Below are 112,810 nucleotides of genomic sequence, written 5' to 3'. Positions count from 1 at the left end.
TTGACGGCCGCGGAACCCGCCAGGTGGTCACGCGTCCAGTGAAGGAGCAGCAGCGCGATCGCGCCGCAGGCCCCCAGGAAGGTTGCAAGGAAGGCGTCGTTGTAGGCCAGGACATAGGCCTGCTGCGACGCCTCCTGCGCGATCTGCGAGACGGCCTGGGCGCGCCGCGCCGCGCTGTCGGGTATCGAGGCGGCCAGGGCCTGCACCCGCTGGCCGATGGCTGCCTGCACCGTCCAGGATGTCTGGGACAGCTGATCGGAAAGCGCATGCAGGTGATAAGCCTGCCGGGTGTTGATGAAGGTGGTGAAGATGCCGCTGCCCAGCGTGCCGCCGATGGCCTGCGTCGTCAGGAACACGATGATGAACGACAAGATGTAGTTCGGCCCCTTGGACAGCGCCTGCAGCAGCCCGGCCATCATGGCCGGCGGCAGGAACAGCGCCCCGGCAAAGGCGATCAGCGACTGGCTGGCGATCAGCTGCGCCGGCCGCGTGTCGATGGTCGAGTGGCTGTCCAGATAGGCCCCGGCGGCGATCAGCAGCAAGGCTGCCAGGTGGATCTGCGATTCCCGGCCCGGCTTGATGACAAGGGAACAGGCCATCCCCCCCAGCATGGATGCCGCAACTATGGCGGCGAACAGCGGCACCATCTGGTCAGGCGACAGGCCCAAGGCCTGGAACATCCGCGGCGCGCCCGCCGCCTGCTCGGACAGCAGCAGGCGGAACAGCAGCAGCGCGCCCGTCAGGTGCAGCACGGGCGCGGTCAGCAGCCAGCGGATATCGATCAGCGGGGCGCTGCGGTTCAGCTCGATCGCCGCGGCGGCCGCAAGCGCCGCAACCGCGCAGGCCATGAGAATGCCCGTCCAGCTCGCCTCGGTCCACCAGTAGGTCGGCCCCTGTGTGAAGGCCGCCGTCAGCCCGCCAACGCCGATGGCGATCAGCACGAAGCTGACCAGATCCAGCGGGGCGATCACGTTCTGGCGCGGCATCGGGTTCAGCGGCAGCAGGAACACCAGCGCCAGCGAGGCAAGCGCCATTCCCAGGCTGACCAGGTGAAGCACCTGCCAGTCGCCGTCCCCCATCAGCAGGGGCGCCAGCGCGCGGGCCAGCGGGCTGCCCACCATGATGAAGGTCAGCACAAGGGGCAGGCCCAGGCGCATCTTCATCTGCGGCGACAGCCCTTCGAGCATGTATAGAAACGCCAGCGTGGACAGCGGGGCCGAGGTGATCCCCGCCAGCACCTGCACGGTGATCGCCGATCGCAGATCCTGGCTGAACAGGCTCAGGATCGTGACCAGCACATGGGCAAGGATGCCGATTTCGGTAAAGCGGCGCAGGCCATACTGGGTGCGGATCTTGATCAGCAGGATCGGCAGCGCCGTCTTGGGGATCATGAAGGCGACGACGAGCCAGCTTGCCTGTGTGGTGGTCGCCCCGATCTGTCCGGCAATCTGCCCCAGCACCGCCGATGTCCAGCCCTGGGCCAGCCCCTGCGTCAGCGCGATGAACATGGATGTCGCCATATAGGCCGCAATCCGGTGCCGCGCCATTGCGGGCGCCTGTGCAGCCGCAGCGGCGCCGGCGGCAGGCGCCGGGGCCTGGGCCGGGGCCTGGGCCTGGGCCGGGGGAGGGGCAGCCCCCTCGCCGGGCCGGGCGGTCGCGGCGCGCGCCTTGTTCATTTACCCGGTCCCCCGCGCAGGTTCTCCTCCATCCGCTGCAGGACGGCGGCGGTAATGGCCAGATCGCCGGGGTCGATTCCCCGCACCGACACCGCCTCAAGCTGGTCGCGCAGCCGCAGCAGGTCCAGCGCCTCGCCGGCAGGGGTCGCCATCACCGCCCGCTTGCGCCGGTCGCCGTCCACGGAACCGCGCCGGATCAATCCGGCGCGTTCAAGGGCGTCAAGATGGCGCTTCATCGTAGGCGGCTCGATCCGGGTCTCATCGGCAAGCTCCACCTGAGTTGCGCCGGGACAGGCAAGCGCAGCGGCCAGCACACGCGCCTGGGCATAGGTCAACCCGCCTTTGGCATGGGCATCATAATAGGCGTGCATGGCGCGCAGCAACGGGGAAAGGCGGCTGAAGATCATGGCGGGCACCGGATAGTTGGTTAGCTACCTAACGAAATGCGCAGCCCGTTTCAACGGGTGCCGCGCTGGCGCAGGGCCGCAGATGCGGATGGCGGCGCAAGGGGCAGTGCCGCGCTCATTGCCGCAGCCGCATCCCTGGCATGGCTGCCGGCAGGCGCTGCCTTGCCCTTCAGCCCAGCATCTGGCTGACCAAGCGCAGATCCTCTGTCAGCTCGGCCAAAGCCTGCTCGGCGGCGGCCGGATCGGAGCGGCGCAGGATCAGCGAGGGATGCCAGGAAATCAGCACCGGACCGGACGGGGTCTGCTCGACCCGCCCCCGTCGCGCGGTCAGCCCGTTGCCCTTGCCAGTCAGCGCCCGCGCGGCGCTTGCCCCCAACGCGATGGTCAGCCTTGGCCGGACGAATTGCCGTTCCAGATCAAGCCACCAGCGGCAGGCCGCGATCTCGCCTGCATCGGGGTTTTGGTGCAGGCGGCGCTTGCCGCGCGGGACAAACTTGAAGTGCTTGACCGCGTTCGTCATCCAGGCGCCGGCGCGGTCCAGCCCGGCATCGGCCATCGCGCGGTCAAGAACCTGCCCGGCGGGGCCGACAAAGGGGCGGCCGGCCAGGTCTTCGTGATCGCCCGGCTGCTCGCCCACGATCATCAGCGGCGCATCCTCCGGCCCCTCGCCAAAGACGCTCTGCGTCGCGGCATGGCACAGATCGCAGCGCGTGCAGAGGGCGCAGGCGGCCCGCGCATCGGCCAGGCTTTCGATCTGCGCCGGCGGGCGCGGCATGGCGGCGCGATAGCGGTCGGTGATCGCGGCGGCGCGCAGGGGCGCATCCGTCGCGGCGGCCTCCTGCATGGCCCGCACCCGCCCTTCGGCTGCGTTCAGCATCGCCGGGATCTGGCCCGTTTCGGGCATGTTCTTCCAGTATTTCTTCGGCATGTGCTGGCGCATCGAGCCCAGCTTGATCCGCGCGGGGTTGAAGATGTTGGCGAAATAGGTCGCCCACAGCACCTCGGCCGCGTCGTCGGGCAGATCGGGCCGGGGGGCGCCGGGGGCAAGGGACAACTGCCCATCCTGCCACAGGGCCGACAGATCAGGCGTGTGGATCGCCCAGTCCATGTCGGCAAAGCGGCGGCAGAAGAAACCCGTATTCGCCTCGATGATGCGGTGGTCGGGCTCGAACCAGGCGGCAAAGCGGCGGCGCGGCCCGGCGGCGGGCAACTCGCGAAAGCGGACAAAGGCGCGCATCTTGTGGATGTCGCGGGCCACCGCCTTGTCCAGCGCCCCAAGGCGCCGCACCAGCGGATCGGCCTCATCCGCCAGCAGCCCGCGCCGATCCTGCAGCGCCAGCAGCGCGGCATAGAGCAGCGAGGCCCCCGCAGCATCGCGGTGCAGGACGACCCGCTGCGCCAGTTCAAGAAACCCGCGCGGGACAGCAACCGCGCGCCCCGTTCCGGGGGGCAGCGGCGCGCTGTCGAACAGCAGGGGCGCGGCCGCGCCCTCGAACGTCCAGTCCACCTCGGCGGCGGGCACCCGGTGGGCGGCCAGCGGTCTGGCCGCATCGCGCCAGGCTGCGAAGATCCCTGTTTCCGGCAGGACGACGCGGTGCATCAGAACAGGCTGAGCTGTTCGGGGGGCGGGGCAAAGCGGGCGCGCAGGCCCTCGCTGTCGGTCAGCCCGCCGGGGGACCAGCCGGGCACCGTGACGAAAGGCCGGGCGCGCGTCATCAGCGCCCCGATCCGCACCAGATCGTCCCAGCCCAGCGTGCGGTGCCGCCGCGCCGAGAGGATGCGATCGACGGTGCGCGTGCCGAAACCCGGCACCCGCAGCAGCATCTCGCGCCCGGCCCGGTTCACGTCCACGGGAAACTGCGCCCGGTTGGCCAGCGCCCAGCCCAGCTTGGGATCGACCGCCAGATCCAGCATCCCCTGCGGCGTGGCCGAGGCGATCTCGTCCGCCTCGAAGCCATAGAACCGCATCAGCCAGTCGGCCTGATACAGCCGGTGTTCGCGCAGCAAGGGCGGGCGCACCAACGGCAGGACGGACGAGCTGTCGGGGATGGGCGAGAAGGCCGAATAATACACCCGCCTCAGCCCATAGCCCGCATAAAGCCGCGCCGAGGTCGTCAGGATCGCCGCATCATTGGCATCATCGGCGCCCACGATCATCTGCGTCGATTGCCCTGCGGGCGCAAAGCGGGCAGGGCGCTTGCCGCTGTGGCTGCGTTCCCGGCTGGCCTCGTGCCCGCCCTTGACGCGCGCCATCGCGGTGCGGATCGTTTCGGGCCGCTTTTCGGGGGCAAGCGCGCGGATCGAGGCATCCTGCGGCAGTTCGATGTTGATCGACAGCCGGTCCGCATAGAGCCCCGCCGCATCGATCAGTTCGGGCGCGGCGTCGGGGATGGTCTTGAGGTGGATGTAGCCCTTGAACCCGTGATCCTGCCGCAGTGTGCGGGCGATGCGCACCATGTCCGCCATGGTCTGGTCGGGGCTGCGGATGATGCCCGATGACAGGAACAGCCCCTCGATATAGTTGCGCCTGTAGAACTCCAGCGTCAGGCTGACGACTTCCTCGACCGAAAAGCGCGCCCGTTCGACATTCGAGCTGACCCGGTTCACGCAATAGGCGCAGTCGAAGATGCAGAAATTGGTCATCAGGATCTTCAGCAGGCTGATGCAGCGCCCGTCCGGGGTATAGGCGTGGCAGATGCCCGATCCCTCGGTCGATCCCAGCCCGCCCTTGCGCGAATCGCGCCGTGTCGTTCCGCTGGATGCGCAGGACGCGTCGTATTTGGCCGCATCCGACAGGATGGCAAGCTTGCGGGCAAGATCAGGCTTCATGGATAACGCTTAGCCTTGTCGCTGTGAACATAATACGAACTTAAGGATGGTCAGGCCCCGATGGAAGGGAACGGGCCAAGCCGCTCAGCGGTTGCAACGCTGCGGAACCCGAGCGCCGGGACGGCGGTTGGCTTGGCGATGACCGCCCCGTTTTCCCAGCCCTTGTCCCTGAGGCAGCCTTCCATGCCCGCTGCGGCATGTCTGGACGAGACGGACTTTCCCTTGCCGGGTCCGGCTTGCTGCCTGTGTGTGATCACCGAGGTCGAGGGGCCGTCCTACCGGCCTTTGGGCGCGGCCATGACTGTCGATGCGGCAGGGATGCGGCGGGGCACCCTGTCATCGGGCTGCATCGAGGCGGATGTCGCGCTGCACGCCGGGCGCGCCTTGGCCGACGGGAAGGTGCGGCAGCTGCGATACGGGCGCGGGTCGCGGGCCGCCGATCTGGAGCTGCCCTGCGGGGGCGGCTTGCAGATCACGCTGTTTCCGGCACCGGACCCAAGGGTGATCGCCGCCGCGCGATCGCGGCTGGCCGCGCGTGAGCCGGCATTTTTCCTGATCGGCGGGTCCGGGCTGATCGCCCCGGATGATCCGCTTGCCCAAGGCGCAACCGCGGCGCCGTCGGGGGCCGGGCTGCTGGCCGTCACGCTGCTGCCGCGGCTGAGGCTGCTGATCCTGGGGCGGGGGCCAGAGCCGCTGGCGCTGTTCCGCATGGCCCGTGCCGCCGGGATCGCAACCCGATACTACAGCGCCGATCCGCAGGTGCCGCCCGAGGCGCTGGCGCTGTCGGGCAAAGGCTGGCCGGCGGGGGCGCGGCTGGATGCGCGCACCGCCGTCGCGCTGTTCTTTCACGATCACGACCGGGAACCCCCGCTGCTGGCCGCCGCCCTTGACAGCCCGGCCTTTTATGTCGGGGCGCTGGGCAGCGCCCGCGCTCATGCGATGCGGGTGGCGGCGCTTGCCGAAACGGGGGTGGCGCAGGATCGCATCGCGCGGCTGGCGCAGCCTTTCGGCATCGTGCCCCATGCGCGCGAGCCGGTGGCGATCGCGGCGGGCGTTCTGGCCCAGGTGCTGGCCGATGCAAGGCTTGGCTGAGCGGCTGGCGGTGATCGTTCTGGCTGCCGGCGCCTCGCGCCGGTTCGGGGCGGCCGACAAGCTGCTGGAGCCGCTCGGCGGGCGTCCCCTGGCCGCCCATGCCTTTGCGCTGGCAGGCGCCTGCGGCGCAGGCGCGGCCATCGCGGTGACGGCACGGGACGGTGTGGCCGATCTTGCCCGGGCGGCGGGCCTGGTATCCGTGTCGGTCCCGCCGGGGGGCGATCAGTCGGCCAGCGTGCGGGCCGGGCTGGCGGCCTTGCCGGCACAGGTCGATGCGGTGCTGTTCATGCTGGCCGACATGCCCTGGCTGCGCGCCGAGGATCTGGCGGCGCTGCTGGATCTGGGCGCCCCGGCCTGCGCGCGGGATGGCGCCGTGCGCATGCCCCCCGCGCTGCTGCCGCGGGCATGGTGCGAGGCTGCCCCCCTTTCAGGAGACAGCGGACTGCGCCCGCTGCTGGCGCGCATCGCGCCCGATCGCTGCCTTGACCGGCCCTCCGGGCGGCTGCGCGATGTGGACAGGCCGTCGGACCTGTTCCCGGCGCAGGGCTAGTTTCCTGCCGCCATAACGGAACTGCCGGGCCTGCTGGCCTGTTTCCTGAGACCCCAAGCCAGCCGAAAGAGCCAGTCCATGGACCTGACACTGACCATCAATGGCGAACGCCGCAGCCTGACGGTGGATGACCCGCGCGTGACGCTGCTGGATGCCCTGCGCCAGCATCTCGACCTGACCGGGACCAAGAAGGGCTGTGACCACGGGCAGTGCGGCGCCTGCACGGTGATGCTGAACGGCCGGCGCATCAACAGCTGCCTGACCTTGGCCGTCATGCACGAGGGCGACGAGATCACCACGATCGAGGGGATCGGCCGGCCGGGCGGCCTGTCGCCGATGCAGGATGCCTTTGTCCGCCATGACGGCTTTCAATGCGGCTATTGCACCCCCGGCCAGATCGTCTCGGCCACCGCCATGCTGGAGGAGGCGCGGCAGGGCTGGCCCAGCTATGTTAGCGACGATCTGGAACGGGGCGGCGATCTGTCGGACGAGGAAATCCGCGAGCGCATGTCGGGCAATCTGTGCCGCTGCTCATGCTATCCCAATATCGTGGACGCCATTCGCGACACGGCGGAGGCTGCGGCATGAGGCCCTTTACCTACAGCCGGGCCGCCGACCCGGCCGCGGCCCTTGCCAGCGCCGGGCGCTTCATCGCCGGGGGCACCAATCTGCTGGACCTGATGAAGCTGCAGGTGGAAACGCCCGATGCGCTGATCGACATCAACCATATCGGCCTCGACCGGATCGAGCCCGAGGGCGAGGGCCTGCGCATCGGCGCGCTGGTGCGCAATGCCGACCTTGCCGCCGATCCGCGCGTGCGCAGGGACTGGCCGCTGTTGTCGCGGGCGCTGCTGGCCGGGGCCAGCGGGCAGTTGCGCAACCGTGCCACCACGGGCGGCAACCTGATGCAGCGCACCCGCTGCCCCTATTTCTATGACCTTGATACGCCCTGCAACAAGCGTGCGCCGGGCAGCGGCTGTTCGGCCAAGGGCGGGTTCAACCGCAACCTTGCGATCCTGGGCTGGTCGGATGCCTGCATCGCGACCTATCCCGGCGACATGGCCGTGGCGCTGGCGGCGCTGGATGCGGAGGTGCATGTCGAAGGGCCCGCGGGCAAGCGCAGCCTGCCGGCGAGCGGCTTTCACCGCCTGCCGGGCGACAGTCCGGAACGCGACACCAATCTTGAGGACGGCGAGTTGATCACCGCCGTCACCCTGCCTGCGCCCACGGCTGGGCGGCAGATCTACCGCAAGGTGCGTGACCGGCGCTCTTATGCCTTCGCGCTTGTCTCGGTCGCAGCCGATGTGGTGATGGACGGCCCCCGGATCGGGCGCGCCGCGCTGGCGCTGGGCGGGGTGGCGGCAAGGCCATGGCGCGTGCCCGAGGCCGAGGCGATGCTGGCAGGGCAGGCACCTTCGGACGATCTGATGGGACGCTTTGCCGACCGGCTGCTGCAAGGGGCGCAGGGGCATGGCGACAACGATTTCAAGATTCCGCTGGCGCGGCGGACGGTCATTGCCGTCCTCAGGCAGGCTGTCAGCGCAGGGGACCGGACATGAGCGACATGATCGAGCTGAGCCAGCATCTGCGGATGAACGGCAAGGACGAGGAGAACCTGCTCGACCGCACGGTTCAGGGCGTCATCACCCGGCCCCTCGACCGGCCTGAGGGCCCGCTGAAGGTCAGCGGCACCGCGACCTATGCCGACGAGGATCATCCGCCCGGCACCGTTCATGGCTGGTTCGTCCGCGCGCCCATCGCCAAGGGCTGGGTCACGGGATTGAACACGGCAGAACTGCGCGCCATGCCCGGCGTGCTGGCCGTGATGCGTGATGATCGGCTGATCCACCATCCCGCCCAGGGCCAGCAGGGTTCGGCCCCGCCCCAGGGCCCGTCCGAGGTCACATATGCGGGCCAGCCCGTCGCCCTGGTGATCGCCGAGACGTTCGAGCAGGCCCGCAATGCCGCCCTGGCCGCCCGTTTGCAGCTGATCGACCAGTCCGACCGGGCCGTGCTGGCGGCGGACCCGTCAGACTACGAGACGCCCAAGGGCAAGCAGGCCGCGACCGGCGATCTGGACAAGGCGATGGCGGAAGCCGCCTTTACGCTGGATGAGCAATATTCCACCCCCTCGATGAGCCATTCGGCGATGGAGCCGCATGCCGCCGTGGCCTGGTGGGAGGATGGAAAGCTGACGCTGCGCGGCAGCTACCAGATGCTCAAGACCAATGTGGCCGAGCTTGCCGATGCCGTGGGGGTCAGCCCGAAAAAGGTGCGCATCCTGTCGCCCTATGTGGGGGGCGGCTTCGGCGGCAAGCTGGGCATCGGCCACGAAGGCGTGGGCGCGGCCATCGCCGCGCAGCGGCTGGGCCGGCCGGTGGCCATCGCGCTGCACCGCCGCAATGTCCATGAGGCGACGCATCGCCGGTCCGAAAGCCGCCAGCGCGTGCGCCTTGCCGCGGATGCCGAGGGGCGCCTGACCGGTCTGGGGCACGAGGCATGGGTTTCCTCGATGTTCGGCGACGATTTTTCCGAGCCGGTCACGCAGGCCACCCCCTTTACCTATGCGGGCGAGAACCGCGTCATCGGCCACCACGTCGCGCGGCTGAACCTGACCGCCCCCGGATCGATGCGCGCGCCCGGCGAGGCGATCGGTGTGCCGGTGATCGAGATGGCGATGGACGAGCTGGCCGAGCGGTCCGGCCTTGATCCGGTCGCGTTCCGCATCCGCAACATCCCCGACAAGGATCCCACCAGCGGCAAGCCCTTCAGCTCCAACCGGCTTGAGGATTGCCTGCGGCGCGGCGCCGAACGCTTCGGCTGGGCCGACCGCCCCCAGCCCGGCACCCGGCGCGAGGGCGAATGGCTGATCGGCATGGGCATGGCATCGGCGGTGCGGGTCAACATGCTGCAGAATTCCAAGGCGGCGGTGATCCTGCTGGCCGACGGCACGGCGCGGGTCGAAACCGACATGACCGACATCGGCACGGGCAGCTATGCCATCCTGACCCAGATCGCCGCCGAGGCGCTGGGCCTGCCGATGGAGCGCGTGACCACGGTGCTGGGCGACAGCGACCTGCCGCCGTCCTCGGGTTCGGGCGGGTCCTTCGGGGCGGCGTCCTCGGGCAGTTCGGTGCTGCTGGCGGCGCAGGCGCTGCGCAGGGAACTGGCGCGGCGCATGGACTGCGCGCCCGAAGACCTGACGCTGAAGGACGGGCACGCCATCGCCGCCAACCGCGCCCGTCCGCTGTCGGACGTGCTGGCCGGCGACAGCCTGCGCGCCGAGGGCGAGATCGACCGCGGCCTGAACGAAACGACGACCCGGCAGGCCAGCTGGGGCGCCCAGTTCGCCGAGGTCGCCGTCAGCACCGTCACGGGCGAGATCCGCCTGCGCCGCCTTTCGGCGGTGTTCGCCGCGGGCCGCATCCTGAACGAAAAGACCGCCCGGTCGCAATGCATCGGCGGGATGATCTTCGGCATCGGCTCGGCCCTGACCGAAGAGGTCGCCCATGATCCGCGCGACGGGCATTTCGTCAACCGCGACCTTGCCGAATACCACATCCCCGTGAACCTCGACGTGCCCCATATCGACATCGAGTTCCTCGACGACCGCGACCCCTATGCCAACCCGATGCAGGCCAAGGGCATCGGCGAACTGGCCTGTTGCGGCACCGCCGGGGCAATCGCCAATGCGGTGGCCAACGCGACCGGCAAGCGGTTCCGCGACCTGCCGATGACGCTGGACAAGGTTCTGGCGGCGCTGGACTGACCTTCGCCGCCGCCGGCAGCCCGCCCGCCCCTCGGCGGGCGACGACAAGCCGCTTGCCTGCGCGGCCCCGCTCTTTCATCCTTGCCCGCGGGAGGGGCCCGCTGGCCGGGCCGTCACGACACGGGGGGAACGGGATGAGCATCTATGGCCTTGCGCCGCGCAACGCCGCCGAAAGCCGCGTTCAGGGACCGGCCGACAGGCCGCTGCGCCAGGAAACCATTGCCGGCCTGCTGGCTGCGGCGGTGGCCGATCATGGCGAGCGGGAGGCGCTGGTCTTTGTCGAACACGGGGTTCGCCTGACCTATGCGGAGTTCGGAGCCGCGGTGGACAGGCTGGCGACGGGGCTGCTGAACCTTGGCATCTCGCGCGGGGACAGGGTGGGCATCTGGTCACCGAACCGGCCCGAATGGGTGCTGACGCAGTTCGCCACCGTGCGGATCGGGGCGATCCTCGTCAACGTCAACCCCGCCTATCGGGTCGGAGAGCTGGAATATGCCCTGCGCCATGTCGGGGTGCGCTGCCTGATCCTGGCGGAAAGCTTCAAGAAGTCGAACTATGTCAGCATGATCCAGCATGTCGCGCCCGAGCTGATGTTTTCGGCCCCCGGCGCGCTGATGGCGGCGAACCTGCCCGATCTGCGCATCGTTGTGCGGATGGGCGACAGCCGCTCGACCCCCGGCATCCTGAACTTTGCAGAAATCGCCGACACCCCGGCCGACCCCGCCCGGCTGGATGCGATCACCCGCACGCTGCACCGCGATGACGCGATCAACATCCAGTTCACCTCGGGCACGACAGGCCTGCCCAAGGGCGCGACGCTCAGCCACATGAATCTGGTCAACAACGGGCATTTCGTCACCGCGACCATCGCGCTGGGGCCTGAGGACCGCCTGTGCATCCCGGTGCCGCTGTATCACTGCTTCGGAATGGGGATGGGCGTTCTGGGCTGCGTCAGCAAGGGCGCGACGATGGTCTTTCCGGGCGAGGGGTTTGACCCGGACGTGACGCTGAACGCCGTTGCGGACGAACGCTGCACCGCGCTTTACGGCGTGCCGACGATGTTTTCGGCAATGCTCGATTCGGCGGGCTTTGCCCATCACGATCTGTCCAGCCTGCGCACCGGGATCATGGCCGGATCGCCCTGTCCGATCGAGGTGATGAAGCGCGTCCAGCGCGACATGAACATGCGCGAGGTGACGATCGCCTATGGCATGACCGAGACCGCGCCCGTCTCGTTCCAGTCCCATATCGACGATCCGCTGGACAAGCGGGTGACGACCGTTGGCCGCATCCATCCGCATGTCGAGGTCAGGCTGGTGGATGGCGAGGGCCATACCGTGCCGGTGGGCATGCCGGGCGAGCTGCTGACGCGCGGCTATTCGGTGATGAAGGGTTACTGGGGCGAGCCCGCCCGCACCGCCGAGGCGATCGACGCCGATGGCTGGATGCATACGGGCGATCTGGCCACGCTGGATGCCGAGGGCTATTGCAACATCGTCGGCCGGGTCAAGGACATGCTGATCCGCGGCGGCGAGAACATCTATCCGCGCGAGGTCGAGGAATATCTGTTCCAGCATCCCGCCGTTCAGCTGGTGCAGGTGTTCGGCGTTCCTGACGAGCGTTATGGCGAGGAGGTCTGCGCCTGGGTCGTCCCCAAGCCCGGCGCCTCGCTCTGCGCGGACGAGCTGCGCGAATTCGCTGCCGCCCGCATGGCCCATTTCAAGGTGCCCCGCTATGTCCGCATCAAGGACGAGCTGCCCACGACCGTGACCGGCAAGGCGCAGAAGTTCATCATGCGCAAAGCCATGATGGAGGAACTCGGCCTGTCCGAGGCAAGCACGGCCTGAACCGGCTGACGGAAGGGCTTTTCGCAGGGCCAAGGCGGCCGATTATCGCGGGTGATTTAGCTCGGCCCGGCGCGTCTTGCCGGCGTGACCCTTGGCCGGGCAGGGCTGCTGCCGGCATCGCCGCGCCGGGGGCGGCCGCGGTGATGACCGCGCTGGCAATCATCATGGCGGCGTTGCCGGCCTGCGTGTTCCAGCCTCGCTCTATGTGCTTGGTGCTCGCCCCCTGCGGCTTTGTTGCGGTGCGATCAGGGGGCTGGTGCTGGCCTGGGGACGATCCGACGATGGCAGGGCAAGGCTGCGGCCCGACAGGGATGCGCCGGCTGGCCGCGAGGCTGCGGCGTGATCCCCCTCGCCGCCGGGATCGAGACGGGCCTTCTCACCGCCCGGCGCAGCGTCGGGATGATTTCCGCCTGTGGCGTTCTAGCGCCCGCCAGCCGCGCCCTTGCCGGGTGCTGAGGGAGCGTGGAACTTTTCCTCGACCAGGGCCGAGCCGAGCAGCGCGTTGACCTGCCGCTTGATCGCGGCGCGCTGGTCGTTGGTGCGATAGACCGCGCGGGCCAGCGCGACGAAGCCGGCCCCGAAATCGCCTGCGGCCTCGCAGGCGCGGATGTCGTCCTCGATCGTCCACAGGGCCTGGTTGACGCGGCGCAGATCCTCGATCAGCGGGGCAAGGCCCGGCTGCGGCATGACCGGGGCCGCGATCTCGTTCAGCAGCGCCAATTCCTGCGCCACATTGGCGCGGGCGGCCGGGGCGGGAATACGGGCGGCCTTGATTTCCAGGATGGTGATCTTGTCCAGCAGCTCGCCCCAGGACACAGGGGCAAGCGGGGCGGGCAGGGTGGGCGTCATGGATCCGTCCTTTCGGCAAGGGCTGCGGCGACATCGGCCAGCACCCCAGACCAGTCGCCGGGCGCGTGCTGGTGCCACAGGCGCATCGACGGGTACCACGGGGTCTGCGTTCCGCGCACAGGCCAGCGCCAGTCGGGCTCGTGCTTGAGCAGCAGCCACACCGGCCGGCCCAGCGTGCCGGCCAGATGGGCGATCATCGTGTCGACCGTGATGACCAGCGATGCCCCCGCGACCAGCGCGGCCGTTGCCGCCATGTCCATCGGGCAGCCCTCGGGATTGAGGACGGGCAGGTCGGTCCGCCCCGGCATCAGCGACAGCGCGGGGCCGCGGCACAGCGGCGCAAAGCCCGCCTCGGGGACCGAGCGGCCCGCATCCCAATCCCCCGCGCCCCAGCACAGCGCCACGGCGCCGGGCGGCAGGGGGGCGGGCGCCACGGCCAGCGGCAGGGCAGGGATCTGCGGCCCTGCCCGCAGGGCCAGCGGCACCTCCATGATCTCGATATCGCATTCCATGGGCTTCAACGGGCGCGCCACGTCAAAGGGCACCGCCCGCACGCCCTCCAGCCTGCCGAACAGCGGCAGCAGCCGCGGCTGCATCTCGACCGTGACCGAAGCCGCGCGCTGCGCCAGCAGCGGCAGATAGCGCGAAAACATCAGCGTGTCGCCATAGCCGTGATAGCAGCGCACCAGCACCGCGCGCCCGTCCACCGGCGTGCCGTCCCAGACCCAGCGCAAATGATAGGGCAGCGCGGGATCGTCCCGGGTGGCCGGGTCGCGGCCTGCCAGCATGCGTGCCGCCAGATCCCAGGCGGCGGCGAAATCGCCGCGCCGCATGGCCTGCGTCCACGGGTCCGGGCCGCCGGGGGGCGGCGCAATGTCGCCCTGCATCGCCGCCCGCTATTGTGCCGCCGCGGCGCTGGCGCGGCCGGGGCGGCGCGGTTCGGTGCCCGCAGGCGCCGCCGCGCCCGCGGGCGTGCCCCGCCCGGCGATCCCGTCGCGGTTCATGGTGCCGGTCTTGTGGGGAAGCGCGCCAAGTTCATCGGCGAACCAGGCGCAGGTCGCGGCCAGCCCCTCGGCCAGCGGCACGCGGGGCGCCCAGCCCAGCAGCGCGCCGGCACGGGTGATGTCGGGGCGGCGGCGGCGCGGATCGTCCACGGGCAGCGGGCGCTGCTCGACAGCCGCGCCGGTGCCGGTCAGCGCCTGCACATGGCCCAGCAGCTCGCGCACCGTCATCTCGACGGGGTTGCCGAGGTTCACCGGCTCCATCCCGTCGAAATCGGCCTCCATCAGGGCCATCAACCCCGCGACCATGTCCGAGACGAAACAGAAGCTGCGCGTCTGGCTGCCGTCGCCATAGATCGTCAGCGCCTCACCGCGCAGGGCCTGGCAGATCAGGTTCGACACCACGCGCCCGTCGGCAGGGTCCATGTTCGGGCCGTAGGTGTTGAAGATGCGGGCAACGCGCACCTCGGCCCGCCCGGCGCGGGCATAGTCGAAGGTCAGCGCCTCGGCGGCGCGCTTGCCTTCGTCATAGCAGGCGCGGGGGCCGGTGCAGCTGACATTGCCGCGATAGTCCTCGGCCTGGGGGTGATGCTCGGGGTCGCCATAGACCTCGGAGGTCGAGGTCAGCAGGAACCGCGCGCCCGCGCCTTCGGCCAGGCGCAGCAGGTGGTTGGTGCCGACGACATTGGTCAGCATCGTATGCTCGGGGTCGCGCTGATAGAGGGGGGGCGAGGCCGCGCAGGCAAGATTCCAGACCCGCGCGATCCCGGCGGCGCCGGTGACGGCGGCGGGCAGCGGTTGGCTGATGTCATGCTGCACGAAAAGAAATCCCGCCCGCCCTTCGAGCGCGCGCAGGTTCGACGGGCGCGCGGTCTGCAGGTTGTCAAGGCACAGCACCGCCTCGCCCCGGTCGAGAAGCGCGCGGCACAGATGCGAGCCGATGAAACCCGCGCCGCCCGCCACGACGTTCAGCCGCGGCGCCGCCGCGGCCTCGTCCTGCGTGCGGATATTGGTTTGCTGCTGCATGGAGGTCATTTCCTTTCCTGCCTCGCCGCGCTGCCGCGCGCCGCCGCCTCGGCCAGATGCGCCTCGAGTTCGGCGGCCCGGTGATCCGAGGAATGCGCCGCCTCGATGCGGGCGCGGGCGGCCCGGCCCATCGCGGCGGCGTCGCGATCCAGCGCCGCCAGCACGTCCTCGGCCCCGTCCGCCAGCACGATCGCCTCGCCCGGCGGCAGCAACGTCTCGATGCCGTCCCATCGGTCGGATATGATGGGCGTGGCGCAGGCCCCCGCCTCGAACAGGCGGACCGAGGGGGACCAGCCGGCGCGGATCATGTCGGCGCGCGTCACGTTCAGCGTGAAACGGCTGGCCGAGTAGAAGGCGGCGTGATCGGCGGGCGGGCAATGCTCGATCCGTTCGACATTCGCCGGCCAGTCGATGCCGGCCGGATATTGCGGCCCGGCGACGACAAAGCGCAGGTCGGGCCGCCGCCGCGCCGGTTCCAGCAACAGCCTGTCCAGCGTCGGCTGGCGGTCGTCGCTGTAGGTGCCAAGATAGCTGAGATCCCAGCGCAGCGGCACGTCGCGCGGGCCGTAAAGATCCAGATCGACCGAGCAGTAGAGCGGCCGCGCCATCGGGCTGCCATAGGCCGCCTCGATATGGCGCAGGGTCGGCCCGCCGGTGAAGGACAGATACAGGTCGAAGCTGGGGATGACCTCGGGCGAGAGATATTCGAAATCCCCCCGCGCCAGCTTGGCCAGCGTCACGGGCGTGTCAATGTCGTAAAAGGCGGTCGTGCCCTGCGCCCAGGACTGCACCCGGCGCGAAACCTCGACCCCTTCGGGGACATAGCTGCCGACGATCACCGCATCCGCGCCCGCGATCTCGCCCCGCCACGCATCAAGGCCGGGCAGGTCCGCATAGAAGGCCAGCCGGCACCAGTCGGGGTCGGTCAGGTCGCGCTGGCTGGCATACCAGGGCACGTCGCGTTCCAGAAACAGCACCTCGTGCCCCCGCCGGGCAAAGGCTTTCAGCAGGGCGCGGAAGGTGGTGGCGTGGCCGTTCCCCCAGGAGGAGGAGAGCGAGAGGCCGAGGACGACGAGCTTCATGCGCGGCCCCCCGCGGGCAGCGGCAGGGGGGCGCTGCCCCCATCGCCCTGCGGGCGATTCCCCCGGGATATTTTCATGCAGAAGAAGCCCGTCACGCGTTCGCCCCCTTCATCTGCGCGCGCAGCAGCGCATCCACCTGCACCCCGCGCAGGGCATAGGTGTGCTGCGCCTTCACGCGGGCCAGGGCCGCCTGGCCGATCGCCCGCGCCCGTTCGGGCGTCAGGGCGGCGAGGTGATCGGCCACGTCCTGCCCGTCGCGGGCGACCAGCACCTCGGTATCGGGGGTCAGGAACTGTTCGATCCCTTCCCATGCGTCGGTGATCAGGCAGGCGGCCGCGCCGGCGGCCTCGAACACCCGCGTGGCGGGCGAGAAGCCCACATTGGCCATGCTGTCGCGGGCGACGTTCAGCACCGCAAGGGGCGTGCAGTTAAAGGCGTTGTGCTGGTGCGTATAGACGTGCCCCAGATGCCGGACATTGCCGGGCATCGGCTTGCTGTCCCAGCCATTGCCGCCGATCAGGAAGCGCCGTTCGGGCAGGCTGGCGGCGGGACGCAGGAAGAACTCCTCGACCCGCGCCTCGCGGTCGGGCAGGCGGTTGCCAAGAAAGGCCAGATCGGCGGTGAAGGCCGCGTCAGGGGCCACCGGGTGATGCGTTGCCGGGTCGAGCGCGTTATAGACCGGCTCGCACAGCTTGGCGCCAAAGGCCCGGTAGGCGTCCACCACGGGCGGCCCGCCGCCATAGGTCAGCACCATGTCCAGGTCGGGCAGCGCGGCCCGCACGGGATGCGCGGGGTCGGCGCGCATCTCGTCCAGCGTCGCAGCCGCGTCCACGTCCCAGAAGATCTTCAGCGCGCCGGGGCGGGCCTGGGCGATCACCCCCTCCAGCAGCTCGCGGTCGAAGACGCCGACGCCGTTCGCCTTGACGACGATGTCGGCCGCGCCCGCCTCGGCCAGAACACTGCGCATCGCCTCTTCGGTCGCCGGATAGACGACCGAGCGGCACCAGTCCGGCGGGTCGATGTCGCGGTGCTGCTGGCGGTCGAAGGCGTCGGGTTCGTAAAAGGTGATCTCGTGCCCATGGCGCGCCAGCTCGCCCAGGATGCCGCGGTAATAGGTGGCGGCGCCGTTCCAGTAGGACGACAGCAGGCTGGATCCGTAGAAGGCGATCTTCATGCCGGGACTCCGGTATCAAGGCCGATCGTTGCGGCGATGGACATCAGCTCCTGCGCGCGGTGGGCGCAGGTATGGCGGGCGCGGATCGTTTCCAGCCCGTGGCGGATCAGGCTTTCGCGCAGGGCAGGGTTGTGGGCCAGATCGCGCAGGCGGGCGGTCATCGCCTCGCCTGTATCGGCAAACAGGAAGTCGGTGCCGGGGCGGAACAGCCCCTCGCTGTCGGACCAGGGCGCGGACAGCAGCGGGATGCCGCAGGCCAGCGCCTCGAACACGCGAATCGTCGGGATGCCGGGCAGCAGCGTCGTGTAGAAGCGGCGGGGGACATGAACGGTCGCGAGATGCCGGGCGAAGATGGCTGGCGCGGCCGCGTTCGGCGCCCAGCCGTGATAGCGCACGCCGTATGCCGCCAGCGTCGCCAGCGCCTCGGCCGGATAGCGCACCCCGTAGATGTCGAGCGGCAGGCCGGCATCGCGGGCGGGGCGGAAGAGGAAACGCTCCAGCTCCTCTGTGCGCTCGCCGTCGCCCCAGTTGCCGATCCAGACCAGCCCCTCGCGCGGGCCCTGCTCGGCCGGGGGGTGGAACAGGCGGGTGTCGGCGGCCTCGTGCCAGACCCAGACGCGCCCCCCCCAGCCCCAGCGGCGATAGACGGCGGCCAGCGTCTCGCCGAAGGCCAGCACCCCGTCAAAGCCCGACAGGTCAAAGGCCCGGATCGCATCCGGATCGCTGACGGCGCGGTGGTGGGTGTCGTGGAACAGCAGCCGCCAGTGCGCCCCCGCCTTGCGCAGCGCCCCGAGGCGCGCGGCAAGCGAGGGGTCGTTCCATTCGTGGACGATCACCAGATCGGCGCCGTCCGCCAGCGCCGCCGGGTCGGCGGCGGGATCGTAGGTTTCCACCGACAACTCGGGGTAGTTTTGGCGGAACGCCGCCAGCCCCGCCTGCCCATGATCGCGCAGCAGGTTCTCGAGGCTCCACGCGCCCTGGGGTTCCAACGCGCGGACCTGATGGCCCACCGCCTGCAACTCGCGCAGGACACCGCGCAGGAAATGGGCGTTGCCGTGGTTCCAGCAGGATTGCAGCGAATGGGTGAAATAGACGATCTTCATGCGGCGGCCTTGCGTGCGACCAGGTCGCGGTAGATGGCGGTCATCCCGGCGGCGGTGGCCTGCGGGGTGTAGCGGCGGGCGCGGACCTGCGCCGCCTGGCCATGCGCCGCGCGGGCGACGGGATCAGCCAGCAGCGCGGCGATGGCGGCGGCAAGGCCCGGCGCATCGCCGGGCGCCACGAAGGTGGCGGCGCCGTCCCACAATTCGCGGAAGGTCGGGATATCGGACAGCACCAGCGGGCAGCCGGCCTGCGCGGCCTCGAGCACGGCAAGGCCGAAGGGCTCGAACCGTGCGGCGCTGACGAAGACGGGGCGGCGGGCCAGCCAGCCGGCCAAATCGGCCGCAGGCAGTGCGCCGGTCAGTCGCAGATGCGCAGGCGCGACCGCCGCGCCATGCGGCGCGCGGGTCGCACCGATGGCAACGAAGGGCGCATCCAGCAGCGCCGCCGCGGCGTCGAGCGTCGCGGTATCCTTGACCTCGTCCCACAGCCGCCCGACCGTCACCGCGCCATCAAAGCCCGTTGCATCCGGCAGCGGCATCGGCGTGCGGCCGTTGTGAACGGCGGCGGGCAGGGGCACGCCATAGCGCCGCGCGACCGCCTCGGCATAGGCGCTGGTCGGCGTCACCACGCGGTCCGCGCGGGCCAGCCCCTGCCCGATCAGCTCGGGCAGCCAGGCCAGCGCCGGATCGACGGGGCCTTTGCCGGCGGCGTCCCACCAGGTGCCCAGGCAGCCGTGGTTCACCGCGACAAGCGGCACGCCGTAATCGGCCAAGGCCAGCGCCGGCGCGTTCAGATGGACGACCTCGGCGCCGATTTCTGCCGCGAGCCGGGCGACGGCGGCAGCGGCCTCCAGCACCTCGGCGGGGCCGGAGGCCAGCCAATCGAGCGGCAGGGCGGTTTCCACCAGCCGCAGGCCAGAAACGGCGACGGCCGCCGCCCGTTGGCCGGCATCCGGCGCCGGTCCGAGCAGCGCCAGTGTCACCTGCGCCTCCAGCGCGGCGGCAAGCTCCAGCGCGTATTGCCACACGCCGCCGACCGCATCCGCGGTCATCAGCAGCCGCAGGGGGGCGCGTTCAGCCGTCACGCCGACTGCGCCAGGGACGGCTCGCCCAGCGGCAGGTTGACGCCATGCTCGCCCGCCAGCCATTGCGCCAGGCGCAACACCCCGTCCTGCCAGCCGACGCGGGGCGAGAGGGCCAGCGCCGCCTCGGCCGCGCGGGCATCGGCGACGAAATAGCGCTGGTCGCCCGCGCGCCAGTCCGAGAAGGCGACATCGACCGGCCGGCCGATGATGGCGGCGATATGGTCGAGCAGCTGGCGCAGGCTGACCGCATTCGCCGGCCCCCCGCCCAGGTTGAAGGCGCGGCCCGAAACCTCGTCGATGCGCGCCCAGGCGTTCAGATAGGCCTCGACGGCGTTCGAGACATCCAGGATGTCGCGTACCTGATGGCCGTCGCCGAACAACGTGATCTGCTGGCCCTTGAGCGCGCGGATCAGGAAATGGGCAACCCAGCCCTGATCCTCGGTTCCCATCTGGCGCTGGCCATAGATGCAGGACATGCGCATGACCGCCGTCGGCACGCCATAGCTGCGCGCATAGTCCAGCACATACTGATCGGCCGCGCCCTTGGAACAGCCATAGGGCGTGTGGAAATCCAGCGGCCGCGCCTCGGAAATCCCATGCGCGCGGATTTCCGCATCTGTCGGGCGATAGGCGTTGCCGTCGAGCGCAAAGTCCAGATCGGCCAGATCGCCATAGACCTTGTTGGTCGAGGCGAAGATCAGGGGCGTGCCGTCCCCCTTGGCCCGCAGCGCCTCGAGCAGGTTGACCGTGCCGATCAGGTTGATGCCCAGATCCTCGACCGGCTCGACAAGGCTGGTCGTCACCGCGACCTGCGCGGCCATGTGGAACACGGCCTTGGCGGCCTCGGCGGCCTCGGCCAGCGTGTTCGCGTCGCGGATATCGGCGCGCAGATGCGCGATCCGGGCGCCGTGGTTCTGCTGCAGCCAGGCGAGGTTGCGTTCCACCCCCGCGCGGGCCATCGCATCATAGACGATGACATCGTGCCCCTGCGCGGCCAGCCGGTCGGCAAGGTTCGATCCGATGAAACCCGCGCCCCCCGTGACCAGCACGGGGCGCGGATCGGCGGCCGGGTCGGTGCGACCGGCCCCCGTCACGCGACCAGCCCGCGCTTGTCCAGCTCGGCCCGCATCTTTTCCACGTTGTCCACGGCGGTCTGGCTGGCGACCCATTCGGCCAGCTCGCCCAGCCCCTCGCGGAAATCGGTCGTCGCCTTGAAGCCCAGCTTGTCCGCGGCCAGGGCGGTGTCGCAGAAGCAGTGGCGGATGTCGCCGATGCGCGCCTTGCCGACGATCAGCGGATCAAGGTCGTTGCGGCCCATCGCCCGGCCCAGTTCCTGCGCAACCTCGGTGACCGACCGGTCCTGCCCCGAGCCGATGTTGAACGTGCCGCCCGCCGCCTGGGGCAGGGACAGCGAATCCGCAAAGGCGCGCGCCACGTCGCTGACATGGACGAAATCGCGCCGCTGCTCGCCATCCTCGAAGATCATCGGCGCCTGCCCGTTCAGATAGCGTGAGGCAAAGATCGCCAGCACCCCGGTATAGGGGTTCGACAGCGCCTGGCCTGGGCCATAGACGTTGAACAGGCGCAGGCACACCCCCTCGATCCCGTAGGGCGCGGCCATGATGTGGGTCGTGCGTTCCTGAACGTATTTGTTCAGCGCATAGATGGACGCGAGGTTCGGCGTCTTCCATTCGGGCGTGGCCACGGGCGCCAGCGGGCGGCCCTGCGCGTCGACCGGCTCCCAGTTCTTCAGCCCGTCGCGGATGCCCACGCGTTCGGCATCCTGCACCAGATTGCCGTCGGCGTCCTTGTAAAGCCCCTCGCCATAGATCGACATGGACGAGGCGGTGACGACGCGGCGCACCGGGTTGTCGATCAGCTTCTCGAACAGCACCGCGGTGCCGACATCATTCGTCGAGGTATAGCGCTCGACCTCGTACATCGACTGGCCGACGCCGACCTCGGCGGCGAGGTGAACGACGCTGTCCACGCCCTTGAGCGCGGCCGCGACGGCATCCTTGTCGCGCACGTCGCCCTGGATGAATTCGGCCTCGGCATTAAGCGCCGCGGGGCGGCCCGCGCCCTCGCCATGGACCTGCGGGATCAGCGCGTCCAGCACGCGCACCTGATGGCCGCGGGCCAGAAGCTCGTCGGTGACGAAGCGGCCGATGAAGCCTGCGCCGCCGGTGATGAGAACCTTTTCCACGTTGCCCCCGAGTTAACGTTTGTTTCGATTGATGCGATGGCATCGCCGTGGTGTTAAGCATCTATGTTCACGGAATGCCAGCTTCTTCTTCTACTTAGCTCGGGCGCGGGGCGGGCATGCTGATCGGGCTGGTCCGCCACGGCTCGCATGACGAACTGGGCCGCGTTCTCAGCGGCCGCAGCAGCGACATCGCGCTGAACGAGGCCGGCCGGGCCGAGGCGGCGGCGCTGGCCGCGCGCCTTGCCCCTCGTGGGATCGTCCGCATCGACACCAGCCCGCGCCTGCGCACCCGGCAGACCGCGGGGATCCTGGGGCAGGGGCTGGGGCTCGCGCCCGCAGTCGCGGCCGATCTGGACGAGATCGACTTCGGCGCGTGGTCGGGGCGGGCCTTTGCCGATCTGGCGGGAGATCCGGCCTGGGACCGCTGGAACGCCGTGCGCGCCAGCGCGCCGACGCCGGGCGGCGAGACGATGGCCGCCGCGGTGGCCCGCGCCCTGCGCCATGTCGAATCCTGCGCTGCGGCCGGGGGCGGCCCGGTGCTGCTGGTCAGCCATTGCGACATCATCCGCGGCGTGGTCGCGCAGGTGCTGGGCCTCGGCCTCGATCACCTGCTGCGCTTCGATGTCGATCCCGGCTCGATCAGCTGGCTTTCGGTTGGACAAAGCGGCGCGCGTGTCTTAACCGTCAACGGCACCGCCTGACGGAACGGAAGATGAACGACTGCCGGATTGCACAGACTGTCGAACGGCTTGGGCCGTGGTTTCATAATCTGCATCTGGACGGTATCGAAACCGCGCCGGGGCATTTCCTGGGCGACTATCCTGCCGACAAGTTCGCCCGCTTCGCCCATCTGCTGCCCGCCGACCTGACCGGCCGGACGGTGCTCGACATCGGCTGCAACGCCGGCTTCTACAGCTTTGAAATGGCGCGCCGGGGCGCAGCGCGCGTGCTGGGGATCGACAGCGATCCGCGCTATCTGGAACAGGCCCGCTTTGCCGCCAGCACGCTGGGCGCGACGCGGGTCGAGTTCCGGCAGCTGGGCGTCTATGACGTGGCCGCCCTGGGCGAACGGTTCGACCTCGTGATCTTCATGGGCGTCCTTTACCACCTGCGCCACCCGCTGCTGGCGCTGGACCTGATCCGCGAGCATGTCGCGGGGGACATGCTGTTGTTCCAGACGCTGACGCGCGGCCCCGATACGGTCGCCCCGGTCGCCGAGGACTACGACTTCGCCGAGGACGCGCATTTTCAGGCCCCCGACTATCCGCGCATGGCCTTCATCGAGCGCAAGTGGTCGCATGACTGGACCAACTGGTGGGTGCCGAACCGCGCCGGGGTCGAGGCGATGCTGCGCGCGGCCGGCTTTGCCACCCTCGCCGGCCCGGCGGACGAGGTCTATCTGTGCCGCACCGCCCCGGTGCCCTTTTCCCAATACGGACCCGCCGCGGTCTATCCAGCCAGGTCCGAGGAGGCCGCCCGATGATCGAAGCCGCGATGATCTGGAACGAGCCGAACAACAAGTCCCACTGGGACCCCGCGCTCGACCCCGACTGGTCGCGGTTCGGCCGCTGCGTCAGCCTTGCGGGGCAGGCGATCCGCGAGGTGAACCCCGCCGTCACCCGCGTTCTGGGCGGCATGTCCCCGATCGACCCGCTGTGGGTGCAGCGCATGGCGGGGCATGGCGCGCTGGATCATGTGGACGTCGTCGCGGTGCACGGCTTTCCGCTGGACTGGAACCTGTGGCAGATCCACGAATGGCCCGCCAAGGTGGCCGAGATCGAGGCCGTGACCGACAAGCCTGTCTGGGTGACCGAGGTCGGCGTCGGCAGCTTCGGCGCCGAGGAGGTGCAGGTTTTCGGCGTGCAGAAGACGGCCGAGCTGCTGGTCGGCCGCGTGCCCCGCATCTTCTGGTATTCGCTCTACGACCTGCCGCAGGAATGGGGCGCGACGACGCGCCACCGCGAGGCCGAGGGCAGCAGCTATTACCGCCATTTCTACATGGGCCTGATCCGCGCCGACGGCACGCCCAAGCCGGGCCTTGACGCCTATGCCCCCCATGCGGCGGAGATGGGGCTGATGCAGTGGTTCCACTATCACGACCCGCGTCTGGACGACGCCGTCGCCTGGATGAAGCGGCTGGGGGTGCGGCACCTGCGAACCGGCCTGTCCTGGGCCGACAGCTTCCGCCCCGATGCCATCGGCTGGTTCGACCGGCAGATGGAGGCGCTGGCGGATTTCGACACGACCGTCACCTTCTGCTTCACGCCCGAACATCTCGGCCCCGGGGCGCACCACACCAGCCCGCCGCACGATCCGCAGGCCTTTGCCGATTTCTGCGCCGCGATGATCGAACGCTATGCCCCCGCCACCCCGGCCGAGCGCGCGCCCGCCGCCGCCTATGACCCGGCAGCGCCGCGGGGCGTGCGCAGCGGCATGGCAGACGCCGCGCAGACCGAAGCCGGGCAGGTGGGTGCATCCGCCGCCGCGCCGCATGGCGCCGCCAGTGCCGCCGGCGCGCCCGCGCAGGCCGATCTGTCCAATCCGTCCTCTCCGACCCTCTGAAGGCCGCATCATGACCCAGCGTTCGCCCATCAACGTGGCCATCGTCGGGGTGGGCAACTGCGCCAGCTCGCTGGTGCAGGGGCTGACCTATTATCGCGGCCGCAACGACGATGCGGCGGGGCTGATGCATGCCGATCTGGGCGGCTATCGCGTCGATGACATCCGCATCGTCGCCGCCTGGGACGTGGACCGGCGCAAGGTCGGGCAGGACGTGGCCAGCGCGATCTTTGCCGCGCCCAACTGCACCGCCGTCTTTGCCCCGGCGGTCGAGCCGACGGGCGCCACCGTGCGCATGGGCGCGGTGCTGGACGGCGTGGCCGAGCACATGGCCGACCATCCCGAGGCCCGCACCTTCGTGACCGCCGATGCGCCCCAGCCCTCGCGCGCGGATGTCGTGGCCGCCCTGCGCGACAGCGGCGCGCAGGTGCTGATGAACTACCTGCCCGTCGGCAGCCAGCAGGCGACCGAATTCTACGCCGAATGCGCGCTCGAGGCTGGGGTCGCCTTCGTCAACAACATCCCCGTCTTCATCGGCTCGGACCCTGCCTGGGCCGAACGCTTCCGCGCCGCCGGGGTGCCGGTGATCGGCGACGACATCAAGGCGCAAATGGGCGCCACGATCGTCCACCGCGTGCTGACCGACCTGTTCGCCCGCCGCGGCGTGCCCTTGCTGCGCACATATCAGCTGAACACCGGCGGCAACACCGACTTTCTGAACATGTCAAACCGCAAGCGGCTGGAAAGCAAAAAGATTTCCAAGACCGAGGCGGTGCAGGCGGTGGCCGCGACGCGCATGGCGGACGAGACGATCCATGTCGGCCCGTCCGACTATGTCGCTTGGCAGAACGACAACAAGGTCGCCTTCATCCGCATGGAGGGCGAGCTGTTCGGCGGCGTGCCGATGAATCTCGAACTGCGCCTGTCGGTCGAGGACAGCCCCAACAGCGCCGGGGTCGCCATTGACATGATCCGCTGCGCGCGCCTCGCGCTCGATCGCGGCCTTGCAGGGCCGATCGAGGCGCCGGCGGCCTATTTCTGCAAGCATCCGCCGCGGCAGATGAACGACGATGCCGCCTATGAGGCGGTCGAGGCCTTCATTGCCGGCAACGCGGGCTTAGCATGATCCCCGCCTGCGTCCCGAGTGGCGCCCAGGGCATCGGCGGCGCGTTCCTCGGGCCGCTCGTCGATGTCGTCCAGCGCGTCCAGAACCTCTTCGGGATCGACCGTCTTTTCCACCTCGGCCGCTTCCTGCCGGTCAACGGCAATGTCCAGCTTTTCGGCGATGCGGTGGATGACGGCGGCCAGCTGCGTCAGCTCGTCCTCGGCCAGCAGGCCGATATGCAGGTCCAGGTCGGCGCGCCGGTCGGCGTTGCGCGTCTCCAGCCGCTGGTTCATCAAAACGAACAGCGCCAGGAACATCGCCTCGATCGAGGCAAGCGAGCCGATGATCCCCAGCCCGTCCTGCCAGTCGAAAGGCGTGCGGATCAGGTCGGTCAGCGTCAGCAGCATCCCGCCATAGGCGACGACGTGCAACAGCACGAACCACATCGAGCCGGCGGCGCCCGTGACATGGCCGGCGATGCGCAGGCCGAGCGGGGCGTCCAGGGCCTCCTCGCGGCGGCGCTCGACCAGGCGGGCGATGTTGCCGGCCAGCCTGGTGCTCATATCCTTGGCGGATGGCGGCACCTTGTCGTTCTGCATGAAATCTCCCCCGCGGCTGCCTGCTCAAGACAGGGCGGCGCGGTCCAGTTCCACAGGATTATCCATGACCTCGCAGATGATGCGCGCGGCTGTGCTGACCGGCCCGCAGGCCCTTTCCATCGCCATGGTGCCGGTGCCCCGGCCCGGCTCCGGCGAGGTGCTGATCCGGCTTGAGGGCTGCGGCGTCTGCGCCTCGAATGTCGAGCCGTGGGAGGGTCAGCCCTGGTCGAGCTGGCCGGGCCAGCCCGGCGGCATGGGGCATGAGGGCTGGGGCGTGATCGCCGCCCTGGGCGAGGGGGTCGAGGGGTTGGCAGTCGGCCAGCGCGTGACCGCGCTGACGGAACGCAGCTATGCCGAATTTGACGTGGCGCCGGCCGCGATGGTCGTCCCGCTTCCCGCCGCGCTGGACGGCCGGCCCGTTCCGGGCGAGCCGGTCGCCTGCGCCATGAACATCTTTGCCCGCAGCGATCTGCGTTCGGGGCAGACGGTGGTGATCGTCGGCATCGGCTTTCTGGGCGCGATCCTAACGCGGCTGGCCTCGGATGCCGGGGCGCGGGTGATCGCCGTCTCGCGCCGGGCCGAGACACTGGCGCTGGCCCGCGCCATGGGCGCTGCCGAGACGATCCCGATGGACGATCACTGGCGCATCATCGAGGACGTGAAGCGCCTGACCGGCGGCCGCATGGCCGAGCGCGTCATCGAATGTGTCGGCAGGCAATGGCCGCTGGACCTTGCCGGCGAGCTGGTGGCCGAGGGCGGCCGCCTGGTCATCGCCGGCTATCACCAGGACGGCCCGCGGCAGGTGAACATGCAGATGTGGAACTGGAAGGGCATCGACATCGCCAGCGCGCATGAACGCGACGCGGGCGTGCGCGTGGCCGGGCTGCGGGCGGCGGTGGATGCGCTCGCCTCGGGGCGGCTTGACCTGACGCCGCTGCTGACCGGGCGGTACCCGCTTGATGATCTGGGCCAGGCGCTGGCGGACACGCGCGACAAGCCGGGCGCCTTCGTCAAGGGCTGGGTGGCGCTGTGAGGGGCGCGTGGGGCCACCCCGCCGCGTTGTCGGGCCGGCGGGCTGCCGCTGCGCCCTGGCGCCTTGCAAACATGCCAATGACGCGGGCAGGATCATGAAACCGCGGCTGGGATTTCTGGGCACCGGCTGGATCGGCCGGCACCGCATGGCGGCGCTGGCGGCGACAGGGCTGGCCGAGATCACGGCCATTGCCGAGCCGGGGGACGAGGCCGCAGCCGAGGCCCTCGCCATTGCCCCCGGGGCGCGGCGGGTGGCGGATCTTGACGCGCTGCTGGGGCAGGACATCGACGCGGTGGTGATCGCCACCCCCAGCGCCGCCCATGCCGCGCAGTCGCTTGCCGCGCTGCGGGCAGGCAAGGCCGTGTTCTGCCAGAAGCCCTTGGGCCGCACCGCGGCCGAGGTCGGCGCCGTGGTCGAGGCTGCCCGCGCCGCGGACCGCCTGCTGGGCGTTGACCTGTCCTACCGCCACACCGCCGCCATGGCCGCCATCCGTCCGCTGCTGGACACGGGCGCGCTGGGGCATGTCTTTGGCGTCGACGTGACCTTCCACAACGCCTGGGGGCCGGACAAGCCGTGGTTCTACGACCCGGCATTGTCGGGCGGCGGCTGCGTGGTGGACCTGGGTGTTCACCTGATCGACTTGGCCCTGTCCTCGCTTGGCTGGCCCGAGGTGACGGGCGTGCACAGCCGCCTGTTCCACAAGGGCGCGCCGCTGGCCGACCCGGCGGCGGCCTGCGAGGATTACGCGGTCGCAACGCTTGACCTTGCCGGCGGGGCGGTCCTGCGGCTCGCCTGTTCCTGGGGCCTGCAGGCCGGGCGCGAGGCGGTGATCGCGGCCGAGTTCTACGGCACCGAAGGCGGCGCGTCCCTGCGCAACGTCGCGGGGTCGTTCTACGACCTGCGGGCCGAGCGTCACCACCACATCCGCGCCGAACCCCTGGCCGAGCCGCCGGACGAGTGGGGCGGGCGCGTGGCGGTGGACTGGCTGACGCGGCTGGCGGGCGGGGCGCGATTTGACCCCGAGGCGTGGCATCTGGTCACCGTGGCCGGGGTCATCGACCGCATCTACGGGCGCTGAGCGATGCGCGTCGGCATCCTGACCTATCACCGCGCGATCAATTATGGCAGCTACTGGCAGGCGCGCCAGCTGGTGGAATGGATCGCCGCGCGCGGGCATGATGCGGTGCTGCTGGATCACCAGTCCTGCGCCGTCACCTCGCGCGAATGGCGCTATGCGTTCCAGCCGCTGCTGCCCGACCGCTCGCCGCGCGCGGATGTGGCGCAATACGGCGCCAAGCTGCGCCGCTTCACTCAGGCGTTCGGCACCCTGCCGCTGTCCGCGCCCTTCGATCTGGATGATCCGGCGGGCATGCCCCCCGTCGATCTGGCGGTGATCGGCAGCGACGAGGTGTTGAACCTGCGCCATCCCTGGTATGGCGGCAAGCCGCTGTTCTGGGGCGCGGGCGTCAAGGCGCCGCGCGTCGTCACCTATGCGGCCAGCTTTGGCAATCACGACGCGGATTGGGGCATCCCGGAGGACTGGGCGGGCCGGCTGCGGGCGCTGGACGCGATATCGGTGCGCGACGACAACAGCCTCCGGCTGGTCGAGGGCGCGACCGGCCTGCGCCCGCCGCTGGTGCTGGACCCGGTGCTGCTGAACCCGCCGCAGGTGGCGCCCGCGCCGGGGGACTATGTGCTGGTTTATGGCCACCACCTGCCGGGCTGGTTCGCGGACCGGGTGCAGGCCGCGGCGCAGGCGATGGGGCTGCCCACGCTGTCGCCCGGCTATCGCAACGACTGGGCGGACGAGCAGCGGCTTGACGCCGGCCCGCATGAGTTCGCGGCGCTGGTGGCCGGCGCAGCGGCCGTGGCGACAACCTATTTCCATGGCTGCTGCTTTGCGCTGGTGAACGGCAAGCCGCTGGTCTGCGCCCCGTCCGATTACCGCTGGAACAAGGTCCGCGACCTGACGGCCAAGCTGGGGGCCGAGCGGCACCTGACGTTCGAGGACAGCGACCCGGCCGGGGTGGCGGCCCTGCTGGCCGAACCGCCCTCGGCCGCCGTGCAGGCGCGCATCGCCGCGCTGCGGGATGCCTCGGCCGCGTGGCTGGGCGGGGTGCTGGCATGACCGCCGCGCCGCCCCCGCCGGGCAGCCTGCGCCCGGTGCCTCGCCTGCCGGTGGCTCCGGCGCTGTCGCCCCAGCAGATGGTCGCATCGGGCCTGTGCATCGGCTGCGGCGCCTGCGCGGGCGCCGGCATGATGGGCTGGGACGATTTTGGCCAGCTCGAGCCGCCCCCGGCCCTGCCCAGCGAAGCCTTTGCCGCGTTGTGCCCCTTTTCGCCCGCCGCCCTCGACGAGGACCGGATCGCCGCCGCACGCTTTCCCGCCGCCTTGCACGACGAGCGGCTGGGCCGGCATGTCGCGACCTTGGTCGGCGCCGTGGCCGAGCCGCCGTTCCGCGAGCGGGGCTCCTCGGGCGGGATGGTCAGCTGGGTCGCGGCCGAGCTGCTGCGCACCGGCCGCATCGACGGCGTGCTGCATGTCCACCCCGGCGGCGCGGGCGAGCCGTTCTTCGGCTATCGCATCAGCCGCAGCGTGGATGCGCTGCTGGCCGGGGCGCGCTCGCGCTATCACCCCGTCCACATGGCCGATGTGCTGGCCGAGGTGCGGGCGGTGCCGGGGCGCTATGCCGTGATCGGCATACCCTGTTTCATCAAGGGCGTGCATCTGGCCCGCGCCCAGGATGCCGTGCTGGCCGAGCGCATCACCCATATGCTGGGGCTGTTCTGCGGCCATATGAAAAGCGCGCGCTTTGTCACCAGCTTTGCCTGGCAGCTCGGGGCCGTGCCCGAGCGGGTGCGGGCGGTGGAATACCGGCTCAAGGATAAAGGGCGGCCGGCCAACCTTTATACGGCGCATCTGACGCTGGATGACGGCAGCACCGTGCAGAAGGACTGGCCCCATCTGGCCGATGGCGACTGGGGCGCGGGCTATTTCATGAACGCCGCCTGCAATTTCTGCGACGACGTGGTGGCCGAGACCGCCGATATCAGCTTCGGCGATGCCTGGGTCGAGCCCTATTCATTCGACGGGCGCGGCACCAACGTGGTCGTCGTCCGCTCGCCCGAGCTTGCCCGCATGATCGCCACGGCGCGCGAGGAGGGGCGGCTGGACCTGCGCGACGTGGATGCCGACTTCGTCGCCGCAACGCAGGCTGCCGGCTTTCGCCAGCGGCGCGAGGGGCTGGCATTCCGCCTGACCTGGCCGCGGAGGGGCGTCCAACCGCTCAAGCGCGTCGCGCCATCCGCCGATCTGCCCTGGCGGCGGCGGATGGTCTATCGCACACGGGCCGCGATCAGCCGCGGATCGCACCAACGCGCCCGCCGCGCGCTGGCCGCCGGGCAGCCGCAGATCTATCTGGCCTGGGCCTGGCTGATCTATCGCCTCTACGAGGCGCTGGCCTATGCCAGAGGCCCGCTGGCCGGGCGCATCGCCCAGATCGCGCGGCAGCGCGGCGAGCCTTCGGCGGACTGAGCGCAGGCCGCTGGGCGCATCGCTTCCTTGCCCCGCGTGAACCCTTGTCGGGGCTGGTGCGTTACGGCCCGACATTGAAACGGAGAAACCCATGCCCGACGACAAGCAGATCGAAGCGCGCTTCTGGAAGGCGCTGCGTTCGGACCCGATCATGATGCTGGGCGTGGACGGCGTCGAGGATGGCTTCGCCCGCCCCATGGCCGCCGTTCTGGATGAGGACCGCAGCCCGATCTGGTTCTTCGTGTCCACCGACAATGCGATCGTCGATGCGATCCGCGAAGGCCGCCGCGCCATCGCAACCGTCGCCATCAAGGGCGAGCTTTATGCCTCGATCCAGGGCCGCCTGTCCTTGTCGGACGACCGGGCGATGATCGACAAGCTGTGGAATCCCGGCTCTGCCGCATGGTTCAAGGACGGCAAGGATGATCCGAAGCTGCGCCTGATGCGGCTTGACGCCGAGCAGGCCGAGATCTGGCTTGACGGGTCGAGCATCCTTGCGGGCGTCAAGTCGATGCTCGGGATCGACCCCAAGGAGGACTACAAGGACAAGCAGGCCAGCATCTCGTTGCAGCAGGGGTGATCGCCTGCATCCAGGCCGGGTGGCGGATCAGGCGATGGCCGCCGCCCGGCCGGGGGCAAGCTTCCTGCAGGGCTGCCGGAAGGCCGAGCGGCTTTTGTCATCCGGCCGGGCGGCGCATTGGGGCAGGCGACGGTGTTCACCCTGCCGAGATAGCGTTCAGCCGGGGTAAAGCGCCCTGAAACGCGCCAGCCCTTCGGCAAAGGCGCCGCGCAGGGCCGGATCGGGCGTGATCTCGGCGGCGATGCGGGGGGGCGTGCAGACGGTGGCCGGATCGGCCCCCGTGGCCGCCATCAGCCCCAGCCGAGCCGCACCGAAGGCCGCGCCGAAATCACCCGCCTCGGGGACCAGCACGGGCAGGTCGAGCGCCGCCGCGATGGCGCGCAACCAGTAATCGGACCGCGCACCCCCGCCCAGGGCCAGCAGCATCCGCGGGTCAGAGCCGGCGGCGCGCAAGGCATCCAGATTGTCGGCCATGGCAAAGGCGACCCCTTCGAGAACGGCGCGCGTCAGGTCGGCGCGGTCGCTGCGGGCAGACAGCCCCGCGAACATCCCGCGCATATGGGCCGCGTTATGGGGTGTGCGTTCACCCGACAGATAGGGCAGGAACGTCACCTCGCCCGGCGCCTGCAACGGCCCAAGCGCCCCGGTCAGTTCCGCCGGCGCCTGGCCGACCAGCCCCGCGAACCATTCCAGCGCGGCCGAGGCCGACAGGATCACCCCCATCTGGTGCCACATTCCGGGCAGGGCGTGGCAGAAGGCATGAACCGCGCTTTCCGGCCGGGGCAGGTAGCGGTCAGTGGCGGCGAACAGCACGCCGGAGGTGCCAAGGCTGACAAAGCCCTGACCTTCGGCGATGGTGCCTGCGCCAATCGCTGTTGCGGCGTTGTCGCCCGCCCCGCCGGCAACGATGACGCCCGGTCCCATGCCCCATTGCGCCGCCAGCGCGGGGCGCAGCGTGCCGGATGGCGCGTTCCCCTCGACCAGCGCGGGCATCTGCTCGCGCCGCATCCCCGATGCAGCCAGCAGGTCATCCGACCAGGCCCGCGCGCCCGTATCCAGCCAGCTCGTGCCGGCCGCGTCCGACATCTCGGCAACATGCTCGCCCGTCAGCCACAGGCGCAGATAGTCCTTGGGCAGCAGCACGCGGGCGATGCGCGCGAATGCCTCAGGCTCCTGCTCGGCCATCCAGACCAGCTTGGGCGCGGTGAAGCCGGCAAAGACGATGTTGCCCGATATGGCCCGAAAGCGCGGGTCGGCGTCCAGCCGCGCGGCCTGCGCATGGCTGCGCGTGTCGTTCCACAGGATCGCCGGCCGGATCACCGCATCGGCGGCGTCCAGCGTCACCGCGCCGTGCATCTGCCCCGACAGGCCGATGCCGCGGACTGCCGACAGGTCATGGGCGGCGCGCAGTTGCGCCACCGCGGCCGTCGCGGCGGCGATCCAGTCGGCGGGGTTCTGTTCGGACCAGCCCGGATGGGGACGCTGCACCGTCAGGGGCGCGGTCGATGACCCAAGCACCCGCTGATCCTCATCCATCAGCAGCGCCTTGACACCCGAGGTGCCCAAGTCCAGCCCCAGAAACATCCTTGCCCCCTTCGTCATGTCCTAGCGGTTGACAAGCGCCCGCACCGCGCCCGGCAGATCGGCCGTCCTAGCGACCAGCGCATCGGGGCGCAGCTCTGCCAGACGCTCGGCCAGACGGGCGGCGCTGGCATGGCCCCCCGCGGTCAGGCCGATGACCCGCATGCCTGCGGCCTGCGCGGCGGTGACGCCGGCCACGCTGTCCTCGATCACGATGCAGTCGGGGGGGCGCGCACCCAGCCGTTCCGCCGCGAACAGGAACAGGTCCGGTGCGGGCTTGCCGCGGCTTACCTGCGTGGCGGAATAGATATGGGGGACGAAACGCTCATGCAGCCCCGTCAGGTCAAGCGACAGGTGCAGCCGAGGCAGGGTCGATGACGAGGCAACCGCCCGCGGCAGATCCGGCAGGGCATCAAGCGCCGCCCCGATCCCCGCCAGCGGGCGCAGCCCGGCCCGGAACAGCGCATCCACACGGGCGCGATAGTCGGGCAGGGCGGGGGTGGCATCGATGCCGTGTTCGGCGGCATAGAGTGCCACGATTTCCGCCACGGGGCGGCCGATCATGCGGTCATAGATATCCGCATCATCCACCGGCAGCCCCTGGCCGCGCAGGGTGCGGCCCAGTTCGGCCACCGACAGCGGCTCGCTGTCCACCAGCACCCCGTCGCAGTCGAAGATGAGCGCGGTCAAGATGCGAGGTAATGGCGCAAGGTCGCAGCCGTCCCCTTGTCCCACAGCATCGCCAGCCAGCGGGCGAACGGCTCGGCCAGCCGCGGATCGCGGCCCGTGGCGCCATAGATGTCGGCCATGCCCAGCCATGCCTGCGCATCGGTGCGGGCGGCCTGCGCGGCGGCGGTCAGGCGATCCCAGCTCGGGTCATTGGCCTCGATGGTCGCCCCCGAATCCGACATGCCTGCGCAGTAGCGGCACCACAGCGCCGATTCCAGCGCCAGCCCCTCGACCGGCAATCCGCGCGCCAGCCTGTCGGCGATGGTCGGCACGATGAACTTGGGCTGCCGGTTCGACCCGTCAAGGCACAGCCGCCGGATCGTGTCGCCGATCTTGGGATTGGCGCAGCGTTCCCTGACCTTTTCGAAATAGGCGCGCAGATCGGTATTGGGCACCGGCGGCACGGCGGGGATGATCTCGTCTGTTTCGACTTTGTCCAGAAAGGCCCGGACCAGATCGTTTTCCATCGCCTCATGGACGAAATGAATATCCATCAGCCCCGCCGGATAGGCGATGACGGCATGGCCGCCGTTGAGGATGCGGATCTTCATCAGCTCCCACGGGGTCACGTCCTCGACGAACTCGACACCGACCTTTTCAAGCGCGGGGCGGCCTGCGGGGAAATTGTCCTCAAGCACCCACTGGATGAAATCCTCGGCAAAGACGGGGGCAGCATCATCAACGCCCATCTCGCGGATCATGGCCCGTTCGCGCTCGCTGGTCGCGGGGGTGATGCGGTCCACCATGGCGTTCGGGAAGGCGACATTGGCGGCGATCCACTCGGCAAGGTCCGGATCGGACAGGCGTGCCGTTTCCACCACCGCCTCGCGCGTGACCAGGCCGTTATGGGGGACGTTATCGCAGCACATGACGGTGAAGGGCTGGATGCCCGCGTCGCGCCGCGCCTTGAGGCCGGCGACCAGCATGCCGAACACCGTCCGGGGCGCGCCCGGATCGGCCCCGTCCGCGGCGATCGCCGGGTGCGATGGATCGAAATGCCCCGTGGCGGCATCGATGAAATAGCCGCCCTCGGTGATCGTCAGGCTGGCGATGCGTGTCTGCGGATCGGCCAGGCGGGCCACGATGGCGGCGGCATCGGCGGCGGGAAGATAATCCACCATCGCGCCGATCACCCGCGCGTCCGAGCGGTCGGCCGACTGTTCGACGACCGTGTAAAGGCAATCCTGCGCCAGCAGCGCCTCGCGCATGCGCGCATCCGACGGCATGACGCCGGCGCCGATGATGGCATAGTCATGCCCCTCGCCCGTGTTCATCAGCCGGTCGAGATAGACGGCCTGATGCGCCCGGTGGAAATTGCCCAGGCCGAAATGGACGATCCCGCCGGTCAGGCGGCTGCGGTCATAGGCGGGGACGGCGACCGGCAGATCGCCCAGCGTCGTGTTGGACAGGTTCATTTCAGCTCATCCAGTTGCCGCCATCGACGTTATACGTCTGGGCGACGATGTAATCGGCCTCGGGCGAGGCGAGGAAGACCGCCATGCCGGTCAGGTCGGCGGCGGTGCCCATGCGGCCGAAGGGGACGGCCGCGCCGACCTCGGCCTTTTTCTGGCCGCGGGGCTTGTTCTCGTATTCGGCGAACTTGGCGTCCACCCCGTCCCAGTGTTCGCCGTCAACTACGCCGGGCGCGATGGCGTTGACGTTGATGCCGTGGGCGATCAGGTTCAGCCCGGCCGACTGCGTCAGGCTGATGACCGCGGCCTTGGTGGCGCAATAGACGGCGACCAGCGGCTCGCCCCGGCGGCCGGCTTGGGATGCCATGTTGATGATCTTGCCGCCCTGTCCGCGCTCGATCATGTGGCGGGCGACCGCCTGCATGGTGAACAGCGTGCCCGCGACGTTGATGGAAAACAGCCGATCATAGCTGGCGCGCGTGATGTCCACGATGGGGGCCAGGTCGAACAGGGCGGCGTTGTTGATCAGGATGTCGATGCCGCCCAGTTCGCGCGCCGCCTCGGCCACGCCGGCGTCGATGCTGGCCTGGTCGGTCACGTCCATGACGATCGGCAACGCGCCGATCTGCGCAGCCGTCGCCCGGACCCGTGCGGCGTCGATATCGGCGATGGCGACCCTGGCGCCCTCGCGGATATAGGCCTCGGCAAAGGCCTGGCCGATGCCGCGTGCGGCGCCGGTGATCAACGCCGTCTTTCCCTGCAATCTCATGCTGCCAACCCGTCCTTGGTAAAGCGATAGACGCGGCCTTCCTCTGGCGTCAGCCAGATGCGGTCGCCGTGATGGACCGGCACCTCGCCGGCCGCGCGGGCGACGACATGGGCGCCGCCGTCCAGATGCACGTGCAGGAACGTGTCCGACCCCAGATGTTCGGCGACGCCCACGGTGCCGGCAAAGGCGCCGTCGGTCTGCGACAGGCGGAAATGTTCGGGGCGCACGCCGATTTCGTGTGCGCCAAGCCGGGCCGCCTGTTCGCCGCCGATGAAGTTCATGTTGGGCGACCCGATGAAGCTGGCGACAAAGCGGTTCGCGGGGCTGCGATACAGATCCAGCGGGCTGCCGACCTGTTCCACCCGGCCCGCGCGCAGCACGACGATCTTGTCGGCCATGGTCATCGCCTCGACCTGGTCGTGGGTGACATAGACCATCGTGGTCGCCAGCTTGTTGTGCAGTTCGCTGATTTCCACCCGCATGTTGACGCGCAGCGCGGCGTCGAGGTTCGACAGCGGTTCGTCGAACAGGAACGCCGCCGGTTCGCGCACGATGGCCCGCCCGATGGCGACACGCTGGCGCTGGCCGCCCGACAGCTGGCCGGGCCGGCGGTCCAGATAGCTGTCGAGGTTCAGGATCCTGGCCGCATGCGCAACCCGCTTGTCCTGTTCCGCCTGCGCCATGCCCGCCATCTTGAGCGGGAAGGCGATGTTCTTGCGCACCGTCATGTGCGGGTAAAGCGCGTAGGACTGGAACACCATCGCCAGCCGCCGCCGCGCCGGCGCGGCATGGGTCACGTCCTGCCCGTCGATCACGATCTGGCCCGAGGTGACATCCTCAAGCCCCGCGATCAGCCGCAGCAGGGTCGATTTGCCGCAGCCCGATGGGCCGACGAAGACGACGAACTCGCCATCCTCGATCGTCAGGTCCACGCCTGGAATGACCTCGGCATCGCCGAAGGTCTTGCGGACGTTTTTGAGCGTGATGCTGCCCATCGTTTCCCCCTTACTTCACGGCGCCGAAGGTCAGGCCGCGCACCAGCTGTTTCTGGCTGAACCAGCCCAGGATCAGGATCGGCGCGATCGCCATGGTGCTGGCGGCCGACAACTTGGCATAGAACAGCCCCTCGGGGCTGGAATAGCTGGCGATGAAGGCCGACAGCGGCGCGGCCTTGGAACTGGTCAGGTTCAGCGTCCAGAAGGCCTCGTTCCACGCCAGGATCACGTTCAGCAGCATGGTCGAGGCGATGCCCGGCACCGCCATCGGCGTCAGCACATGCCGGATTTCGGCCCACAGGCCCGCGCCGTCCATCCGCGCCGCCTCGAGGATCTCGCCCGGGATCTCGCGGAAATAGGTGTAGAGCATCCAGATGATGATCGGCAGGTTCATCAGCATCAGGACGACCAGCACCCCGGTCCGCGTGTCCAGCAGGCCCAGGCGCTGGAACAGGATATAGATCGGGATCAGCACGCCCACCGCCGGCATCATCTTGGTGGACAGCATCCACATCAGCACGTCGCGGGTGCGCCGGGTCGGCTGGAAGGCCATCGACCATGCCGCCGGCACGGCGATCAGCAGCCCCAGCGCCGTCGATCCCAGCGCGATGGCGACCGAGTTCAGGAAATGGCGCAGATAGTTGGAGCGCGATTGCACCTCGCGGTAGCTGTCCAGCGTCCAGTCAAAGGCCAGGAACCGCGGCGGGCTGGCGATCGCGTCCGCCTCGGACTTGAAGCTGGTCAGGATCGTCCAGAGGATCGGAAAGAAGATCGCCAGCGCGATGCCCCAGGCCAGTGCCGTCATGACGGCCTTGCGGGTGGTGGATATGTTGCGCGCCATGTTGCCCCCGTCAGTCCAGCGTCTTGCCGATCATGCGCATCAGGAAGAATGCGACGATATTGGCCAGGATGACGGCGACGATCCCGCCGGCGGAAGCCCCCCCACATCGTATTGCAGCAGGGCCTGCGAATAGACGAGATAGGGCAGGTTGGTTGACTGATAGCCCGGCCCGCCATTGGTCGTGACCAGGATCTCGGCAAAGACCGACAGCAGGAAGATCGTCTCGATCAGGATGACGACGGTGATCGCCCGCTTCAGATGCGGCAGGGTCAGATAGGTGAACTTGGCCCAGGCGCCGGCGCCGTCCATCTCGGCCGCCTCGATCTGCTCGCCGTCGAGCGATTGCAGCGAGGTCAGAAGGATCAGCGTCGCAAAGGGCAGCCACTGCCAGGCGACGATGATGATGATCGACAGCAGCGGGATCTGCGCCAGGAAATCCACCGGCTGAAAGCCCAGCCACCGCGCCAGATGCGCCAGCAGCCCGTTGGTCGGGTTCATCAGCATGTTCTTCCACACCAGGGCGGCGACCGTCGGCATGACGAAGAACGGCGCGATGACCAGGATGCGGACGATGCCCTGTCCCCAGATGGGCTGGTCGATCAGCAGGGCAAGGGCGATCCCCCCCAGCACGGTAATGGCCAGAACGCCCCCGACCAGCAGCAGCGTATTGGCCAGCGCCGTCCAGAATCCGGGATCGGACAGGAAGAACGTGTAATTCATCAGCCCGATGAACCCGGTCTGCATCGGGTCGATCAGGTTATAGCGCTGAAAGCTGAACCACAGCGTCATGCCCAGCGGCACGATCATCCACAGCAGCAGCAGCCCGATCGAGGGGGCCGCCATGATCCGTGCCAGACCGCGTTGATGTTGCGTGGCCATGCGCTGCCTCCCTTCGCGCCATCGGGGCGGGCACGCATGCCGCGCGCCCGGCCCGTTTCAATGCAAGGCTTAGCCGGTGCGGCTCACTTGATGTAGCCGGCCTTGGTCATTTCCCGCGTGGCAAGCTGCTGCGCTGCGGTCAGGGCCTTGGCCACGTCCGACTGGCCCGCGACGGCGGCGCTGAACTGCTGGCCCACGGCCGTCCCGATCGCCTGGAATTCGGGGATCGCGACGAATTGCCCGCCCGTATAGGGAATGTCCTTGACGGACGGCTTCTGCGGGGTCGCCGACATCATCGCCTTTTCCGTCATCCCGGCAAAGGGCGCGGCCGCCTTGTAGTCGGCATTGGCGTAAAGCGACGTGCGCGTGCCGGGAGGCGCGGCCCGCCAGCCTTCCTTGGAGGCGACCAGTTCGGTATAGCCCCTGGAGGTCGCCCAGGCGACGAACTTCTCGGCCGCCTCGGGCGCGTCGGTCGAGGCAGGGATGGCCAGGTTCCACGACCACAGCCAGTTGCCGTGGTTGTCGACGCCTTCCTTGTTGGGGAACTGGGCGAAGGCCACCTTGTCGGCAACTGTCGATTCCTTGGGGTCGGTCACAAAGGATGCGGCCACGGTCGCGTCGATCCAGATCCCGCACTTGCCCTGCTGGAAAAGCGCAAGGTTCTCGTTGAACCCGTTCGAGGATGCGCCGGCGGGACCGTATTCGGTGATCGCCTTGACATAATCGGTCAGCACTTCCTTCCATTCGGGGCCGTCGAACTGGGGCTTCCAGTCCGTCCCGAACCAAGCCGCGCCATAGCTGTTGGCCGCTGCCGAAAGGAAGGCCATGTTTTCGCCCCAGCCCGCCTTGCCGCGCAGGCAGATGCCGGCGATGCCCTGATCCTTGTTGGTCATCTTGGCGGCGGCGTCCCAGACCTGCGCCCATGTGGGGGCTTCGCCCAGGCTGACGCCGGCCGCATCGGCCAGATCCTTGCGATACATGACCATCGCGGATTCGCCGTAGAAGGGCGCGGCATAGAGCTTGCCGTCCAGCGACAGCGCATCCGCCACGGGCTTGAGCAGATCGGCCGCGTCATAATCGGCCGGCAGCGCGTCGAGCGGCTTGAGCCAGCCCTGCTTGGCCCAGATCGGCACCTCGTAGTTGCCCACCGTCACCACGTCATACTGGCCGCCCTTGGTGGCGATGTCGGTGGTGACGCGCTGGCGCAGGACGTTTTCCTCGAGCGTCACCCATTCCAGCGTGATGCCGGGGTTCTTGGCGGTGAAATCGTCGGCCAGCTTCTGCATGCGGATCATGTCGCCGTTGTTGACGGTGGCGATGGTCAGCGTCTCGGCCAGGGCCGGCGCGGCAAGCGCCGAAACGGCGCAGGCCCCCAGAAGAACGCGCAACGATGTGGTCATGGTTTCCCCCCAGTTCAGGCAAATGCCCGCTATGTGAGCAAATGTTCACATTGGCTGCCTGTTTTGTCAAACTGTTTAAAAGATCAGGAGGAGGGCAGGCGATGAGCCATGATGACCGCAGGCTGGACCAGGCCGCACGCGCCGCCTGGCTGGCGCATGTCGGCGGCCTCACCCAGGACGAGATCGCGCGCGAGATGGGAATTTCCCGGCAGGCGGCCCAGCGGCTGGTCGCGCAGGCCCAGGCGGCGGGAATTGTCAAGGTGCGCATCGACCATCCCCTGGCCGCCTGCCTGGATCTGGCCGCGATGGTGCAGGGCCGCTTTGGCCTGCGCCGGGCAGAGATCGCCCCCGAGGGGACCGGCCTTGCCGGCGTCGCCGCGCTGGCCGCCGCGCTGATCGAGCGCGAGCTGACGCGCATCGACCCGCTCATCCTTGCGGTCGGCACCGGCCGCACCCTGCGGGCGGCCGTCGGCCAGATGGGGCGCATCGACTGTCCGCAGCACCGCATCGTGTCGCTGACCGGGAACATCGCGCCCGATGGCTCTGCCGCCTATTACAACGTGCTGTTCGCCCTGTCCGAGGTGGTGACGGCCCGCAGCTATCCCCTGATGGTGCCGGTAATCGCCGAAAGCGCGGCCGAACGGCAGGCGCTGCACCGCCAGCCCGGCAACAGCCGGGTCATCGCCATGGCCGCCCGCGCCGATACCGCCGTCATCGGCCTGGGCGATTTCGGCCCGCAGGCGCCGCTGCTCAAGGACGGGTTCCTGTCGGCCGGCGAGGTCGCGGCCCTGCGCGCGCAGGGCGCGGTGGGCGAGATCCTGGGCCATGCCTATGACATCGAGGGAAGGATGCTGCCCCTGAATGCGCGCGTCGCCTCGGCCCCTCTGCCTGCCTCGGGCGATGCGCTCGTCGTCGCCGTCGCGGCCGGAAAGGACAAGCGTCCCGCCATCCTGGGGGCGCTGCGCGGTCGCCGCATCAGTGCCCTGGTCACCGATCAGGAAACAGCAGCCTGGCTGGCGCAACAGGCGGCGCGCTGACGGGGCAGGGGCCGGGCAGGGCCGCGCGGCCCTCATGCGGCATCAAGGTTGCAGGCCCTTGCGCTCTCCCTTGGCGGCAACGCGGTGCCTGCCCAAGGATGGCGCCTTCCGGGGTGCGCATGCGGGGTGCCGCATGGGCGGCCGCGTTGTGCTTGCCGTCGATCAGATACCGACAGGCCCGCTCATCCGCCGCAGTGGACGGCATGGCAGGGGGCGGCACGGTGCAGCCCCGTCCACTCAAGGTCGCCGCGACGCAGGGCGCGGCTCGCGCAATGCGCCTCACCTCACCTCGCCGCATCCAGCGCGGCGACGCCCGGCTCGATCGTCCAGCCTTCCCGCTCCAGGCGCCTCAGCACCCCGTCCTCGCCGGGAAGATGCAGCGCGCCGAAGGCGGCCAGCACCGGCTTGCCCTGCGCGGCCGCCCGCTCGGCCGCCGCCGTCAGGGGGGCGATCCAGCTTGCGTTGCGGCGCGTCATCAGCCGCTCCTCGGCGATGGCCTGCTGGCGATCCACGGCGGCGCGGTCCAGTCCCGAGGCGCCATAGGCATCCAGCCGCCCGAATTCCCAGATCGCCCGGATATCGCCGCGCACATAGGCCTCGATGGTGGTGCGCGCATAGTCGTCGGCAAGCCGCGCGGCCGGCAGCGCGGCGCGGATCATGTCCAGCGCGTCCCCCTCGTCCAGGGCGTCGAAGAGCGTGAGCACGGTATCCCATGGTTCAAGCGCGATGACCGGCACGCCTTGGGTCCGCGCCAGGTCGATCAGCCGGTGGTCCAGCCCCGGTTCGCGCCCCCCGCGCGCCTGCGCCAGCATGCAGGGGGACAGGCCCAGGATCGTGGTGGCGAACCAGGGCCGCATCCGTGCGGCCATGGCAGGGGGAACGCCGCGCTCGGCCATCGCCGCCGACAGGGCCACCCAGTCGGCCGGTCCCAGCCGTTCCGGCAGGCCGGGACCGTCCTGATCCAGAACAAGCGCGGGGTCGCGTGCCATCGCCTCGCGCAGGGTCTTTTCCTCCTCCGGCCCCGCCTCGACCAGCAGCGCGCCCGCGCCCGCCAGCACGGGTTCGAGCGAGCGGGCCAGTGGCCCCAGGCGCGGGTCGTCGAAATGATAGGTGCCCACGATCTCGATCCGCGCCGCGCCGCGCCGCGCCGTCCAGCGGATGCCGCGGGCATAAGGCGTCTCCGCCACCGCCTTGTCCAGCGCCGCGCGCTGGTCCGCCGGCAGAACGGCCATCAGGTCGCGCCCGCCGCAGCCCGCGGGCGCCGCCATCATTTCAGCATGGGGGGCGCCTGCCGCGGGTGCCGTTTCCGCCCCGGCGGGGTTTGCTGCCAGCCCCAGCAGGGCGGCGATCACCGCCGCCGCATGTCCCAGCATCCGCATCATCGCTCAGCCCCCGTCATGATGGCGCGAAGAAAGTCGCCCCGCGACGGGAAGTCCATCCCCTTGCGGCTTGAGCGAATGGCAGGGGCGTTGACAGGGCGGCAGGGCGGCTCTAGATCACCGGCCATTGGCACTCGCCTCGGCCGAGTGCCAACAACGCAACACTGCAACCCGAAACACCGGAGTGTTCACGATGGCATTCAAACCGCTGCACGACCGCGTTCTGGTCCGCCGCGTCCAGTCGGACGAAAAGACCAAAGGCGGGCTGATCATCCCCGACAGCGCCAAGGAAAAGCCCTCGGAAGGCGAGATCGTCGCCGTCGGCGAAGGCGCGCGCAAGGATTCGGGCGAACTGATCGCTCCCTCGGTCAAGAGCGGCGACCGCATCCTGTTCGGCAAGTGGTCGGGCACCGAAGTCACGCTGGACGGCGAAGAGCTGCTCATCATGAAGGAAAGCGACATCCTCGGGATCATCGGCTGATCCCTCGCAGGTTTCGCTTTCAACACACTCAGAAGGAAGAGATAAATGGCTGGCAAGGAAGTCAAGTTCAGCACTGACGCCCGCGACCGGATGCTCAAGGGCGTCAACATCCTGGCCGATGCGGTCAAGGTGACGCTGGGCCCCAAGGGCCGCAACGTGGTCATCGACAAGTCCTTCGGCGCCCCGCGCATCACCAAGGACGGCGTGTCGGTCGCCAAGGAAATCGAACTGACCGACAAGTTCGAGAACATGGGCGCCCAGATGGTCCGCGAAGTGGCCTCGCGCACCAATGACGAGGCCGGCGACGGCACCACCACCGCGACCGTGCTGGCCCAGGCGATCATCAAGGAAGGCCTCAAGGCCGTCGCCGCCGGCATGAACCCGATGGACCTCAAGCGCGGCGTCGATCTGGCGACCTCGAAGGTCGTCGAGGCGATCAAGTCGGCCTCGCGTCCCGTGAACGACACCGCCGAAGTCGCCCAGGTCGGCACCATCTCGGCCAATGGCGAGGCCTTCATCGGCCAGCAGATCGCCGAGGCGATGCAGAAGGTCGGCAACGAGGGTGTCATCACCGTCGAAGAAAACAAGGGGATGGAGACCGAGGTCGAAGTCGTCGAGGGGATGCAGTTCGACCGCGGCTATCTGTCGCCCTACTTCGTGACGAACCCTGACAAGATGGTCGCCGAGCTGGAAGACGCCTACATCCTGCTGCACGAAAAGAAACTGTCGTCGCTGCAGCCGATGGTCCCGCTGCTGGAAGCCGTGATCCAGACCCAGAAGCCGCTGCTGATCGTGGCCGAGGATGTGGAAGGCGAGGCGCTGGCCACGCTGGTCGTCAACCGCCTGCGCGGCGGGCTGAAGGTTTCAGCCGTCAAGGCGCCGGGCTTCGGCGATCGCCGCAAGGCGATGCTGCAGGACATCGCGATCCTGACCGGCGGTCAGGTCATCAGCGAAGACCTCGGCATGAAGCTGGAAAATGTCGGTCTGGACATGCTGGGCCGCGCCAAGAAGATCTCGATCAACAAGGACAACACCACCATCGTCGATGGCAATGGTGAAAAGGCCGAGATCGAGGCCCGCGTCAGCCAGATCCGTCAGCAGATCGAGGAAACCACCTCGGACTATGACAAGGAAAAGCTGCAGGAGCGCGTGGCCAAGCTGGCCGGCGGCGTTGCCGTCATCCGCGTCGGCGGCATGACCGAAGTCGAGGTCAAGGAGCGCAAGGACCGCGTCGACGACGCCCTGAACGCCACCCGCGCCGCGGTGCAGGAAGGTGTCGTTGTCGGCGGCGGCGTGGCGCTGGTGCAGGCGGGCAAGGTGCTGGAAGGGCTGGAAGGCCAGAACAGCGACCAGAACGCCGGTATCGCGATCGTCCGCCGCGCGCTGGAAGCGCCGATGCGCCAGATCGCCGAGAACGCCGGCGTCGATGGCGCGGTCGTGGCTGGCAAGGTGCGCGAATCCGACGACAAGACCTTCGGCTTCAACGCCCAGACCGAAGAATATGGCGACATGTTCAAGTTCGGCGTCATCGACCCGGCCAAGGTCGTGCGCACCGCGCTTGAGGATGCGGCTTCGGTCGCCGGCCTGCTGATCACCACCGAGGCCATGATCGCCGAAAAGCCCGAACCCAAAGGCGCCGCTGCCGGCGGCATGGGCGGCGGCATGGGCGGCATGGGCGGCATGGACATGATGTAATGTCCCGCCCGGCCGTCTGACGGCTGGTCGACATGAACCCGCCCCCTCATGGGGGCGGGTTTTTTGCTGGGGCCTTCAAGGCCGCTCGGCCTGCACGCCGGGTGGACAGGCTGGGCGCGTCCATCGGCCGGCGGTGCGGCCGGTCGCGCAAGGCGCATCGAGGGGCCGGCGCCTGTCAGACAGTGCCTGCGGGACGATCCACCATTGCATGGCCCCTCTGTCGCATGGAACAACCGCCGTAAAAGCGCCGGTCCTCGGATGCGCAAGGGACGCCGGGCCCTTTGCTGCCGGGCAGTCCTCGCCCCTTTGGCATGCCAGCCTGAAGGGCGGTGGCCCGTGCCGGCGCGCAATGCCGCTGATGCGCGGTCGGTGGGCAGGCTTGCCGGATCGCTCATCCCGTCAGGCGGCCCGCCTTGCCATGCCCTCAGCCCCGCCGGTCCCGCCATGTCGCCCTGCCGCCGCAGCGCGGCCCGGCGGCAAGGCCCGGCGCCTATGCCGATCGCCCCATCCGCCGGGCGCTTCACAAGTCGCCGGGCACTGCCTATAAGCCGCGGCGATCCCGCGCTTGGCATTGACGAGGAAAGGTTGCCCCCATGATCCAGGTTCTCGGCCACAAGGCCCCCGACACCGACTCGACCGGATCGCCGCTGATCTGGGCCTGGTATCTGTCGCAGATGCGCAGCACCCCTGCGCGCGCGGTCCTGCAGGGAACCCCGAATACCGAGGCGGTGTGGATGCTGGGCAAATGGGGCCTCGACCTGCCCGAGATCATCGATGATCTCAAGCCCGGCGACCGCTGCGTCATCGTTGACACCAACAACCCCGCCGAACTGCCCGCCTCGCTGTCCCAGGCCGAGGTCGTCGAGATCATCGACCACCACATGCTGGCCGGCGGGATCACGACCCGCACCCCGATCAACATCACCATGCGGCCGCTGGCCTGCACCGCCACGATCATGCACGACCTGATCGGGAATGACCTCGAGCGCGCCCCCGCCTGGGTCAAGGGCGTGATGCTGACCTGCATCCTGTCGGACACGCTGGAATTCCGCAGCCCCACCACCACGCCGCACGACCGCCAGGTCGCCGAAAAGCTGGCCGCCGATCTGGGGATCGAAATTCCGCAATACGCCGCCGAGATGTTCACGGCAAAGTCGGATGTGTCCTCCTTCTCGGCAGCCGCCCTGCTGAGGATGGACAGCAAGGAATACGAGCTGGGCGGCAAGCGGCTGCGCATCTCGGTCCTGGAAACGACGGCCCCGCAGGTGCTGCTCGACCGCAAGGCGGACCTGCTGGCCGCCATCCCCGCCGTCGCCGCCGAGGAAGGCGCCGACGAGGTGCTGCTGTTCATCGTGGACATCCTGAACGAACGCTCCACGCTGCTGATCCCCAATGATTTCGTGCGCGCGGTCGCGGCGGCCACCTTTGAGGTGCAGGTGCCGGGCGACAGCGTCGTTCTGCCCGGCATCGTCAGCCGCAAGAAGCAGATCATCCCCGCGCTCAAGCTGTAACAACCCTTCTCGGCCGGGCCTGTGCCCCGCCCCCTTGTCAGGAGCCTTCCGCGCGTGACCCGCATCATCGATTCGCTGTCTGCGATTGCGCAGGACTATGACGTGCTGTTCTGCGACCTGTGGGGCTGCGTGCACAACGGCAAGGCCGCCTATCCGGCAGCCATCGCCGCGCTGCAGGATTTCCGGCGCGGGGGGGCAGGGTGGCGCTGGTCACCAATGCGCCGCGCCCGCGCGGTGCGGTGGCCGCGCAGATCGCCGGCCTTGGCGTTCCCGCCGATGCCTGGGACGAGATCGTGACCTCGGGCGATGCGGCGCAGGACGCGATGTTCTCGGGCCAGGTCGGGCACCGGGTCTGGCATGTCGGCCCGCCCAAGGACGTGGCCTTCTTCACCGAAACGGACGATCCGCGCGCCGCCTCGCTGCGCCGGGTTTCCCTTGACGAGGCCGAGGGCGTGGTCGTCACCGGACCCTTCGACGACCTAACCGAGACGCCGGAGGATTATCGCGAACGCCTCGGCCAAGCCGCCGAACGGGGGCTGCCGCTGCTGTGCGCCAATCCCGACCTCGTGGTCGATTACGGGGACCAGCGGCTTTACTGTGCCGGGGCGCTGGCGCAGCTTTACGAGGAACTGGGCGGCGAGGCCCTGTATTTCGGCAAGCCGCATGCGCCCATCTATGAACTGGCCCGCCGCCGCCTGGGTGTCGCCGACGCGCGCGAACTGGCCATCGGCGACGGCATCGGCACCGACATCGCCGGGGCGCTGGCGCAGGGGATCGATTCGCTGTTCGTGACCGGGGGATTGGCCGCCGAGCACATGGGGCAGGATGTCGAGCGCCCCGAACATCAGCGCATGACGGACTGGCTGTCGGCGCAATCGGCGGCAATGGCCATGACGATGGCGCCGACCTACGCCATCGGCCGGCTGCGCTAGGCACGCCACGCCTCGCGCCGGAGGAGGACCGGCGCGCATGCGGCCGGAAAGGGACAGGCCGGCGCCGCGGCATTGCGTCCGCGGGCCGGCACAGGGGGGATTGATGATGCAGGACAACCAGCCGCGCGGCACCATCGTCATCGAGGATCTTGAAATCGGGATGATGCGGTTCCTGCAAAAGCAGGTGACCGATCACGACATCGCCCTGTTTGCCGAGGTGTCCACCGACCGCAATCCTGTCCATCTGGATGACGCCTATGCGCGCGAGACGATGTTCCACGGACGCATCGCCCACGGAATGCTGACCGCGGGCCTCATCTCGGCCGTGATCGGGGAACAGCTGCCCGGCCACGGCACCGTCTATCTCAGCCAGACGCTGAAGTTCATGGCCCCTGTCAGGCCCGGCGACATTGTCCGGGCCGAGGTCGAGGTGCAGGCCATCGACCATGCCCGGCGTCGCGTCACCCTTGCCACGCGCTGCCTGGTCGGCGATACCGTCGTGCTCAGGGGCGAGGCCATGGTGCTGGCGCCATCCGGCAAGTTCGACTGAGGGGTCCGCCCCTCCGGCAGGGGTCCGCCGGACGAGGCCCCGCAGAAAGGGCGCCGGCAGGGCCGATGCAGAACGTTTCCATCCATATCCATCGTGACTGGCGCGGCCTGCCGGCCGCGGCGCGCGGGGCGACGGTGGCGATGGGGAATTTTGACGGCGTGCATCGGGGGCACCGGGTGGTGATCGACGCGGCCCGCGCCGCCCGTCCCGACGCGCCCCTGGGCGTCGTCACCTTCGAGCCGCATCCCCGCAGCTATTTCGCCCAGGCAGCCGGCCGGGCCGAGCCGCCCTTTCGCCTGATGAACCCCGAAGCGCGCGCCAACCGGCTGGCCCGGCTGGGCGTCAGCCGGCTTTACGAGCTGCCCTTCGATGCCGTGCTGGCGAGCCTGGCCCCGCCCGATTTCGCCCGCGAGGTGCTGGCCGAGGGGCTGGGGGTCGTCCATGTCGCGGTCGGCGCCGATTTCCGATTTGGCCGCGGCAGGCAGGGGGATGCGTCAACGCTGCAGGGGCTGGGGCAGGCGCTGGGTTTCGGGGTCACGGTGGTGCCGCTGCTGGCGCAAGGGGGCGCGCCGGCCAGTTCCACCGCGATCCGCGCCGCGCTGGCGGCCGGCCGCCCGCGCGAGGCCGAGGCGATGCTGGGCCACTGGCACCGGATCGAGGGCGAGGTGCTGCACGGGGAAAAGCGGGGCCGCCAGCTGGGCTATCCAACCGCCAACATGGCGCTGGACGGGCTGCACCTGCCCAGGCTGGGCGTCTATGCGGTGCTGGCCGATGTGCTGACCGGCCCCCACAAGGGCGCCTATGGCGGGGTCGCCAGCCTTGGGGTCAGGCCGATGTTCGGGGAAAACACGCCGAACCTGGAAACCTTTCTGTTCGATTTCACCGGCGATCTTTACGGCGAGCATCTTTCGATCGCCCTGGTCGATTACCTGCGCCCCGAGATGCGCTTTGACGGGGTCGAGGCGCTGGTCGCCCAGATGCGCGCCGACGAGGCCGAGGCCCGCCGCATCCTGTCGGCCCCGCGATGATGCGCGACCGTTTCTGGGAACTGCCGCTGGCCGATCTGTCCGCCGCCGAATGGGAGGCGCTGTGCGACGGCTGCGGGAAATGCTGCCTGAACAAGATCGAATACGAGGATGACGGCAGCGTCGAATTCACCCGCGTCGCCTGCCGCCTGCTCGACGGGCAAAGCTGCCGCTGTGCGTCCTATCCGAACCGCCATGATTTCGTTCCCGATTGCGTGGTGCTGACGCCGGCAAAGCTGCGCGAGATCGCCTGGTGGCTGCCGGCGACCTGCGCCTATCGCCTGCGGGCCGAGGGCAAGCCGCTTTACGCCTGGCACCATCTTGTTTCGGGCGATCCCGAGGCAATCCACCGGGCGGGTGTTTCGGTCAGGGGCTGGACGGTCAGCGAACTGGCGGTCAGCGAGGAGGACTGGGACCAGCATGTCATCGAGGATCTGTCATGAACTTCGGGTCGGACAACAGCTCGGGCGTGCATCCGCGCATCATGGCGGCGCTCGCGGCGGCCAATGACGGGTCCGCCCCCTCCTATGGGCGCGATGCGCTGACCGAAGGCGCGGCCGGGCGCCTGCGCGAGATCTTCGAGGCCCCGGATGCGGCGGTGTTCCTGGTCGGCACGGGCACGGGGTCCAATGCGCTGGCGCTGGCGCAGCTCTGCCCGCCATGGGGCCGCATCTTCTGCCATGAGACGGCGCATATCGAGACATCGGAAAGCGGCGGTCCGGCCTGGATGGCGGGCGGCGCGTCGCTGGCGCTGACGCCGGGGGCATGGGGGCGGATGACGCCGCAGGCCCTGGCCGCGCGGATCGCGGATTATCCGCAGGTGGACGAACATGACGGGCGCAACGCCGTGCTGTCGATCACCAATGCGACCGAATGGGGAACGGTGCATGACGCGGCCTCGGTCGCGGGGCTGTGCGCCGTCGCGCGGGGCGCAGGCATGGCGGTACATGTCGATGGCGCGCGCTTTGCCAATGCGGTTGCGGCGACGGGCGCATCGCCCGCGGCGCTGACATGGCGCGCGGGGGTCGATGCGCTGTCGCTGGGGGGCACCAAGAACGGCTGCCTTGCGCTTGAGGCGGTCGTGTTCTTCGATCCCGCGCGGGCGCAGGATTTCGCCTTTCGCCGGATGCGGGCGGGGCATCTGTGGTCCAAGCACCGCTTTCTGGCCGCGCAGGCGCTGGCCTGGCTGGAGGGCGGGCTGTGGCTTGATCTGGCGCGCCATGCCAATGCCGCCGCCGCCGAGCTGGCCGCCGGCCTGCGCAATTCGGGCCATGCGCCGCTGGCCCCGGTCGAGGCAAACGAAGTCTTCGTGCGCCTGCCGCGCGCGGTCATCGCCCGCGCCCGTGCGGCCGGGCTGCGTGCGGCCGACTGGCCGGCGGCCGGCGATGACGAGGATCGGGGCACGATCCGGCTGGTGACCGGCTGGACCACCACGGCAGAGGAGATCGCCGCCCTGCTGGCGGTGCTTTGATCCGCCGGCCCGGACAGCCGTTCCGCTGCGGGCAGTCAAGGAAGCAACCTGCGGCTGGACCGGCATCCGTTCAAACAGGGGCGCGGCGCAAGCCTGATCCGGAGTCGCCGATGGCCGGGATGTTCAAGAGGGCAGCCGAGCCCGGCCATGAGCCGCGGCAGGCATGGCGATATCGCCGCCTTACGACGTGCCTCCGCCGCCCTTTGCGCGCGTTCTGTCGCGCAGCAGCCCATCTGCTGCTGACAGGGCAGTTCCTGGGGTGTTGGGCAAGGCAGGCATCCTTGCCGCCTTTCGGCATCCGGCGGGTCATGGGAGGCCGCGCGCCCGACCACTGCCATGATGGCAAGGATCAATCTGCCGCCCCCGTCAGCCCCCGCCGTCAGTTGCCCAGCGCGGCCAGGATCATCGTCATCGCATGGGCCGTCGACGCGCGGCGCACGCCGTCGCGGCCCAGGGCGCCGAATTCCATCGTTTCGGTCCGCAGGCCGTCCACGCTGGCGACGCCGAAACAGACGCGGCCCTCGGGCTTGCTTTCTGACCCGCCCGGCCCCGCGATGCCCGTGATCGACACGGCCAGTCCCGCGCCCGACCGCTTAAGCGCCCCGGCGGCCATCTGCGCGGCGACCTGCGGGCTGACCGCCCCGTGATCGTCCAGCGCCTGCTGGCTGACCCCCAGCATCTGCACCTTGGCCTGGTTCGAATAGGTCACAAAGGCCCGGTCCAATGCGGCCGAACATCCCGGAATGTCGGTCAGCGCCGCCGACAGCATCCCGCCCGTGCAGCTTTCCGCGGCCGCCAGCATCACGCCCCGGTCCTGCGCCGCGGCGATCACCCGCCGGGCTAGGGCGTTCAGATCATCGGGGTTTCGTCCGCTCATCCCATCACCACGCCATGATAGATCCCGGCCGCCGCGATCGATGCGGCGGCGGCGAACAGTCCGGCCCAGATGTCATCCAGCATCACCCCGGCCGCGTCGCGGCGCCGGTCGGCCCGGCCGACCAGCCAGGGCTTCCAGATGTCGAACAGGCGAAAGAACAGGAACGGCATGACCAGGCCCGGCCATGGCATCGCGTCCCGCGGCAGCCCGGCAAACCAGAACCCGCCCGAGGTCGCGCACAGGGCGATCAACTGGCCGGCAACCTCGTCGATGACAATCTCGCTGCGGTCCTTGTCGGCCATCCCGGCGGTGAAGCGTGCCACCGACCAGAAGCCCAGCAGGATCGCCGCCGCGGTGCCCGCCAGCACCAGCGGGAAATGCCCCGCCCGGTGCAGCCCGTAACCCAGCGCAAGCGCGGCGGCCGAACCCCATGTCCCCGGCGCGGGGCGCAGCCGGCCGATCCCCAGCACCGTCGCGATCATGCCGTCCATCAGCCTTCTCCCACCAGCGTTGCGGTGGCGAGCGCGGCGATGCCTTCCTCGCGCCCGGTAAAGCCCAGCCGTTCCGAGGTGGTGGCCTTGACGCTGACGCGCCCCGGCCCGATCCCCATGATGTCGGCCAGGCGCGCCTGCATGGCGGCGGCATGGGGGCCGATCTTGGGCCGCTCGCATATCAGCGTCACATCGGCGTTGCCGATGCGGAACCCGCGTGCGCGGGCCAGATCGGCCGCGTGCCGCAGGAAGATGGCCGAGGCCGCGCCCTTCCACTGCGGGTCCGACGGGGGGAAATGACGGCCGATGTCGCCCTCGGCCAGCGCGCCGTAGATGGCGTCGGTCAGGGCGTGCATGCCCACATCCGCATCGGAATGGCCCACCAGCCCGCGACCATGCGCGATCTCGACCCCGCATAGCCAGACACTGGCGCCCGGCCCGAAGGCATGCACGTCATAGCCGTTGCCCAGCCGCACATCCATGCGCGCCCCCATGATCCGTCTGGCGCGCGCCATGTCCTGCGGCCAGGTGAGTTTCAGGTTGTCCTCGTCCCCCGGCACGATCGTCACGGGCATGCCGTGGCGGCGGGCCAGCTCCACGTCGTCGGCCGCATCCGCCGGCCCGTCGCGGTGGGCGGCAAGGATCGGCCCCAGCGCAAAGCCCTGCGGCGTCTGCGCGCGGTAAAGGCCGCTGCGGTCCATGGCGGCGGTGACGGTGCTGCCTTCGCCGCGCCACAGCGCGTCCGTGACGGGCAAGGCTGGGGCGGCGGCCTGCGCGCCCGCGTCCAGCGCCTCGATCACGCGGGCGATCACCTCGGGGCCGACCAGCGGCCGCGCGCCGTCATGGATCAGCACATGGGTGATGCCCGAGCCTTCCAGCGTTTCCAGCCCCGCGCGCACGCTGCCCGCGCGGGTGTCGGCGCCGGCGACCAGCGTGACGCGGCCCCCAAGCTCGTCCACCGCGCGGACCATGTCGTCCGGGTGGACGACGACCAGGATGCGCGGAAAGGCCGCGAAGGCCGCCACCGTGCGGGCCAGCACGCTGCCCGGCCCGAGGGGCTGCCACTGCTTGGGCAGGTCCCCGCCCATGCGGCTGCCCCGGCCCGCCGCGGTGATGAGGATCGCAATCATGTGAGGATCGATCATGATGTTCTCGATAAGGCAAGGCGCGCGAGGCCGCAATGAGGCCCCTCGCGCATGGCGGGCATGATGGCTATATCCCCCGCAGGTTTGCCTGAAGGAGCCGCCATGACCGAGCTTTCGCCCACCGATGCCGCCAAGGATGCCGCCGCGCGGGCGGCGGTGGCGCTGGTGCAGGACGGGATGCGGCTGGGCCTGGGGACCGGCTCGACCGCGGTGTTCATGGTCCACCGCCTGGCCGCGCGCATCCGGGCCGAAGGGCTGCGCCTGCGCTGCGCGGCGACCAGCCGGGCCACCTGCGAGCTGGCCGGGCGGCTGGGCATCGCCATCGAGGAACTGGACGAGATCGGCTGGCTTGACCTGACGCTGGACGGCGCCGACGAGATCGACCCCGACCTCAATCTCATCAAGGGGGGCGGGGGGGCGCATCTGCGCGAAAAGATCACCGCCGCGGCGTCGGACCGGATGGTGGTGGTCGCCGATCCGGCCAAGGTGGTCGAGGTGCTGGGCGCCTTTCACCTGCCAGTCGAGGTGACGCCCTTCGGGGTCGAGACGACGCGCATCCATATTCAGCGGCTGCTGGACGCGATGGGCATGACGCAGCGCCCGATGCTGCTGCGCCAGCGTGACGGGGCGATCTTCCGCACCGATGAGGGCAACCTGATCCTTGACCTGTCGCTGGACCGCATCGCCGATCCCGCCGCCCTGGGGCGCGGACTGAACGCCATCCCCGGCGTTGTGGAACACGGGCTGTTCCTGGGGATGTGCCATCTTGCACTGATCGGCAGCCCCGACGGGTCGGTCATCGAACTGACAAGACCCGAGGTGAGCGCATGAGCTTTGATTATGACCTGTTCGTGATCGGCGGCGGATCGGGCGGGGTGCGCGCGGCACGCATCGCGGCCAGCCAGCACGGCGCCAAGGTTGCCATCGCCGAGGAAAGCCGCTTTGGCGGCACCTGCGTCATTCGCGGCTGCGTGCCCAAGAAGCTGATGATCTTTGCCTCGACCGCCCCCGCCGCTGCCGCCGAGGCGCGCGGCTATGGCTGGGCAGATGCACAGGCGGGCGAATTCGACTGGCCCGCCTTCCGTGAAAAGCTGCGGGCCGAGCTGTCGCGCCTGGAAGGCTTGTACGAAGGCGGGCTGGTCACCGCCGGCGTGACGCTTTACCGCGCGCGTGCGCGGCTCGATGACCATCATACCGTCGTGCTTTCGACAGGCGAGCGGTTCACGGCGCGCCACATCCTGATCGCGGTCGGCGGGCGCCCCAGCCTGCCCGGCATCCCCGGCGAGGAACTGGCGATGATCTCGGACGACCTGTTCGAGATGGAGCGCCTGCCCCGCCGCGTCCTGGTCGTGGGCGGCGGCTTCATCGCCTGCGAATATTCGACCATCCTGAACGGGCTGGGATGCGAGACGACCTTGTGCCACCGGGGCGACAAGGTGCTGCGCGGCTTTGACGGCGAAGGCCGGACCCTGGTCACCCACCAGCTTGAAAACATCGGTGTGCGCCTGCGCCTTGAAAGCGCGCCGACCCGGCTCGAGCGCGAGGGGGACGGGCTCCGGGTCAGCTTTTCGGATGGCGGGGCCGAAAGCTTCGATGCCGTCATGCTGGCGGTGGGCCGCCATCCCTATACGGGCGGGCTGGGGCTGGAAAACACGGGCGTGCGCCTGGGCCGCCGCGGCGAGATCGTGGTGGACGAATGGTCGCAGACCTCGGTGCCCTCGATCTTTGCGGTGGGCGATGTCACCGACCGCGTGAACCTGACGCCCGTCGCCATCCGCGAAGGCCACGCCTTTGCCGACACGGTCTTCGGCGCGCAGCCCCGGCGCGTCGATCACGGCCTGATCGCCAGCGCCGTCTATGTCCGCCCCCATGAGCTGGGCACCGTCGGCCTGACCGAGGAGGAAGCCGCCGAACGCGGCCCGATCGAGGTCTACGAGGCGCGCTTTCGCCCCATGCGGTCGCTGTTTGCGGGGTCCGAGGCGCGGGCCCTGATGAAGCTGATCGTCTGCACCGAGACGCGCCGGGTGCTCGGCTGCCACATCTTCGCCCCCGAAGCGGGCGAGATGATCCAGCTGGTCGCCGTCGCCGTAGGGATGGGCGCCACCAAGGAACAGTTCGATGCGACGGTGGCGGTCCACCCCACACTGGCGGAGGAGCTGGTCACGATGCGCGCGCCCGTCCGCCGCGCGGGCGGTGCGACGGCCTGAGGCTGCCCCCTTGGGGCGGGCAAAGGGCAGGCGTGACAGGTCGCACCCTTGTCCCGCCGAACATAAGCCCTAGTTATGACGCAGCTTCTGACGAAAGGCACGAGGATGGCACAAGGACCTTGGGGCGGCGCAAACGATGGTGACGACGAACGTCCCGCCCGCCCGCAGCCCCCGCGCCCCGAAACGCCGCGCCCTTCCGGGCAGCAACCGCAGCGCCCCTGGGGGACCGGAGGCTCGGACCAGCAGCCGCCCCCGCCGGGCGGGCGTCGCCCCGACCAGGTTCCCGAGATCGAGGAACTGATGCGCAAGGGACAGGATCGCTTGCGTGTTCTGATCGGCGGGCGCGATGCGCGCGGGCGCACCGGCGGGCCGCGGCGGCCCGGCCCGCCCTCGGGCCTGCCGCGTATGGACCGGAGCAAATGGGGCATCGCCGCGCTGGCGGGTGCCGTCCTGTGGGGCATTGCCAGTTTTTACCAGGTGGATACGGGCGAGAAGTCGGTCGAACTGCTGTTCGGCCGCCCCTATGCCGTGCGCGACGAGGGAGCCAATTTCGCGCCCTGGCCCTTCATCACGCGCCACATCATCGCGGTGACGGGGGAACGCACGATCGAGATCGGCACGGGCCGGGATGCGCTTGACAGCGGCCTGATGCTGACCCGTGACCAGAACATCGTGGACATGAGCTATCAGGTCGTCTGGAATGTCTCGAACCCCGAGCAGTTCCTGTTCAACCTTGCCGATCCCGAGGGCACCATCCGCGCCGTGGCCGAAAGCGCGATGCGCGACATCGTGGCCCGGTCCGAGCTGGCCCCGATCCTCAACCGTGACCGCGGGCAGATCGCCCGTGATGCCGAACTGGCGATCCAGCAGACGCTGGACAGCTATCAGGCCGGCATCAACGTGGTGCGCGTCAACCTTGGCCGCGCCGATCCGCCGGCCGAGGTCATCGACAGCTTCCGCGAGGTCCAGGCCGCGCAGCAGGAACGCGACAAGCTGGAAAAGGAAGCCGATGCCTATGCCAACCGCGTCCTGGCCAATGCCCGCGGCGAATCCGCCGCCATGGTCGAGCAGGCCGAGGCCTATCGCGCCCAGGCCGTGAACGATGCGCAGGGCGAAGCGGCGCGCTTCAACTCGGTCTATGACGAATATGTCAAGGCGCCCGAGGTAACGCGGCGGCGGATGTATCTTGAAACCATGGAACGGGTGCTGGGCGGGGTGAACAAGGTGATCCTGGAAGGCGACGGGGCCGGCGGGCAGGGCGTCGTGCCCTATCTGCCGCTGGACCAGCTGCGCCCCGCAGGCGCAGCCGGACAGCCCGCGGCGACGGGAACCGCACCGGCCGGATTGCCGGCCTCGGGCGCCCAGGCCGCAGGTGCGGGCCGCGCCGCCGCAACGACGGGCAATGCCGCAAGGGGGAACAACTGATGCGCCGTGCGATTTCCTTCTTTGCCCTGCCGCTTGTCGTGGCCGTGGCGCTGCTTGTGACGGCGTCGGTCTATATCGTGGATGTGCGGGAAAAGGCGCTGGTCCTGCGGTTCGGCGAGGTGGTCGCTGTCCGGCAGGAACCTGGCCTCGGGTTCAAGCTGCCGCTCATCGACCGGGTGGTGCGCTATGACGCGCGCATTCTCGGCCTGCCGACCGACCCGATGGAGGTCACGCCCCTCGACGATCGCCGCCTTGTCGTCGATGCCTTTGCGCGCTGGCAGATCGAGGATGCCGTCACCTTCCGCCGCGCAACGGGCGAGGGCGGGATCGACTTTGCCCAGAGCCGGCTGGCCGGCATCCTGACCAACGCGATCCGCGGCGTTCTCGGATCGGTGCCCTCGACGGCGGTGCTGTCGCAGGACCGCACCAACCTGATGGGCCAGATCCGAGACGCCGCGCGCGGCGAGGCCGAAGCCCTGGGCGTGCAGATCATCGACGTGCGGCTGACCCGGACCGATCTGCCGGCGCAGAACCTGAACGCGACCTATGCCCGGATGCGGGCCGAGCGCGAGCGCGAGGCGGCCGACGAAACCGCCCGCGGGGGCGAGGCGGCCCAGCGCGTGCGCGCCGCCGCCGACCGGACCGTGGTCGAGCTGACCTCGGATGCCCGCCGCAAGGCCGAGATCGTCCGCGGCGAGGCCGACGCCCAGCGCAACGCCATCTATGCCGAGGCCTTCGGCAAGGACCCCGAGTTCTTTGCCTTCACCCGCTCGATGACGGCTTACGAACGGGCGCTGAAGGGGCAGAACAGCTCGATGGTGATCACGCCGCAGGGCGAGTTCTTCAGCTATCTCGGCGCTGGTGATGGCGCGGGCGCCAGCCCGGTTGCTGTGCCCCCGCAGGTGGCCGCGGCCGTTCCCGCCAATCCCGCCCCGACCAGCGAGGTCGCGGCTCAGGCGGCGGCGCAGGCTGCAGCCGCCGCCGCGGCGGCTGCCGAAACCGCTGCCCGTGCCGAGGGTGGAAGCGCCAGCGATACCGCGGCGCCGGTGATGCAGCCCTCTGCACCTGCACCTGCACCTGAAGCTACGGCCCCTGATGCGCCTGCCGCAGCGTCCCCCGGCGCTGCGCCGCCGGCGGCTGTGCCCGCGAACTGACCGGCCTGGTGGCGCGGCCTTACCGGGCCGCGCCTTTTTCCACGGGCGACAGCGCCAGAGCAGACAGAACTTCACGCGGAAATGACGCCTGATGCGTTGCTATTGCGCAACAAATCTCCACATCTGGCGCTTGCAACCCGCGGCCGTCAGCATGGGGGCCGGGGCGAAGTGACGGAGATCGTGGATGACGTATCTAACGCAATCAAGGCGCGGGCTGGTGGCCTCGGCACTGGCTTTGACGCTGGGGCTTGCGCCGGCCTTTGCGCAGTCGCCGGCACCGGCCCCGGTGCCTCCCGCCGCCGGCGCCCCGGCGCAGCCGCAGGCCGGCACTGCCCCGGCGATGCCGCAGAACATGCCCCAGACGACGACGACGCCGGATCAGCCGATGACGGGCAAGGTGCCCGAGGCGGCGAATGCAAACGCACCCGTTGGCACCGGCGCATCGCAGGGCCAGGGCCGGCAGACCGGCCCCGACAGCTTTGCCGACGTGGTGGCGGCGGTCAGCCCGGCGGTGGTGAACATCACCACGACTGCTGTGGTTTCGCGCCCGGTGCAGCAAGGGCCGGCCTTCCCCGAGGGCAGCCCCTTTTCGGACCTGTTCCGTGATTTCGGCATCCCCGGCCCCGGCAGGCGCGGCGATTCGCCCTTTGGCGGGCCGATGCAGCAGGAGCGTTCGACCGCGCTGGGTTCGGGCTTCGTGATCTCGTCCGACGGCTTCATCGTCACCAACAACCACGTCATCGACGGGGCCGACGAGATCGAGATCGAGTTCTATTCCGGCGCCCGGCTGCCGGCCAAGCTGGTCGGGACCGACCCCACCACCGACATCGCCGTTCTGAAGGTCCAGGCCGACAAGCCGCTGCCCTTCCTCAAGTTCGGGGACAGCGACGCGGCGCGGGTGGGCGACTGGGTGCTGGCGCTGGGGAACCCGCTGGGGCAGGGGCTGTCCGCCTCGTCCGGGATCATCTCGGCGAAAAGCCGGGCCCTGACCGGCACCTATGACGATTTCATCCAGACCGACGCGGCGATCAACCGCGGCAACTCGGGCGGGCCGCTGTTCAACATGCAGGGCGAGGTCGTGGGCGTGAACACGGCGATCCTGTCGCCCAATGGCGGCTCGATCGGGATCGGCTTCTCGATGGCCTCGAATGTGGTCTCCAAGGTCGTGGACCAGCTGCGCGAGTTCGGCGAGACGCGGCGCGGCTGGCTGGGCGTCAAGATCCAGGACGTGACGCCGGACATCGCCAATTCGCTGGGCCTGGCAGCGGAAAAGGGCGCCATGGTCACCGATGTGCCGGCCGGCCCGGCGGCGGATGCCGGGGTGCAGGCAGGCGACGTGATCACCCGCTTTGCCGGGGGCGAGGTGGCCGACACGCGCGATCTGGTGCGCCGGGTCGCCGATGCGCCGGTGGGCGAGGCGGTGGACGTGACCGTCCAGCGCGCCGGCAAGCCGGTCGATCTCAAGATCACGCTGGGGCGGCGCGAGCTGGCCGATGCCGATGAGCGTGGCGAGGGTGAGGAGCGGGGCGACCCGCAGAGCCAGCAAGGCGATGCGGTGCTGGGGATGACGCTGTCACGGCTGACGCCCGATCTTGCGGCGCGGCTGCGCCTTCCTGAAAACAGCAAGGGCCTTGTCGTCGAGGATGTGGACGCCAAGAGCGATGCGGCCGCCAAGGGGCTGCAGCCGGGCGATGTGATCGTCGAGGCGGGGCAGAAGCCTGTGGCGACGCTTGGCGATCTGCGCGGCCGCGTGGCCGAGGCCAAAGAGGCGGGCCGCCAGTCGGTGCTGCTGCTGATCCGCCGCGGGGGCGAGCCGCGTTTTCTGGCCCTGTCGATCGACTGAGCGCGCAGGCCCGGTCGGAAAGGGAAAGGGGCGCCCCGTGGCGCCCCTTTTGTCATTGCTGGGCAGACCGGCTTATTTCTGGGCGGCCTTGGCGGCATCCTGCAGGGCGGTGAAGCCCGCGGTGAAGCCCTTGAGCGACATGTTCAGCTTGACCTGATCCTTGGCCGGATCGCCCCCGAACGGCAGCAGGGATACCGTCGAGACGCTGCCCTTCTTCAGCCCGTTCAGTTCGGCATCCGTCATCCCGATGCGCGAGACGCAGCCGACCGGCGCGCAGACGAGGAAGGGATAGCGATGCTCGGCCGCCGCATCGATCTTCAGCCCCAGGCCGGCCTGCAAGTCCGTCTCGAGCGGCGCGACGAAGTTCAGGATCGCCGCCGCCTTGCCGGTGAACGGGATGACCGAAATCTCGGCGACAGGCTTGCTGTACTGGTCCTTGAGCAGCTGATACAGCTCGCACGGATCCTTGCCGTCCTTGGTGCGCAGGCAGCGCAGCGTCCATTCGTCATGGGTGGACTTGCTGTAATAGCTGCCCACCTGCTGATCGTCGGCCGCATTGCCCGCAGGGGCCGGCGCGCCGTCCGCCGCAGGGGCGGGGTTCGCTGCCGGGGCAGGGGTGGCTGCCGGGGCTGCCGGGGCGGGGGTGGCGGCAGGAGCGGCGGGGGCAGGATCCGGGCTGGCTGCCGGGGCGGGCGTTTGCGCTGCGCTGCCGGCTGCTGCAGGCGCGGCGGCATCGGCAGGGGCCGCGGGGACCACGGCCGGGGCATCAGGCGATGCAGCGGGGGACGCAGACCCGGCCGGCGCCGCGGCGCTTTCCGGCGCGGCGGCCGGTGCCGTGGCCGTCTGGGCCAGCGCCGCGACCGGGGCCGCAGCCAGCAGCGCAGCGAGAACGGCGTAAGAGGTTCGTGCCATTTCGGATCCTTTCGATTGAAGGCGCCCGGCGCTGGTAGCACGGCCCACGGGCGCTGTCAGGGGCGCCGGTGTAACCTTTGCGTAGGCAGGCCCGGCCCAGGGCAGCAGGCGGGCAGCAGCCCCCTGCAAAGGCTGAAAAGGGGACGCGCCCGCCTCAGGCTGCATCCCCTTCGTCCCTGTCGGACCCGGCCTTATTGCGTCAGAGGTTAGCGGGGCACGGCGCCTGCGTCAATCGACCCGCAGGCCCGCCGCCCCCGCCTGCAGCGAAAAAAGCCGCGCCCGAAGGCGCGGCAAGGCGTTACGGAGGAAGCACCGGACCCTTCGCCCCGAACGGCCCGACACGGCACACTCTGGCATGCAGGGCTTAACGGAGTATTGTCGCAGCGTGCGAAACCGTTGCGCCGCGCCATCCATCAACAACAAGGCTGTGTTCCCGTGTCCGACATCCCTGCCCATGGCCCCGGCGATGCTGCCCTGCCAACCACGCCGCTTGCCGAGCCGCCGCAAGGCGGCCGCCCGGTCGTCGATCTGGAGCGCGGCACCGTCCTTGTCGGCGGCGCGGGGCCCGGACAGGGCGAGCCGCAGCATCTTCTTTTGAAATACGCCAACCGGCACGGGCTTATCGCGGGTGCGACGGGGACGGGCAAGACGGTGACCTTGCAGACCCTTGCCGAGGCAATGTCGCTGGCAGGGGTTCCGGTCGTGCTGTCGGACATCAAGGGCGATCTGGCCGGCATGGCGCTGCCCGGCGGAGAGCCGGCCCCGGCCGCCGGTTTTTCAGAGCGCGCGGCGCGCATCGGGCTGCGCCCCGAATTCCGGGGTTTTCCGGTGACGTTCTGGGACGTGTGGGGCGAAAAGGGGCACCCTGTTCGCACCACGCCTTCGGAAATGGGGCCGCTGTTGCTGTCGCGCCTCATGGGGCTGACCGACGCACAGGAAGGGGTGATGAACATCGTCTTCCGCGTCGCCGATGACGAGGGGCTTGCCCTGGCCGACCTGAAGGATCTGCAGGCGATGCTCGTCTGGGCCGGCCAGAACGCAAAGGATCTGAGCCTGCGCTACGGCAATGTCTCGACCGCATCGGTGGGGGCGATCCAGCGCGCGTTGCTGGTGCTGGAACAGCAGGGCGGCGGGCGGCTGTTCGGCGAGCCGGCGCTTGAACTGGCCGACCTGATCCGCATGGACGCATCGGGCAGGGGCATCGTCAACATCCTGGCCGCGGACCGGCTGATGAACGCGCCGCGCCTTTACGCGACCTTCCTGCTGTGGCTGCTGTCGGAACTGTTCGAGCAGCTGCCCGAGGTGGGCGACGTGGACAAGCCGCGGCTCGCCTTCTTCTTCGACGAGGCGCATCTGCTGTTTGACGGGGCGCCCCCGGTGCTGGTGGACAAGATCCAGCAGGTCGCCCGGCTGATCCGGTCCAAGGGGGTCAGCGTCTGGTTCATCACCCAGAACCCCGCCGATGTGCCCGACGCGGTGCTGGCGCAGCTTGGCAACCGCGTCCAGCACGCCCTGCGCGCCTTTACCCCGAAGGACAACAAGGCATTGCGCCAGGCGGCAGCGAATTACCGCCCCAACCCCGCCTTTGATACCGCCGAGGCGATCACCGGCCTTGGCACCGGCGAGGCGCTGACCTCGTTTCTCGAGGCGAACGGGGCGCCGGGGATGGTTCAGCGCACCCTGATCCGCCCGCCTCAGTCGCGGCTGGGCGCCATCCCCGATGCCGAGCGCGCGCGCCTCGTGCAGCTGTCCCCCCTGGGGCTGAAATACGGCCAGACCATCGACCGCGACAGCGCCTATGAACGGCTTGCCGCGCGCGCCGAAACGGCGGCCCGCCAGGCCGAGGACCATGATCTGTTCACGATGCAGCCCTCGGGCGCGGCGGGCGCCCGCCGCCACAATCCTGCCATCCAGATCAACACGCAGACGCCGGCGGGGCGGCGCCGGGGCGACACGATCGTGCAGACCTTCGGCAAAAGCGTTGCGCGCCAGATCGGAAGCAGCGCGGGCCGCATGATCGTGCGTGGCGTGCTCGGCTCGCTGCTGCCCGGAAGGTAAGCGCCCCCCGCTCAGCCGACGACCCGCAGCGTGCCGGCGCTGGGCACCAGCTGCGATTCGGCCAGGATCGCGATCATCAGCAGGACATGCTGATGCAGGTCGTATTCCGCATCACCTTCCTGCCGGGCGCTGTTCAGGCGGTCCTCCTCGGCGCGCAACCGCGGCAGGGCGTGGCCAGGCGCGGGGACATGATCGCTGCGCAGGATGCGGCGCAGGTCACGTTCGCGCCGCCAGTGATTCTGCCCCTCGATCGCCGCGCGCACCAGCAATGCCGGGCGACGAAGGGGCTGGCCCACCGGCTGCACCGGAAAGGCAAGGATATTCGACATGAGGCTCATCGCGATCTCTCTGCTTGCAGGTTGCGGGCCCTGTTTGCCTGCTGGGCAGCGATGTTGCGCAGGCGCCATGCGCAGCGCGCGACATGGTTAACTCTCTTTAGGGAATCTTAGCGCCTGATGACCGAAGTGCCGGCGACCTGTCTTTTTCGACAGGTCGTTTCCCGCTGGCCCAGGACATGAGGAACGATCGACATGATGATTATGACGGGTGATCTAAGCGAGGCGATGGCGGTCGTGGCGACCGTCACGGGCGCTTTGCCGACAGCCGCACCCGGGACAGGCGCAGCTGCGGCCGAAGGCAGCGCCCCCCCGGCGCCAGCCCTGCCCGAGGATGCGCAGCTGTATCTGCGCCACGTCGAAGGGGGCGAGACGATCCGCGCCCTTGCCCGCGAGGCGGGCTGCCATGCCTCGACCATCCTGCGCCGCATCCGCCGCTTCGAAAACCGCCGCGATGACCCGCTGGTCGATCGGGCGGTCGAACGCAGTGCCGCGCTTGGCCGGCCGGCTGCCGATCTGTCCGAGATCCGCCGCATCCTGCGCCGCCTGGCCGAACCGGGCGCCGTTCTGGCCGTGGCCGAAGGGATGGACAAGGCGATCATCACCCGTTCGGACATCCGCACGGCCGTCCTTGATCGCAAGCTGGCCGAGCTGTTGGCGCTGCGCGGCTGGGTGGGGTTGTTGGGGCAGGGGCGGATCACCCGCCATGCGATCACGCCCGCAGGGCGCGCGGCGCTCAAGGCGATGATGATGGGGCGCTATGCAGGCCTGCCCGAAGCAGGCGGGGTGTGCGAGAACGCGGCCGAGGCCGTCCCTGGCGCATCAGGTCTGGCCGAGGCGGCAGCGCCCTTCGTCCATGCGCCGGGCGGCCCTGACACTGCACCCGACATGGGCCCGGCCGCGGCCCAGGCGCACCGCATCTATGAGGATCGCACCCTGGACGACCCCGAGGGGCCGGGCATGCGGCGCATGAGGGTGAACATCGCGGAAAGCCCGCTGCTGGTTCTGGCGCGGCGGCGCGATGCCAACGGGCAACCTTTCCTGGACAGCGGCATGGTCGCCGCGGGCGAACGGCTGCGCGAGGATTTCGAACTGGCGCAGATGGGGGCGCGGGTCACGCAGAACTGGGACGGGTTCCTGACCGCGGGAATCGATGCCGGCTTCAACGCCGGCTGGGGCGGCGGTTCCGAATCCGCCCGCCGCCGGGTTGCCGAGGCGCTGCGCGATCTTGGCCCCGGCATGGGCGATCTGGTGCTGCGCGTGTGCTGCTTTCTCGAGGGGATCGAGATGACCGAGCGCCGGCTTGGCTGGGCAGCGCGTTCGGGCAAGGTGGTGCTGCGCCTGGCGCTGATGCGGCTCGAACGCTTTTACCGCGAACGTTACGGCAGCGGCAGCCCGTTGATCGGCTGAGGCGCGCAGCATGCTGCCGCAGCCGAAGTTGCGGCCGCCGATGGGGCGGCCGCGCCTGGGGGCCGGTCAGGCCTTCGCGCCCTGGTGTTCGCGCAGATAGGCCAGCACCGTCTCGGGCGAGGATTCGCCATAGGGGTCTTCGCCGTGGTTGTCGCAGCGGCCCGGTTCCTCGAACAGCTTTTCAACCACCCCGTCATCGATGATGGCCGCATAGCGCCAGGACCGGCAGCCAAAGCCGAGATTGTCCTTGCGCACCAGCATGCCGACCTTTTCGGTGAACTCGCCCGACCCGTCAGGGATCACCTTGACGTTTTCCAGGCCCTGCTGCTTGGCCCACTGGTTCATGACGAAGGCATCGTTGACCGACAGGCAATAGATCGCGTCAATGCCAAGCTCTGCCATTTCCGCCGCTGCCTTTTCGAAACCCGGCAGCTGGTAGGTCGAGCAGGTCGGCGTGAAGGCGCCGGGCAGAGAGAACAGCACGACGCGCTTGCCCTTGAAATAGTCGCTCGTGGTCAGCGCTTCCCAGCGATAGGGGTTCGGCCCTTCGATCGTCTCGTCGCGCAGGCGAGTCTGGAACGTTACCTCGGGCAGCTTTTCGCCAACTTTCATGGGGGCATCCTCTTTGTTGGGGCGATGCGGCGGACACCGCCTGAGGCGCCGCCACGAAGTCGGCGGTAATCTGATCATCAGGCGCAGGTTGATCAAGCCCTCTCGAGGGATTAGGTCTGGGACCAGCCTGCCGGCCCGCATGCGGCGCCGGCCTTTTCCGCGAGGGTTCCATGTCCGACGCGCCGCCGATCCTGCGCCATCCCGAAAAGGCTCATCGCCCCGATCAGGCGCAGCCCGCCAAGCCGGCCTGGATCCGCGTCAAGGCCCCGGTCAGCGCCGGATACAAGGCCACGCGCGACATCCTGCGCGACAACCGCCTGTCCACCGTCTGCGAACAGGCCGGCTGCCCCAATGTCGGCGAATGCTGGAGCCAGGGTCACGCCACCATGATGATCATGGGCGAGATCTGCACCCGCGGCTGTTCCTTCTGCAACGTCATCACCGGCAAGCCGCGCGCGCTGGACGTGTTCGAGCCGGGGCGCGTCGCCCATGCCGTGCAGAAGCTGGCGCTCAAGCATGTCGTCATCACCAGCGTGGACCGGGACGATCTGGATGATGGCGGGGCCGATCATTTTGCCCAGACCATTCGCGCGATCCGCCATCGCAGCCCCGATTCGACCATCGAGGTGCTGACCCCCGACTTTCTCAAGGCACAGCCGGGGGCGCTGGAAACGGTGGTCGAGGCGCGGCCCGACGTGTTCAACCACAATCTCGAAACGGTGCCGGGGCTTTATCCGACGGTGCGGCCGGGCGCGCGCTATTTCCATTCGCTGCGGCTGCTGCAGCGCGTCAAGGAACTTGACCCGGCAATGTTCACCAAATCGGGCATCATGGTGGGGCTGGGCGAGGATCGGCAGGGGGTGCTGCAGGTCATGGATGACATGCGCGCGGCCGGGATCGATTTCATCACCATCGGCCAATACCTGCAGCCGACGCCCAAGCACCACCGGGTCGATCGCTTCGTCACGCCCGAAGAGTTCGCGGGCTATGAAAAGGCGGCCTGGGGCAAGGGATTCCTGATGGTTTCGGCCACGCCGCTGACGCGGTCCTCGTATCATGCGGGCGATGATTTCGCACGGCTTCGCGCCGCAAGGCAGGCCAGGCTGGCAGGGGGCTGATCGCTTCAGGCCAAGGCCGGCCCCTGATCGTCGCGGGCAGGGCCGCATGGTCGTTGCATGCCAAGGCGGGGCGCAGGGATTGCCCTAGTGATTGGCGGTCATTCAGCCGGATGGCGGACAGGGGCTTGCGGCTTGTCGGTGCCACGAACGATCATGGCCATCACAAGGGCAACCCCAAGGGCGGCGGCCGGCACGATGATGTCGAATGCGGTCATGGTTTCAGTCCTTCCGCAGATAGCCCAATATGTATTGGGCAACGCCGTGGATCGCAAGACCGATCCCCGACCAGGCAGCAAGGGTCAGATAGGATGCCTGATGTGTTTCAACCACCGGCCGCAGGATGGCGATGCCGATCAGCCCGATGCTGATGGCATTGAGGAAACCGGCGGCGAGCTTGAGACGCTCGTTGCGGACAAGTGACATGAGGACCGCTTTCGGCAGGGCATATCCGCTTCAGGTGCCCCAGCCGCCGTGCGGCGGCAAGGGCAGGGTTGCGGCATAGGGCAAACCCGCCTAAAAGGGCGCAAGGTCGATGGCCCGTGTGGCGGAATGGTAGACGCAGCGGACTCAAAATCCGCCGCCGCAAGGCATGTCGGTTCGAGTCCGACCACGGGTACCACGCCGCGCCGACCCGCAGGCAAGTTCAATCCCTGATTTCCGGCCTGCCTTCCGTTGCATGCCGCAACAACCCTTGGCCTTGCAGGTTTCAGGCGGGCAGGGTCAGCCGCGCCGCAAGTCCGCCCATTGCCGCCACGCCCAGATGCAGGCTGCCGCCATGCAGGGCGGCAAGGTCGGCCACGATGGCCAGCCCCAGCCCGGCGCCCGGCGGCCCCCGCTCGTCCAGCCGGCCGCCGCGGGCCAGGGCGGTGGAATGGCCGCTCTGCGGCAGGCCCGGGCCGTCATCGGCCACCGTCAGCGTCAGGCTTGGCCCCTTGCCTTCCACTGTGACCGCAATGCGGCTAGCGGCATATTTCACGGCGTTTTCCAGAAGATTGCCCAGCATCTCCTCAAGATCCTGCCGCTCGCCGGCAAAGCGCGCGTCAGGGGGGCAGGCGATCGACACGGCCAATCCCCGGTCGCGGCAGGGCTGGCGCAGGACCAGCAGGATATCGTCGATCACCGCTGCCACGGGCGTCCAATGACCCAGCAGCCGCGGGGCGCCGGCGCTGCGGGCGCGCCGCAGATGCCATCCGATCTGCCGGTCCATGCGGGCGATCATATCCTGTCCGGGATGATCGGGTGGCAGGGTGTTTGCCAGCGCCGCCATCGGTGTCCTGAGGGAATGGGCCAGGTTTCCCAGATGATCGCGCGCCCGCCCGATGACCGAGCGATTGGCCTCCAGCAGGGCGTTGATCTCTGCCGTCACAGGGCGCAGCTCGGCCATCGGCTGCTGCGGAAGGGATTCGGCCTGCCCCTGCCGGATCGCGCGGATGTCGCGCCCCAGCCGGTCCAGCGAACGCAGCCCCAGCGTGACCTGCGCCAGCGTCGCCGCCGCCAGCCCCGCGCCCAGCGCGGCCAGCGCCAGCGCCAGCGGCCGGCGCAGGCGGGAAATGGCCCCGGTGATTTCCGCCACCGGCGCTGTCACTGTGACAGACAGCGGCGCATCCTCTCCCGGCAGGGTGAAATGGCGGTGCAGCACCCGCAGCGGCTCGCCCTCGGGCCCGGTGCCGGGGCCACCGGCGAACTCTGCCTGCGGCGGGTGCAGATACAGGTCAAGCAGCGATGGCGCCTTGTCGATCACCTGCCCGCCCTCGTCCTGCAATTGCCAGGACCACAGCGACAGGGGAACGGAAAATCGCGGATCGATGGGCGGCGCGACCAGCCGAAGCCCGCCGTCCTCGTCCGCCTCGATGCCGGCGATGATGCTATCGGCAATCGCCGCGGTTTCGGCATCGAAGCGGTCGGTGATGAACCCGGCCAGCAGCCCGCCGATCACCCACCACGCCGCCAGCAAGGCCAGCGTCAGCCACAGCGCCGCCGCCGCCAGCAGCCGCGCGCGGATCGACCCCAGCCGCGGGATCACGCCGGATCGCCGCACAGGACATAGCCTTCGCCGCGCCGCGTCTCGATCAGCCCTTCGCCGATCTTGCGGCGCAGGCGGCCGATCACGACCTCGATCGACTTGAAGTCCCTGTCGCTGCCGGCGTCATAGAGATGTTCGGACAGTTCGGTGCGGCTGACGACCCGCCCCGGATGGTGCATGAGATAGCCCAGGATGCGCGTTTCAAAGGCGGTGAGCCTGAGGGCCATGCCGTCGCGGGTGATGACGCCCAGCTGCGTGTCATAGCCCAGCGGCCCGGCTGTCAGCACCGCCCGCGCATGACCGGCCGCGCGGCGCACCAGCGTCTGGGCGCGCAGCACGACCTCGTCCAGGCGGAAGGGCTTGACCGCGTAATCATCCGCGCCGGCGCGAAATCCGGCGACCTTGTCGCTCCAGTCCCCGCGGGCGGTCAGGATCAGGACGGGCAGCGACAGCCCCTGGGCGCGCCAGCGCGTCAGCACCTCGATCCCCGGCAGGCCGGGCAGACCAAGATCGAGGATGGCCACGTCATAGGTTTCGGTCATGCCCATGAATTCGGCCTGCGCGCCGTCGTTGGCGATGTCGGCGACAAAGCCGCCTTGGCGCATGGCAGCGGCGATCTGGCCCGACAGGATGGGATCATCCTCGACGATCAGGCAGCGCATCAGTGCCTGTCCCCCGCGCGCCTGCGCCCAGGCCGTCTGGCGGCGGCAAGGTCGGGCCCCCGCACATCGACAAAGCGGCCCGTGCGGGCATCCATGCGGATGTCCAGAACATCACGCCGGGGCGTGACCATCCGCAGCCGATAGACAAGGGCGATGCCCACCTCCGATTCCGCAGGCGTGGCGGGACGGGGCGCGATGTCCAGCACACGGCCGATGAAGCGGTCCTGCGCCCGCAGGACGGCCAGATGCATGGGGATCGCGCCCGCCTCTGGCGCGCCTGCAAGGCCGGTCTGTGCCAGCGGCGGCGGGGCCATGAAGGTGAAGGCCGTCCCGGCAAGGGTCGCCAGGGCGATCAGGAGGGCTGTGGCAAGGACGCGAGGGGCCATTGCGCAGCGATATATCGCCTGACGTAAACGAATTCCAAACGGATGATTGGTCATAGGTTGCGCAAAAGGCAGCTAGATACTGATTCGTCCGGCGCCGGTCTGCATGGCGCTGGACAGGACAGAAAGGAAAACCGATGCTTCGCCTCTTTCGCAACTCTGCCGCGGTGATCATGGCAACGGCGGTGCTGGCCGGGCCCGCACTTTCGCAGACGGCTGCGCCTGTGCCCGCCGGGCCGTCCACCCAGCCCCCGGCGGCGGCGGCACCCAACGGGCAGGCACCCCAGGCCCCTGCGGTAGTTCCCGGGGGGTCGGCACAGGTGCCGCCGCCCCCGCCTTTGGGCGGAACAACGGCCGCTGCGCCCGGCACTGCGCCGCAGGCCGCGCTGCCGCAGGTGCTGGGCGATCTGGGCATCCGTGATGCCGCCGTCCTGGACGGACGCAAGGGTGAACAACGGGTCGAAGGCACGCTTCCGGGCGGTGCGGCCTTCCGCGGGGCCATCGATCCGCAGGGTCAGTTGCGCATGATGCGCCTGACGGACGAGGCCGGCGCGCTGCCTGACGACATCATGCGGCGCCTGGTTCCCGAACCGATCCGCAATGCCCCTGTCTTTGCCGAATTCGCGCGGGTGCAAGGCGTGACGCGGAGCGAGGACAGGATCATGCTGTCGGGCGCTGATGCACGGGGCATGCCTGTGCGTGCCGCATTTGGCACTGACGGAACCCTGCAACGCTTCGGCCGGGGCGAGGATGGCGGCCCGCGCCAGGGCAAACGCGAGGGGCAGGGAGATCAGAACCCCGGTCGGCGCGACCATGACGGGCCGCGCGACAAACGCGGCGGTATGGACCGGGACATGGGCCATGGGCACGGCAAAGATCATGAATGCGGCGGTCACCATGGCAAGCCCGCACATGATCACCGCCCCGGCGATCGGGATGGCGAACGGGGCGAGGATCGGCGGAATGACGCCCCTGCAGAGGGCGCGATGGGACGCGCGCGCGAAGACGGCCCGCCGCCTGCCGATGGGCGGGGGCGGGGCGGCCCTGACCGCGCGGAGCCGCGAGAGCCGCTGGACGACGCTGCGGTGCGCTCGATCCTGACAGACGGAGGTTATACCGAACTGGGCGAAATCACCCGCAACGGACCGCGCGCCGAGGTTGCGGCGAAAAATCCCGAAGGGGAGAACGTCACCGTCACCATCAGCCCCCGCGGCGTGGTGGTGCGCGAACTGGCGCGCTGACCGCGCGCGGGCAAGCGCGGCCTGCCGACCCATCCTTAACAAACCGGGGCTGCGCGTGGCGCGGCCCCGGCCAGGCGCGCGGCGCTGTGGGCCAGGCCGGCCTTTCGACAGCACGGCGGCTTTCCCGGCATGCGGGCGGGCCTGGTCCCTTCCGCAACGCCGCGCCAGAACGCGCCCCGGTTCGGCCATCAGGGCCGCAGGGGCGCCAGTCAGTCCAGGGCGCGTGCGATGCCGGACAGATCATAGCCGGCGCCGGCGGCCTTGTGCAGGATCTCAGCCGCGGCAAGCCGCCCGCTTTGACCAAGCGCCCAGGTGGTGGCCGACCGGGTGCCGGAACGGCAATAGGCCAGGATAGGCCCTTCGTCTTCATCGAGGATCTGCGTGAAGCGGGCGATCAGGTCCGGGCTGAGATGGCCCGGCTCTACCGGCAGATAGTGAAAGGCCAGCCCCGCCGAAGCGGCTGCATCGGCCATCCGGCTGCTTTGCAGCTGCGCCGGGTTCTCGGCATCAGGGCGGTTGCAGACCACCGTGCGGAAGCCCGCGGATGCCAGTCGGGCCATGTCTTCGGGCAGGATCTGCGGGGCGACCGAAAGCTGCGGTGTAAGGCTGCGTATGTCCATGGCGGACTCCTTTTCCAAGATCACGCCGAAGGGCTGGCAAGCCGCAGGCCGGGCGGCGTTCGGCAGTGTTTCTGGGCGGCGCCGCCGAAAGATACAAGCACATCAGCGCGGCTTTCCAACCCATCGGCCTATTCGCCTCGGGCTGGCGGTCGGCCGGGCATGCCTGCCTTCTTCAACTGTCGCGAACCGCGCCCGCCAGCCACTCAGCCCATGGCGGCAGGCCGGGCGGCAGATCGCTGCCCGAGGTGACCTGCGCCACGATCCAGGCGGCCGCAGGGGCAGGCGGGGCGGCCCATGCCGCGCCGGGTGCGGGAAGCGGCGGGATGACAGGGGCGAGGCGCTGATCCGCCACCCCCGTGCCTTGCCTGGCGGCAGCGGCGCGGCGGCGGCGGTCTTGCAGGCTTCCCGCCAGGCGGACCAGCATGGCCGGATCGGCCAGCGCGGGCAGGGCGCGCGACCAGTGGCGCGCCTTGATCGCCTCGACCAGCCGTTCATAGCGCAGGCTGCGCCGCAACTGGCGCCCTGCGGCGCGCGCCGCCGCGCGCGATGTTGGATCGGGCATCGGCGGCAACGCCTCATGCGCAGCCAGCATCGCCGCCACCGTTTCCACCGAAAGCCGGTGCGAGATGGAATTCGCGTGCCGTCGATAGGCATAAAGCGGGTCGGGCAGCAGCAGAAACCGCGCGCCCGCCATGACCATGCGCAGCACCAGATCGTGGTCCTCGCCGATCCGTAGGGCGGTATCATAACGCCGCCCGGCCAGGGCCGCCCGCCGGATCACCGGCTTGAGATAGCCATAAGCAGGCTGGCGCGGATCGGCATGGCCGGCCAGCAGATCGGCCGCGCCCAGCAGCACGGGAGGGGTGGGGGACAGCGTCTGCAGCAGGGTCCGGGACTCAGCATTGCCGAAATGCACGAGGTCGTCGGCAGCGATGTCGGCACCGGCCGCTTCTGCCGCCGCGACCAGACGGGACAGCCGCTGCGGGTGGATCAGGTCGTCGCTGTCCACGATTGCAATCCAGTCGCCGCGCGCAGCATCCAGGCCCAGATTGCGCGTCGCCGCAGGCCCCTGGTTCCGGTCCGAGACAATGACCCGCACGCGCGTATCATCCTCGGCAATACGCCGGGCGATCGTTGCGCTGTCATCATCCGAGGCGTCATCGGCCAGGATCAGCTCAATCCTGGCCTGGGTCTGCGCCAGTACCGCCGCCATGGCCGCCGGCAGATGCGCCGCGCCCCGATGGTTGGCCATGATGACAGAAATGAAGGGATCGGATGCTGAACCCGTCAGGGCCGGGATCTGCGAGTCGTCATGGCTCATGAATGCACCTTGCAGCCGGACTGCGCCCGGTAATCTATGGCAGGAATGCGGCTTTGAACAGATGTCCTCGGTCAATGGCTGCGGCTGGCCCCATCGATTGCCGTGCGTGACCGCTGCGATGCCGCGCTTGAAGGGTGATGCCGCTTCAGGCCAGCCACTGTGCAAGCCATGGGGAGAAGCTACGGAGGGAGATGGCTTACCTACTACGACCAGAGTTCTAGATATAATCCGTATTATGTAAATTTAGGAGCATTCTGCATTGTAGAACCTGGCTCCGACACAACCAACGAACCGATTTTCGGTGTCCGGCTCAGCAATGAGCCGTCCACGATCCTATCCTGACCGTTACCCTTGCTGATTCCACGCACGCTCGGCAAGGCCGCTCTGGTTATCGCGCCAGCCAGGCAACATGGCCTGAACATCGGCGTCACGCGGCCTTTGGCGTCGAGTCCTCAACGCGGTCATCTAAAAAGCCGTCCCCTGACATCACCGCCAGCGCGTGCAGCCTTGCGCCGGGTGCCCGGTCAGCGCGTCAGGACGGTGACGGCGCTCATGCCCTGCGTGCGGGCGCGGTGGCCGACAGACAGGATGCCGCCGATCTCAGATGGGTCAAGCCCGCGGCGCTCGCCATCCTGTGCGGCTGAACCGTCATTGCCGGTGATGCCGCCGACCAGAACCATGTTGCGGATATGGGAAAAATCGGCATCCGGGGCAAAGGCTGCGGCGCGTGCAATGCCATAGGCCGTCGGATCGCGCTGCAATGCGGCCACCAGTGAAAGGTTGCTGCGCACGTCCAGGTCGCGCGGGGCGATCGCGCGTGCCCGTTCCAGCAGCGCGCGCGACTGGGCCAACTGTCCTGCCCCCGCCAGCGCCCCCGCTTTCAGCAGCATGCCGCGCACATCGCTGTCGCCTGCCTGGGCCGCTGTCTTCAGCGCGCCGCCGAAATCGCCCACGGCCAGCTGACCGCGCCCATAGCCCAGCACCAGATTGCGGTCCGAGGGCGAAAGGATCAGGGCCTCGCGATAGGCCCCCATGGATTCGGCCCACATTCCCTGATCGGCGTAAAGGTCGCCCAGCCGCGACAGCGCCGCCGTATCGGCAGGGTTGGTCTTGAGCGCGCGGCGCAGTTCGACCACCCGCTCGACTGCAGTGGTCTGCCGGGTCTCGGCCACGCCGAAATTCGGATCGTTGCAGGCACTTGTCAAAGCGGCAAGCATCATCGCCGGCATCAGACGGGACAGGACGGGAACAAGGCTCATGCGGTCAGCATCCTAAGGCGGCATTGCAGGTCATAGCCGGACAGGCCGCGCCGGGGCAAGGTCACTGCCGCGCATAGCCGCCCGCCCCCGGCAGAGCGGCCGTTGCAGGGATCGCGGCCCCCTGCCCTGCGGCGGTTGCCCAAGGCGCGCTGCGCACGCCGTAAAGATAGCGGTCGGCCGCTGCGCCGACCGGGCCGGCGGCAGGACGCCCGGCCACCTGCGGGCGCACAAGATCGCGCGCATTGGCCACCTGCCGGGCAAATACCACATCGCGCTGGCAGGCCGAAGGGGTCCCGGAATAAAGCGAAGGCCGGTCCGGGCGGCAGGCGGTCGCCATCAGCCGTCCTCCTTCGTCATAGCCATAGGCCGGCTCGGCCGCATGGCGGATCACGTCGCTGTCAGGAATCATCGGCTCGGCGCAGCCTGCCGCGACAAGCAGCGGGATGAAGGTCACAAAAATCCGGGTCATCGGGTGATGAATCCTACACTGGCCTGGGGGGCGGGGCGCTGCGGACGGGTTTGGACCGCATCCGAGGCATCGGCCAGATACGGGGTGATGAAGATCATCAGTTCGCGTTCCCGCCGATTGCGCTGGTTCCGGCCCAGCACCTGGGAAAGTCCCGGCACCCCGGCGCTGGTATTTGCAGAATACTGCTCGTAAAGGCCGGCGATGGCAAAGGTCTGGCCGCTGGCGACCTCGACGGTGGTGTCCGCCCGGCGAACGGACACGCCGGGCACGTTGAAGCCGCTGACCGACGAGGTATTCGCCTCGTCGATAAAGCTGACCTCGGGCGTGACATGCACCGCGATGCGGTTGCCCGGCAGGATCGTCGGGGTGAAGTCGATGGAAACCCCGTATTCCTTGAACTCTGCCGCGATCACACCGTCACCCTGATTGACGGGATAGGCGAATTCGCCCCCCGCGCGAAAGCTGGCGGTCTGGCCCGTCACCGTCGTCAGCGTCGGCTCGGACAGGATCTGCACCACGCCCCGCGTCTCGAGCGCCTCGAGCAGCGTGTCGAAGGTCAGCCCTCCGGCGCGGATGCGCCCGCCGACCGCGGGACTGTTGTAGGGGGTGCCTGAAAGGAACCCGGTCGCATCGCCGATGCTGGTGATACGGATGGGGCCGGCCGTGCTGCCGTCCAGGGCCGAGATGTTCAGCCCCATCCGGCGCAGCTCGCTGCGCGAGGCTTCGACAAAGCGAACGCGCAACGAAACCTGGTTTGCCCCCGCATAGGTGGTGCGGTCCTGCACCAGCAGCCCCTGCTGATCCAGCACCCGGCCTGCGCCGCTGACCGACTGCGCGGCGGTCACGTCCATTGCCTCGCCCGACAGGATGGCGCCGTCATCGGTTTCGGTAAGGCTGATGCCCCGGCCCAGCGAACGCCCTGCCCCCCCGATTCCGCGCCGGACGCGGACGCTGAACTGCCGGATCGTGCGCGACTGGGCATCGCGAACCACGATGGTTGTGCGTCCGGGGCCCACGGCGGTGACAAAGATCGACGTGGGCGAGGTCGCCTGCGCGTCGGCAATGCCGGGATCGGCGACCAGCACGCTCGACGCGCCGGCAGGCATCGCCAGATCCCGCCCCTCGCCCACGGTCAGTTCGATATTGGCCGCAGCCAGTGCGCCCGTCGCGCAAAGCAGCGTCATCCACAGGGCGGTCAGCGCCGAAAACAGGCGCCTGGTCATCGCAACGACAACATGGCGAGGGGTTGTACCTTGTATTGGGGGGCGATTTCCTTGTGCGACAGCACCGGAAGATCCATGTCGTGGCTGGTCAGGAAACGCCGCAGGAAACGCCGCACATCCATTGCCGACAAGAATACGGGCGTGCGCGCATGGGCCGACAGATCGCCAACCGCGCCCCGCAGCATGTCCAGCAGCCGCCGCGACTGCTGCGCCTCGAGCGCCAGATAGACGCCCGACGGCGCCTGCCGGATCGAGGCGCGGATCGCCTCCTCGACATCGGCCTCGATCACGTAAGCGGCGATTGTCCGTTCGCCATCGGCATATTTGTGGCTGATCTGGCGGGCCAGGGCGGCGCGCACATATTCCGCCAGCAGCTCGACATCCTTTTCACGCGGCGCCCATTCGACGATGGTTTCCAGCAGGATGCGCAGGTTGCGGATCGGGATCTCCTCCTCGACCAGGCGGCGCATGACGGCGGCGACCTTCTGCACGGGCAAGGCCTTCTGGGCCTCGGCCACCAGGCTTTCATAGCGCCCTTCCATCGCGCCCAGCAAGGCGCCGACCTCCTGCACGCCCAGGAACTCGGCCGCATGGCGCGGCAGGCGGGCGCTTGCCTGCGCCGCCAATGCCTGTTCCGGGGTCTGGATGCGCAGGCCAGCCCGGCGCAGCGTCGTTTCTGTGTCCGCCTCAGCCCACCAGCTGACCCGTTCGGCAGCCGACAGGGGCGCCTCGGCGAGCGTGACGCCAAGGATGCGCGCCGCATCAGGCTGATCCAGCAGCCGCAGCTTGCCCGGCGGCAGCGAGCCTTCGGCAACGGGAACGCTTTCAACGCGCAGCTGCCAGCGATCGCCCGGCAGGTCAGCGTCCGTGCCAAGCTGAAGCCGGGGGAACGGCACGCCCAGATCATCGAACAGCCGCGTGCGTTCGCGCAGCGCCGCGGCGTCGAAATCGCGCCGGTTCAACCCCTGTGCAATCTCTGGCCCGACCGAGAGCTGGATCGGGGGCATCGGCACCATCATCAGATCCGTTCGGCCGACTGCGGTCGGCGCCTCGGGGCCAAGCGGATCGGCATCCTCTCTTTCGCGCTGGGCATTGCGCGCCATCAGGATACCGCCGCCCCCGATCAGCGCCGCCAGAACCAGGAAGGTCAGCGCGGGAAAGCCGGGGATCAGCGCAAAGCCGACCAGCACCACGCCCGCGACCTGCATCGCGCGGGGGCTGGCGCCGATCTGCCCGGCGATGTCGCGCCCCAGATCGGACGAGCCGGCATGGGTGATCCGCGTGATGACCACGCCCGAGGCGATCGCCATCAGCAGCGCCGGGATCTGGCTGACCATGCCGTCGCCGACCGTCAGCACCGAATAGCGGTGCAGCGCCTCGCCGAAGGCCATCCCCTTCTGGCCCACGCCGACGCCCAGGCCGCCCAGGATGTTGACGGCGATGATGATCAGGCCCGCGATGGCGTCGCCCTTGACGAACTTCATCGCGCCGTCCATCGAGCCATAGAACTCGGATTCCAGCTGCAACGCCTCACGCCGGCGGCGGGCCTCGGCCATGTCGATCTCGCCCGCGCGCATGTCGCTGTCGATCGACATCTGCCGGCCCGGCAGCGCGTCGAGCGAAAAGCGCGCCGACACCTCGGCGACGCGCTCGGCGCCCTTGGTGATCACGATGAACTGCACGATGGTGATGATCAGGAACACCACGATCCCGACGACCAGGCTGCCGCCCAGCACGAACTTGCCGAAGGTTTCGACGATCTTGCCGGCATCCGCCTGCAGCAGGATCATTCGGGTGGTCGAAATGCCGATCGCCAGCCGGAACAGCGTCGCAAACAGCAGCACAGCGGGCAGGGTCGAAAAGGTCGTCGGCTGCGCCAGATAGACCGACACGATCAGGATCAGCACCGACAGCGCCATGTTGGTGCCGATCATCACATCCAGCAGCCAGGTCGGCAGCGGCAGGATGATCATGAAGACGATCAGCACCAGCAGGACGATCAGCGCCAGATCCTGGCGCCCGGCAACCTGCCGCAGGAACGAGGCTGCGCGCTTCATGCCCCTGCCCCTGTCGTGGGCCCTGCCGCGGCGCGGCCGTCCTCGATCGCCTGTTCCAGGGCGCGGCGCGCCTCCTCAAGGCGGCCCTGCCGCAGCAGCACGCGCGCGGCCAGATAAAGGCGGGCCGCGTTTTCGGCCGGCGTGGGAGGCTGCGACAGCCCCGCCCCGTCGTCGTCAAAGCGCTCAAGCGCCGTCATCGCCTGTGCCGGATCGCCTGCCTGCAGCAGGGCCTCGGCCACCATCAGCACGGTCCGCGGGCGCAGATCGCCCATCGCCATCGCCGCCAGCCCCAGCACCATCGCACGCGGCGCGCCCGCATGGCGCAGATGGATCAACCCCAAGGTCGCCAGCGTCCGCCCATGGGCGGCGATCTCAACCGGGTCGTCGGTATCGGGGCGCGGAACACCCTCGGCCGCCGCGGCCGGGATGGGCGCGGGCAGGCCGGCTGAAACGGCCGGCATGCCGCCCGCGGGCGCGTTGTCTGGCAAGGAAAGCGGCAATTCTAGCGACCCAGATCCATCATCCGCGCCAGCTTGAAGCGCTCGTCCTGGATGACTGCCCTGATCAGTGCGCCCAGGCCTGGAACAGCGCGGTCAGCCAAGGGCGCATGCCGTTCCGCTGCCTCGAGCGCGGCGATCAGTTGCAGCGGGGGGGGAAGTTCGGCGCGCCCCATGGCCTCGGCCAGCAGATCGCCCGGCCCGGTCAATGGCGCGGCACGATTGCCTTCGCCGGCCCGCGCGTCCGGCTGCTGGTCAGCCCGGTGCCGGGCCTCATTCGGGCCGCCGCCCGGTGCCGGGCGCAGGGGCGCGGCCGAGGCGGGAGCGATCTTCCCGGTGGCCACGGGCGAAAGCCCCTCGGCAGAGCGGCGCAGCGAGGCGTCCATCACCAGCGCACCACGACTTCGCTGTCATTGCGCGACAGCGTGACGGCGCCGCGGTCGATGCCGCTGACCGTCCAGCCGTCAGCGGTGGCATCACCCACGCGCAGCACCTCGCCGTTGCGGGTGCGGATCTCGGGGCGCGCGCCCAGCCAGATCGACGACACTGCCAGTTGCGGGCCGCCCGCCTCCGGGCCGATCGCCACCAACAGCGGCAGGCTGCCGCCATAGGTCATCTCGAAATCGCGGCGCAGATCAGCCCAGCGGGCCTGCCCGTCGGGCGGCAAGGCGCCGCGCACGCGCAGCACACCGCCCTGAACATCCAGCGCCAGATCCTTCATCCCGGCCTCATCAAGCCGCGCCCGCAAGCGCGCCTGCGCCTCGGACCGGCAGGCGTCGTCGCACGGACCCATCTGGGGCGACATCGCGCGCAGCGGAGCCGAAGGCGCGCGCGGCGCGACGGTGGCGGCCAGCGGCGGGGCGATCGGCGCGGGCGCCGGTGCGGGTGAGGCCTGTGCCGTCATCCCCGATGCGGCGCGCACGCTGTCGGGCATCTGCAGCCCGACCAGCAGCCCGCCGGCCAGCGCCACGATGCTGGCCAGCGCGGCCATCGCGGCCGGAACGGCCCGGCCCGTCACCGGCACCCGGCGCGCGACATTCAGCAGCGTATCCTCGTTCAGCCTGACCATCACCGGCAGCGGCAGGATGCGGGCCTTGCCCTCAGCCAGCCGCTCGGCCGCGTCAGGCCCGTCCCCGTCCCCGATGGCAACGCCGGGGCCGCCCGCGACCAACCGGATGCGCTCGCCCTGCAATGTCAGGCCAAGATGGGCAGGCAACGCGCCGTCCAGCACGATGGCATCGGCGGCGGCCCCGCCGATCACGGTGCGCCCTGCCTTCAGCGGCACGGATGCGCCGGCATTGGGCCCGGACAGGACGGTCAGTCGGAAAGGGGTATCGTTCATCGGGATTGTCCTTCGCGCCGGTCGGCCCTTGCGGCCCCGGCGCAACTGCCTTGCCCCATCGGGGCTCCCATCAGGTCGGCGCGGGAGTGTCGCACTGACACCCCCGCCCGCACGGCAGGATCAGCCGTGGATCTTGTCCCAGGCCTTCTTTTCGCTGTCCAGCGCGGCCATGGCCGAGTTGAAGCGCATGGAGGCGTCGTTGACCTTCATCTGGTTGGCCATGGCGCGAGCCTGGCTTTCTTCCATCTGCTTGATCATCGTTTCGGGCGAAGCCATCTTGGTCATGATTCAGTCCTCAAGTTTGCGGTTGGTCGTGGATAGAAGCCCACAGCTTGGGCAGGGCATCGATGCCAGCATCATATGCCTGGGCAAGAAGAGAGAGCCGGGCGTATTCGTCGGTGCTCACCCCGCGGCCGATCTCTTGGATCACCCGCCCTTTTCCTGCGACAAGCCGTTCGGTCAGACGGCGCAGTTCGATACCGTCCGGATCATTACCCAGCCGCCGGTCGAGTTCGACGATTTCGACATTCCTGTCAGACATTCCGCCTCCTTCTTGCGGCAGTGCGCTTGATCGAGGTGAGAACTGACCGCAAAATGTGACATCCAAATGAAGACTGCCAACAATTTTTTTGACCTCGGCAGACCCCCGCGGCCTAGGCGATTTTTCGCCGATCCGGCGCCATGTCATCTTAATGACGTATTAATTGGACAGCTTGCGGCCCGCTGGCGACCCTTCCTGCACAATCTGCAACAAGGTTTGGAAAGATGCTCAACTTCAACCCGACCACGGCGCTTGCCGGGGTTTCTACCTTCAACCTGCTGTCGCCCAATGGCGGCGCGAACCTGTCCGGGCTGAACAGCCTGGCAAAACTGTTTTCCGGTCTGGGCACGGCGCTGCAGGCGCTGGCCGACATGCTGGCCGACGGCAAATCGCCCGTGGGCGTGAACCCCTTCGTCGGGGGCAAGCCGTCCCATGGTTCCCACCATACCGGCTCGGCCGGGCATGGCGTGCCGCACGCGCCGGTCGAAGAAAAGCCGATCGCGGGCAAGGCCCGGATCTGGGGTGACCCCCACTTCATCGGCGCCGATGGCGATATGTTCGATGTCCAGGGCAAGGCCGGCAAGATCTACAACCTGCTGTCGGACCAGAATTTCCAGCTCAACGGCAAGTTCGAGGCTTACGGCACCGGCGGCGCGACCGTCGTCGGCGAGGCGGCCATCAATGCCGACGGCAACTTCATCACCGTGGACAAGACGGGTGAGACGTTCGTCAACGGGCAGAAGCTGGAGGACGGCAAGAAGGTCAATCTGTTCGGCGGCGGCACGGCCGAGAAGAAGGGCGACCATGTCATCGTCAACAAGGGCGAATGGAAGGTCGATTTCGAGGCGAATGGTCAGTATCTGAACATGGATATCGAGACCAAGAACGCCATCGCCGACGGCGTCAAGCCCCAGGGCCTGATCGGCCAGACCTTCGACGGCGACGGCAAGGCCCTGATGGGCGATGCAGGCGTCGGCGCCCAGGGCGGCGGAGCGATCAAGGATGCCAAGGGCAACCTGACCAAGGCCGGCGACAAGGATGCGGTGAAATCCTACGAGGTGGATTCGCTGTTCTCGAGCATCTTCAAGCACCATAACGCCAGCGGCTTTGCCCATCTGGTGTCGAACAATGGCACGCTGGGCGGCGGCCGTTCCGAGCATGCCCTCAAGGAAGTGAACCAGCAGCTGGGCCAGATGGCCATGCTGGGCTTCTTCACCCTGATGAGCAGCCTGAGCGCCACCTCCGTCAAGGGCTGGGGTTCGGCGGTCTGATCCCGCAACCGATATGCTGAGCGGGGGCGGCATTGCCGCCCCCTTGTCATTCGGGCCGGCGCCCGCCTTCGGCCGATCATTTGTCCAAAAGCGGCGCTCAGCGCAGATGCGGAACCACGGCGGCGACCTGCTCGTCGGTCGAGACCCAGTCTCCCACCGCCACACCCGACAGCGCCGCCACGGCCGCCGCATCCTCCACAACCACCAAGCCCGGCCTTGTCCTGATCGCCTGCTGCACCGCCCGCCCCGCGGCAGCGCCGCGGGCCCGCGCCACGACCAGCGGCGCGGGCATTTCGTCGCGGACATAGCGCAGCGCGACCATCTGCCGTGTGCCATCGCGCAGGATCAGCGTCGCCTGCGACAGCCCGGTGGGGTTCTGCACCAGATCGCGCTGGTTCTGGCGCAGCGCCCCCTTGATCTGGGGATTGCCGTCCTGATCCTTGTATTCGCGCTTCATCTCGGTGATCGACATGCGCTGCTGGCGGATGAAATCGCCCCGCTGGACCAGATAATCCAGCAGCCCCGCCACGACCAGAATCGCCGTCAGCCCGACGAGCAGCGGCCCGAGAATCGAATCGGCGGCCTGCCCCATGCAGGGGAGGCCGCAGGGCGGCATCGGCACCAGCGCGCCAAGCTGGTCCCACAGCATCACCACCAGCAGCGCGGCGATCGCCCCGACGCGAATCAGATGCATCAAAAGGCGCATCCATGCCGACCGGCCGAACAGCTTGCCAAAGCCGCTGGCCGGGTTCAGCCGGCTGAAATCGGGTGTGATAGGTGTCATCGAAAAGACCGGCCCGCCCGAGATCGCCACCCCTCCCAGCACCGCCAGCGCGATGACCAGCGCGATGATCGGCGCCACAATGCCGGTCGCCAGATCCATCGCAACACGGGCACGTTCGTGCAGATCCTGCATCAGGGTCAGCCCCGGCGCAGGTTCCAGCAGGAACAGCGTCTTCATATCGCGCCAGATCGCCTCGCGCCGGGCGAACAGATACAGCAGAACCGCCAGCGAGCTGACCGACGACAGGGTTTCCCGCGAGGTGACGACCTGCCCCTTTTCCCGCGCCTTGTTCAGCTTGTGGCGCGTCGGCGGAAGGGTCTTTTCCTCGCTCTCGCCGCTCATGGCCGGGCGGCGCCCGACAGGAAGGCATCCAGGGCCTGCGGCCGCAGGTCCTCTGACGCCCCCATGCCGATGGCATAGCCGGCCAGCACGACGGCATAGACGATCATCAGCAGCCCCTGAACGGCCTGCTTGATTGCCATGGACAGGAACATCGCGTTCAGCTGCGGCATGTATTTCGTGGCCACCGCCACTGCCATCTCGACCAGCAGCAGCGGAACCAGCACCGGCAGCGCCAGGATAAGGCCCGTGCGCGTCAGCGTATCGAGCAGGCGCAGCGCCAGGGCGCCCTGTGCCGGCTCGATTCGCGGCAGGGGCGAGAACAGCGGCATGACGGCATAGCTGTCCAGAACCGGGCCGAACAGCGCCGTCACCAGCAGCCCCTTGGCCGCCAGCACCAGAACACAGACCAGCAGCAGCAGCGTTCCGGTAACCGACTGCTGTTCGGCCGAGCCGGGATCAAGAATCTGCGCCATCTGCGCGCCGCGCTGGATATCCATGAAATCGCCCGCGGCCTGCGCCGCCCATAGCGGCAGCCCGGCCAGCAGGCCCAGGATCGCGCCCACCAGGAACTCTGTCGCCATCAGGCCCGGCACCCGCGCCGCCGACAGCAGCGCCGGATCGGCATCGGCCGCCGCGATCGCCGCCGGCATGACCGGCAGGATCAGCGCCACCAGCAGCGCGCCGCGCAGATAGCCGGTGTTCAGATGAAACCGCCCGAACAGCGGGATCAGCAGCACATAGCCCAGCGGCCGCGCCGCCGTCACCGGCAACAGCGTGACCAGCGACCGGATGCCGTCAGGGTCAAAGCCCATGGACATCATGGTTTGCAGCGCCCCGCCCGCCATGATGCTAGATCCCGGCGATGCGGCGGAAAAGCTCATCGGTGAAACGGACGAGCTGCGCTGAAAGACCAGCGCCGGCCAGCATGATGACCGCGCCCACCGCGACCAGCTTGACCGCATGGGACAGGGTCTGATCCTGGATCTGGGTCAGCGCCTGGATCAGGCCGATGACCAGCCCGACCACCGTCGCCGCGACGATGGCGGGCATCGACAGCATCAGCACCAGGATCAGCGACTGGTTCAGCGAATCATAAAGCGCCATCAGCCCCCCGGCACATAGCTCATCACCAGACCATGGGTCAGCCGCGCCCAGCCATCTACGGCCACGAACAGCAGCAGCTTGAACGGCAGCGAGATGACCATGGGCGAGACCATCATCATCCCCATCGCGGTCAGGATGTTGGTGATGACGAGATCGATGACGATGAAGGGCAGATACAGCAGCACGCCGATTTCAAAGGCCCGCGTCAGTTCGGCCGTGACAAAGGCGGGGGCAAGGATGAACAGATCGCCCTGCGCCGGTTCGACATTGGTGCTGGCGTGCATTTCCTGCGCCGCCTGCAGGAAAAAGGCGCGGTCCTGTTCGGTCGTCAGGCGCATCAGGAAGGCGCGGACGGGCTCCAGCCCGCGCTGCAGCATGCCGGGCCATTGCGCCGGGTCCGTCAGGCCCGCCATGCCGGCCCCTCCTTGCGTGATCGCCGCCCATGACTGGGCGAACACCGGCGACATGACATAGACCGTCAGCACGATGGTGACGCCATACAGCACCAGATTGGGCGGCGTCTGCTGCACCCCCAACGCGCTGCGGACCAGAAACAGCACCACGGCGATCTTGACGAAGGCGGTCAGGCTGACGACCACGAAAGGCACGGCCATCAGCCCCGTGGCCGCGATCAGCAGCGGAAAGGGGTTATCCATCGCCGAACAGGCTGCGGATCTCGCAGGCTTTCTGGCCGGCCACGGTGATGATCTGCCCGGTGCCGACGACCTGCCCGTTCACCACCAGATCGACCAGCGCGCCATCGGGGCGGTCCAGCACGATGACCGTTCCCGGCCCGGCCTGACGCAGTTCGGACAGCGGAACCAGCGCCTCGCCCACGCGCACCGACAGCCGCAGCTCAAGCCCGTCGAGGGATACCGGCCGGGGCGGCTCGGCGCCGGCGGGCGCCGGGGAACCAGCGGAAGCGGCGCCGTCCTGCGGCATGGAAACCGGCGTTCCGGCAGGCTCTGCCGGGCTGTCGGGGCCCGAGGTGGCCGCCGCTTCGGCGGGCTGCGCCGAAGGCTGGGGCGTCAGATGTCCCGGCGCCAAGGGTCCGGCCGTCGCGGGATCGGTATCGCTCATGTCGTTCCGCCATGCTGTCCAAGGAATATCCGCGCCGCGCATCGGCCGGGGGGCCAGCGGCGCCTCGATCACCCAGCACCCCGGTCCGACGGCCCGCACCGGGGCGGCAAGGCGCTGTTCGACCACGGCCACCGCCTCGCCCTCCTCTGCCTCGGGGGGCAGCAGCAGCGCATCGCCGGGGGCCAGGCTTCGCAGCTCACCCAGGGTAAGCCGCGCGGCGGGGCGTTCGATCCAGACCCGCAATGCAAGGCCCGGCAGGGCATCACGCGGCCGTTCGTTGCGGGCCAGCGCGGCAGCCAGCGCCTGCGCCGCCCCCGGCGACAGCCGCAGCGCCGCGGCCTGCCGGGCCGGACGCGGCAGCGCAAGATCAACCCCCAGACGCACTGCGATCCCGTCCGGTGGCGGGGTCTGGTCCAGCCGCAGCAGGCGGATGGCCAGGCCCGTGGCCAGCTCGCCCGCATCCAGCCAGTCGGTCAGCGCGTCTTCCAGCAACAGGGCCGCGTCCTCGGGATCGGCGGCCTCAAGCGGCCGGCCGGCCAGCCGCCGCGCCATCGACCAGGGCAGCGCCAGCGCAGCCGGGGCGCCGTCGATCGTCAGGGACAGCCACGGCGTGTCGGCCGGCGCAGGCAGCTCGCCCGCCGGCAAAGCCGTCAGCGTCAGGGCGGCCTGCCCGGGCCCTTGCCGCAGCATCAGCGGCCCGCGCCTGCGGAACAACAACCCCCGCAGGGCGGCCTGCGCCGACGTCAGGGAAACGGCCGCGCCCCTGCCCTCATCGCTGCCGGCGCGCCCGGCATCATCACCCGCCAGCGCGCGGGCCGCAGGATGCGCCGGGGCGGGCGTGGCCGATCGCCCCGGCGCCACCAGTGCGGATAGGTCCAGCCTACCGGGCATCGGCATGCGCCCGCTCATGCTTGCGCCCCCTGCCCCGTCATGCCTGGGCCGGCCAAGGCCGATCCTTGCGCAAGGCTGCGGCGTTCCTCGGCCTCGCGTTCCTCTGCCCGTTCCTGTGCGCGGGCACGCGCCTCCAGCAGCGGCGCGCGCATCCGCGCGCGTTTGTCGATCAGCCGCTCGGCAGCGGCCAGTGTCTGCCGCGCCGTCTCCACATCGGCGCGCGCGGCGTCCAGCATGACCTGCGCATCGGCGGCATCCTGCTGGGCGGCAGCCTCGCGGGCGCGGTCGGCGGCAAAGGTGTTCAGCACCGATTCGACCGCGCCGCGCAGCTGCGCATTGCCCAGCATGGGAGAGCGCAGCGCCACGCGCCGCGCCGCCTGTTCCTCGGACAGCAGGCGGGCCTGCGCCTCGGCCGCGTCACGGGCAGCGGCGGCCTCGGCCAATGCGGCCCGCGCGGCGGACAGCGCCCCCAGCGCCAGATCGCGGCGCAACTGCGCCAGCCGGGACAGCACGCCGGTCTGGCGCAGCCGGCGGCGGACCAGGGCCGGGCTTGCCCCGGCGCTCATCGTGCATCCCCAAGGGCCAGCAGCGCGTCCAGCGTCTGCGTCAGCGGGCTACAATCGTCCTGGGATTGCCGCAGGAAGGCATCGGTCCACTCGCGCAGCGCCAGCGCCTCATCGGCAAGCGTATCCGATCCCTCGCGGTATTCGCCGACCTGCACGAGGATCTCGATCTCGTCCAGCTTGGCTAGGCGGGCGGCGATCCGCTGGCTGGCGGCGACCTGGGCCGCATCGGCGACCGCGCCCATCACGCGGCTTTTGGAGCGCAGGATGTCGATGGCAGGATAATGCCCGCGCGCGGCCAGATCGCGCGACAGGATGATGTGGCCGTCCAGCAGGCTGCGCAGTTCGTCGGCGACCGGGTCGGCGGCGTCATCGTCGCCTTCGACCAGGATGGTATAGATCGCGGTGATCGAGCCCTCGGCGGTGCGGCCCGGCCGTTCCACCAGCCGCGGCAGCTGGGCAAAGGTCGAGGGCGGAAAGCCGCGCCGCACCGGCGGCTCACCCGCGGCAAGGCCGATCTCGCGCAGGGCGCGGGCAACGCGGGTGGCGCTGTCTATCAGCAGCAGAACGCGCATCCCCTGGGCGCGCAGGGCCTCGGCCGCGGCAGTGGCGGTCAGCGCGGCGCGCAGGCGTTCGGTCGCAGGACGATCCGATGTGGCGACGACCACTGCGGCACGGCGGCGCCCTTCGGGGCCGAGGTCGCGCTCCAGGAACTCGGCCACTTCGCGGCCACGCTCGCCGATCAGGCCCAGCACGATGGCATCAGCTTCGGCCCCGCGGATGATCTGCGCCAGCAGCGAGGATTTTCCCATCCCGGCCGCACCGAAGATGCCGATGCGCTGCCCCTCGCCCATGGTCAGCATCCCGTCGATGGCCCGCAGCCCGGTGACGAAGGGCGCGTCGATCACGGGGCGGTCCAGCGGGGCGGGCGGATCGGCATTCAGCGGCGCGCTGGCGGGGATCGGCGCACCGCCGTCCAGCGGGCGGCCGAAGGCGTCGATGACGCGGCCCAGCAGGGCCGGGCCGGCCGGGCCCATCGGCTCGCGCCCCGTGGGGATGACCTCGGTGCGGCCCGACAGGCCACGGGTGTCGCCTGACGGGGCCAGGATCGCCTGTTCCCCGTCAAAGCCGATGATCTCGGCGGTCATTTCGACACGGCTGACGGGGTCGCGCAGGATGCATTCCTCGCCGATGCGGCCGTCGGCAAGGCGGGCATGGATGACGCAGCCTGAAATGCGGGTGATGCGGCCGCGCAGCTCGACCGGGGCAACGCGGCTGGCGCGGGCGCGCAGCGCCTCGGCCAGAATGTCGGGGGACATTCCGTCCGCCGCACCGTCGATGGCGCAATCTCCCGCCGCGCCGGCAGCAGGGGGCAAGGCGGCGGGGTCTGCCCCGCCGGCGTCCCGGAACAGGGGTGGCGCGGCAGGCCGGTCATCGGTCACAGGGCCAAGCCCCGTGCCGGCCGCCGCGCCGGCAAGGCCGGGCGAGCTGGCCATTGCGGCATCTGAACCCGCCAGGCCCAGCGAAGCGATTGCGGCGCCGCAATCGGGCAGCGTGCTGGCGGGGACGGTTGCAGCCGCCTGGGCCGGTATGTCGGGCCGGTTGCCTGCGGTCATGCGCCGGCCTCGTCGCTGCCTTCGGTCCAGGGCCGCAGCGCCTGTTCGGTCAGGGCGGCAAGGCCCAGTTCAGTGCTGCCGCGGTCGCTGATCATCAGCGCCCGGCCGGGGTCGAGCGCCGGGTCTGTTGCCACTGACAGGATCTCGGGGCCCGCGGGCCCGGCCGCGTCCACGGCTGCGGCGATGGGCGCCGCGATATCGGGGGCGGCAAAGATCCGGCCCTGCCGGTGTTCGCGCAGCTGCCGCAGCGCGTTCAGCGCAGCGGCGCGGGTGGCCGCCTCGGGTTCGATGTCGCCCAGGATGCGCCGCACCGTCAGCGCGACAAGCCGGGCGATCTCCGGCTCCAGCCCGTCCAGCCGGGCGCGGGCGGTTTCCTCGGCCCGCGCGATCAAGCGCGAGGCGGTGCGCGCACTTTCCTTCAGCGCCCGGCGCTGCGCCTGCTCAAGCAGGGCGCGCGCCTCGGCGGCGGCGGCGGAACGGGTATCCTGGCTCTGCGCCTCGGCCTCGCGCAGCATGGCTTCGGCGCGCCGCAGGCCGTCCAGCTGGTCGCGCTTCAGGATGCGGGGAACAGTGCCGGTCATGCCGCGCCCTGCGCTTCGGGGCCGATCTCGGCCAGCGCCAGCGCGATTGCCCGCGCCGGCCGGTCTGCCGGGGACAAGGCGCCGGGCGCCAGCGGCAATACAACAGCACGCCTGCCGCGCAGCGCCCTGATCGCCGCAGCCGCCTGGCGGGCCAGCGGCAGATGCCCGCCACCCCGGCGCGTCGGTAGGGCCGGAGCAGGCTGCGCCGCACCGCGCCCCGCCACAGTGCCCCCGGCCGGGGCCGTCCGGGCGCGTGTGCCGGGCAGGGATGGATCGGCGGGCGAAGCCCATTGGCCGATGGGTGCGGGATGATCGGGGGATTCCGCCGCCAGCGCGGCGGGCAGCCTCGCGCGCCAGGCCGCGGCGGCAAGGCCGCGGGCGCGCGACAGCGCAGCGGCCAGATCGCCGCCCGGATCGCCAAGCGCAAGCTGGGGATGGCGCAGCGCAAAGCCCCGCGCCTCGGCCGAAACGAGCCGGTCGGCCAGGGCGCGTTCCTGGGCCGCGATGCAGCGCAGCAGCGCAAGGCCTGCAAGCGCCGCGGCGGCCGCAGCGATGACGCGCTCGCCCCGATCGGGATCAAGGATCGGCACCAAGGCAGGGTTAAGCGTGTCCAGCCCCGCGAGGGGTTCCAGCCGGCACGCCATGCGCCCGGCCGCGCGGCCCTGCGCCGTCACGCCAAGGGCAGCCCAGCCGGCGCGGCGATTGGCAATAGTCAGCCGCACTGATGCGGCGGCCAGCGCCTGCGCGGCGACCCGCCGGCGCGGGGCTGCGTCCTGGGCGGGCGGGGCCGCTGCGCCGGCCTGCGCAGCTCCGGGTGGCGCCGCCTGCGCCGCTGGGGCGCCCCTCACCTGCGTCTGCATGCTTGCGCGGCTCATGCACCGGCCTCGGTCATCAACGGATCGGCCCGCTTGCGGCGACGGGCCTGCACCCAGGGCCAGCCCGCCAGGAGGAACCCGGCCGAGGCCAGCGCCGTGAGCGCGCCCAGCATGACGCATAGCCGCCCCACGCTGGCCGGATGCACCCATAGGCCCAGCACCCTGGTCAGCCGGGGGGCGGCCTTTGATCCGGCATCGGCAGCCACCGTCGCGGCAGGGACCATCACCACCGTGATGTTGTCGTAAAGCAGCCCCTCGATCGAATTGGCCACCAGCAGCTTGATCTGCGCAGCGTAGTTCTCAACGTTCGATCCCGGCGCATAGCGCACGAACACCGAGGCCGAGGACGGCTTGACATCTCGGCCAAGCATGTCCGCCTCGGGCAGGACGACATGGATGCGCGCCGACAGCACGCCGTCGATCTCTGCCACGGTGCGCGACAGTTCCTCGGACAAGGCATAGATCAGCCGGGCCCGTTCCTCGGTGGGCGAGGACACCAGCCCCTGCTTTTTGAACACTTCGCCCATGGTGTCGTATTTCTGCGCCGGAAGGCCCTTGTCCTCCAGAATGGCCATCGCCTCGGCAAAGCGGGCCTGATCGACGCGCACGGTCAGCCCCTCGGGCCCCGGCTTCTTGTCGGCAGGGATGCCTTGGGCCACCAGCGCGGCCACCATGTCATTGGCCTCGCGTTCGCCAAGGCCGCTGTACATCTCGGTCTTGCAGGCCGACAGCGCCAGGACAAGGCACAGGGCTGCGCAAGGGCGCAGGGCCGCGCTCGGGCTCGCGGCCCTAAAGGACAGACGCATCGGGTTTTCCGTTCGCGCGTTCAGGGCGCCGTCACAAGGGCCGACCGGCCGCAGAGCCAGTCAGGCGCCCTTGAGAAAGCTGTTGAGGTTGTTGCCAAGCGAGGACGAGATCGAGGTCGCCATCGAGAACTGCAGGACCTGCTGCTGCACCTGCATGGCGATGCGCATGCTGTCCTGCGCGGCCTGGATCTGGGCGGTGATATCGGCCCCCGCCGGAATGGGCCGGGACATCTGCGCCTCGACGGCGCGGCTGGATGCGGCATAAGCATCGCTCATCTCGCCCAAGCCGTCCAGGGCACGCCTGGCCAGTTCGCTCAGCTGCGGGCCGCCTTCTGCGCCCTGCCCGCTGGCGGCGGCAACGGCGCTGCCGGTCATCTGGGTCACTGCGGTCACCATGTCGGGTTCCTATCATGCTGCCTGTGGATCAAGGTCGTGCGGATGCGACCGTAACGGATAAGCACGGGTTGCGGTTTCACGGGCCTTGGGGCGTTACGCCCCCTGACAGCCGGCGGCCGCATCCATCATCGCGCAGGCACGGCCAGGGCTGCCGCCGCCGCCACCTGCCAGCCCAAGGCCCAGCGAAGCGCAGCGAGACGGCCCGGCCGGCATGGAATGCGGCAGGGGACCGGAACCCGGCTGGTCAGACCGGGGACGTTGCGCATCACGGGGCGGACGCGCGAGAGAGGCCGCGAGGCGGCCGAACGGGCTGATGACGCAGCGGCCCGGACGATACCCGCTTGCCCGCGCAGCGCGGTCCCGCCTCATGCGGTCCCGCATCAGCCGGGCGCGCACCAGCCGGCGCAGCGCCTGCGCCAGCGGCGCGGCAGCCATGCGATCGGGGGCGGCGGTGGCAGTCATCGGGTTGGGGTCGTCCATTGCGGCGCGTGCATCGGGCCGTGAGTGATCGGGAATCTCCGCAGGCGGACCTGCGGGGGGTGGATCGGGGCAAGGGCCGGTCGTTGCTGGCGACCCTGGCCCTGCCCCGTGAGAAAGGTCAGTAGTTCTGGCCGCCGCCGATGCCGTTCGACAGGTTGCCGAACATGCCGAACAGGTTCAGCGCGCCGGAAGCCACGCCCAGAACCGGGAAGGCGGTCTTGAGGATGCTGCCCAGGGGCGAGTTCATGATGCCCCGGAAGGCGTCCACGAGGCCGCCCAGCGCCTGGCCGATACCGCCCAGCGCCTTGCCGACGCCGCCAAGCGCCTTGCCGATACTATTCAGAAAGCTCATCTTCTTCTCCATGCTCAGGAATGATCGCCGCTGACCAATGCGACCGGTGCCTGCGGCTTTGCCCCGGTCTCGGCGCCGCCGCCCGCGGGGGGCGGCGCCATCTCGTCGCCGCCGTTGACCAGCGCATCGGCGAACCCTTCGGCATAGCCGCCGGTCCCCTGCAACTGCTCGGCCAACTGGCGGGCCTGTTCGTGTTCGTTCTGCAGCGTCTTGCACATGGCAAGCACCGCCCGGGCCTCGTCGCGCCCCTGCAGGGCAGACCCGATGATCTCGGTCAGCCGCCGGTCGGCCTCGGCGAACTCGCCGCGCGTCATCAGCAGCAGCGCCTGACCGATCGGGCCGGCGGCATATTGCGGCATCCATTCTGCGATCGCATCGAAGATCGGCTTCAGATCCGTGTCGATGCCCCGCATCAGGCCGGAATATCCCGCCTCGATCATCAGCTTCATGTCGGCGCGGTCGATCTGCATGGCACGCCCCTCCTCAGCCGGCATATTGCGGCAGGTCCGCGGCCAGCGATTCCAGCACGTCGCGCGCCTGGTCGGCGCGGGTCAGTGAATTTTCCGCGGCGTGGCGGATAGTCTGAAAGGCGCTTTCCGCATCGCCCTGGCCCAGGAGGTAAAGCCCGCGCCCGATCCCCGCCAACGCATCGCGCGGATAGGCCAGCGCCCAGGAGTCAAAGACCGGCAGCAGATGCGCCTCGACCCCGCGCTGGCCACACAGGATCGCCGTCGCCATCAGCAGGTGCAGATCATCGGTCTGGTCGGCAGGCACGGCAGAGGTCATCATCAGTCCTTTCGCGGGGCAGTCGGTTGAGGGGCGCCCCGATACTGGGGCAGGCCGGGATTGGTGACGGGGTCGGCGCCCTGGGGAACGGCCCAGGCGCCATAGCTGCCCGGCGCCCAGGAGCCGGGACGGCGCGCGGCCGATCCGGGGCCGCGGATGATGATGGGCAACTCCTGCGCCACGGGCGCCTTGTCGGCGGCCAGGGCGGCGATGGTCTGCTCTACCGTCTCGACATAGCCCGGGGGGGCCACGATGCGGATCATGTGCGAATCGGGTTCGGCCAGCATCGGATATTCGGTTGCGGTCAGGCCGACCGCCCGAAGGGCCTTGTCCAGATCGGCAGGGCGCACGCCAGCCAGAGGCAGAAGACGGCTGACCAGCGCCGGCCCCTCGACATGGACGGCCGCGCCATCGAACCACCAGGCGATGCGCCCCTCGTCCGCCAGGCGATCCAGCAGCCCGCGCACACTGCCATCGGCGTTCTGCACATCGGCGCGCCCGGTCAGCCCGTCGCCCACCACGACGGGCAGGCCGGTCCTGCGGCTCATCTCGTGCATCAGATCGGTCAGTGTCACGTCCTTGGCCTGATAGGGGAACGACTGCTCAAGCAGCAGCGCCCGGAATGTCTGATCCCCCGCCCCCTGCACCGGGGCGGGCAGAGCGGAAGATGCCCGGCCCAGCGCAATAACCAGTACCCCCGCCAGGCCCAGCACGCGCGTTCCACGCCCGGCCCGCGCAGCCGCAGGAGGCGCCAATCGGCTCCGCAGGGCAGCGGCCGGCTCGGGCTGGGGCCGGGCTGCCCTGGTCTGGGGGGGCAGCGCCCGCATTGCGTCGGTCATCTTCATCTCCGCCGCGCAACAAAAGGCGCGATTGAAACAGCAGCATGACAAAGACGCATTAACGGCGTGACTTTGCGCATCGGCAGATTTCCACCGATCACCTTTGCCGCCTGTCGGCAAACCGTCACATGCGCAGCCTAGCCCTCACGCGCACCCCAAGAACCGGAGAGCCGAGGATGTCCCTGCCGCGCATGATCCGCATGTCCCTGCCTGCCGCTGCGCTGGCGCTGCCCCTGCTTGCCCCGCTGCCTGCCCCATCGGCCCCGCCCGCGGCCGCGCAGGATGCAGCTGCCCGTGCCGGACAGCGAACCGTAGAATTGCCCATGGCAACCGCGGATGGCAGGACGAGCGGCGCGTCCGGCACCCCAGCAGGCGCGCCGCCGGTTTCCCGCAACGGCAAGGGCGTAGGCAGCGGGGGGGGCGATCTGGATGCCCTGGCGGCACAGGCTGGCGCGGCCATCGCGCGGCTGATCGGTTCGGCCGAACCCTATCCTGCCGAGGGCGCTGCGGGCGCGCCCGGTCCCGCCCCTTCCCCTCAGGGCGGCGAAACCCGGCTGGGGCAGGTGATGGCTGTCCTGTTCGACCGGCTGGCCGCCACGCGGCCGGACATGGTTCCGGCGATGCCCCGCGCCATCGCCCAGGGCGCGCGCCTTGCCCTGAGCGCCGAGCACCCCGCAACCCGCGCCATGATGGAGGATTTCACCCGCGAGGCGGTTGCCGAGGCCATCCAGATCGCTGGCATGGACGCCAGCACCCATCCGGTGCTGGCCAGCTGGGATCAGGCTGACCCCGTCCTGCGCAGGGATGGCGCGCTGGAGCTGACCGCGCGGGACGAGGCCGCCTTTGCCCGGCTGGCCAAGCGCGCCGGCTATCGCCCGACGCTGAAACCAGCAGCCTTCTGGGATGCCACGGAAGAGGCATCCCAGGATCGCGTGCAGCCGGCGCGGATGAATGCCTGGGCCGCGGGGGCCGAGGCGGCCTGGGACCGTCTCAATCCCAGCCAGCGCCGCCTGGCTGCCTCGGTTCTGGATGTCGAGGCAATGCCGCCGGCCGCGCTGATCCGCGCGGTCACGGGAACAGAGGACCTGCCCGGCTGGCTTGGCGGCATCGCCATTCCGCTGACCAAAGCCGAGGCCGCTGCCAATCCCGAGCTTGCGCGCTTTCTGCGCAAGGGGGCCTTTGCGGGGCCGTTGGCTGAGCTGCTGACCGCCAGGTCCATGGCGGGCAGCGCCGCCCCGGGCGCACCCGGTCTGACCGGCGGCGCCACGCAGTTGCAGCGGCTGAACAACTGGTCAGCCATGACGGGGGAAATGCACAGCTGGGAATCCTACCGCTACAGCACGCAAGGATGGTAGGCGCCTGATCGGCAGGAAACCCGCCTGCCCTGCCCCGAATACGGGGCGGGGGCTTACTGCCAGGTCTTGGTGCTGACCTCTTTTGCCGAAACGACCGTTCCGGCATCGTCAAAGCTGACCAGAAGCGCGGTGTATTCCCCGCCGAACAGGGTAGGCCCGGTCATATAGGCCCATGCCTTGTCGAAACGCTGGTCCGGCTCTCCCAGGCGGGCAAGCACGTCCGCCTGTGCGGTTCCGGCCGGAACCTGGGCCACCGCCGCCTCGACCATCGCGGCACGCGGGGCAGAGGCGTCGGGGCTTCCGGCCAGGGCTGCCCAGCCGTCGCGGTCAAAGCTGGCGGGTTCGGCCATGGCCTGTCCTCCGGTCAGGATCAGGGCGGCGAGCGCCCCTTTCATCGGGTTCATCTGTCGGCTCCTTCCAGTTGGCGGCCGCCGGCCGGACGAGGCAGGGACAGGCCGCTGGCAAGCGGGGCATCAAGCCGCGGCACGGCCCGGCTGTCCCGAAGGACAGCCGCCGGCGACCGCCCGCGCCCCTGCCCGGTCACGACCGGGTCGGGTCTGCCCGGTCGGGGTTGGGGGCAAGGCGGGGGTTCGGCTTGCCCTCGGCCGAGCCGGGACTGATGTTCCCATGCTGGCCCAGCGCAACCCGATCCGACCATGCCAGGTTCCCCGACTTGTCCACGACGACCAGATCGCCGCGATTGACAGCCGTGCGCACCAGTGCCTGCAGATCGGCGTCGGATGCATGCGGGTTCTGGAGGGCGATGCTGCGGCCGACTTCGTTGTTGTGCAGGTCCATCGCCTCGCGCGCGGCGGGGTTGCCGGGGGCCATCTCATGCGCGGTGGTGTATTCCTTCGTCCAGGACTGGCCGAAGGCCTGGGTCATCCGCGCGCTCCACAAGGCATGGCGATAGGCGTCGACATGGCCGTCATTGATGGGATCGCCCGCATTGGACCGATTGCCCGCCAGCTGCGGATAAGCGGCTATGGCGTCATTCCCCGTTTCCTGGGTGATCTTCATCCACTTCAGCTGATCCATGGGGTTGAGCCGGTCCAGCACCGCGGCCTCGGTCCCGTTGAAGCGGGTCCGGTCCAGCCGGTCCAGGTCGGTCTTGAGGTCGATGCCCAGCTTGCTTGCGGCTTCGGCCGCCACGTCGGCCAGAATACCGCCTGTGCCCTTCAGCAGATCGGGCTTCCATTTGCGCAGATCGGTATCGGACGCAACCTGGTTGCCTGAGAGGATGGTGCCCAGCGACGGACGGCCCGGCACGTCATTGGGGCCCACGCCCGCCGCGCCGGTGCCGGGAACAGCGCCGGGGGCCTGCTGGGCGGGCGCAGGGCCGCCCGCTGCCGGGGCGTCTGTCGGCCCGCTGGAGCGGGTTTCGACCGAGGCGGTGCCGGGCGTGCCCGGAACGGCCGGCGTGCCGGGGACGGCCCGTTCGACCGGCTTTGGCCCCTTGGCGGAATCGGGCACATAGACCGTGTCGCCCTTGAAGACCAGCGAGGGGTTGCGCAGATGCCCGCCATTGGCGGCCAGCGTCCTGTCGTAGTCCCAGCCGTGTTCCTTGGCGAGGTTCCACAGGTTGTCGTCCTTTTGGACGGTGATCCGGTCCATCCGGTTGTATTCGTTGCTGGGGTTGATCCGGCCCTGCTGGTCCATCGCGCCCTTTGCGGCGTCGTGGCGCACCAGCAGGTCCGATCGAACCCAGCCCTCGACAGGGCGGTCCTTCTCGTCGGTGCCGGTGACCTGCATCCAGCCGCGGCCTTCGCCATCCGTCTGGCGACCGCCCGCATCGCGCACAAAGCTGCCCGACTGGATCACCCCGAGGGATTCCCCGGCCGGGGCATTGCGGATCTGCGCCCCCACATAGGGCTGAACCGCATAGGTTTTGCCGTCATCGGCGGGCTCGGGGGGAATGTCCCGCGCGATGGTCGGGGGGGTGCCGGGCGTTCCGGGTGTTGCCGGCGTGCCGGCCTGCACGATCGCCTGGCGGCGCGCAACCACGTCATCAAGACCCGCAGCCAGGATCGCCGTGCCTTCGGCATCCGCAATCTTCAGGTCGATCTTGAAGCCAGGCTGCGTATCGGTGCCCGTCGCGCGCACGTCATCGGCCTGCAGCTCGATACGGGCGCCGGCCGCAGCAGCCGATCCCTTGAAATCGCCCTTGAACAGCCTGTCGGCCGCGCTGCGCAGGTTGTCAGGACGATCCAGGATCAGGCGTTCGGTCACGATGGTGCTGTCGCCGCGCGACAGATCCGTCAGGCTCTGGTCACGCCATTGCAGACGGTTTTCGACCGACACCCTGTCCAGCGTCATCTGCATCCGGTTCGAGCGGGCATCCGCCTCGGGCACCGGGCGTCCGCCCGCAGAAGCGGTCAGGTCCGTGCCGGCGGGGATGGAATAGCGCAGGCTGGCCGTCGTGGTGGCGTTCGCCAGCTCAAGCCGGTTGTCCGCCTTGATGGCCAGAACGCCGCCGGTCATCTGTTCCAGCTTGCGGGTGGCGCGTTCCTTGGCCGACAGGCGCAGGTTCTGCGACAACGAATAGGTCACCGACCCGTCCTTGCCCTCGGCCGGCATTTCGACACGGCGAGAGATGCGCTGGCTGCCGTCGACCCGGCCCTCAAGCGCGCCGTCGAGGAGCTTGAGATCGCCCTTGACCTCGGCCGCCAGTCGCCCGCGCGATCCGATGGTCTGCTCATAGGCGCTGACGTTCTTCTGAAGGAAATCGAGATCGTCCTGCTCGACCCCTGCGAACTTGCTCGCCAGCCGTCCGGGCGCCCCGTCATGGGTCAACGGGTTGGCGATGGGGTTTTCTCCGCCGCCCGAAAGCGTCCTGTCAGCGGCCTTCAACGGCAGCTTGACCGGCAGCGGCGCGCCCGAGGCTGCCATGTCCACCGCGTCATCCGCCATGTCCGCCAGTTGCAGGCGCTGCAGCGTGTCGGCGGCGCGGCGCGCATCGGCCTTGCTGGCAAAGGTCATCTCGACAGCATCAAAGGTCTGGCCGCCCAGTTCCGCCTTGAGCGTGGGATCGATCGCGCCCTTGCCCGCACCGCCCTTGACTGTGCTGGCACCGGCCTCGGCCGCCAGGGCGCCCAGGCTGTGCTTGTCATAGCGGACGGTATAGGTTGCCTTGGCATCGTCGTCGCCGTTCCGCGTGACGCTGATCTGCGCGCCCAGCTGGGCCTTGGGGCCGACCTTGATACCGCGCAGGTTCACCTGAGCCTTGACCTCGGGCGTGACGCGCAGGATGGCGCGGTCGCCGTCGCTGTTCAGCGCATCAATGCCTTTCTTCAGCCGGGCGCCGTCCAGCGTGCCTCGTGCCGCCTCGGGGATGCCCGACTGCGTTGCAGCCGCAGCCTTTGCCGCCGCAGGACGGGGCGCAGCCACATGGGCCGGTGCGCTGGCCGCCCGAGGATGGGCAGCAGCCGCCGGAGGATGGGCAGCGGGAGGCCGGGGTGGCAGCACCGGGCTGCGCGGGAAATGCGGAATGTGCAGGGGCTTGATCATGTCGCGCAGGCGGTCACGCAGCCGGTCCAGCATGTAGGTTCTCCTTGTCTCGGCCTTGCTGGCGTCTGGATAGGCAGGGCAAAGCAGGCACCTGCCCCGGTTCGGTGGCGAAAGCCTGATGCAAGATTGTGACGGCCGCGCAGCCAAGCTGCAGCAGTTGTGTGAACAGCTTGTGACGAACGCTTCACGCAATGGCCGCCAATGGGCTGGCGCCGACCGCGCAGGCGAACGGCCCTCGCGCTTGTGCCTGAAAATCCACATAAGGTCCTGCCGCTAGGCAGACCTCGGCCCGCCGCCTAGTGCGTCTGCATGACGGAATGAGGGGATCGGCCCTGCGCAGGAACGTTTGGATCGGCGGCTTCTGCCAAGCCCTTGGTCCGTCCCGATATTTCACCTTTCGTTCCCCGTCACTGCCCTGCCCTGCCCCGTGGGCAGCGCGCCTTGACCGATCACCGGGCATCCCGCGGCACAGCGGCCGGTGACGGTGGCGCGCGGCTGTCCGCTGCGGCTTATCCGCAAGTGGGGCCGGGGCGTGACATCCGCGCCGCTGCATGCCGATACGCCCTTGCCCTTGCGGCCTAACGCGGCGGCGCATAGATGAAGGCGGCATCAGCCAGAAGGACAGCCGCACATGGCCATGGAAGCGCACCAGATCGAAACACTGATCCAGGCTGCTTTCCCCAACGGCCGGGTGACGATTACCGATCTGGCGGGCGATGGAAACCACTTCGCCGCTGAGGTCATCGACGAAAGTTTTCGCGGTCTCAATCGCGTCCAGCAGCAGCGGCTCGTCTATGCCGCGCTGAACGGCATCATGGATGGGCCCAGCGGCGCGCTGCACGCGCTTGCATTGACCACCAAAGCGCCGGATTGATGGCCTTTTCCCCTTCCCTGCCGCATGATCGGCACCGTCAAACGGAACGCTTCTGCCATGACCGATACCCGCGTTGAAATCCAGGACCTGATCAATGAGAATGACGTCGTGCTGTTCATGAAAGGCACGCGTGAGGTTCCGCAATGCGGCTTTTCCAGCCGGGTAGCGGGGGTGTTGAACTATATGGGAGTCGCCTACCGCGACGTGAACGTTCTTTCCAGCGATGCGATGCGCCAGGGCATCAAGGACTTCTCGGACTGGCCCACCGTTCCCCAGCTTTACGTCAAGGGCGAATTCGTCGGCGGCTGCGATATCGTGACCGAGATGACCCTGTCGGGCGAGCTGGACCAGTTGTTCGACCGCGCGGGCGTCGCCTATGACAAGGCCGCCGCCGACAAGATCCGCGAAGCCAACAGCTGACGCGTCAGCCTGATCCATCATGGAAAAAGGGCCGCTGGATGCGGCCCTTTTGTCGTTGCGATGAATGATCAGCGATAACGGTCGCTGTCGTAATCATCCTCGTCATAGAAGTCCTCGGCATCATAGCCGGGGTAATCGTCCCGATGCCGCCATTGCTGGACCTTGCTTGCCAAGGCAATGCCGACAGCAAAGGCGCCAAGCAGCGGCGGAATGGTCACCGCATTCGAATCCTTGACCCGATCGATGGTATCCTGGGCCTCGGAAAAGAATTTCGGCGTCAGGCCGACCTTGCTGGCAGCCTCGCCCGCGACGTTGCGGGTAAAGCCCTGAACCCTGGCTTCGGCATCGCTTGCAAAGCGGCTGGCGCGGTCTGCAACATTCTCGACCAGCCCGCTGACCTTAGCCTCGACGGTGTCGACGACCTCGGTTGCCTTTCCGCGCGCCTTTTCAAGCGCTGCGTCTGTGGCAAGTGTTACCCTCGTCTCGACCTCGGCCTTCAGCTCTTCGGTAGTGGGCACCGGATGCGTCACTGCCTTGGACCGTGACAACAGGAACCCGGCGATCGCCACGAAGATGATGCCGATGGCAAGCGAGGCCCCGAGCGGGCCCCAGCCGAGATTGCGGGCAAGGAACGTCCACAGCGCGGCAAGCAGGAACCCTGCCCCGATGAGCGCGACGACGCCGGCTGCCGCCTTGAGAGCGACGCGGCGACCCGCGTCACTCAAGGCAAGCTGCATCTTGCGCGCGTAATCGAACATGCGATTAGCGGCGCGCGAGGATCAGGCCGACAAGGAAGCCGACGCCCGCGGCGATGCCGAGCGCCTGGGCAGGCTTGCGGCGGACCATGTCCGACAGCTCGTCATAGTAATCGCCCGCATACTGCGCAACCTCGTCAGCGCGGCGCTCGCCCTCACGATACAGGCGATCCGCCATCTCGGCGCCCTTCTCACGGACAGCGTCGACCTTTTCGCGCGCGGCATCGAGATATTCCGAGCCTTTCTCGCGCGCGGTATCAGCCAGGTCAGCAGCCGTGCTGCGCACGTCCGACGCGGTCTGCCGCAGCTTGTCGGCCGCTTCGTCGGTGGCGCCGCGCACGTCATTCGCCATCTTGTTCACGCCGGATTTCACGTCGTCGGCGGTCTTGTTGGCGGTGTCCTTGAGATCGTTCTTGAGATCCGAGGCGGTCTGGTTGTTGGCCATCGCTGCATCCTTTCAGGATTGTTGATGTGTGATGGCATCCAAACGGCTGCTGCGCCCTTTCGTTCCCTGCCACCCGGCGGAATCCGCATCCCCTGGCGTGCATGACGCGACGCGGGCCCACCACCGACGCGCGGGCCGTCTCGAGGCAGTGGGCGCCTCATGAGGCTGGGCGCGGCGCAACGTCTGACCAGAGCGACATAAGGTGACAGCGCCGCCGTGCGCCAGGCGTGCTCGCCCGTCATCCCGGCCCTGCCGTCCGGGATGACCGGGTCGCGGCCGCCCCCTCGCCCTTGGCCTGCATAGGGCAACAGTCGGCGGCCCGCTGCATTTTCTGCAAACAGGATGCGTCCTCAAGCCCTCAGGATGATGGCCGTGTTCCAGGGATCGCGGATGGTCAGGCCGTCATCGCCCTTACTGATCGCGATGCCAGCGCCTTGCGCGCGATCAGCAATGGCCCTCAGATCGGCAGCCTCGCGCAGGATGATTTCGATGGCGCCCAATCCGGCCGCTCCCTCGGCCCGCCTTTCGGCGCGGGGGCTGTTCCAGATATTGCCGGCAAGCTGGTGGTGATAGCCGCCGCTGCCGTAGAAACTGGCCCCCGTGTAACGCGCAGCGATATCGAGGCCGAGCACGGCCGAATAGAAGCGATCCGCCTCTGCCGTGTCGCCCACCTGAAGATGGACATGGCCGATCGTGCCTCCTTGGGGAAAACCCGACCATTCCGTTCCATCCGCGGCCCTCAACAGCGCCTGCATGTCAAGCGGATCGGTGGACATCCGGATTTCACCCGCAGGGCCATGCCAGCGCGCCACCGGGCGGTCGGCATAGACCTCGATCCCGTTGCCCTCGGGGTCGGCCAGATAGATCGCCTCGCTGACGATGTGATCCGACGCGCCCTGAAGCGGCACGCGCATTGCCGCCGCATGGGCCAGCCAGCGGCCCAGCTCGGCCCTTGAGGGCATCAGGAAGGCGGTGTGGAAAAGGCCCGCCTGCCGCCTGTCTCCGGGCGCCAGAGCCGGATCGCCGAGCAGGTCCAGCAGGGGCACCGTGCCCGTGCCAAGCGTGAGGCGCCCCTTGGAGGAGGCGAGCCGGGCAACGCGGTCGTGCGGGCTGACGGAATCGAGCATACCCTGTCCCCGGTCGATTTTGACAAGGCGCGCACGCTGGCGCTGCGGATCGACGAGGCCGCGAAGGCCTCACCGAAGGGGGCCAAGCCCAACCCGGCCGAGTTGCCCGCGCCGTCCATCGCCCCGGAGGGCGCGACCGATGCACAGGCAACCGACGCCCTACGGGCACATGCTGACGACGATCGACGCGGCGAGGGAACTGCGCCGGCTGGGCCTGCTGACGGAGCAGGAATGGCTGGGCCTGCGAATCTGGCTGGACAGCCGCCCGCAGACGAGAGTGGGCGAGGTGGTCCCGCCAGAGAGCCCGTCGCCGCACCTGTTGCCAGCTCTGCGCAAGGCGATGCTGGTGTCGCTGATGCCGGCGACGTGGACGGTGCAGTAAACCGCGCGACACACCCGCTGTCAGCGCCGCTGACCGCCGCCCGCGCGGCCGGCCCGGTCACGCACACCACCGCCAAGGGCAAGGTCAAGACCGGCTACGTCCTGCAGGGCGTGACGAAGGCCAAGGCCGATGAGATCGACCCCTACAGTTTCCGCAAGGACGGCGGCGTCTTCGTGAACGCCGACCGGGCCGACGAGTGGGAACGCACCGCCGCGCCGGCGGTTGAGCCTGAAGCCACAACCCCCGCGCCTGTCGCAACCGAGGACGCTGACAATGGACCCCGTGATCCGCAGTTTGATCGAGACGGTGCTGAACCGAGCGCAGCCCCCCAGCCCGCCGCAGTCCCGGAGTCGGTAAGCGGGCCGACGGCCCAGACCCAACAGAACGCGGCGAAAGTTGGAGGTCGGTCAGCGGACCAAAGCGCAGTTAAGACTGCCCCGCCTGTCCGCTCCGGTTCTGGTCGGGACTTTCTCGCCTCGCTGAACCGGGCGAAGGGCAAGGCAAAGGCCGCAATTCGGGACGCTGGAACAGCGGACTATCTCGCGCCCGGCAACATCATCGCCAGCTACGGCGGCGGCCATGACCGTGTGATTGCGTTCGACCCCGCCACCAAGGACATCACGGTGCAGGCGGTGAAGCGCGACGACACCGGCGGCTGGGTCGATGCCCCCGGCGAGGGGCAGCGCACGCACCGAACCCTGCCAGACGATCGCCAGCTCGCAAACGGCCCCGTGCAGCGCGCGGAACGTCCTGCCGGATCGCCCGAGGAAATCAGCCCGGCGCCCCAGCAGGTACAGGCCGAAACTGGCGATGACCAGGGCAATGTGCAAGAACTGCATACTGCGCAACCGACGGGCGAAATCACCCGCAAGCCGATCAAGCCCGGCAAGGCGATCACGGCGCGCGGGCGCGAGATCGCTGTCGAGTATGCGCTTGTCGAACTGGACGACCTGACCGCCTCGCAACTGGACGACGGCCGGGATAACCCGGCGTTCCCCCAGGAACTGCAGCCGCGCGACCGCAGCGGCAACCGCTCGCAGGAGCAGATCCGCAAGATCGCGGCCGACATTCGGCCCGAGCTGCTGGGCGAGAACCCGCAGGCCAGCGCCGGCGCCCCGATCGCCACGAAGGGCGGTGTGGTCATCAGCGGCAACGGCCGCACCTTGGCGCTGCGCCGCGCCTATGCCGAAGGCACCGCGGACGGCTATCGCGCATGGCTGAAATCCCAGGGGTACCCGGAAGGCGGCTTCAAGCGCCCGGTTCTGGTCCGCACCATCAACGAGGACATGGACACCGACACCCTCGCCGCGACCGCGCGCGAGGCGAACGAGCGCGACACCCAGGCCATGAGCGCCAGCGAGCAGGCCATGGCCGACGCCAAGGTGCTGTCGCCCGCGGTCCTCGATCTGTACCGCGGCGGTGAGGTCGATGCGGCCGGCAACCGTGACTTCGTGCGAGGTTTCCTCGGCCAAGTCGTGGCCCCGGCCGAGATGGGCAACCTGATCCGCGACGACGGGTCCATGACGCAGGACGCGGTGCGCCGCGTGCAGGCTGCGCTGCTGGCCCGGGCCTATGGCGACGCCGATCTGGTCAGCGCCGTCATGGAGGCGACGGACGGCAGCATCAAGGCGATCGGCGGCGCGCTGATGGATGTGGCGCCCCGCTGGGCGCAGATGCGCGACGCGGCCAAGGATTCCGCCATTGCGCCCGAGATGGACCAGACCGAGGCGCTGCTGGAAGCGGTTCGGATCGTGGACCGCGCCCGCCGGGCGGGCCGCAAGGTCGACGAGTTCGTCGGACAGGGCGACATGTTCTCGGGCGACGCCGTGTCGCCGATGGGCAAGGCGTTCCTCACGCTGATGTTCCGCGATGCGCCGGCATCGTATCGCACCGCGCGGGGCCGCGAGCGGCTGGCACGCGGGCTGATCCTTTTCGCCGATGAGGGGATGCGGAGCCAGCCCGGCACTGATATGCTGGGTGCAACGGCTGATCCGATCGGCGCTGCCGCCGGCGTGCGCCGCAAGCTGGTCGATGACGAAAGGAAGGCTGATGCAGTCCGAAAAGGGCAAGGTGGGCTATTCGCCGCTGGCGATGTCAGCGATGGCGCGGGTGATGGACAAGATGTCCCAGCAGGAGCCGGACCCGCAGGACCGGCAGAACCTGCAGACGCAGGCCGCCGCGATCCGCAAGCGGGTGAAGGCGGACAGCGCGAAGGGCTGACCACCGATTTCGTCCGCGCCCCGGATGGCAGTCTGTCCTTCGGTGAAATCACTGCGAAGATAGCAGAACGTATCGGCCGGCAGGGTGGCCATATCCGCCTGCGTAGCGGCGACCCCGCAAAGGGATTGCAGCACATCGAGCAGCGCCACGGAGAGCATATTCGAAGCCTTGGATACCCGAGCGTCGAGGCGTTCGTGTCGCAGGTCGGGCGTGGGTTTCAAGCCGTCTATGCGCGCCAAGGCCGGGCGCTTGATCCTGTGATGGACGATGGCAAAAAGGGGCTGCTGATTGTGCAGCTGGAACCTGACGCAAGCGGCGATTTCTACGATGTACGGACGGCCACCCCTATCCGGCGCGGTCAGTATGCCAAGAAGAAACCGCTCTGGGAGAGCGCCGGGCCCAGCGTCTCACCGATAGACGGCCCCCTTGATCCCAAGGGCCAGAACGGCACGGATAATGTAGGCGCGGAAGATGGGCAGGGCAAGACCTCGCCGCTCTCCACAGCCCCTGTCAACGCGGGCCCTGGCGCTATGGAGCAGCGCGACATTGACCGGCAGGTGCCGGATGAAGTCGTCGGCGCCGGGCAAAAGCCCGCGGTGAATCTGAACCCCGGCAAGGGGCAGGTATTCGCTCCGGCATTGGAAGGCAGCGCCGACGACTTCAATTTTGCGTTCGAGGATGCCTCTGTCAACGCCGAGCGCGGCGGTGTCGGCACCCGGACCCAAGGTCCGATGGGCGCGCGGGAGTCCCGCGTGGAGCCAGATATGGAACTCGGCGCCGACACCCTCAATATCGGCGTCCCCGATTCCGCCGTCAATAGCGATCCGCTGATGTATCCAGCGCCCAACCCCGAACCAGTTGCCACCCTGACTGGCAACGAACTTGGGCCGTGGGAGGATATGCTGCAGCTCAGCAAGAAGGCCGAATCCTGGTATCGGAAAAATCTGATCGGCACAGTCGCCGTGATGAAATCAACGGGCTGGCACGTTCAGTTTGGCCGCACCGGCAGCAAGAAGCTGGGGGGCAGGAAGGGGGACGTTATCCTGCGTGCCGTTCCCGCGTTGCGGCAAATGATCGAGGGGGCGAAACTGGTATCGACCCGCAGCGGTGAAAAACCTGGCACCGAACGGCAGACGTTCCACAAAGTCAGTGCCACCGTCTCGATCGACGGGCAGCCTTATCGCCTAATCGCCACGCTCCGAGAGGACGCCAACGGCACTTTCCACTATGACCTGTCCACGGATCGTGGCGATGCAGAAGGTGGAGCGGCTAATCGGGTAGCTGAAGCCCGGAGCGGCTCCACCTCTCGCCAAAGTGGCGATGGCGGGGTCAAGCAGCAGTCTGCTTCGATGGGCGGGCAAGCCGCTTACGGTCTGGAAGACAACCCCGTCGAGATCAATCTCGACATTGCGCCCGCTCCTGTCAACGCCCATTCGACCATCACCCCCGAGGCCGCGCGCCGGATCAACGCGGCGGCGGCCGAGGCGCTGGACCGGGCCGGGCTGCTGGGCAAGATCGGGCTGCGCGTCGAGGCTGGCCGTGTGACCGGCGCCGGCGGCACCTATGCGAAGGGCGTCATCTCGATCCTGCGCGACCGCGGGCGCGGCTGGCTGCACACGCTGGATCACGAGATGATCCATGCGCTGCGCGACGGGCAGCGATGGGGCGCGTCGCACGGCTTGTTCACGGCCGACGAATGGCGGGCCCTGGTGCAGGCGGCGCGGGCCGACGCCGATCTTATGGCGGCAGTGCGGGCGGCGTATCCCGACCTGGACGCAGCGGGTCAGATGGAGGAAGCGGTCGCCGAGATGTTCGCGGATTGGGCAGCCGGGCGGCGCGAGGTCGACGGCGGCCCGCTGCGGTCGGCGCTCGAGGCGATCCGGTCCTTCTTCCGGGCGGTCGCGTCGGCGCTGCGCGGCGAGGGCTTCGAGGACGCGGCGCGGGTCATGGAGCGCATCGCGCGCGGCGAGGTCGGCGGGCGCGGCCCGGGCGGGCCCGGCGGCGGCGGTGGGTATGATAGGCAGTCGCCGCGCCGCACGGAAAGGTCAACAGCCCGTCTCCGCGACTTGTGGGGGGATCGGTCTCCATCCCCCCGGCTCGGCACCCTGAACATGGACGCTGACCATGATTCCGTCAAGGATCAGCGCAAGCCATCCCTGACGGTGGCGGACGTGATCGCCGCGGCCAAACGCCCGGGCCACGCGCCGGAAAAGGCCGAGACTGGCGCAGCGGCAGAATGGGTAACCCGCGCTGCCGAAGATGCGGGCATCGACATGAGCGGGCTGCGTCACGTCATCGACGGGTCAGCCGTGCGCCATATCTTCGGTCGGCACGGCGGCGCGTCCAGCGAGGCCCGGCGCGGTCAGGTGGCGATCACCGAATCCGACATTGAGCAGATCGGCGCGATCATCGCCGACCCTGATGCTGTGGCGTTCGGAAGCAAAACCCGGATCGGCCGCGAAGCCATCACCTACATCAGGGAAATGCCCGACGGGACGGTTCTCTTGGTCGAAGAAATCCGCCAGTCCCGAGGGGAGGCGGCGGTCAACACGATGTGGAAGAAAGCGCCCGCCGCGAAAGATGCCTATGCGCTGAAGCGCATCCTTCTCTCTAACGTCCGAAACGACGGCGGGACTGTCGTCAAGGTATTCACCAAGGCCGAAGCCGTCAAGGAACAGCGCGACCTGTCCGAGGTCCGCGCCGCGCTGACCGCACGCGCCCGCAAGGCAGGTCAGGCGTTCGGATCGCAGGGATGGCGCAAGGGCGGCGAGTTCTGGTCGGACCTGCTGACCGACGCCATGGGCCGCTCGACGCGCTGGAACGTGCTGTCCCTGGTTCCGGGGCGACCGCTGTTCAAGGAGTTGGGCCGCAACCTGCTGGCCGCGCAGTCCTACATCGCCCACAAGGACGAGATGGACGCGCAGCGCACCGCCTGGCACGCCCGCGCGGCCGACACCGCGCAGGAATGGATGAAGCTGCGCCGCAAGGACGCTGACGGGAACCGGGCGTTTATGGACCTGCTGCATGAGGCGACCATCGCCCAGGTGGACCCGTCCAATCCGTTCGAGCCGCGCAACGTATCCATGGCTGACCCGGAAGGCGTGGCGCGCGAGGCGGCCCGCGCCCGCGCCCATGCCGACCTGTCGGCCCGGTTCAAGGCGCTGCCCGAGGGCTTCCGCGCGATGTGGGGCCGGGTCCGCGGGGACTATGACGCGATCGGCGATGCGTTCGAGGACGCGATCTTGAAGAACATCGAACTGGCGTCCGAGATCGCGGTGCGCCGGGCGCAGCGCGACCACGCCAAGGCGCTGCGCGAGATCGACGACGAGGGGCTGACCGGCGCGGAGCGGGACGCGGCGATTGCCGAGGCCGACGCGCGGCTGGCGAAGATCGAGCAGTCGGCCAAGGTCAACGGCCGGGCGCGGCTGCAGAAGCTGCGCGCCGTCTTCGAGGGGAACCGCCTGTCGGGCCCCTATGTGCCGCTGGCGCGTCACGGCCAGTTTTTCGTCACCGTGCGGGACGAGAACGGAAAGGTCGTGTCGTTCAGCCTGTTCGAGACGGCCGGGGCGCAGCGCGCTTTTGCGGCCGAGGCCGAGAAGACGGCACCGGGCCGGGTCCAGCATGGCGTCATGTCCGAGTCCGCGGACCTGCGGCGCCAGGTTGATCCGTCCTTCGTTGCCGATGTGGAAGGCATCCTCGCCGATACCGGCGCCAGCCCCGAGGTCATGGACGCGATCTGGCAGCGGTGGCTGGAAACCCTGCCCGATCAGTCGATCCGCAAGAGCAGCATCCACCGTAAGGGCCGCGCCGGCTACAGCACCGACGCGCTGCGGGCCTATGGCGACCACCTGTTCCACGGCGGGCACCAGCTGGCGAAGCTGCAATGGGGCCTGCGCCTCGAGGACGATCTGGACGAGGCGACCGAGGAAGCGAAGCGCCAGCCCGATCCGAACCGCGCCCAGGCGGTCGTGAACGAGATGCGCCAGCGGCACGCCTTCACGATGAACCCGCAGGGATCGCCCCTGATCGCCGCGGCATCGGGTATGGCGTTCACGCTGCAACTGGCAGCCTCGCCGGCGGCGGCGCTGGTCAACATCACGCAGACCACCGTGGTCGGCGCGCCGATGCTGGCAGCCCGGTTCCAGAAGGCCGGCGTGCCCGGCGTGGCCCGGCACCTGATGCGCGCGATGCGGGATTTCACGCGGGCGAAGGGCTATCTCGAGAACAGCAACGTGCTGACCGGCGACGAGAAGGCCGCGCTGGACGAGGCTTTGCGGCGCGGTGTGATCGACCGGACGCAGGCGCATAGCCTGGCCGAGATCGCCGACCATGGCGTCAGCCACAGCCCGGCACGGGATCAGGTGCAGCGTGCCCTGGGCTTCTTCTTCCACCACGCGGAAAGGATGAACCGCGAGGTCACGTTCGTGGCGGCCTATCGCCTCGGGCGCGAGGACGGGCTCACGCACGCTGCGGCGATCGACGCGGCGACGGACGCGACATGGGCGGCGCACTTCGACGCGCAGAACAACTCGCGCCCGCGCTTCATGCAAAATGACCTGGGCAAGCTGCTGACGACCTTCCGCAGCTTCCAGGTCAACATGCTCTATCGCCTGTTCCGCGACCTGCATCAGACGTTCAACGGCGCGACGCCGGAGCTGCGGCGCGAGGCGCGGTTGCAGGCGGTCGGCATCACGCTGTCCATGTTCGCGCACGCCGGGATACGCGGGGTCTGGGGCTATGCGCTGCTGACCACGCTGCTGTCGATGTTCCTGCCGGGTGACGACGACGACCTGGACGCATGGCTGCAGGACGCGCTGCTGTTCGAGGGGGATAGCCTGCCGACCACGGCCTGGAACTTCGCCATGGGCGCGGTGCTGAACGGCGTGCCGGGCCAGGTGACGGGCGTCGACCTGACCAACCGGATCGGGATGCCCGAACTCTGGCTGCGCGAGCAGCGCGACGGGATCAAGGCCGACGAGGCGGGCTGGCAGTACGTCAAGGACGCGCTCGGGCCCACGATCGGCTGGATGGCGGCCAGCGTCCCCATGGGGCTGTCCGACATTGCCGAGGGCGAATACTGGCGCGGTACCGAACGGATCATGCCGAAGGCCGTGCGTGACCCGATGAAGGCGGCGCGCTATGCGTGGGAAGGCGTGCAGACCAAGGACGGCGACATCATCCTTGAGAATGTATCGCCACTGAACGTCTTGCAGCAGTCGCTGGGCTTCACGCCAGCGGCGGTAGCGGAGCGGTACGAGCAGGCGAACATGCTGCGGAAGGGGCAGGCCGAGATCAACACCCGGCGCCAGCGCCTGCACAAGCGCGCGGTGGACGCGATCAAGGCGGGTGAGCCTATCCCGGCAAAAGTCATCGACGAGATCATGGCTTTCAACCGCGATGTGCCCGAGTGGCCGATCACGTCCGAGACGATCCGGGCCAGCTGGCGCGGGCGCGAGCGGGCCGCCGAGCGGGCGCAGATCGGGGTCAACCTGAACCCGAGGCTGACCGAACGGCTGACGGCATCCCTGCCCAAGCCCGTGCCGACGTTCTAGGCGCGGGCCGCGGCCGGTGCTATAAGGGCGGAAACTGCGGCATAGGACGTGCCGCCTCACCAGATGAGGCGCGCACCATGGCTCGTGAAATCCCCCTGATGGTCAGCACCGGCTATCCGAGCCCGGTTGCGAACGACTTGGCGCGGATCTCCGCAGATGCCATCGCGGCCAGAGAACGTGCAGAGGCAGCGAGCGATGCAGCCAAGGCGCTGGTCGTGAACCAGGACGCGCGACTGGCTGCCATCGAGCCGAACGTGCGCCCGACGCACCGGCAGTACGGCTATGGGGACGACCTCACCCTGACCCCTGCTGACGACTGGAAGACCATCATCGAGGTGTATGACGGCAATGGGGTCATCACGCTGGCAGATGGCGATTATGTCGCCACGCGCAAGCTGACGCCCAAGGGACGGCTGATCCAGATTACGGGCGCCACCCTCGGGGGCGCGCGGGTCACGGCATCATGGTCCCTGGGGGCGGGCACGCGCTCGGTATGGACGGGTTGGAACTGGATTATCCCGGCCGATGCCTCGCTGTCCGTCCGGGCCACCCAAGCCGCGCTGTCGATGACCGATATGGTCGTGGACGGGTCCAGTCTCGGCCTGTCGGGGGTCCAACTGTTCCAGATGATCGGCGGCGATCTGTCCTTTACGGCATCGGCGCGGGATTTCGAGGTCCGGCTGGGGCCGGGCATCACGGCTGGCATCGGCATCGACCGGGGCAGCTTGAAGGTCGCCGGGAACACTACGGCCGCGCGCGTCAAAATACTGGATGACGGCTCGTCCAACCAGCGCAACTGCATCGCGCTGAACCAGGGGTCGAGCATCGAAGGTTCCGGCCTGCACATCATCAACACCGCAGGGAACAAGAACGGTATCGGCATCTTGGCCCGCCGTGCGGCGACGATCTCGATCCAGGACGCCAGCTCCGACAACCGTTTCGAGGGCCTCTATCGGGGCATCATCGTGCGACAGAAGGCGACGGCGCATATCGCCGGGGCCTTGTTCAAATCCTGCCGCGAGGCCGCGCGCCGCATGGAAGGCGGTCAGGTGTTCTATGACCCGACCTCGGTTTCCTTCAGCGGGTGTGATGCGCTGCTGGGTGACACGAATCCGACAGATGGCGTCGAGCTTGAACTTGGCGATATTACCGTCACGCCGACCTCGGACTGGCAGAGCATCATCGAGTCGTATCAGGGAACCGGCACGATCTGGCTGGCAGATGGGACATATACGGCCACCCGGCGGTTGAAGCCGCGCGGCAAGCCGTTCCTGCGGGGCGTGACGCTCGGCGGGGCGACGATCAACGCAAATTGGGAGTTCCTGCAGGGGACCGGCGCGCGGCTATGGGAGATCAACCTGGTCCCGCAGGACGAGGCCGATCTGTGGCTCCGCGCCACCATGGCCTATGTCGATTTCCGGGACGTGACCATTGGGGCTGCGAACGTCCGGTTCACGATGGCGCAGTTCGCCTCCTGCGCCTTCTCGGACATTCGCTTCGCCGCTGTTCTGCGCGACCTCAACATCGACCTCGGGCAGAACATCGGGGAGGGATGGGACTTCGACAGCAATACCAACGTGAAGGTGGCGGCCAATACCACCGACAAGCGGGTGCGGTTGCTGAACCGCGTGCCGGCCGGCAGCCAGAGGCAGTTCTGGGTTTTCGATCAGAGCCGCATGATCTGTGACGGGCTGAACATCCTGAACCCGCTCAACGTCGTGGGCGGCATCGGCATCTCTGCCCGCCGCCATACGATGCTGACGTTCCAGCAGTCCGAAGCGGCCGTTGACGGGCCGCACAACAGGATCACCGGGCAGGTGCGCGCGATGATCCTTCGCCAGAACAGCGCGGCCAGCTTTCAGGGCACCGAGATCAAGGGTAACGACCGCGGCATCCAGACGCAGGACGGCGGGGTTTTCACCTACGGCGGTTCCGGCCTCGATCTGTCGGGCAACACCGTGGATCACGACAACATCAATGCCAGCACCGGGGTTACGCAATACGGCCTCGCTCGGCCCATGATGCTTGCTTTCACCAGCGGCAGCACAACCATCCCTGCAGGCTCGACGTGGTATCTCGGCCTTTCCTACGCCGGGCCGGGCCTGACCTTCGCTCGCATTCGCATCCCCCGAAATGGCGTTCTTCGCAACCTGTCCGTCAGATCGTCCCTCGGCCCAGGGGCCGGGCAGACGTTCACGGCGACGGTATTTCGCTCAAGTGCTGACACCGCGCTGTCCGCTACGATTGCGGACAGCGCGACCGGCGGCGAGGACTTGGTGAACTTCGCCAAGGTGAACGCCGGCGATGTCATCTGCATCAAGATCGTGACCTCCGCAGGCGCTGCGGCGAGAGGGTTCAATGCAACCCTAGATCTTGAATGAACTGGATGCAGGCTCGCGCTGGCAACTGGAAAGCAAGCCCAGATGCCGCTATAGTGCCTGCAAAGCGGCCATAGGACGTGCCCGCCCATCGCAATGTTGTCGAAGGGTCAAGCCATGTCCGACCACCCCATCACGTCCAACGATTTCACCGCGATCCCGGCGCCGGGTGTGCCCTGCAAGCTGCAGGTCCATGATGCGCCGATCTATATCACCTTCACCCCTGCCGGGACCGTCACGCGCGGCCACCGTTATGAGCCGGGCGACGTGATCCCGCTCGGCGCTTCCGACGCCCCGCGGGTCCGCAAGGCGATCGCCGATGCCGCGCTGGTGGTGATCGAGGTTTTCGGCTGATGCGCTGGCGCACGATGCCGCGCCCCGTCTATCGGGGCGGTCCTGCCGGCGCGTTCGGCTTTCTTGGGCAGGTCGCCGCCCCTCCACCCCCGCCGCCGGGGGCGGCTGCGACCATCCTCCGACTGGACACCCCTCCCACGCTGCTCACCGACTTCACCATCGACAGCGCGTCAGCCAACGCAATCTCCCTCTCCAGCACAAGCACCCAGCGCCGCGTGATTTCCTAGGCGTTGCCCCTCAAAGCTGGGGACGTTGTGCAGTTCACCTACACCTGCGACGCTCCGCTCCATTGCCGGACTTCGGATACCACCGACCTACTGACCGGCACCAACACACTCATCCCTGGTGTGGCCGCGACATCCCCGACCAGCATTTCCTTCACCCTCACCAGAGACGCACCATACTTCGGCTTCCTCCTGGGCTACGGCCCATCGGCGGCAATATCCATCACCGGCTTCACCATCACCCGGCAAGCGGCGACCGACCCTATCGCCGCCCTCTACGGAACCGGGATGGGCCAGATCCCGATGGACCTGCGGATCGAGAACGCCGTGCTGGATGGCTCGGGCAATATCGCCAGAGTAACCAACAAGGGCGGCGCGGGTGCGATGTTCGATGCGGTTCTGGGGGGCACCCTGACGCCGCCCGATACCAGCGCGGGCAGCGCAGCTATCGGGATCGGCTCGAACTGGATGGACCTGAGCACCCCGGCCAACCTGTGCGGGGTGCGCCTGTTCGTGCTGGCGCGACGGACTGCCACGGGGCAGGCATATTTCGCGGGGGCGCTGGCCAACGCCGCTGGCGACGGGGCGGCGCAGTTCGTCCTGCGGTATCTGCACACGGCCGCGCCGGACGGGACGCTGACCACAACCCTCAGCGGCGTTCCGACGCCCCCGCCCGGCTCGATCCCGCGCGGCGTCAACGTCTGGTCCCTGATCGAACTCGAAATCCTGCCGGCACAGACCCGGCTGTGGTATAACGGCATGGAAGTGGCGCCGGGCGCTGGACAACCGGCAGCGTCGCCCCTCTACGTCAAGACCATCGGCGCGCACCCCAACAAGACTTCCACGCCGGCATGGACGGGGCAGATCGACGCTATCGTGTCGCTCATCACGGACGGGACGCAGGACGCAAGGGCGGATACTATCCGCCAGGCGCTTTTGGCCCGCCGCGCGACGGCGCGGGTATGACGGCCATGAAGCCCGGGGGCGCGCTGCGCCGCCTGATCCGCACGATCCTGACGCCATCGGAGCGCGCATAGCCGTAGGCTGTTCTCTGGATTTCGCCTTCCGGTAGTGATATGGTGATGACCATGCGGCCATAGGACGTGCCCGCCTTCATTCGTGAGGCGCACCCTATGGCCGATTTCCTGCGCGACCTGCTGACCGCAGAAGACCATGCTGCCCCCTATGTGTGGGCGGCCGTGGCGCTGGCGCACGCGATGATCGGGGCGTGCCTGATGACCTGCGCCGCGCTGCTGGCCTCTCTGGTCCTGTCTGATGCCGTCCTGGGGCTGGCGCTGGTCGCGGTAGGATATTCGATCTGGGAACTTCTGCAGGCTGTCGCCGGCGGCCCGCCGCTCGACGGCCTGCTGGATTGGCTGTGCGTCATGCTGGGCGCGGCCATGGTCGCCGCCGTCTGGGAACGGCGCGTCGCC

General features: G+C 69.1%; 105 protein-coding genes, 1 tRNA gene and 2 pseudogenes (2 of these 108 only partly in view). 44 read left to right on the top strand and 64 right to left on the bottom strand.

Annotated features, from left to right (window positions below; translation table 11 throughout):
* The 4 genes from B0A89_RS13610 to B0A89_RS13595 form a co-directional block, all read right to left on the bottom strand.
* Positions 1–1,547: the 5' portion of an efflux MFS transporter permease gene (locus B0A89_RS13610; protein WP_157115359.1), read on the bottom strand. 31 nt of this gene lie to the left of the window's left edge; only the first 1,547 of its 1,578 coding nucleotides appear in the window; its start codon is at positions 1,545–1,547; its stop codon lies beyond the left edge, outside the window.
* 125 nt (positions 1,548–1,672) lie between these two features.
* Positions 1,673–2,047, bottom strand: coding sequence for a MarR family winged helix-turn-helix transcriptional regulator (locus tag B0A89_RS13605; protein WP_169712180.1), 375 nt, complete (start codon positions 2,045–2,047; stop codon positions 1,673–1,675).
* Between the two features lie 205 nt (positions 2,048–2,252).
* Positions 2,253–3,683 (bottom strand): UdgX family uracil-DNA binding protein, encoded by a 1,431-nt coding sequence (locus B0A89_RS13600; RefSeq protein ID WP_157115358.1) that lies wholly within the window; start codon positions 3,681–3,683, stop codon positions 2,253–2,255.
* Positions 3,683–4,912 carry a putative DNA modification/repair radical SAM protein gene (locus tag B0A89_RS13595; RefSeq protein WP_085378569.1) on the bottom strand — a complete coding sequence of 410 codons (1,230 nt, stop codon included), beginning with the start codon at positions 4,910–4,912 and terminating at the stop codon, positions 3,683–3,685. Before B0A89_RS13595 ends, B0A89_RS13600 begins: the two co-directional genes overlap by 1 nt.
* A 249-nt stretch (positions 4,913–5,161) precedes the next feature.
* Between B0A89_RS13595 and B0A89_RS13590 the strand changes: the two genes are divergently transcribed.
* The 6 genes from B0A89_RS13590 to B0A89_RS13565 all read left to right on the top strand — a co-directional run bounded on the left by B0A89_RS13590 (position 5,162) and on the right by B0A89_RS13565 (position 12,170).
* Positions 5,162–6,004 (top strand): XdhC family protein, encoded by an 843-nt coding sequence (locus tag B0A89_RS13590; RefSeq protein WP_169712179.1) that lies wholly within the window; start codon positions 5,162–5,164, stop codon positions 6,002–6,004.
* The gene (locus tag B0A89_RS13585; protein WP_169712178.1) at positions 5,988–6,554 is read left to right on the top strand and encodes an NTP transferase domain-containing protein; all 567 of its coding nucleotides are present in this window, start codon (positions 5,988–5,990) and stop codon (positions 6,552–6,554) included. Before B0A89_RS13590 ends, B0A89_RS13585 begins: the two co-directional genes overlap by 17 nt.
* A 78-nt stretch (positions 6,555–6,632) precedes the next feature.
* Positions 6,633–7,142, top strand: coding sequence for a 2Fe-2S iron-sulfur cluster-binding protein (locus tag B0A89_RS13580; RefSeq protein ID WP_085378566.1), 510 nt, complete (start codon positions 6,633–6,635; stop codon positions 7,140–7,142).
* Entirely contained in the window at positions 7,139–8,113 is a 975-nt protein-coding gene (locus B0A89_RS13575; RefSeq protein ID WP_085378565.1) for an FAD binding domain-containing protein, read from the top strand. Before B0A89_RS13580 ends, B0A89_RS13575 begins: the two co-directional genes overlap by 4 nt.
* Positions 8,110–10,323, top strand: a complete 2,214-nt coding sequence (locus tag B0A89_RS13570; protein ID WP_085378564.1) for a xanthine dehydrogenase family protein molybdopterin-binding subunit — start codon at positions 8,110–8,112, stop codon at positions 10,321–10,323. The genes B0A89_RS13575 and B0A89_RS13570 overlap by 4 nt, the downstream gene beginning before the upstream one ends.
* 134 nt (positions 10,324–10,457) lie before the next feature.
* The gene (locus B0A89_RS13565) at positions 10,458–12,170 is read left to right on the top strand and encodes an AMP-binding protein (RefSeq protein ID WP_085378563.1); all 1,713 of its coding nucleotides are present in this window, start codon (positions 10,458–10,460) and stop codon (positions 12,168–12,170) included.
* Positions 12,171–12,590: 420 nt separating this feature from the next.
* On the opposite strand, the gene B0A89_RS13560 is transcribed toward B0A89_RS13565, so the two are convergent.
* The 9 genes from B0A89_RS13560 to B0A89_RS13520 form a co-directional block, all read right to left on the bottom strand.
* A complete protein-coding gene (locus B0A89_RS13560; protein WP_085378562.1) occupies positions 12,591–13,019 on the bottom strand; it encodes a DUF6165 family protein in 429 nt (142 codons plus the stop codon).
* The gene (locus tag B0A89_RS13555) at positions 13,016–13,906 is read right to left on the bottom strand and encodes a glycosyltransferase family 9 protein (protein WP_205949757.1); all 891 of its coding nucleotides are present in this window, start codon (positions 13,904–13,906) and stop codon (positions 13,016–13,018) included. The genes B0A89_RS13560 and B0A89_RS13555 overlap by 4 nt, the downstream gene beginning before the upstream one ends.
* A gap of 9 nt (positions 13,907–13,915) precedes the next feature.
* A complete protein-coding gene (locus tag B0A89_RS13550) occupies positions 13,916–15,046 on the bottom strand; it encodes an NAD-dependent epimerase/dehydratase family protein (protein WP_085378946.1) in 1,131 nt (376 codons plus the stop codon).
* A gap of 5 nt (positions 15,047–15,051) precedes the next feature.
* Positions 15,052–16,128, bottom strand: coding sequence for a CgeB family protein (locus B0A89_RS13545; RefSeq protein ID WP_085378561.1), 1,077 nt, complete (start codon positions 16,126–16,128; stop codon positions 15,052–15,054).
* Between the two features lie 91 nt (positions 16,129–16,219).
* Complete coding sequence (locus B0A89_RS13540) at positions 16,220–17,302, bottom strand: CgeB family protein (protein ID WP_085378560.1); 1,083 nt, start codon at positions 17,300–17,302, stop codon at positions 16,220–16,222.
* Complete coding sequence (locus tag B0A89_RS13535; RefSeq protein ID WP_085378559.1) at positions 17,299–18,405, bottom strand: CgeB family protein; 1,107 nt, start codon at positions 18,403–18,405, stop codon at positions 17,299–17,301. Before B0A89_RS13535 ends, B0A89_RS13540 begins: the two co-directional genes overlap by 4 nt.
* Positions 18,402–19,490, bottom strand: a complete 1,089-nt coding sequence (locus B0A89_RS13530; protein WP_205949756.1) for a glycosyltransferase family 4 protein — start codon at positions 19,488–19,490, stop codon at positions 18,402–18,404. Before B0A89_RS13530 ends, B0A89_RS13535 begins: the two co-directional genes overlap by 4 nt.
* On the bottom strand, positions 19,487–20,584 hold the full coding sequence (locus B0A89_RS13525) for an SDR family NAD(P)-dependent oxidoreductase (RefSeq protein ID WP_240558562.1): 1,098 nt from the start codon (positions 20,582–20,584) through the stop codon (positions 19,487–19,489). The genes B0A89_RS13530 and B0A89_RS13525 overlap by 4 nt, the downstream gene beginning before the upstream one ends.
* Positions 20,581–21,696 carry an NAD-dependent epimerase/dehydratase family protein gene (locus B0A89_RS13520; protein WP_085378557.1) on the bottom strand — a complete coding sequence of 372 codons (1,116 nt, stop codon included), beginning with the start codon at positions 21,694–21,696 and terminating at the stop codon, positions 20,581–20,583. The genes B0A89_RS13525 and B0A89_RS13520 overlap by 4 nt, the downstream gene beginning before the upstream one ends.
* Before the next feature lie 116 nt (positions 21,697–21,812).
* Between B0A89_RS13520 and B0A89_RS13515 the strand changes: the two genes are divergently transcribed.
* Genes B0A89_RS13515 through B0A89_RS13500 form a run of 4 tightly spaced genes read left to right on the top strand, consistent with a single transcriptional unit; the run spans position 21,813 to position 25,381 of the window.
* Complete coding sequence (locus B0A89_RS13515) at positions 21,813–22,397, top strand: histidine phosphatase family protein (RefSeq protein ID WP_085378556.1); 585 nt, start codon at positions 21,813–21,815, stop codon at positions 22,395–22,397.
* An 11-nt stretch (positions 22,398–22,408) separates the two neighbouring features.
* Complete coding sequence (locus tag B0A89_RS13510) at positions 22,409–23,179, top strand: TIGR04290 family methyltransferase (RefSeq protein WP_085378555.1); 771 nt, start codon at positions 22,409–22,411, stop codon at positions 23,177–23,179.
* Entirely contained in the window at positions 23,176–24,258 is a 1,083-nt protein-coding gene (locus B0A89_RS13505) for a glycosyl hydrolase (protein WP_205949755.1), read from the top strand. The genes B0A89_RS13510 and B0A89_RS13505 overlap by 4 nt, the downstream gene beginning before the upstream one ends.
* 10 nt (positions 24,259–24,268) lie before the next feature.
* On the top strand, positions 24,269–25,381 hold the full coding sequence (locus B0A89_RS13500) for an inositol-3-phosphate synthase (RefSeq protein WP_085378554.1): 1,113 nt from the start codon (positions 24,269–24,271) through the stop codon (positions 25,379–25,381).
* Here the strand turns inward: B0A89_RS13500 and B0A89_RS13495 are convergent.
* Complete coding sequence (locus B0A89_RS13495) at positions 25,333–25,959, bottom strand: DUF1003 domain-containing protein (RefSeq protein ID WP_085378553.1); 627 nt, start codon at positions 25,957–25,959, stop codon at positions 25,333–25,335. The genes B0A89_RS13500 and B0A89_RS13495 overlap by 49 nt on opposite strands.
* 64 nt (positions 25,960–26,023) lie before the next feature.
* Between B0A89_RS13495 and B0A89_RS13490 the strand changes: the two genes are divergently transcribed.
* The 5 genes from B0A89_RS13490 (at position 26,024) to B0A89_RS13470 (ending at position 31,106) form a co-directional block, all read left to right on the top strand.
* On the top strand, positions 26,024–26,992 hold the full coding sequence (locus B0A89_RS13490) for an MDR/zinc-dependent alcohol dehydrogenase-like family protein (protein WP_240558561.1): 969 nt from the start codon (positions 26,024–26,026) through the stop codon (positions 26,990–26,992).
* Between the two features lie 94 nt (positions 26,993–27,086).
* Complete coding sequence (locus tag B0A89_RS13485) at positions 27,087–28,070, top strand: Gfo/Idh/MocA family protein (RefSeq protein WP_085378552.1); 984 nt, start codon at positions 27,087–27,089, stop codon at positions 28,068–28,070.
* 3 nt (positions 28,071–28,073) lie between these two features.
* Positions 28,074–29,120 carry a polysaccharide pyruvyl transferase family protein gene (locus B0A89_RS13480; protein WP_085378551.1) on the top strand — a complete coding sequence of 349 codons (1,047 nt, stop codon included), beginning with the start codon at positions 28,074–28,076 and terminating at the stop codon, positions 29,118–29,120.
* Positions 29,117–30,526, top strand: a complete 1,410-nt coding sequence (locus B0A89_RS13475) for a Coenzyme F420 hydrogenase/dehydrogenase, beta subunit C-terminal domain (protein ID WP_205949754.1) — start codon at positions 29,117–29,119, stop codon at positions 30,524–30,526. The genes B0A89_RS13480 and B0A89_RS13475 overlap by 4 nt, the downstream gene beginning before the upstream one ends.
* 91 nt (positions 30,527–30,617) lie before the next feature.
* The gene (locus B0A89_RS13470) at positions 30,618–31,106 is read left to right on the top strand and encodes a pyridoxamine 5'-phosphate oxidase family protein (RefSeq protein ID WP_085378550.1); all 489 of its coding nucleotides are present in this window, start codon (positions 30,618–30,620) and stop codon (positions 31,104–31,106) included.
* A 156-nt stretch (positions 31,107–31,262) separates the two neighbouring features.
* Here B0A89_RS13470 and xylB read toward each other — a convergent pair whose 3' ends face one another.
* The 8 genes and pseudogenes from xylB to B0A89_RS13430 form a co-directional block, all read right to left on the bottom strand.
* Positions 31,263–32,690 (bottom strand): xylulokinase, encoded by a 1,428-nt coding sequence (gene xylB, locus B0A89_RS13465; RefSeq protein ID WP_085378549.1) that lies wholly within the window; start codon positions 32,688–32,690, stop codon positions 31,263–31,265.
* A gap of 21 nt (positions 32,691–32,711) precedes the next feature.
* On the bottom strand, positions 32,712–33,377 hold the full coding sequence (locus tag B0A89_RS13460) for an HAD family hydrolase (RefSeq protein WP_240558560.1): 666 nt from the start codon (positions 33,375–33,377) through the stop codon (positions 32,712–32,714).
* Entirely contained in the window at positions 33,374–34,831 is a 1,458-nt protein-coding gene (locus tag B0A89_RS13455) for a mannitol dehydrogenase family protein (protein WP_157115357.1), read from the bottom strand. Before B0A89_RS13455 ends, B0A89_RS13460 begins: the two co-directional genes overlap by 4 nt.
* A gap of 1 nt (position 34,832) precedes the next feature.
* On the bottom strand, positions 34,833–35,597 hold the full coding sequence (locus B0A89_RS13450) for an L-iditol 2-dehydrogenase (protein ID WP_085378547.1): 765 nt from the start codon (positions 35,595–35,597) through the stop codon (positions 34,833–34,835).
* A complete protein-coding gene (locus B0A89_RS13445; RefSeq protein WP_085378546.1) occupies positions 35,594–36,592 on the bottom strand; it encodes an ABC transporter ATP-binding protein in 999 nt (332 codons plus the stop codon). The genes B0A89_RS13450 and B0A89_RS13445 overlap by 4 nt, the downstream gene beginning before the upstream one ends.
* A gap of 10 nt (positions 36,593–36,602) precedes the next feature.
* Entirely contained in the window at positions 36,603–37,433 is an 831-nt protein-coding gene (locus B0A89_RS13440; RefSeq protein ID WP_085378545.1) for a carbohydrate ABC transporter permease, read from the bottom strand.
* 10 nt (positions 37,434–37,443) lie between these two features.
* Positions 37,444–38,312, bottom strand: a pseudogene (locus B0A89_RS13435) (carbohydrate ABC transporter permease).
* Positions 38,313–38,395: 83 nt separating this feature from the next.
* Complete coding sequence (locus B0A89_RS13430) at positions 38,396–39,712, bottom strand: ABC transporter substrate-binding protein (RefSeq protein WP_085378544.1); 1,317 nt, start codon at positions 39,710–39,712, stop codon at positions 38,396–38,398.
* A gap of 101 nt (positions 39,713–39,813) precedes the next feature.
* On the opposite strand from B0A89_RS13430, the gene B0A89_RS13425 reads away from it, so the two are divergent.
* Entirely contained in the window at positions 39,814–40,749 is a 936-nt protein-coding gene (locus tag B0A89_RS13425; protein WP_085378543.1) for a sugar-binding transcriptional regulator, read from the top strand.
* Positions 40,750–41,033: 284 nt separating this feature from the next.
* On the opposite strand, the gene B0A89_RS13420 is transcribed toward B0A89_RS13425, so the two are convergent.
* On the bottom strand, positions 41,034–42,128 hold the full coding sequence (locus tag B0A89_RS13420) for a TraB/GumN family protein (RefSeq protein ID WP_169712176.1): 1,095 nt from the start codon (positions 42,126–42,128) through the stop codon (positions 41,034–41,036).
* Between the two features lie 193 nt (positions 42,129–42,321).
* On the opposite strand from B0A89_RS13420, the gene groES reads away from it, so the two are divergent.
* The 8 genes and pseudogenes from groES to B0A89_RS13380 all read left to right on the top strand — a co-directional run bounded on the left by groES (position 42,322) and on the right by B0A89_RS13380 (position 49,793).
* Positions 42,322–42,609, top strand: a complete 288-nt coding sequence (gene groES / locus B0A89_RS13415) for a co-chaperone GroES (protein WP_085378542.1) — start codon at positions 42,322–42,324, stop codon at positions 42,607–42,609.
* A 45-nt stretch (positions 42,610–42,654) separates the two neighbouring features.
* Positions 42,655–44,304, top strand: coding sequence for a chaperonin GroEL (groL, locus tag B0A89_RS13410; protein ID WP_085378541.1), 1,650 nt, complete (start codon positions 42,655–42,657; stop codon positions 44,302–44,304).
* 593 nt (positions 44,305–44,897) lie between these two features.
* Complete coding sequence (locus B0A89_RS13405) at positions 44,898–45,815, top strand: manganese-dependent inorganic pyrophosphatase (protein WP_085378540.1); 918 nt, start codon at positions 44,898–44,900, stop codon at positions 45,813–45,815.
* A gap of 54 nt (positions 45,816–45,869) precedes the next feature.
* Positions 45,870–46,747 (top strand): annotated as a pseudogene (locus B0A89_RS13400) (TIGR01459 family HAD-type hydrolase).
* Positions 46,748–46,853: 106 nt separating this feature from the next.
* Positions 46,854–47,297 (top strand): MaoC family dehydratase, encoded by a 444-nt coding sequence (locus B0A89_RS13395; protein WP_085378941.1) that lies wholly within the window; start codon positions 46,854–46,856, stop codon positions 47,295–47,297.
* 80 nt (positions 47,298–47,377) lie between these two features.
* Positions 47,378–48,325 carry a bifunctional riboflavin kinase/FAD synthetase gene (locus B0A89_RS13390; RefSeq protein ID WP_085378940.1) on the top strand — a complete coding sequence of 316 codons (948 nt, stop codon included), beginning with the start codon at positions 47,378–47,380 and terminating at the stop codon, positions 48,323–48,325.
* Positions 48,325–48,765 (top strand): YcgN family cysteine cluster protein, encoded by a 441-nt coding sequence (locus tag B0A89_RS13385; protein WP_085378939.1) that lies wholly within the window; start codon positions 48,325–48,327, stop codon positions 48,763–48,765. The genes B0A89_RS13390 and B0A89_RS13385 overlap by 1 nt, the downstream gene beginning before the upstream one ends.
* The gene (locus B0A89_RS13380) at positions 48,762–49,793 is read left to right on the top strand and encodes a threonine aldolase family protein (RefSeq protein ID WP_085378539.1); all 1,032 of its coding nucleotides are present in this window, start codon (positions 48,762–48,764) and stop codon (positions 49,791–49,793) included. Before B0A89_RS13385 ends, B0A89_RS13380 begins: the two co-directional genes overlap by 4 nt.
* A 379-nt stretch (positions 49,794–50,172) precedes the next feature.
* Here B0A89_RS13380 and B0A89_RS13375 read toward each other — a convergent pair whose 3' ends face one another.
* Genes B0A89_RS13375 through B0A89_RS13365 form a run of 3 tightly spaced genes read right to left on the bottom strand, consistent with a single transcriptional unit; the run spans position 50,173 to position 52,306 of the window.
* Entirely contained in the window at positions 50,173–50,670 is a 498-nt protein-coding gene (locus B0A89_RS13375) for a CinA family protein (protein ID WP_085378538.1), read from the bottom strand.
* Positions 50,667–51,161, bottom strand: a complete 495-nt coding sequence (locus B0A89_RS13370) for a phosphatidylglycerophosphatase A family protein (RefSeq protein ID WP_085378537.1) — start codon at positions 51,159–51,161, stop codon at positions 50,667–50,669. Before B0A89_RS13370 ends, B0A89_RS13375 begins: the two co-directional genes overlap by 4 nt.
* Positions 51,161–52,306 (bottom strand): bifunctional 2-C-methyl-D-erythritol 4-phosphate cytidylyltransferase/2-C-methyl-D-erythritol 2,4-cyclodiphosphate synthase, encoded by a 1,146-nt coding sequence (locus B0A89_RS13365; protein ID WP_085378536.1) that lies wholly within the window; start codon positions 52,304–52,306, stop codon positions 51,161–51,163. Before B0A89_RS13365 ends, B0A89_RS13370 begins: the two co-directional genes overlap by 1 nt.
* 102 nt (positions 52,307–52,408) lie before the next feature.
* On the opposite strand from B0A89_RS13365, the gene rpiA reads away from it, so the two are divergent.
* From rpiA to B0A89_RS13340, 5 genes are all read left to right on the top strand, one after another.
* Positions 52,409–53,137: a ribose-5-phosphate isomerase RpiA gene (rpiA, locus tag B0A89_RS13360; protein ID WP_085378535.1), complete on the top strand. Its 729-nt coding sequence runs from the start codon at positions 52,409–52,411 to the stop codon at positions 53,135–53,137.
* A complete protein-coding gene (gene gorA, locus B0A89_RS13355) occupies positions 53,134–54,513 on the top strand; it encodes a glutathione-disulfide reductase (protein ID WP_085378534.1) in 1,380 nt (459 codons plus the stop codon). Before rpiA ends, gorA begins: the two co-directional genes overlap by 4 nt.
* A 105-nt stretch (positions 54,514–54,618) precedes the next feature.
* The gene (gene hflK / locus B0A89_RS13350) at positions 54,619–55,938 is read left to right on the top strand and encodes an FtsH protease activity modulator HflK (RefSeq protein WP_085378533.1); all 1,320 of its coding nucleotides are present in this window, start codon (positions 54,619–54,621) and stop codon (positions 55,936–55,938) included.
* Positions 55,938–57,092 (top strand): protease modulator HflC, encoded by a 1,155-nt coding sequence (hflC, locus tag B0A89_RS13345; protein WP_085378532.1) that lies wholly within the window; start codon positions 55,938–55,940, stop codon positions 57,090–57,092. The genes hflK and hflC overlap by 1 nt, the downstream gene beginning before the upstream one ends.
* Before the next feature lie 184 nt (positions 57,093–57,276).
* Positions 57,277–58,935, top strand: a complete 1,659-nt coding sequence (locus tag B0A89_RS13340; protein WP_240558559.1) for a Do family serine endopeptidase — start codon at positions 57,277–57,279, stop codon at positions 58,933–58,935.
* A 72-nt stretch (positions 58,936–59,007) separates the two neighbouring features.
* Here the strand turns inward: B0A89_RS13340 and B0A89_RS13335 are convergent, their stop codons facing one another.
* On the bottom strand, positions 59,008–59,847 hold the full coding sequence (locus B0A89_RS13335) for an invasion associated locus B family protein (protein WP_085378531.1): 840 nt from the start codon (positions 59,845–59,847) through the stop codon (positions 59,008–59,010).
* Between the two features lie 528 nt (positions 59,848–60,375).
* Between B0A89_RS13335 and B0A89_RS13330 the strand changes: the two genes are divergently transcribed.
* Positions 60,376–61,905 (top strand): helicase HerA-like domain-containing protein, encoded by a 1,530-nt coding sequence (locus tag B0A89_RS13330; protein WP_085378937.1) that lies wholly within the window; start codon positions 60,376–60,378, stop codon positions 61,903–61,905.
* Positions 61,906–61,916: 11 nt separating this feature from the next.
* On the opposite strand, the gene B0A89_RS13325 is transcribed toward B0A89_RS13330, so the two are convergent.
* The gene (locus B0A89_RS13325; protein ID WP_085378530.1) at positions 61,917–62,243 is read right to left on the bottom strand and encodes a DUF6477 family protein; all 327 of its coding nucleotides are present in this window, start codon (positions 62,241–62,243) and stop codon (positions 61,917–61,919) included.
* A gap of 186 nt (positions 62,244–62,429) precedes the next feature.
* Here B0A89_RS13325 and B0A89_RS13320 point away from each other — a divergent pair, with 186 nt between their 5' ends.
* The gene (locus tag B0A89_RS13320; protein WP_240558708.1) at positions 62,430–63,650 is read left to right on the top strand and encodes a DUF6456 domain-containing protein; all 1,221 of its coding nucleotides are present in this window, start codon (positions 62,430–62,432) and stop codon (positions 63,648–63,650) included.
* Positions 63,651–63,716: 66 nt separating this feature from the next.
* Here B0A89_RS13320 and B0A89_RS13315 read toward each other — a convergent pair whose 3' ends face one another.
* The gene (locus B0A89_RS13315) at positions 63,717–64,262 is read right to left on the bottom strand and encodes a peroxiredoxin (RefSeq protein ID WP_085378529.1); all 546 of its coding nucleotides are present in this window, start codon (positions 64,260–64,262) and stop codon (positions 63,717–63,719) included.
* 170 nt (positions 64,263–64,432) lie between these two features.
* Here B0A89_RS13315 and lipA point away from each other — a divergent pair, with 170 nt between their 5' ends.
* Positions 64,433–65,380, top strand: a complete 948-nt coding sequence (lipA, locus tag B0A89_RS13310) for a lipoyl synthase (RefSeq protein ID WP_085378528.1) — start codon at positions 64,433–64,435, stop codon at positions 65,378–65,380.
* A gap of 219 nt (positions 65,381–65,599) precedes the next feature.
* Here the strand turns inward: lipA and B0A89_RS13305 are convergent, their stop codons facing one another.
* Positions 65,600–65,803, bottom strand: coding sequence for a hypothetical protein (locus B0A89_RS13305; RefSeq protein ID WP_085378527.1), 204 nt, complete (start codon positions 65,801–65,803; stop codon positions 65,600–65,602).
* 112 nt (positions 65,804–65,915) lie between these two features.
* On the opposite strand from B0A89_RS13305, the gene B0A89_RS13300 reads away from it, so the two are divergent.
* Positions 65,916–65,999 (top strand) — tRNA-Leu (locus tag B0A89_RS13300).
* Positions 66,000–66,086: 87 nt separating this feature from the next.
* On the opposite strand, the gene B0A89_RS13295 is transcribed toward B0A89_RS13300, so the two are convergent.
* From B0A89_RS13295 to B0A89_RS13285, 3 genes are read right to left on the bottom strand one after another with little or no spacing between them, the layout of a single operon-like run.
* Positions 66,087–67,403 (bottom strand): ATP-binding protein, encoded by a 1,317-nt coding sequence (locus tag B0A89_RS13295; RefSeq protein WP_085378935.1) that lies wholly within the window; start codon positions 67,401–67,403, stop codon positions 66,087–66,089.
* Positions 67,400–68,065 carry a response regulator transcription factor gene (locus tag B0A89_RS13290; protein ID WP_085378526.1) on the bottom strand — a complete coding sequence of 222 codons (666 nt, stop codon included), beginning with the start codon at positions 68,063–68,065 and terminating at the stop codon, positions 67,400–67,402. Before B0A89_RS13290 ends, B0A89_RS13295 begins: the two co-directional genes overlap by 4 nt.
* The gene (locus B0A89_RS13285) at positions 68,065–68,451 is read right to left on the bottom strand and encodes a PepSY domain-containing protein (RefSeq protein WP_085378525.1); all 387 of its coding nucleotides are present in this window, start codon (positions 68,449–68,451) and stop codon (positions 68,065–68,067) included. Before B0A89_RS13285 ends, B0A89_RS13290 begins: the two co-directional genes overlap by 1 nt.
* 134 nt (positions 68,452–68,585) lie before the next feature.
* Here B0A89_RS13285 and B0A89_RS13280 point away from each other — a divergent pair, with 134 nt between their 5' ends.
* On the top strand, positions 68,586–69,689 hold the full coding sequence (locus tag B0A89_RS13280; RefSeq protein WP_085378524.1) for a hypothetical protein: 1,104 nt from the start codon (positions 68,586–68,588) through the stop codon (positions 69,687–69,689).
* Between the two features lie 209 nt (positions 69,690–69,898).
* Here the strand turns inward: B0A89_RS13280 and B0A89_RS13275 are convergent, their stop codons facing one another.
* The 11 genes from B0A89_RS13275 to B0A89_RS14865 all read right to left on the bottom strand — a co-directional run bounded on the left by B0A89_RS13275 (position 69,899) and on the right by B0A89_RS14865 (position 79,018).
* A complete protein-coding gene (locus tag B0A89_RS13275) occupies positions 69,899–70,309 on the bottom strand; it encodes a protein tyrosine phosphatase family protein (RefSeq protein WP_085378523.1) in 411 nt (136 codons plus the stop codon).
* A gap of 172 nt (positions 70,310–70,481) precedes the next feature.
* Complete coding sequence (locus tag B0A89_RS13270; protein WP_085378522.1) at positions 70,482–71,630, bottom strand: glycosyltransferase family 2 protein; 1,149 nt, start codon at positions 71,628–71,630, stop codon at positions 70,482–70,484.
* A 524-nt stretch (positions 71,631–72,154) separates the two neighbouring features.
* Complete coding sequence (locus B0A89_RS13265; protein ID WP_085378521.1) at positions 72,155–72,889, bottom strand: tetratricopeptide repeat protein; 735 nt, start codon at positions 72,887–72,889, stop codon at positions 72,155–72,157.
* A gap of 61 nt (positions 72,890–72,950) precedes the next feature.
* Positions 72,951–73,358: a hypothetical protein gene (locus tag B0A89_RS13260; protein WP_085378520.1), complete on the bottom strand. Its 408-nt coding sequence runs from the start codon at positions 73,356–73,358 to the stop codon at positions 72,951–72,953.
* Entirely contained in the window at positions 73,355–74,581 is a 1,227-nt protein-coding gene (locus tag B0A89_RS13255) for a type II and III secretion system protein family protein (RefSeq protein ID WP_085378519.1), read from the bottom strand. Before B0A89_RS13255 ends, B0A89_RS13260 begins: the two co-directional genes overlap by 4 nt.
* On the bottom strand, positions 74,578–76,638 hold the full coding sequence (gene sctV / locus B0A89_RS13250; protein WP_085378518.1) for a type III secretion system export apparatus subunit SctV: 2,061 nt from the start codon (positions 76,636–76,638) through the stop codon (positions 74,578–74,580). The genes B0A89_RS13255 and sctV overlap by 4 nt, the downstream gene beginning before the upstream one ends.
* Positions 76,635–77,099, bottom strand: a complete 465-nt coding sequence (locus tag B0A89_RS13245) for a CDC27 family protein (RefSeq protein ID WP_085378517.1) — start codon at positions 77,097–77,099, stop codon at positions 76,635–76,637. The genes sctV and B0A89_RS13245 overlap by 4 nt, the downstream gene beginning before the upstream one ends.
* A 41-nt stretch (positions 77,100–77,140) precedes the next feature.
* On the bottom strand, positions 77,141–77,524 hold the full coding sequence (locus tag B0A89_RS13240) for a hypothetical protein (protein WP_157115355.1): 384 nt from the start codon (positions 77,522–77,524) through the stop codon (positions 77,141–77,143).
* Positions 77,521–78,477, bottom strand: coding sequence for a SctD/MshK family protein (locus tag B0A89_RS13235; protein ID WP_085378515.1), 957 nt, complete (start codon positions 78,475–78,477; stop codon positions 77,521–77,523). Before B0A89_RS13235 ends, B0A89_RS13240 begins: the two co-directional genes overlap by 4 nt.
* A 120-nt stretch (positions 78,478–78,597) precedes the next feature.
* Positions 78,598–78,762 (bottom strand): hypothetical protein, encoded by a 165-nt coding sequence (locus B0A89_RS14770; protein ID WP_157115354.1) that lies wholly within the window; start codon positions 78,760–78,762, stop codon positions 78,598–78,600.
* A 10-nt stretch (positions 78,763–78,772) separates the two neighbouring features.
* Complete coding sequence (locus B0A89_RS14865) at positions 78,773–79,018, bottom strand: EscE/YscE/SsaE family type III secretion system needle protein co-chaperone (RefSeq protein WP_169712175.1); 246 nt, start codon at positions 79,016–79,018, stop codon at positions 78,773–78,775.
* 224 nt (positions 79,019–79,242) lie between these two features.
* Here B0A89_RS14865 and B0A89_RS13225 point away from each other — a divergent pair, with 224 nt between their 5' ends.
* Positions 79,243–80,289, top strand: a complete 1,047-nt coding sequence (locus tag B0A89_RS13225; protein WP_085378513.1) for a hypothetical protein — start codon at positions 79,243–79,245, stop codon at positions 80,287–80,289.
* A gap of 97 nt (positions 80,290–80,386) precedes the next feature.
* On the opposite strand, the gene B0A89_RS13220 is transcribed toward B0A89_RS13225, so the two are convergent.
* The 15 genes from B0A89_RS13220 to B0A89_RS13145 all read right to left on the bottom strand — a co-directional run bounded on the left by B0A89_RS13220 (position 80,387) and on the right by B0A89_RS13145 (position 91,790).
* Positions 80,387–81,415, bottom strand: a complete 1,029-nt coding sequence (locus tag B0A89_RS13220; RefSeq protein ID WP_085378512.1) for an EscU/YscU/HrcU family type III secretion system export apparatus switch protein — start codon at positions 81,413–81,415, stop codon at positions 80,387–80,389.
* A complete protein-coding gene (locus B0A89_RS13215; protein ID WP_169712174.1) occupies positions 81,412–82,296 on the bottom strand; it encodes an EscT/YscT/HrcT family type III secretion system export apparatus protein in 885 nt (294 codons plus the stop codon). The genes B0A89_RS13220 and B0A89_RS13215 overlap by 4 nt, the downstream gene beginning before the upstream one ends.
* Positions 82,265–82,519, bottom strand: a complete 255-nt coding sequence (gene sctS, locus B0A89_RS13210; protein ID WP_085378510.1) for a type III secretion system export apparatus subunit SctS — start codon at positions 82,517–82,519, stop codon at positions 82,265–82,267. The genes B0A89_RS13215 and sctS overlap by 32 nt, the downstream gene beginning before the upstream one ends.
* A complete protein-coding gene (sctR, locus tag B0A89_RS13205; RefSeq protein WP_085378509.1) occupies positions 82,519–83,175 on the bottom strand; it encodes a type III secretion system export apparatus subunit SctR in 657 nt (218 codons plus the stop codon). The genes sctS and sctR overlap by 1 nt, the downstream gene beginning before the upstream one ends.
* Positions 83,168–84,496, bottom strand: a complete 1,329-nt coding sequence (locus tag B0A89_RS13200) for a FliM/FliN family flagellar motor switch protein (protein WP_157115353.1) — start codon at positions 84,494–84,496, stop codon at positions 83,168–83,170. Before B0A89_RS13200 ends, sctR begins: the two co-directional genes overlap by 8 nt.
* An 8-nt stretch (positions 84,497–84,504) precedes the next feature.
* Positions 84,505–85,056, bottom strand: a complete 552-nt coding sequence (locus B0A89_RS13195; RefSeq protein WP_085378507.1) for a hypothetical protein — start codon at positions 85,054–85,056, stop codon at positions 84,505–84,507.
* Complete coding sequence (locus tag B0A89_RS13190) at positions 85,053–86,669, bottom strand: FliI/YscN family ATPase (RefSeq protein WP_240558558.1); 1,617 nt, start codon at positions 86,667–86,669, stop codon at positions 85,053–85,055. The genes B0A89_RS13195 and B0A89_RS13190 overlap by 4 nt, the downstream gene beginning before the upstream one ends.
* Complete coding sequence (locus B0A89_RS13185; RefSeq protein WP_085378506.1) at positions 86,666–87,250, bottom strand: HrpE/YscL family type III secretion apparatus protein; 585 nt, start codon at positions 87,248–87,250, stop codon at positions 86,666–86,668. The genes B0A89_RS13190 and B0A89_RS13185 overlap by 4 nt, the downstream gene beginning before the upstream one ends.
* On the bottom strand, positions 87,247–88,125 hold the full coding sequence (locus B0A89_RS14860; RefSeq protein WP_169712173.1) for a hypothetical protein: 879 nt from the start codon (positions 88,123–88,125) through the stop codon (positions 87,247–87,249). Before B0A89_RS14860 ends, B0A89_RS13185 begins: the two co-directional genes overlap by 4 nt.
* On the bottom strand, positions 88,122–88,931 hold the full coding sequence (gene sctJ / locus B0A89_RS13175; RefSeq protein WP_085378504.1) for a type III secretion system inner membrane ring lipoprotein SctJ: 810 nt from the start codon (positions 88,929–88,931) through the stop codon (positions 88,122–88,124). Before sctJ ends, B0A89_RS14860 begins: the two co-directional genes overlap by 4 nt.
* A gap of 60 nt (positions 88,932–88,991) precedes the next feature.
* Positions 88,992–89,324 carry a hypothetical protein gene (locus tag B0A89_RS13170; protein WP_169712172.1) on the bottom strand — a complete coding sequence of 111 codons (333 nt, stop codon included), beginning with the start codon at positions 89,322–89,324 and terminating at the stop codon, positions 88,992–88,994.
* Between the two features lie 601 nt (positions 89,325–89,925).
* The gene (locus B0A89_RS13160) at positions 89,926–90,159 is read right to left on the bottom strand and encodes a hypothetical protein (RefSeq protein WP_157115350.1); all 234 of its coding nucleotides are present in this window, start codon (positions 90,157–90,159) and stop codon (positions 89,926–89,928) included.
* Between the two features lie 14 nt (positions 90,160–90,173).
* Complete coding sequence (locus B0A89_RS13155; protein ID WP_085378500.1) at positions 90,174–90,629, bottom strand: hypothetical protein; 456 nt, start codon at positions 90,627–90,629, stop codon at positions 90,174–90,176.
* 13 nt (positions 90,630–90,642) lie between these two features.
* Positions 90,643–90,945, bottom strand: coding sequence for a hypothetical protein (locus B0A89_RS13150; RefSeq protein WP_085378499.1), 303 nt, complete (start codon positions 90,943–90,945; stop codon positions 90,643–90,645).
* Positions 90,946–90,947: 2 nt separating this feature from the next.
* Positions 90,948–91,790: a hypothetical protein gene (locus B0A89_RS13145; protein ID WP_169712171.1), complete on the bottom strand. Its 843-nt coding sequence runs from the start codon at positions 91,788–91,790 to the stop codon at positions 90,948–90,950.
* 317 nt (positions 91,791–92,107) lie between these two features.
* On the opposite strand from B0A89_RS13145, the gene B0A89_RS13140 reads away from it, so the two are divergent.
* Positions 92,108–93,139, top strand: coding sequence for a hypothetical protein (locus B0A89_RS13140; protein ID WP_157115348.1), 1,032 nt, complete (start codon positions 92,108–92,110; stop codon positions 93,137–93,139).
* Between the two features lie 53 nt (positions 93,140–93,192).
* Here the strand turns inward: B0A89_RS13140 and B0A89_RS13135 are convergent, their stop codons facing one another.
* Complete coding sequence (locus B0A89_RS13135) at positions 93,193–93,543, bottom strand: hypothetical protein (protein WP_085378496.1); 351 nt, start codon at positions 93,541–93,543, stop codon at positions 93,193–93,195.
* Between the two features lie 136 nt (positions 93,544–93,679).
* Positions 93,680–96,679, bottom strand: a complete 3,000-nt coding sequence (locus tag B0A89_RS13130; protein WP_085378495.1) for a LysM peptidoglycan-binding domain-containing protein — start codon at positions 96,677–96,679, stop codon at positions 93,680–93,682.
* Positions 96,680–97,277: 598 nt separating this feature from the next.
* Between B0A89_RS13130 and B0A89_RS13125 the strand changes: the two genes are divergently transcribed.
* On the top strand, positions 97,278–97,520 hold the full coding sequence (locus B0A89_RS13125; protein ID WP_085378494.1) for a BolA/IbaG family iron-sulfur metabolism protein: 243 nt from the start codon (positions 97,278–97,280) through the stop codon (positions 97,518–97,520).
* 57 nt (positions 97,521–97,577) lie between these two features.
* Positions 97,578–97,940: a Grx4 family monothiol glutaredoxin gene (gene grxD / locus B0A89_RS13120; protein ID WP_085378933.1), complete on the top strand. Its 363-nt coding sequence runs from the start codon at positions 97,578–97,580 to the stop codon at positions 97,938–97,940.
* A 68-nt stretch (positions 97,941–98,008) separates the two neighbouring features.
* Here the strand turns inward: grxD and B0A89_RS13115 are convergent, their stop codons facing one another.
* From B0A89_RS13115 to B0A89_RS13105, 3 genes are all read right to left on the bottom strand, one after another.
* Positions 98,009–98,698: a phage holin family protein gene (locus tag B0A89_RS13115; protein WP_157115347.1), complete on the bottom strand. Its 690-nt coding sequence runs from the start codon at positions 98,696–98,698 to the stop codon at positions 98,009–98,011.
* 4 nt (positions 98,699–98,702) lie between these two features.
* A complete protein-coding gene (locus tag B0A89_RS13110; protein ID WP_085378492.1) occupies positions 98,703–99,140 on the bottom strand; it encodes an ElaB/YgaM/YqjD family protein in 438 nt (145 codons plus the stop codon).
* 350 nt (positions 99,141–99,490) lie between these two features.
* On the bottom strand, positions 99,491–100,267 hold the full coding sequence (locus B0A89_RS13105) for a VOC family protein (protein WP_085378491.1): 777 nt from the start codon (positions 100,265–100,267) through the stop codon (positions 99,491–99,493).
* A gap of 169 nt (positions 100,268–100,436) precedes the next feature.
* On the opposite strand from B0A89_RS13105, the gene B0A89_RS13100 reads away from it, so the two are divergent.
* From B0A89_RS13100 to B0A89_RS13075, 6 genes are all read left to right on the top strand, one after another.
* Complete coding sequence (locus B0A89_RS13100) at positions 100,437–100,649, top strand: hypothetical protein (RefSeq protein ID WP_157115346.1); 213 nt, start codon at positions 100,437–100,439, stop codon at positions 100,647–100,649.
* Positions 100,634–108,421, top strand: coding sequence for a PLxRFG domain-containing protein (locus B0A89_RS13095; RefSeq protein WP_085378489.1), 7,788 nt, complete (start codon positions 100,634–100,636; stop codon positions 108,419–108,421). The genes B0A89_RS13100 and B0A89_RS13095 overlap by 16 nt, the downstream gene beginning before the upstream one ends.
* 77 nt (positions 108,422–108,498) lie before the next feature.
* A complete protein-coding gene (locus tag B0A89_RS13090) occupies positions 108,499–110,802 on the top strand; it encodes a hypothetical protein (protein ID WP_157115345.1) in 2,304 nt (767 codons plus the stop codon).
* A gap of 114 nt (positions 110,803–110,916) precedes the next feature.
* On the top strand, positions 110,917–111,153 hold the full coding sequence (locus B0A89_RS13085) for a hypothetical protein (RefSeq protein WP_085378487.1): 237 nt from the start codon (positions 110,917–110,919) through the stop codon (positions 111,151–111,153).
* A gap of 347 nt (positions 111,154–111,500) precedes the next feature.
* On the top strand, positions 111,501–112,343 hold the full coding sequence (locus B0A89_RS13080; protein ID WP_157115344.1) for a hypothetical protein: 843 nt from the start codon (positions 111,501–111,503) through the stop codon (positions 112,341–112,343).
* 167 nt (positions 112,344–112,510) lie between these two features.
* Positions 112,511–112,810: the 5' portion of a hypothetical protein gene (locus B0A89_RS13075; RefSeq protein ID WP_085378485.1), read on the top strand. The gene runs 75 nt beyond the window's last position; 300 of the gene's 375 nt are visible here — the first part of the coding sequence; it begins with the start codon at positions 112,511–112,513; its stop codon lies off the right edge, out of view.

The sequence above is a fragment of the Paracoccus contaminans genome (genome assembly GCF_002105555.1).
GTDB lineage: Bacteria > Pseudomonadota > Alphaproteobacteria > Rhodobacterales > Rhodobacteraceae > Paracoccus > Paracoccus contaminans.
The sequence above is the reverse complement of the archived record's forward strand: the minus strand, read 5'-3'. Positions and strand labels throughout refer to the sequence as shown.

Coding starts and splice junctions, on each gene's coding strand:
- B0A89_RS13375 (WP_085378538.1), bottom strand. CDS start 50,670: ATGAGCGGACGAAACCCCGATGATCTGAACGCCCTAGCCCGGCGGGTG.
- B0A89_RS13265 (WP_085378521.1), bottom strand. CDS start 72,889: ATGAGCCTTGTTCCCGTCCTGTCCCGTCTGATGCCGGCGATGATGCTT.
- B0A89_RS13560 (WP_085378562.1), bottom strand. CDS start 13,019: ATGACGCCCACCCTGCCCGCCCCGCTTGCCCCTGTGTCCTGGGGCGAG.
- B0A89_RS13325 (WP_085378530.1), bottom strand. CDS start 62,243: ATGAGCCTCATGTCGAATATCCTTGCCTTTCCGGTGCAGCCGGTGGGC.
- B0A89_RS13145 (WP_169712171.1), bottom strand. CDS start 91,790: ATGAAGATGACCGACGCAATGCGGGCGCTGCCCCCCCAGACCAGGGCA.
- B0A89_RS13500 (WP_085378554.1), top strand. CDS start 24,269: ATGACCCAGCGTTCGCCCATCAACGTGGCCATCGTCGGGGTGGGCAAC.
- B0A89_RS13220 (WP_085378512.1), bottom strand. CDS start 81,415: ATGAGCGGCGAGAGCGAGGAAAAGACCCTTCCGCCGACGCGCCACAAG.
- B0A89_RS13385 (WP_085378939.1), top strand. CDS start 48,325: ATGCGCGACCGTTTCTGGGAACTGCCGCTGGCCGATCTGTCCGCCGCC.
- B0A89_RS13595 (WP_085378569.1), bottom strand. CDS start 4,912: ATGAAGCCTGATCTTGCCCGCAAGCTTGCCATCCTGTCGGATGCGGCC.
- B0A89_RS13190 (WP_240558558.1), bottom strand. CDS start 86,669: ATGACCGCAGGCAACCGGCCCGACATACCGGCCCAGGCGGCTGCAACC.
- B0A89_RS13275 (WP_085378523.1), bottom strand. CDS start 70,309: ATGGACATACGCAGCCTTACACCGCAGCTTTCGGTCGCCCCGCAGATC.
- B0A89_RS13290 (WP_085378526.1), bottom strand. CDS start 68,065: ATGCGCTGCCTGATCGTCGAGGATGATCCCATCCTGTCGGGCCAGATC.
- B0A89_RS13370 (WP_085378537.1), bottom strand. CDS start 51,161: ATGGACGGCATGATCGCGACGGTGCTGGGGATCGGCCGGCTGCGCCCC.
- gorA (WP_085378534.1), top strand. CDS start 53,134: ATGAGCTTTGATTATGACCTGTTCGTGATCGGCGGCGGATCGGGCGGG.
- B0A89_RS13130 (WP_085378495.1), bottom strand. CDS start 96,679: ATGCTGGACCGGCTGCGTGACCGCCTGCGCGACATGATCAAGCCCCTG.
- grxD (WP_085378933.1), top strand. CDS start 97,578: ATGACCGATACCCGCGTTGAAATCCAGGACCTGATCAATGAGAATGAC.
- B0A89_RS13600 (WP_157115358.1), bottom strand. CDS start 3,683: ATGCACCGCGTCGTCCTGCCGGAAACAGGGATCTTCGCAGCCTGGCGC.
- B0A89_RS13580 (WP_085378566.1), top strand. CDS start 6,633: ATGGACCTGACACTGACCATCAATGGCGAACGCCGCAGCCTGACGGTG.
- B0A89_RS13245 (WP_085378517.1), bottom strand. CDS start 77,099: ATGCCGGCCGTTTCAGCCGGCCTGCCCGCGCCCATCCCGGCCGCGGCG.
- lipA (WP_085378528.1), top strand. CDS start 64,433: ATGTCCGACGCGCCGCCGATCCTGCGCCATCCCGAAAAGGCTCATCGC.
- B0A89_RS13495 (WP_085378553.1), bottom strand. CDS start 25,959: ATGCAGAACGACAAGGTGCCGCCATCCGCCAAGGATATGAGCACCAGG.
- B0A89_RS13605 (WP_169712180.1), bottom strand. CDS start 2,047: ATGCACGCCTATTATGATGCCCATGCCAAAGGCGGGTTGACCTATGCC.
- B0A89_RS13225 (WP_085378513.1), top strand. CDS start 79,243: ATGCTCAACTTCAACCCGACCACGGCGCTTGCCGGGGTTTCTACCTTC.
- B0A89_RS13490 (WP_240558561.1), top strand. CDS start 26,024: ATGACCTCGCAGATGATGCGCGCGGCTGTGCTGACCGGCCCGCAGGCC.
- B0A89_RS13450 (WP_085378547.1), bottom strand. CDS start 35,597: ATGAGATTGCAGGGAAAGACGGCGTTGATCACCGGCGCCGCACGCGGC.
- B0A89_RS13505 (WP_205949755.1), top strand. CDS start 23,176: ATGATCGAAGCCGCGATGATCTGGAACGAGCCGAACAACAAGTCCCAC.
- B0A89_RS13260 (WP_085378520.1), bottom strand. CDS start 73,358: ATGACCCGGATTTTTGTGACCTTCATCCCGCTGCTTGTCGCGGCAGGC.
- B0A89_RS13585 (WP_169712178.1), top strand. CDS start 5,988: ATGCAAGGCTTGGCTGAGCGGCTGGCGGTGATCGTTCTGGCTGCCGGC.
- B0A89_RS13570 (WP_085378564.1), top strand. CDS start 8,110: ATGAGCGACATGATCGAGCTGAGCCAGCATCTGCGGATGAACGGCAAG.
- B0A89_RS13110 (WP_085378492.1), bottom strand. CDS start 99,140: ATGGCCAACAACCAGACCGCCTCGGATCTCAAGAACGATCTCAAGGAC.
- B0A89_RS13575 (WP_085378565.1), top strand. CDS start 7,139: ATGAGGCCCTTTACCTACAGCCGGGCCGCCGACCCGGCCGCGGCCCTT.
- B0A89_RS13155 (WP_085378500.1), bottom strand. CDS start 90,629: ATGCAGATCGACCGCGCCGACATGAAGCTGATGATCGAGGCGGGATAT.
- B0A89_RS13430 (WP_085378544.1), bottom strand. CDS start 39,712: ATGACCACATCGTTGCGCGTTCTTCTGGGGGCCTGCGCCGTTTCGGCG.
- B0A89_RS13420 (WP_169712176.1), bottom strand. CDS start 42,128: ATGCGGATGCTGGGACATGCGGCGGCGGTGATCGCCGCCCTGCTGGGG.
- B0A89_RS13335 (WP_085378531.1), bottom strand. CDS start 59,847: ATGGCACGAACCTCTTACGCCGTTCTCGCTGCGCTGCTGGCTGCGGCC.
- B0A89_RS13405 (WP_085378540.1), top strand. CDS start 44,898: ATGATCCAGGTTCTCGGCCACAAGGCCCCCGACACCGACTCGACCGGA.
- sctV (WP_085378518.1), bottom strand. CDS start 76,638: ATGAAGCGCGCAGCCTCGTTCCTGCGGCAGGTTGCCGGGCGCCAGGAT.
- B0A89_RS13475 (WP_205949754.1), top strand. CDS start 29,117: ATGACCGCCGCGCCGCCCCCGCCGGGCAGCCTGCGCCCGGTGCCTCGC.
- B0A89_RS13140 (WP_157115348.1), top strand. CDS start 92,108: ATGGCAACCGCGGATGGCAGGACGAGCGGCGCGTCCGGCACCCCAGCA.
- sctS (WP_085378510.1), bottom strand. CDS start 82,519: ATGGCGCTTTATGATTCGCTGAACCAGTCGCTGATCCTGGTGCTGATG.
- B0A89_RS13255 (WP_085378519.1), bottom strand. CDS start 74,581: ATGACCAGGCGCCTGTTTTCGGCGCTGACCGCCCTGTGGATGACGCTG.
- B0A89_RS13445 (WP_085378546.1), bottom strand. CDS start 36,592: ATGGGCAGCATCACGCTCAAAAACGTCCGCAAGACCTTCGGCGATGCC.
- B0A89_RS13125 (WP_085378494.1), top strand. CDS start 97,278: ATGGCCATGGAAGCGCACCAGATCGAAACACTGATCCAGGCTGCTTTC.
- hflK (WP_085378533.1), top strand. CDS start 54,619: ATGGCACAAGGACCTTGGGGCGGCGCAAACGATGGTGACGACGAACGT.
- B0A89_RS14865 (WP_169712175.1), bottom strand. CDS start 79,018: ATGTCTGACAGGAATGTCGAAATCGTCGAACTCGACCGGCGGCTGGGT.
- B0A89_RS13160 (WP_157115350.1), bottom strand. CDS start 90,159: ATGAGCTTTCTGAATAGTATCGGCAAGGCGCTTGGCGGCGTCGGCAAG.
- rpiA (WP_085378535.1), top strand. CDS start 52,409: ATGACCGAGCTTTCGCCCACCGATGCCGCCAAGGATGCCGCCGCGCGG.
- hflC (WP_085378532.1), top strand. CDS start 55,938: ATGCGCCGTGCGATTTCCTTCTTTGCCCTGCCGCTTGTCGTGGCCGTG.
- B0A89_RS13455 (WP_157115357.1), bottom strand. CDS start 34,831: ATGAACCTGTCCAACACGACGCTGGGCGATCTGCCGGTCGCCGTCCCC.
- B0A89_RS14860 (WP_169712173.1), bottom strand. CDS start 88,125: ATGAGCCGCGCAAGCATGCAGACGCAGGTGAGGGGCGCCCCAGCGGCG.
- B0A89_RS13555 (WP_205949757.1), bottom strand. CDS start 13,906: ATGCAGGGCGACATTGCGCCGCCCCCCGGCGGCCCGGACCCGTGGACG.
- B0A89_RS13105 (WP_085378491.1), bottom strand. CDS start 100,267: ATGCTCGATTCCGTCAGCCCGCACGACCGCGTTGCCCGGCTCGCCTCC.
- B0A89_RS13115 (WP_157115347.1), bottom strand. CDS start 98,698: ATGTTCGATTACGCGCGCAAGATGCAGCTTGCCTTGAGTGACGCGGGT.
- B0A89_RS13285 (WP_085378525.1), bottom strand. CDS start 68,451: ATGGCCCCTCGCGTCCTTGCCACAGCCCTCCTGATCGCCCTGGCGACC.
- B0A89_RS13100 (WP_157115346.1), top strand. CDS start 100,437: ATGCTGACGACGATCGACGCGGCGAGGGAACTGCGCCGGCTGGGCCTG.
- B0A89_RS14770 (WP_157115354.1), bottom strand. CDS start 78,762: ATGACCAAGATGGCTTCGCCCGAAACGATGATCAAGCAGATGGAAGAA.
- B0A89_RS13315 (WP_085378529.1), bottom strand. CDS start 64,262: ATGAAAGTTGGCGAAAAGCTGCCCGAGGTAACGTTCCAGACTCGCCTG.
- B0A89_RS13270 (WP_085378522.1), bottom strand. CDS start 71,630: ATGAGCCATGACGACTCGCAGATCCCGGCCCTGACGGGTTCAGCATCC.
- B0A89_RS13550 (WP_085378946.1), bottom strand. CDS start 15,046: ATGCAGCAGCAAACCAATATCCGCACGCAGGACGAGGCCGCGGCGGCG.
- groL (WP_085378541.1), top strand. CDS start 42,655: ATGGCTGGCAAGGAAGTCAAGTTCAGCACTGACGCCCGCGACCGGATG.
- B0A89_RS13305 (WP_085378527.1), bottom strand. CDS start 65,803: ATGTCACTTGTCCGCAACGAGCGTCTCAAGCTCGCCGCCGGTTTCCTC.
- B0A89_RS13135 (WP_085378496.1), bottom strand. CDS start 93,543: ATGAACCCGATGAAAGGGGCGCTCGCCGCCCTGATCCTGACCGGAGGA.
- xylB (WP_085378549.1), bottom strand. CDS start 32,690: ATGTTTCTGGGGCTGGACTTGGGCACCTCGGGTGTCAAGGCGCTGCTG.
- B0A89_RS13485 (WP_085378552.1), top strand. CDS start 27,087: ATGAAACCGCGGCTGGGATTTCTGGGCACCGGCTGGATCGGCCGGCAC.
- B0A89_RS13440 (WP_085378545.1), bottom strand. CDS start 37,433: ATGGCGCGCAACATATCCACCACCCGCAAGGCCGTCATGACGGCACTG.
- B0A89_RS13380 (WP_085378539.1), top strand. CDS start 48,762: ATGAACTTCGGGTCGGACAACAGCTCGGGCGTGCATCCGCGCATCATG.
- B0A89_RS13470 (WP_085378550.1), top strand. CDS start 30,618: ATGCCCGACGACAAGCAGATCGAAGCGCGCTTCTGGAAGGCGCTGCGT.
- groES (WP_085378542.1), top strand. CDS start 42,322: ATGGCATTCAAACCGCTGCACGACCGCGTTCTGGTCCGCCGCGTCCAG.
- B0A89_RS13215 (WP_169712174.1), bottom strand. CDS start 82,296: ATGAGCTTTTCCGCCGCATCGCCGGGATCTAGCATCATGGCGGGCGGG.
- B0A89_RS13540 (WP_085378560.1), bottom strand. CDS start 17,302: ATGAAGATCGCCTTCTACGGATCCAGCCTGCTGTCGTCCTACTGGAAC.
- B0A89_RS13480 (WP_085378551.1), top strand. CDS start 28,074: ATGCGCGTCGGCATCCTGACCTATCACCGCGCGATCAATTATGGCAGC.
- B0A89_RS13085 (WP_085378487.1), top strand. CDS start 110,917: ATGTCCGACCACCCCATCACGTCCAACGATTTCACCGCGATCCCGGCG.
- B0A89_RS13510 (WP_085378555.1), top strand. CDS start 22,409: ATGAACGACTGCCGGATTGCACAGACTGTCGAACGGCTTGGGCCGTGG.
- sctR (WP_085378509.1), bottom strand. CDS start 83,175: ATGGATAACCCCTTTCCGCTGCTGATCGCGGCCACGGGGCTGATGGCC.
- B0A89_RS13515 (WP_085378556.1), top strand. CDS start 21,813: ATGCTGATCGGGCTGGTCCGCCACGGCTCGCATGACGAACTGGGCCGC.
- B0A89_RS13535 (WP_085378559.1), bottom strand. CDS start 18,405: ATGAAGATCGTCTATTTCACCCATTCGCTGCAATCCTGCTGGAACCAC.
- B0A89_RS13280 (WP_085378524.1), top strand. CDS start 68,586: ATGCTTCGCCTCTTTCGCAACTCTGCCGCGGTGATCATGGCAACGGCG.
- B0A89_RS13395 (WP_085378941.1), top strand. CDS start 46,854: ATGCAGGACAACCAGCCGCGCGGCACCATCGTCATCGAGGATCTTGAA.
- B0A89_RS13565 (WP_085378563.1), top strand. CDS start 10,458: ATGAGCATCTATGGCCTTGCGCCGCGCAACGCCGCCGAAAGCCGCGTT.
- B0A89_RS13235 (WP_085378515.1), bottom strand. CDS start 78,477: ATGAACGATACCCCTTTCCGACTGACCGTCCTGTCCGGGCCCAATGCC.
- B0A89_RS13150 (WP_085378499.1), bottom strand. CDS start 90,945: ATGACCTCTGCCGTGCCTGCCGACCAGACCGATGATCTGCACCTGCTG.
- sctJ (WP_085378504.1), bottom strand. CDS start 88,931: ATGCGTCTGTCCTTTAGGGCCGCGAGCCCGAGCGCGGCCCTGCGCCCT.
- B0A89_RS13195 (WP_085378507.1), bottom strand. CDS start 85,056: ATGAGCGCCGGGGCAAGCCCGGCCCTGGTCCGCCGCCGGCTGCGCCAG.
- B0A89_RS13090 (WP_157115345.1), top strand. CDS start 108,499: ATGGCTCGTGAAATCCCCCTGATGGTCAGCACCGGCTATCCGAGCCCG.
- B0A89_RS13365 (WP_085378536.1), bottom strand. CDS start 52,306: ATGATCGATCCTCACATGATTGCGATCCTCATCACCGCGGCGGGCCGG.
- B0A89_RS13545 (WP_085378561.1), bottom strand. CDS start 16,128: ATGAAGCTCGTCGTCCTCGGCCTCTCGCTCTCCTCCTCCTGGGGGAAC.
- B0A89_RS13185 (WP_085378506.1), bottom strand. CDS start 87,250: ATGACCGGCACTGTTCCCCGCATCCTGAAGCGCGACCAGCTGGACGGC.
- B0A89_RS13200 (WP_157115353.1), bottom strand. CDS start 84,496: ATGCCGATGCCCGGTAGGCTGGACCTATCCGCACTGGTGGCGCCGGGG.
- B0A89_RS13340 (WP_240558559.1), top strand. CDS start 57,277: ATGACGTATCTAACGCAATCAAGGCGCGGGCTGGTGGCCTCGGCACTG.
- B0A89_RS13425 (WP_085378543.1), top strand. CDS start 39,814: ATGAGCCATGATGACCGCAGGCTGGACCAGGCCGCACGCGCCGCCTGG.